The organism is Achromobacter pulmonis (genome assembly GCF_002885955.2).
GTDB classification, from domain to species: Bacteria; Pseudomonadota; Gammaproteobacteria; order Burkholderiales; family Burkholderiaceae_B; genus Achromobacter; species Achromobacter pulmonis_A.
Genome location: NZ_POQS01000002.1, coordinates 158,100 through 269,672, shown reverse-complemented (window position 1 = coordinate 269,672; position 111,573 = coordinate 158,100). Strand labels below are relative to the sequence as shown.

Here is a 111,573-nt window from a genome sequence, read left to right as displayed (position 1 = left end):
GCGTTCGGCCGCCTGCACGCAGTCGGCCAAGGGCGCCACCAGGGCGATGCGGATGCGGCCCTGGCCGGGATTCGTCCCGTGCGCCTCGCGCGCCAGGAAGCTGCCCGGCAGCACGGTAACACCGGTACGGCCGTAAAGGTCGCGCGCGAACGCCGTATCCGAACCGGGCGTGGCCGCCCACAGGTAGAAAGAGGCCTGTGGACGGGTCACGTCCAGCACGTTTTGCAGGATCGGCACCACGGCGTCGAACTTTTCGCGGTACATGCGGCGGTTGTCCTTGACGTGGGCCTCGTCGGTCCAGGCGGCGATGCTGGCCGCCGACACCAGCGGGCTCATCGCGCTGCCATGATACGTCCGGTACAGCAGGAAACGGCCGATCAGGGCGGCGTCGCCCGCCACGAAGCCCGAGCGCAGGCCCGGCACGTTGGAACGCTTGGACAGGCTGGAGAACGCCACCAGGTTGCGGTAGTCGTCACGGCCCAGGCGGCGCGCCGCCTGCAGGCCGCCCAGGGGCGGATTGGCTTCGTCCAGGTAGATCTCGGAATAACACTCGTCCGACACGATCACGAAATCATGGCGGTCGGACAGCTCGAACAGCGTCTTCCAGTCGTCCAGCGACATGACGTTGCCCGCCGGATTGCCCGGCGTACAGACGAAAACCATGCGCGTCCGCTTCCAGACCTCGGCCGGAACCCGGTTCCAGTCGCTGCCGAAATCGCGCACCGGGTCGGCGTTCACGAAGTAGGGCGTGGCCCCGGCCAGCAGCGCGGCGCCTTCGTAAATCTGATAAAAAGGATTGGGGCAGATCACCACCGAGCCGGCCGACGGGTCGATGACGGTCTGCGTGAACGCAAACAGCGCCTCGCGCGAGCCCAGCGCCGGCAGCACCTGGGTTTCCGGGTCCGGCGCCGGAATGCTGTAGCGGCTGGCCAGCCACTGCGAAATCGCCTGGCGCAGCGCCGGGTCGCCCTTGGTGGACGGATAGACCGACAGGCCCGCGAGGCTGTCGCGGATCGCCTGTCCGACGCGCTCCGGCGCGGCGTGTTTGGGCTCGCCGATCGACAGATTGATGGGCGTCAGGCCGTCCGGCTGCTGGGCGGCCGAAGCCAGCAAAGCCCGCAGTTTTTCGAACGGATAGGGGTGTAGGGCATCGAGGCGCGGATTCATGACGCAAGATTTTAACAAGCAAGCTACAATAGCGGGCTTGGCTTTGCGAAGGTGGCGAAATTGGTAGACGCACCAGGTTTAGGTCCTGACGCCGTAACAGGTGTAGGGGTTCGAGTCCCCTCCTTCGCACCACTTATTGCCTGACGCTGTCTGGCGGTGCGCACAGCGGTGCGCCAACAGTGTCTACAGCCCCCCGAGAACCCCCGAGGCGTCGAATGCCTCGGGGGTTTTCTTTTGTTTGCAGCATGCGCTTGCCCCCTCGGGTTGTACGGCTTCCGCCGCCAAAAGCCAATTGCTACGATATGTTAGCGGCTACGTTTTCCACGCCGGCTTGCGGGCCTCGGTCCGCGTCATATCAGAGCGCCATGGCAAGACCTTATCTTCCTCAGACGACCGCTTCGGACCTGTGCTTGCGGGTGAGCCAGCTTGTCGCCAAGTCGGACAGATACCTCGGCAGAGACAGCTTCGAAGCACGGATGCTTCTGCGCGAGTGCGAAAAGCTGCGGCAGGCCGACAAGTTCGACGGCGCGATTGCGTCGATCTACTTGGCCGAGGCCTTCGGTGATGCCGAGCAGGTCAGGCGCCATGCAACGCAGGCCAGGAACGCCTATCGCCGGAACTGGGATGAAGCGGAGTTCCAGATGGCCCAGTCGTTGGTCGGTCTGGGATACTTCTCGGAAGCCCAGGCGATTTTCCGGCAGGTCGGCAACCCAGGGCTAGGCCAGTTAAGCAATAGGGCCTATCTGGGAATGGTTTCCGGTTCCATGAAGCAGCTCCACGGCTTTCTGGCGCAAGCCCGCTCCATGAACCTCGAACTCGACGAGGACGCCATCGCACCGGCTCTGGCAGCGTATGCCGTCTATCAACAGACATCGACCACGGATAGCCAGGCCGGAGATCTCCTGGACCTGGCTGGCGTCGTGTTGCGGGCGCACAGGCTGTTCGCGGTCAATGGCAGCCCCAAGGTCAGTGCCATCGATCATCCGGAATTGAGCACCGTCATCATGGAATTGACGGTGAGGGCGCCTGTCGAAGAGGTCGGGACAATGAATCTCGAACTGGCCGAGCTGGTCGCTCTCCGGCTGGATGCCGTGCCGGCGGGCGTGGTGGTCATGTTTTCGGGGGCTTCATGAGCGTCTCGCCTACCGACTTGCTGATGCTCGGCAAACGCTCGCTCGCGACGCACTCTTGCGAGGCCGACATTCGCAGTTCAATGAGCCGCTTGTATTACTCGGCCTACCATCATGGTCGCTTGTTTGCCGAACGCCTTTCGTCCCAAGGAGACGATACGCAGGCCAGGGGCGGGGTTCATGCCCGGCTTTATACGGCGCTGATGCATCCGAGCGTTTCCCGGACGAGCGTGCAATATATGAAGTCCAAATCTCTGGGCTATATCCTCAAAGCGATGCACGCGCAACGCATCAAGGCGGATTACTTCATCGACACGGAAGTTTCCCTGCAAGAAGCACGGGCCATGGAACTGCAAGCCGGGGGCGCCCTGGAGATTTGATACGGGTATACGCCAGTGCGAATATCCCGATTTTTGCTATATCGTCGCGCTCTTCTCTTCAGTGGATGCTTGCCCATAAACAGCACGATAAGGAGAGCCTTCCGTGGCACTCAAGTACGCTGCATTTCTGGATGTCATCGATCTGCGCGCCCCGAATCCGAGCGTCCGTACGCGTTCCCCGCGAGGTGTGCCGTGCACGAGTTGCTGGCGGACTGGTGCGAAATACTGAACCTGCTGCTGCGGGTCGCGGCCGATACGCAGGCCACGGCGCAGGCGCGCGATGACGCGCTGCGCGATGCTCACCGGCATTCCTGCCAGGCGCCGATCTGTTTCCGGATGTCTGGCGCAACCGTCGGCCTCCTGGCGGAAACGCTGAACTGCGCCGTGCGCGCCTCCTGCGTCAGGCATGACGACAGCGCCTGGATGCGGGCGTTGGACCGGGCCTACGCGCAATTCCTGCAATACCTGATCCGCGACGTGCAGCGCTGGACCAGCGGCGGCCCGCAGGAGAATGCGGCCCGTTGCCAGTCGCCGCATCCCCTGCCTGGCCGCCCGGGCTAGCTGGCCGCGCGGGCGCGCACGCGCCGCTTGTCGACCTTGGCCTCGGTGTCGCGGCCCAGTTCGATGTCGCGCTGAATGGCGGCATGGACCTTGGCGCGGCTGGCCTCGATCCGTTGCACGCAGGACCAGCCGCGCTGGCTGGCGACGACGAGCTTGCGATCCAGCTCCTGGTGCCGGCGGCGCTTGCTCTCGGTGGACATGGTGTTGAGTTCCTGGTCGGTGATTAACCGCATGTGACGCTCCTTGAGTCGGTCTATGGGTGTGTCGGCCTCTTGACGGGTCTGCACGAAGAAAGTCCTCACGGCGCATGCGGCCGCGAAAGATGGGAAACGGAATCAGAAGGGGGAGGGAAGCCGGACGGCCGGTTCCGCGAGGAACGGCCGCGGCCGATCGCTACCGCATGGCGGCAGACGCGATTGCGCGGGGAAGGTGGCGCGGGGAGGGCATCGGCAAGGCGGCAGCGGGCCGTGACGGCACCCGCCTGTTTTGATGAAGAGGATTCATGTCCCGGACATCAGACACCGCGCACTCCTACCGCAGACTCGGCCGCAAGGGGTTTGCAGCCGGCCGGATGAGGCCTTGCGTGGCAAGGCCATACTTTCGAATGGCCGTAGTGTGCCTGTTTAAATATTTATTGCAAGCCGCAGGACCGATGGGGCCGCAATGGGTTCGCCCATCCGGCCGATCCCCGAAGCCTTTTCGCGCCGTTACCTTGTGTGGGGCGGAGCTGCCGGCGCTCGGGCCGCGAACAAGAACTGTCAAGATTTGCATTGCTTTAACGTTGCAATTCCCGCCGCGCGATACCGTTGGGTTTTCGTTTTTGGGGAGTGGAAATGTATTCGCTATCGAAGCGTTGCGGCGCGGAATTCTTCGGCACGTTCTGGCTGGTGCTGGGCGGCTGCGGGGCGGCGGTGCTGGCCGCCGGTTTTCCCGAACTGGGTATAGGCTTCGCCGGCGTGGCGCTGGCTTTCGGCCTGACGGTGCTGACCATGGCGTTCGCCGTCGGCCATATTTCGGGCGGCCATTTCAATCCGGCGGTCACCGTCGGCCTGGTGGCGGGCGGCCGTTTTCCGGCCAGGGAAATCCTGCCTTATGTCATCGCGCAGGTGCTCGGCGCCATCGCGGCGGCCGCGGTGCTGGCCTGCATCGCCAGCGGCAAGCTGGGTTTCGACCTGAAGGGCAGCCATTTCGCGGCCAACGGCTATGACGCGTATTCGCCGGGCAAGTATTCGATGGCGTCGGCCCTGATTACCGAAATCGTCATGACCGCGGGCTTTCTGTTCGTGATCCTGGGCGCCACCAGCAAGCGGGCGCCGGCCGGCTTCGCCGCCATTCCCATCGGCCTGGCGCTGACGCTGATCCACCTGATCAGCATTCCGGTGACCAACACGTCGGTCAATCCCGCCCGTTCCACCGGACCGGCGCTGTTCGTCGGCGGCTGGGCGCTGGAGCAGTTGTGGCTGTTCTGGGTGGCGCCCATCGTCGGCGCCATCATCGGCGCCATCGCCTACCGGCTGGTGAGCGATCCGGGCCAGGAGTAAGCGGCCGGCGTCCGGAGCGCCCGGACGCGGGCGATAATGGCAGGCTTGCCGTCACCTCAAGCCTGCCATGACCGGACTTTCCATCGCCACCCATCTCACGCTGGCCATGCTGCTGGGCGCCGCCGTCGGCCTGGAGCGCCAGTGGCGCCAGAACTACGCCGGCGTCGTCACGCACGCGCTGGTCGCGCTGGGCGCGGCCGCCTACACCGCGCTGCCGGCGCTGCTGGACGCAGGCAGCGACATGCGCCTGGGCAGCCAGGTGGTGACCGGCATCGGTTTCCTGGGCGCGGGCCTCATCATGCGCGACGGGCTCACCATCCGCGGCCTGAGCGCCGCGGCCACCATCTGGGCCACCGGCGCCGTGGGCGTGCTGGCGGGCTACGGCTTTCTGGCCGAGTCCGGCGCGGTGGCGGCGCTGATCCTGGTGACCAACGTCGTGCTGCGCGGCGGCGCCAGGCTGGTCGACCGCTACGTGCCCGAGGCGGAAACCGAGGAACGCTACTACAACATCGCGCTGACCTGCGCGTCGGCCGACGAAGCCCTGGTGCGCGCCGAACTGCTCAACGCGCTGGGCAAGCACAGCCTGCGCCTGCGCGGCGTGGAAAGCCAGCAGCGCGACGCCGGCCGCTCCGAGGTGACGGCCGTGGTCTATTCCATGCGCCAGGAAGACGAGCGCGTGGAGAAGCTGGTGGGCAGCCTGAGCCTGCTGCCGCAGACCTACTCGGCCAGCTGGACTTCCGACACCGGCAACGCCTGAGCCGCGCCGGCCAAGGTTGTACATTACGCACTATCACCCGCTACATCTCCACAGGATTCACCCGCCATGACCGCGCCGCAAGTCGTCATTTCCCCTTCCATCAACTGCGCCAACGATCTGCCCTTCGTGCTGTTCGGCGGCATCAATGTGCTGGAATCCCGGGAGCTGGCGCTGCGCGCCTGCGAGGAATACCAGCGCGTGACGCGCAAGCTGGGCATCCCCTACGTATTCAAGGCGTCCTTCGACAAGGCCAACCGTTCCTCGATCCATTCCTACCGCGGTCCGGGGCTGGAAGAGGGCATGCGCATTTTCGAAGAGGTCAAGCAGACCTTCGGCGTGCCGGTCATCACCGACGTGCACGAGCCCTGGCAGGCCGCGCCGGTGGCCGAGGTCGCCGACATCCTGCAGCTGCCGGCCTTCCTGGCCCGGCAGACCGACCTGGTGGTGGCGCTGGCCAAGACGCAGCGCGTGGTCAACATCAAGAAGCCGCAGTTCCTCAGCCCGACCCAGATGCTGAACATCGTGGAAAAATTTACCGAGGCCGGCAACGACAAGCTGATCCTGTGCGACCGCGGCACCTGCTTCGGCTACGACAACCTGGTGGTGGACATGCTGGGCTTCGGCGTCATGAAAAAGGTGACCGGCAACCGCCCGCTGATTTTCGACGTGACCCACGCGCTGCAGCAGCGTTCGGCGCTGGATGCGGCCTCGGGCGGACGCCGCGAGCAGGTCGCCGAACTGGCGCGCGCCGGCATGGCGGTCGGGCTGGCGGGTCTGTTCCTGGAGGCGCATCCCGATCCCAGGAACGCGAAATGCGACGGCCCCAGCGCATTGCCCCTGGACAAGCTGGAGCCCTTCCTCACCCAGCTGAAGATGCTGGACGACCTGGTGAAATCCTTTGCCCCGATCGACATCGAACCCTGAGCCCGGCGGCCGTCATGGCCGCGCCAAGTTGTTATACGATCCTGGCCACGTTCTATCAGGGAGGCCCGGATGTCTTTGTATGTAATCGTCGCCGTCCGCAAGGAGCCCGTCAGCGGGCATGTGGCCTATGTGCGCTGGGGGCAGGCCGAGCGCGGCGTGCCCGGCTGGGTCACCGAGCCGGTGACGGCGGCGGCTTCGGAAGTCATCGAACTCATCAAGGACGGCGCCCAGGTCGAAACCGCCATGAGCCTGGACGGCATGAGCGTGGCCTCGCGTCCGGTGCGCGTGCTGGTCGACGATGACGGACGCGAGCATCTCGCGTCCGTGCCCGTGCCCAGCTCCACGCTGCACACGCTGTTCGACCTGCCGGAATTCTGAGCCGGCCGCTCAGCGCCGGCCCTGCGCGAAGTTCTGCAGCGCTTCGCCGGCCAGGCGGTAGCGCACCCATTCATCCTGCGGCAGCGCCCCGATCGAGCGGTAGAAATCGATGGCCGGCTCGTTCCAGTCCAGCACGCTCCATTCCAGCCGGCCGCAGCCGTTGGCCACCGCTTCCTGCGCCAGGTGGCGCAGCAGATCGCGTCCGGCGCCGATGCCGCGGTGTTCCGGCGTGACGTAGAGGTCTTCCAGGTAGATGCCGTTGCGGCCCAGCCAGGTCGAGTAGCTGTAGAAGTACACGGCGTAGCCGATCACCCTGCCGTCCAGCAGGCACATCAGCGCCTTGGCCGGCGCGCCCTCGGCGAACAGCGTGCGCCGCACGTCCTCGACGCTGGCGATCACCTCGTGGGCGGCGCGCTCATAGATGGCGAGTTCGGTGATGAAGGCATGGATCTGGGCCGCGTCCGTAGGGGCGGCGGGGCGGATTTCGAGAGTCACGGGATATTCCTGCTGTATTTCTGCTTTTAGGGACGCTTATCCTACCGCGAACCCCGGCCTCGGGATTTCCCTTACTTGCGTGGCGGGCGGCGGGGGGCGATTCTTGGGACGGATCTTGCCCGCGCGTCCGGATGGATACTACAGAGAGCGTTCTCTATGCCTGAGCCCGGCCCTGCCTCCGCCCATGCGCCAGCCGCCGGGCGCAAACGGCGTCGCCTGTCATGGATCTGGCTGGTGCCCATCATCGCGGCGGTCGGCGGCCTGTTGCTGGTGGTGCGCGTCTGGATGGAGGCGGGCCCCACCGCCACCATCGGCTTCCAGACCGCCGAAGGCCTGGAAGCCGGCAAGACGCAGGTGCGCTACAAAGAGGTCAATGTCGGCCTGGTCGAACGGGTGGCGCTCAACCCCGACCATTCCGGCGTCATCGTCACCATACGCCTCGACAAGGAAGCCGCCAGCCTGCTGCGCGAAGGCACCCGGTTCTGGGTGGTGCGCCCGCGCCTCGGCCTGAGCGGGGTGTCGGGGCTGGGCACCCTGTTGTCGGGCGCCTACATCGGCGTCGATCCCGCCAGCCGCCCGGACCCGAAGAATGATCGGCACACGCCGCAATCGACCTTCACAGGCCTGGAGATCCCGCCCGAAGTCACGCAGGACCGCGCCGGCAAGCGCTACACGCTCAAGGCCCGCGACCTGGGTTCGCTGGACGTGGGCTCGCCGGTCTACTACCGGCGCATACCGGTGGGGCAGGTGGTGGGCTACCAGCTCGACCGCACCGGCGAGGGCGTGGACGTGCAGGTGTTCATCGACGCGCCCAACGACGCCTACGTCAATGCGGCCACGCGCTTCTGGAACGCCAGCGGCGTGGACTTCAGCGTGGACGCGCGCGGCCTGCAGATGCGCTCGCAATCGCTGCTGTCGGTCATCGTGGGCGGCGTGGCCTTCGATACGATCGAGCAGCGCGAACGGGTGGTCGCCAAGGCCGACGACGAATTCGTCATCTTCCCATCCGAGAGCGCCGCGCGGGCCCAGCCCGACGGCGTGCCGCTGCATATCCGCATGCGTTTCGACCAGTCGGTGCGCGGCCTGACGGTCGGCGCGCCCATCGACGCCTATGGCGCCACCATCGGACAGGTCGATTCCATCGGCCTGGAGCTGGACCGCGAGACCAACCAGTTCTATGCGATGGTCGGCGCCACGCTGTATCTCGAGCGCCTGGGCGCCAAGACCGTGGGCGAGATCCGCGAATACTCCGGGTCCTCGCTGGAGCATCCCAGCGGCAAGCTGCTGAGCGCCATGATAGAGCGCGGCATGCGCGCGCAGCTGCGCATCGGCAACCTGCTGACCGGCCAGCTGTACGTCGCGGTGGCGGTGTTTCCCGACGCCAAGCCGGTGGCGTTCAAGATGGAGCCCAGGCCGCTGATCCCCACCGTGCCGAACAACCTGGACCAGCTGCAGCAGCAGGTCAACAGCATCCTGGCCAAGCTGGAGCGGGTGCCGTTCGAGGCGCTGGGCACGGAACTCAACCAGTTGCTGCGCGGCACGGCCAGCCTGGTCAGGCGGCTGGACACCGGCCTGGCGCCGCAGGCGCAGGCCGTGCTCAAGCAGGCCAGCCGTTCGCTGGCGGCGGTCGGCGGCGTGCTCAGTCCCGAGGGCGACCTGCCGGTCAGCGCCGGCACGGCCTTGCAGGAGCTGGCGCGCGCGGCCCGCTCGCTGCGGGAGCTGGCGGACTACCTGCAGGCCTATCCCGACGCGCTGCTGCGCGGCCGCGCGCCGGACGGCCAGGCCCAGCGCCAACCCGCCGCGCGCTGATCCCCGTCCGGGCATGGCGCTTGCTGACGGGGCGGGCGGCCCCTACGCCGGCGCTCATGGCGGCGGCGGGGCGTCCGAGAGGGTCAGAGCATGGATCATAGTGAAATGATGGCGCGCATGATCACGCAGCCCGTCGCGCCGGGCAGGTTCGACCATTGGGACGGGATACTGTCCGCTTACGCGGATTGCCTGATACAGGTGCAGGCCAAGCTGTCGGACGCCGACCTCAAGCGTTTCCTGGACGTGGGGGCGCTGGTGTTCCGCAGCTGCTGCCAGGAAGAGGCGCGGCAGCGCTGGACCGCCGAGGAACTGGCGCTGTATCACCGCAAGCCGCCGCAGGACGCCTGACCTCAGAACAGGCAATGGCGCAGGGCGAACTTGCGTCCGAAGGCGCGGACTTCGTCGCCGTCGACCGAGGCCGTCACGTCCCAGCGGCCGCCCCGGGTGATCAGGATGGAGCGGCTGGCGCACGCATGGCGCAGCGCGAATCTCCAGAAGTCGGCCTCGGAGCCCAGCGGCTCCAGGTCGTGGGGGCCGATCAGCAGCCTGGCGGGCCGCGGCGTGGCGCCCAGCGTCCATCGCAGCGCGATCCCCAGGAACGCGAAACGCGCGGAGAACGACGATGGCTGCACGCACAGCACGCGGATTCCATTGTTCATGGCCGGTACCCTCCAGGTAGGAGCAGCGTAGCAAACCCGCCCGCGCGCTTCCATACCGCCTTTGGCGGACCGGCCCGCTAGCGCCGGCGCGCGATCCGCGCCTGCAGCAGCAGGGCCGCGGCGGGCGCCAGCGCGAACGCGCCGAACAGCCATTGCGCGGCGCGCTGCGCGCCAGTGACGCCGCCCGGATCGGCCAGGCCCGCGCTGTTGGCGATGACGCCGGCCAGCGCCGCGGTCAAGGCCGTGGCGTACAACTGCACCGTGGTGATGGACGAGGAGGTCAGGGTCTCTTCGCCGGGCGGCGCCGCGTTGAAGATGCGGGTCAGCAGATGCGGCCAGCTCAGGCCGATGCCGAAGCCGACCCCGGCCAGCACCAGCACGTAGACGGCCAGCCCCGCTTGCGACTGCAACAGCGCCGTGCGCGGCGTCATGAGGGCCAGTGCGGCCAGCGCGGCCAGGATGACGGCCGGGCTCAGGCGCACCAGGAAGTCGGCGGCCGGCCCGCTGCGGGTCGAGCTGGGCATGGCGGCCAGCGTCCAGCCCGCCGCCATCGCGGCCGTCATGTAGCCGGCGGCCAGCGGCGACATGCCATGGATCACCTGCAGGAAGTACGGCACGAAGATCTCGGTGGTGATGGCCGCCACCACCAGGCACATCAGCGCGTACAGCGCGCCCAGCGGCGAACCGATGCGGTAGGCGCCGGTGGGCAGCAGCCGTTTGGCGGCACGCGTATCCACCGCCGCGATCAGCGCCGCGATCGCCAGCCCGGCGGCGATGCCCGCCAGGTTCCAGCCCAGGCTGGTGGACAGGCTGGCCGCGGTGATCGCCAGCACGCTGACCACCAGCAGGCCCAGCGTCGACCAGGGCAGCGACGTCGGCCTGGCCGGCCGCGAGGCGCTCCTGCCGCCCACCTTCAGCGCCACGATCAGGGCCAGCGCCGCCGCCGCGGGCAGCAGCGCCCAGAAGGCCAGCCGCCAGTGCCCGGCCTGCGCGAAGATGCCGCCGATGGCGGGGCCGCACAAGGTGGCCACTCCCCACATGCCGGACACCAGCGCCATGGCGCGCGACCACAGCGCCGGCTCGAACACCAGCCGGATCAGCGCGTAGCTGAGCGCGAACAGGATGCCGCCGCCCAGGCCCTGCACGCTGCGCCCGGCCAGCAGCCAGGGCATGGACGGCGCCAGCGCGCAGGCCGCCGATCCCACCGTGAACACCAGCACCGCCAGCAGGTACGCGGCGCGCGGCCCCAGCGCCTCGATCAGCCGGGCCGACAGCGCCGACCCGACGATGGACGTGACCACGAACAGCGTGGTGTTCCAGGCGTAGTACTCCAACCCGCCGATGTCCTGGATCACGCTGGGCAGGATGGTGGTGACGACATACACGTTGATGGCGTGCAGCGCCACGCCGCCGGCCAGCGCAATGGAGCGCAGCGCGTTGCTTCCGCGCAGCAGCGCCGCCCAGGAGGCGCCTGTGACCCGGGGCGTGCCGGAGGGGGTGCGGGTGTTCACGCGGTCTGTCCGCCTTGCATGAAAATGATTGAACGGGAAATCGATGGGGGCCGATGGTATGCGCGTCGCCGGCCGGCCGCAAATCGCGGGCGCGGCAAGGGCCGCATGGCCTGCGCGCGGCGGCGCCGGGACCCGGGCAGATAGAATGGCGGGACCCGAGTGTCCCAGGAGCAGGCCATGTCCCGAACCGTCGTCAATCCCGATACCGTATTCGACTCCGTGCAGTACGGCTTCAGCCAGGCCGTGATCGTGACCGGCCAGCGCCGCATGCTGCTGTCGGGCCAGGTGGGCGTCGACGCCCAGGCGCGCACGGTGAGCCCCGGCCTGCAAGGGCAGACCGAAGCCGCGCTCGACAATGTCGAGCGCGTGCTGGCCGCCGCGGGCGGCAGGCTGGATCAGGTCATCATGCTGCGCATCTACATCTGCGAGACGGTGCGCGAGGACCAGGAGGTGATCGCCCAGGCGCTGCGCGACCGTTTCCCGCAGGACCCGCCGCCGTCGTCCTGGATCATTGTCAGCGGCCTGTCGCTGCCGGAATGGCTGGTCGAGATCGAAGCCGAAGCCATGCTGGACTGACGCGGCCTAAACCTGGGCGCGCCACGGCGGCGTGGCGAAGGCCGCCCGCAGGTGTGCGAGGAATCCGGCGGTGCGCGCGGCCAGTTCCTGGCGCGATTTCACCAGGGCCACCACGTTGGCCTGCGGCAGGGTCCAGCCGGCCAGCAGCGGCACCAGCCGGCGCGCCTGCAGGTGCGCCGCCACGTCCCATTCCGAACGCACGATGATGCCGTGCCCGGCCAGCGCCCACTCCACCGCGGTTTCGCCGGCGTTGCTCGACAGCACCGGCGCGATGCGCACGCCGACCGCTGCGCCGCGCCCCTGCCTGAAGCGCCACAGCGTCACGTCCTCGTCGTTTTCGCGCAGCGCGATGCAATCGTGCCCGCGCAGGTCTTCCGGCTTGGCGGGCGCGCCGCGGCGCGCCAGGTAGGCGGGAGCGGCGCATAGCAGGCGGCGGTTGGGCGCCAGCGGATGGGCCACCAGCGTCGAATCGCGCAGTTCGCCGATATGGACCATGACGTCCCAGTCGTCGGCGGCGAGCCGGGGCGGGCCGTCCGACAGCGTGAGGCTGGCGGTGAGGTTCTCGCTGCGCTCGCGGAATTGCGCCACCAGCCCGGCGACGTAGCGCTGGCCGAAGCCCAGCGGGGCGACCACGCGCAGATGGCCCGCCACCACGCCGCGCCGGCCCGCCAGTTCGTCGGCCAGGTCGCCCAGTTCCGCGCAGATCTGCTCGGCCCGCAAGGCCAGCAGCCGGCCCTCGTCGGTCAGCGCCGTGCCGCGCCCGGAGCGGTTGACCAGCCTGACGCCCAGGCGCTTTTCCAGCGCATGCAGGCGCTGCGTGACGGCCGGCGGGGTCACGTCCATCATGCGGGCCGCCTCGGCCAGCGAGCGGGTCGCCGCCAGGCTCAGGAAAAAGCGCAGGTCGTCGGTGGTAATCATTCAGCGTCGCATTAATGGATGATTAAGTCGATATTAAACACGGGAGGGCGCCGCCGCGCCATACTGGCAGGCATTCCAATCCGCCATGCCGAGACGCCCATGACCGCCGCCGCCCCATCCACCGTGGACTCCCTGGACACCCCGTGCCTGCTGCTCGACGAGACCCGCATGGCGCGCAACATCGAGCGCCTGAACGCCTTGATGGCCGGTCATGGCGTGCAGTTGCGCCCGCACCTCAAGACGCCCAAGTCCATCGAGGTCGCGCGCCGGCTGATGTCCACGCCGCAAGGCCCGGCCGCGGTGTCGACGTTGCAGGAGGCCGAGCAGTTCGCCGCCGCCGGCGTCACCGATCTGCTGTACGCCGTCGGCGTCTCGCCGGCGAAACTGGACCGCGTGCTGGCGCTGCGCCGCCGCGGCGTCGATCTGACCGTGGTGGTCGACAGCATCGAGGCGGCGCAGGCCGTGGCGCGCCGCGCCCGCGACGCCGGCGACCCCATTCCCGCGCTGATCGAGATCGACTGCGACGGCCACCGCGCCGGCGTGCAGCCCGGCAATACCGAGCAGCTGCTGGCCATCGCCAGGACGCTGCATGAGCAGGGCGCCTGCCTGCGGGGAGTTATGACCCATGCGGGCGAATCCTATGGCTGCGACAGCATCGAGGCCATCGCCGACATGGCCGAGCAGGAAAGGCAGGCCGCCGTCAGTTGCGCCGAGGCCATCCGCAAGGCCGGCCTGCCGTGCCCGGTGGTCAGCGTGGGCTCCACGCCCACGGCGCATTTCGCGCGCAGCCTGGACGGCGTGACTGAGGTGCGCGCCGGCGTATACGTGTTCTTCGACCTGGTGATGGCGGGCCTGGGCGTGTGCGAGGTCGACGACATCGCGGCCACCGTATTGACCACAGTGATCGGCCATCAGCCCGACAAGGGCTGGGTACTGGTGGACGCCGGGTGGATGGCCATGTCGCGCGACCGCGGAACCGCCAGGCAGCGCGTCGATCAGCTGTACGGGCTCGTCTGCGACGCCTCCGGCAAGGTCTATCCCGATCTGCTGCTGGCCGAGACCAACCAGGAGCAGGGCATCATCAAGGTGCGTCCCGGCAGCGCAGCGGCCCTGCCGGACCTGCCGCTGGGCGCCAAATTGCGGATCGTGCCCAACCATGCCTGCGCCACCTGCGCCCAGCACGACGCGTATGAAGTCGTGCGCGACGGCTCGCCCGAGGTGGTGGCGCACTGGGAACGCTTCCGCGGCTGGTAGGGCGGCGCGGGGGCGCGCCTATAATGCGTGCGCCTCAATGCCTTCGGGGAGATGGTTCGCATGCAGTACGAATATCTGTTCTGGTCCATGGCCGCGGTGGTGGCGGCGGCGCTGGCCGGCGGCGCGCTGTGCGGCCGCCTGGGTTCCGTCAAGCATGCGCCCGCGGGTGTCGCCGCGCTGGCGGCGGCCGTGTTCGTGGTGGTGTTCGTGCTGTCGCGCCGCGGCGGCTTCAGCGATCTGTCGGTGATGCTGTCGATCGCCGCCTTCATGTTCAGCTTGGTGATCGGCGCCGCCGCGTCGCTGCTCACGCGGCGCATTCTGCGGCGCCGCTGAGCCTGCCGGCGCCTCATTCCTCGGCGTCGAAATCCTCGTCTTCGTCTTCCTCGTCCTGCTCCAGGGCGTCATAGCCCTTCCAGGTGATGCGCCAGCGCGTCGCGCCCGCATTGGCGGCGGTTTCGCTGACCTGCTTGACCAGGCCTGCATCCTCGAGCAGGTCGAGATGATGCGCGACCAGCTGCAGGGCTTGTTCTTCGGGATGCGGCGCCAGGGCCGCGTTCTTGATGTCGTGCGTGCTCAGGTTGGGGCCCGGCGCGTCGCGCAGGGCGCCCAGAATCGTGACGACCAGATCGAAATCGCGTTGCATGATGTCCACCATGTAGGGAAGGGATCAGTCCGACGATAGCAGAGTTCGGCGGCGGCAATGCGACAGCGGCTGCGCCCGGGTTACAGTCCAGGCTTTCCGATAACCGACAGTGCATACACCATGAAAAAACCCGCAGAACGCGATTGCCTCGCGGTGGTCCCCGGCTATTCGGGCCAGGCCGCCAAGCTGTTCCTGTCGCGCGGCGACGACGAACGGATCGACGGCGTGACCGTGTTCGACCTGCTGGGCCACGTCAAGCAGCAGGGCAGCGCCGAGGCGGCCGCCGCCTGGATCGGCGACTGGCTCGCGCAGGATGCCGGCAACCGCAAGGCCCGCCGCACCCAGCTGCAGGCGCAGTTGTTCGTCTGCAAGCTGGCGGACGATGAAAAGTCCGCATTCCTGGCCGCCCAGAAGCCGCTGCGCGATGCGCTGGCCGCCGCAGGCGTGCAATGCCGCAACGTGGCGGCCACCTCGGGCGCGGCGCGCCGCTCGCTCGGTCCGAATGTCAGGAAGCCCTAGCCCAAGGCTGTTATAGTCGCGCCTGGGCGTGCGTGTGCACCCGCGAGGTGCGTGCCCGGGCGGGCCTGTCCCGCGAATTTAGGAAGATGGAACATGGAAATTGTAAGTCGGCAGGTTGCCGACGTGGCGGGCGGCGTTGAGCTGCACACCACGCTGGACGGCGAAAGCATCAGCGTCTACGTGGTCGTGGGCGTGACCGATCTGAATGCGATCGCAGACATTGTGCCGCGCGCAAAAGTCGATGCGGGGGCGGATATACACGCCGCGAATGTCGACAATGTTGATAATGCGCAAGAACAAATCGACCAGGTCCTGGAAAATATGAATCCCGGCGACGTGGCGGTTTTCCTTTGCTCGGGTCCCGATGCTTTTGGCGCGGCACTCGATTTGTTGGGTTTACCTATCGACGAGTAAGCCTGGCGGCAAACCAAAGTGCTAGTCCAAACGGCGTATGCAGGGTGTGCGCAGGTGGGGACGGCATTTATATAAGCCTTGATTGTTTTTTTATGATGTATGGGTGTTTACACCTATGCAGGACCTCTTATTGCCTATGAATTCGTGTGTATTTTGTGCGCCGTTTCCCTTTGTTGCATTATTGGCACGCAATTTTTAGGATTATGTTGACTTATGAGGGGAACCTAACGATAGTGTCGGCACACGATCACAAGCGTTGCGATTTTCGTTCAGTGCCGTGCCTTTTCCGGCTCAGCGTTATTGTTCTACTGTCCCCTCCTTGATTGATTCGTGACCTCCGGGCATTTGCCCATTATCTCTAGGAAATACAGTATGGAAACCGGCGTCGTTAAGTGGTTCAACTCGGAAAAGGGCTATGGCTTCATCACTCCGGAAGCGGGTGGCAAGGATCTGTTCGCCCACTTCTCCGAAATTCAGGGTACGGGCTTCAAGTCCCTGGAAGAGAACCAGCGCGTCAGCTTTGTGACGGCCAATGGCCCCAAGGGCCCGCAAGCCACGAAAATCCAGGTCCTGTAAGGTCCTGAGTTTTTCGAAGAAGCCCCGCTAGCGGGGCTTTTTTGTTTTTCGGCCGCGGCCCCGGCGCCGCGGGCGCGTTATTCTCTGGCTATTCCCACCGCCGCCAATCAAGCAGGATCGCGCCCACATGACCGAATCCACCGCCACGCCGCTCGCCATCCGACCGCAGGACGTCGTTTCCTTCTGGGTCGATGCCGGGCCGCAAAAATGGTTCAGCAAGAATCCCGAGTTCGACGCCGAGTTCCGCGTCCGTTTCGAGGACGCGCACCGCGAGGCGGCCGCGCGCCGGCTGGACGGCTGGCTGGATGACGCCACCGGCGCGCTGGCGCTGATGATCCTGCTGGACCAGTTCCCCCGCAACGCCTACCGGGACACGGCGCACATGTACGCCACCGATCCTCTGGCCCAATACTTCGCCGAGCGCGCCATCGCGGCCGGCCACGACCTGGCCGTCGACCGGCAGCTGCGCCCGTTTTTCTACCTGCCGTTCGAGCATGCCGAAAACCTGGCGGCGCAGAACCGCGCCGTCGCGCTGATGGAGCCGGTGGACGCGGATTCACTGCATTGGGCGGTCCTGCATCGCGACATCATCAAGCGTTTCGGACGCTTTCCGCATCGCAATGGCGCGCTCGGCCGGCAGACTACGCAGGCCGAACAGGAGTTCCTGGACGCCGGCGGATTCGCGGGCTAGCCACTTGGTATCTTTATGTTTCCTGACGTGGCAACTTGAAAAATAAACCGGTGCGCGCATTTGTTTGACGATTTTCGAGGTTCGCCAATACACTGGGTTCAGCGAGATTTTCAAGCGACGCGGTTTGCGTTTCTCTTGTCGCCGTCAGTGGTGCAGCGGTTGTTTCCTCTCCCATCCTTGATGATCTGGCGCCCCGCGAGCAATCGCTTTTCATAGGTCAAGGACACTCCATGGCAACCGGCATCGTTAAGTGGTTCAACGCCGAAAAGGGTTATGGCTTCATCATGCCCGACGACGGCAGCAAGGATCTTTTCGCGCACTACTCCGAGATCCGCAGCGAAGGCTACAAGTCGCTGCAGGAAAACCAGCGCGTCACCTTCGACGTGGGCACCGGGCCCAAGGGGCCCAGTGCGAAGAACATCAAGGTCGCGGCCTGATCTCAGCGGCCGCATGAAAAAACCCCACGCGCATGCGTGGGGTTTTTTTTCGCCTCCGCGTAGCCGCGGCGCCGTCAGTGCTTGGCGTGGCTGGCGGGCGTGGAGAGCTTGTCGACCAGCGCGATGCCCAGCGCCGAGAAGATGAACAGGGCATGGATGATGGTCTGCCACATGACGCCGGCTTCGGTGAAGCGCGCGTTGGCCGTGCCCAGCGTACCGGCCTCGATGAAGGTGCGCAGCAGGTGGATCGACGAGATGCCGATGATGGCCATGGCCAGCTTGACCTTGAGCACGCTGGCGTTGACGTGGCTGAGCCACTCCGGCTGGTCGGGATGGCCTTGCAGGCGCAGCCGCGAGACGAAGGTCTCGTAGCCGCCGACGATCACCATCACCAGCAGGTTCGAGATCATGACCACGTCGATCAGGCCCAGCACCAGCAGCATGATCTCCATCTCGCCGAAGCTGGTGGCGTGCGTGAGCAGGTGCCACAGCTCCTTCAGGAACAGCATGACGTAGACGCCTTGCGCCACGATCAGGCCCAGGTACAGCGGCAGCTGCAGCCAGCGGGAACTGAAGATCAGGCCGGGCAGCAGGCCCAGGCGGGGAGGGGAGTTATGAATCATGTTGGGTGCGAGCCGTAGATGTGTGCGAAAAAAGCGGGCGCAATTCTATCAACGGCATGTGGCGGCGTGCATCCGTTTTCATGACGGCGGGCCATGGCCGATAGCACGATTGCCCGCCGTCTGCCGGGGTTTTATGTAAGAAAAACTGGCATTTGCGAAACTGTGTGCCGAAACGTTCGGAGCACATTGGCCATATATAGAATTGCCGCCTCGTTGGCATAGAGCCACTCAAGAGGAGTTTGTTCCCATGAAGATCCGCTACACCGTGGCCGCGTTGGCCGTCGCGCTTGCCCCTTATTCCGCCTCGCATGCGCTGGACATCGGCGGACTGGTCGGCGCCGGCAGCAAGGTCGTGCAGGCCGCCACGTTGAGCGACGCCGAAATCAAGACGCTTTCGGACAAGTCGTGCGCCCAGAGCGATTCGCAGGAGAAGATCGCCGCGCCCGGCAGCAAGTACGACGCCCGCCTGCAGAAGATCGCCAAGGCGCTGGGCGGCACGGTCAACGGCCAGAAGGCCAGCTACAAGGTCTACATCACCAAGGACGTGAACGCCTGGGCCATGGCCAATGGCTGCATCCGCGTCTACAGCGGCCTGATGGACATGATGACCGACGACGAAGTGATGGGCGTGGTCGGCCACGAAATCGGCCACGTGGCGCTGGGCCACAGCAAGAAGGCCATGCAGACCGCCTACACGGTTTCGGCCGCGCGCGACGCCGCCGGCGCGGCGGGCGGCGCGACGGTCGCCGCCCTCAGCTCGTCGCAGCTGGGCGACCTGACCGAGAAGTTCATCAACGCGCAGTTCTCGCAATCGCAGGAAAGCGCCGCCGACGACTACTCGTTCGACCTGCTGCAGTCCAAGAAGCAGAACACCCGCGGCCTGGTGACCGCGTTCCAGAAGCTGGCCGAACTGGACGGCGGCAAGAGCGATATGATGAGCTCGCATCCGTCCTCGGCCAAGCGTGCGCAGCACATCGAAGAGCGCATCGCCAAGGCCAAGTAAGGCGCTGGCAGGCGTTTTTCCGCCCCATGCGGAGTGGAAAACGGGGCGCGAGTATCCGGACTTATCCGGGTGCTCGCGCCTCTTTGCGTCAGCGGTCCGGAACTTTCCGGTAAAATGGCGTGTTTATCCGCCCGTTATCTCTTATCTCTCGGAATATAGGTCTTTTAATGCAGCCTGTGGTTGAAACCCTCTCCGGCCTGGAGCGCCGTGTTGATCTGGCCGTCTCGGTGGCCGACGTCGAAAAGGAAGTCCAGGCGCAATTGAAGCGCGTGGCCCGGACCGCCAAGGTCCCCGGCTTCCGTCCGGGCAAGGCCCCGCTCGCCATGCTCGAGCGCAGCCATGGCCCCGGCATCCGCTACGACGTGATCAATAGCCAAGTCGGCCGTGCCTTCGAGCAGGCCGTGGACGGCGCCAAACTGCGCGTCGCCGGCGCCCCGAACCTCGAACCCAAGACCGAAGGCGTCGCCGACGACACGCTGGCGTTCACCGCCACGTTCGAGGTCTACCCCGAAGTCGCCGTGCCCGACCTGTCGGCGCTGGCCGTCACCCGTTACGAAACCGCCGTCACCGACGCCGAAGTCGAAAAGACCCTGGACGTCCTGCGCAAGCAGCGCGCCACGTTCGAAGCCCGCGAAGGCCGTGCCGCCGCCGACGGCGACCGCATCACGCTGGACTTCGCCGGCACCATCGACGGCGTGCCGTTCGAAGGCGGCAAGGCCGAAGACTTCCCCTTCGTGCTGGGCCAGGGCCGCATGCTGCCCGAGTTCGAAGAAGCCGCGCGCGGCCTGAAGGCCGGCGACACCAAGGTCTTCCCGCTCAAGTTCCCCGATGACTACCAGGGCAAGGAAGTCGCCGGCAAGACCGCCGAATTCACGATCACCGTGAAGGAAGTGGCCGAAGGCGTGCTGCCCGAACTCAACGGCGAATTCGCCAAGTCCCTCGGCCAGCCCGAAGGCGACCTGGAAAAGCTCAAGGCCGACATCCGCAGCAACATCGAACGCGAAGTCAAGGTGCGCTCGCAAGGCCGCACCAAGTCCAGCGTGATGGACGCCCTGGTCGAAGCCGGCAAGTTCGACGTGCCGAAGGCCCTGGTCGACAACGACGTGCAAGGCCGCGTGGCCGCCGCCCGCGAAGAACTGAAGCAGCGCGGCATCCCCAACGCCGAGTCCGTGCCGATCCCGGCCGAAGCCTTCACGACCGAATCCGAGCGTCGCGTCCGCCTGGGCCTGCTGGTCTCGGAACTGGTCAAGCAAGCCCAGCTGCAGGCCAAGCCCGAGCAGGTGCGCGCGCGCATCGAAGAGTTCGCCCAGAACTACGAACAACCCGCCCAGGTTGTCAGCTATTACCTGGCCGACCGCCAGCGTCGTGCTGAAATCGAGGCGATCGTGCTGGAAGACAATGTCGTCGCGCACGTGCTGGAAAAGGCCAAGGTCACCGAAGAGAAGGTGCCTTTCGATCAGTTGATGGGGATGGCGTAACACTATGCAGAGATTCACCGATTTCTATGCGGCAATGAACGGCGGGTCGTCGGTGACCCCTACCGGCCTGGGCTACATTCCCATGGTGATCGAGCAGTCGGGGCGCGGCGAGCGCGCCTACGACATCTATTCGCGTCTGCTCCGCGAGCGGCTCATTTTCCTGGTGGGACCGGTCAACGACGCCACGGCCAACCTGGTCGTCGCGCAGTTGCTGTTCCTGGAATCGGAGAATCCTGACAAGGACATTTCCCTGTACATCAACTCGCCCGGCGGGTCGGTGTACGCGGGCATGGCCATCTACGACACGATGCAGTTCGTCAAGCCGGACGTGTCCACGCTGTGCACCGGTCTGGCGGCCAGCATGGGCGCGTTCCTGCTGGCGGCGGGCAAGAAGGGCAAGCGTTTCACGCTGCCCAACTCCCGCATCATGATCCACCAGCCCTCGGGCGGCGCCCAGGGGCAGGCCTCGGACATCCAGATCCAGGCCCGCGAAATCCTGGACCTGCGCGAGCGCCTGAACCGCATCCTGGCCGACAATACCGGCCAGACGATGGAGCGCATCGGCATAGACACGGAGCGTGACAACTTCATGTCGGCCGAAGATGCGGTATCGTATGGACTGGTGGACAAGGTAATGAGCTCCCGCACGGAAGGCTGACTTCCCGGTTGATATTCGAACCCGCTGCCACCATATTTGAGTAAGCGCATGCGCCAGACCTTCGCTGGGCTGGCGCATCTTTACCTGAGATACGAAAGAAATATGCCTGAAAAAAAGGGATCGGCAGACGCAAAAGTGCTGCATTGCTCGTTTTGCAATAAAAGCCAGCATGAAGTCCGCAAGCTGATCGCGGGTCCGTCGGTATTCATCTGCGATGAATGCATAGATCTGTGCAACGACATCATCCGCGAAGAGGCGCAGGCCACCGCGCGCGCGGCGATTCGTTCCGAGCTGCCCACTCCGGCTGAAATCAAGACCTTCCTCGACCAGTACGTGATCGGGCAGAATTCGCCCAAGCGCATGCTGGCGGTGGCGGTCTACAACCACTACAAGCGCATCCGCCACGGCGAGATCAAGGGCGACGAGGTCGAGCTCTCCAAGAGCAACATCATGCTGATCGGCCCCACCGGGTCGGGCAAGACGCTGCTGGCCCAGACGCTGGCGCGCATGCTGAACGTGCCCTTCGTCATGGCCGACGCCACCACGCTGACCGAAGCCGGCTACGTGGGCGAAGACGTCGAGAACATCATTCAGAAGTTGCTGCAGAACTGCAACTACGAAGTGGAAAAGGCGCAGCGCGCCATCATCTACATCGATGAAATCGACAAGATCTCGCGCAAGTCGGACAACCCGTCCATCACCCGCGACGTGTCGGGCGAGGGCGTGCAGCAGGCCCTGCTCAAGCTGATCGAAGGCACGGTCGCCTCGGTGCCGCCGCAGGGCGGGCGCAAGCACCCCAACCAGGACTTCGTCCAGGTCGACACGACCAACATCCTGTTCATCGTCGGCGGCGCCTTCGACGGGCTGGAAAAGGTCATCCGCGACCGTACCGAGAAATCGGGCATCGGCTTCTCGGCCTCGGTGCGCGCCAAGTCCGAACGCGGCGTGGGCGAGCTGTTCTCCGAAGTCGAGCCGGAAGACCTGATCAAGTTCGGCCTCATCCCCGAGCTGGTCGGCCGCCTGCCGGTGGTCGCCACGCTGGACGAGCTGGACGAGGCCGCGCTGGTGCAGATCCTCACCGAGCCCAAGAACGCCCTGCTCAAGCAGTTCCAGAAGCTGTTCGCCATGGAAGGCGCCGAGCTCGACGTGCGGCCCGCCGCCCTCAAGGCGATCGCCCGCAAGGCGCTGCGCCGCAAGACCGGCGCCCGCGGCCTGCGCTCCATCATCGAGCAGGCCCTGCTCGACACCATGTACGACCTGCCTTCCCAGGGCAACGTCAAGCGCGTGGTGCTGGACGAAGGCGCCATCGACGGAGACGGCAAGCCCTTGCTGATCTACGCCGACGAAGCCGCCGCGACGGACAAGCCGGAGCGGGGAGAAGTCAGGGACGCCGCGGCCTGATATTTCAAAAAAGCCCGTTCTCGTAACGGGTTTTTTTGTCTCCTGGCGTACCGTCGGGGGAAATCCGCTTTTCTCCCGGCCCTGTCCCCTGCATACTGAAGGTGCCCCCGCGGGGTTTTTTTAACCTTTGGGCTATCGAGGCGCCGAGATCTTGAATTTTCGGCTATTGTTCCCATAACAGACGTAACTGACGTGCTTGGTCCGAAAATCGGGCCAACCGTCCCCGATACGCCGAGTCATACCGAGGAACCTCCTATGTCTGCCAGCCAGACCCTGCCTTCCGACCCGATCGACCTGCCCCTGCTCCCACTGCGCGACGTGGTGGTGTTCCCGCACATGGTCATCCCGCTGTTCGTCGGCCGTCCGCGCTCGATCCGCGCGCTCGAGGTTGCGATGGAAGCGGGCAAAAGCATCATGCTGGTGGCCCAGAAATCCGCCGGCAAGGATGATCCCACGCCCGAAGACGTCTACGAGATCGGCTGCGTCGCCGGCATCCTGCAAATGCTCAAGCTGCCCGACGGCACCGTCAAGGTGCTGGTCGAGGGCACCCAGCGCGCCCGCATCAACAGCATCGAAGACGCCGATTCGCACTTCACCTGCCAGGTGTCGCCGATCGAACCCGACGCCATGCAGGGCTCCGAAACCGAGGCCCTGCGCCGCGCGATCGTCGCCCAGTTCGAGCAGTACGTAAAACTGAACAAGAAGATCCCCCCGGAGATCCTGACCTCGCTGGCCGGCATCGACGATGCCGGGCGCCTGGCCGACACGATCGCCGCGCATCTTCCGCTGAAACTCGAGCAGAAGCAGAAAATGCTCGAGATCGTCGGCACCTCCGAGCGCCTCGAAGGCCTGCTCACGCAGCTCGAAACCGAAATCGACATCCTCCAGGTCGAGAAGCGGATTCGCGGCCGCGTGAAGAAGCAGATGGAAAAGAGCCAGCGCGACTACTACCTGAATGAGCAGGTCAAGGCCATTCAGAAGGAGTTGGGCGAGGGCGAAGAGGGCGCGGACATCGAAGAGCTCGAAAAGAAGATCATCGCCGCGCACATGCCCAAAGAGGCGCGCAAGAAGGCCGATGCCGAGCTCAAGAAGCTCAAGCTCATGTCGCCCATGTCGGCCGAAGCCACCGTGGTGCGCAACTACATCGATACGCTCATCAATCTTCCCTGGAAGAAAAAGAGCAAGATCAACAATTCCATCAGCAACGCCGAGGCGGTGCTGGACAACGACCACTATGGCCTGGAGAAGGTCAAGGAACGCATCCTGGAATACCTTGCCGTGCAGCAGCGCGTGGACAAGGTGAAGGCGCCGATCCTGTGTCTGGTCGGCCCTCCGGGCGTGGGCAAGACCTCGCTGGGGCAGTCCATCGCCAAGGCCACGAACCGCAAGTTCGTGCGCATGGCGCTGGGCGGCGTGCGCGACGAAGCCGAGATCCGCGGCCACCGCCGCACGTACATCGGCTCCATGCCGGGCAAGATCGTCCAGAACATGTCCAAGGTGGGCGTGCGCAATCCGCTGTTCCTGCTCGATGAAATCGACAAGCTGGGCATGGATTTCCGCGGCGACCCCTCGTCGGCCCTGCTCGAAGTGCTGGACCCGGAACAGAACCACACGTTCCAGGACCACTACATCGAAGTCGACTTCGACCTGTCCGACGTCATGTTCGTGGCCACCAGCAACACGCTGAACATTCCGCCGGCCCTGCTGGACCGGATGGAAGTGATCCGCCTGTCGGGCTACACCGAGGAAGAAAAGATCCACATCGCCCGCGACCATCTGCTGCCCAAGCTGATGAAGAACAACGGCGTCAAGGATAGCGAGCTGACCGTCGACGACAGCGCGCTGCGCGACATCGTGCGCTACTACACCCGCGAAGCCGGCGTGCGTGCGCTCGAACGCGAAGTGGGCAAGATCTGCCGCAAGGTCATCAAGCAGCTGCTGACCCAGGCCGACCGCGCCAAGGCCGAGGGCAAGACGCCCGAGGTCAAGCCGGTCAACGTGACGGGTGAGAACCTGAACGAATACCTGGGCGTGCGCCGCTACGCCTTCGGCATGGCCGAGAAGGAAAACCAGATCGGCCAGGTCACCGGCCTGGCGTGGACCGAAGTCGGCGGCGACCTGCTGACGATCGAAGTCGCCGACATGCCCGGCAAGGGCGTCATCCAACGCACCGGTTCGCTGGGCGACGTGATGAAGGAATCGGTCGAGGCGGCCCGCACGGTGGTGCGCTCGCGCGCCCGCCGCCTGGGCTTTGCCGACAGCGTGTTCGAGAAGCACGACATGCACGTGCACGTGCCGGAAGGCGCGACGCCCAAGGACGGCCCGTCCGCCGGTATCGCGATCACCACGGCCATGGTGTCGGCCCTGTCGCGCATCCCGGTGCGCGCCGACGTCGCCATGACCGGCGAGATCACGCTGCGCGGCGAAGTGCTGCCCATCGGCGGCCTGAAGGAAAAGCTGCTGGCCGCCCACCGCGGCGGGATCAAGATGGTTCTGATCCCGGAAGAAAACGTCAAGGACCTGGCGGAGATTCCGGACAACGTCAAGAACCACCTCGAGATCGTGCCGGTGCGCTGGATCGACAAGGTGCTGGAGCTGGCGCTGGAACGCCTGCCCGAGCCCCTGGCCGAGGAAGAAGCGGTCAAGGAGCCCCTGGTGGCCAAGCCCGCCGAAGGCTCGACCGATCCGGTGCTCAAGCACTGACCGGTTCGGCCGCCCAAAAGGAAACCCGCCCTAGGCGGGTTTCTTTATGCCTGCGCGCAGGATCAATGCAGCGCGTGCGTACGAATCAGCCCCACCGCGATGCCTTCCAGCGCGAAATCCTGGTCGGCCCCGACCACGATGGTCTGGAAGTCCGGATTTTCGGGCAGGAGCTCGATATGGCCGTTCTGGCGCTGCAGGCGCTTGACCGTGACGTCGTCGCCGAGGCGGGCCACCACGATCTGGCCGTTGCGGGCCTCGGACGCTTTTTTGACGGCGAGCAGGTCGCCTTCGAGGATGCCGGCGTCGCGCATGCTCATGCCGCGCACCTTCAGCAGGTAGTCGGGCGCCTGGGCGAACAGGTTGGGGTCTACGCCGACCTCGCGTTCGACGTGTTCGGCCGCCAGTATGGGGCTGCCGGCGGCCACGCGGCCCACCAGCGGCAGCAAGAGCTGCGCCAGGGCGGGCATGGGCAGGGAGGCCTGCGCGGGCGCGCCGGCGGCGTCCTTCAGGCGGATGCCGCGCGAGGCGCCCGCGGTGAGCTCGATGGCCCCCTTGCGCGCCAGCGCCTTGAGGTGGTCTTCGGCTGCGTTGGGCGAGCGGAAACCCAGGGCCTGCGCGATCTCGGCGCGTGTGGGCGGAAAGCCCGTGCGCGCGACGGTTTGCCTGATGAGATCCAGGATTTGCTGTTGGCGATCGGTGAGTTTGCTGGCCATGGCGATGATCCGTTGCTGGCGGACTGTACATATATACAGCGGCCATTCTGGGGGACGCAGCGCAAAAAAGCAAGCCGTGGGCGGGCGCCCATGAAAAACGGGACCCGCGGGTCCCGTTTGAGGCCGGATGGCGGGCCGTTTACAGCACCGCGGCGATGCTCTTGGCGACCTTGTCGATGTTGCCGCTGTTGAGCGCGGCCACGCAGATGCGGCCGCTGGATACGGCGTAGACGCCATGCTCTTCGCGCAGGCGGTCCACCTGGGCGGCGGTCAGGCCCGAGTACGAGAACATGCCGCGCTGGCGCAGCACGAAGCTGAAGTCCTGCTTGCCGCCGTGTTCCTGGATCTTCTCGACCAGCTGCTTGCGCATCAGGCGGATGCGGTCGCGCATGCCGGCCAGTTCCTGTTCCCACATGGCGAACAGTTCGGGCGTGTTCAGCACCGTGGACACCACCGTGCCGCCGTGGGTGGGCGGGTTGGAGTAGTTGGTGCGGATCACGCGCTTGAGCTGGCTCAGCACGCGGGCGGCTTCGTCCTTGCTGCCGGCCACGACCGTCAGCGCGCCGACGCGCTCGCCGTACAGCGAGAACGACTTCGAGAACGAGGAGCTGATGAACATGGTCAGGTCCAGGTCGGCGAACATGCGCACGACCGCGGCGTCTTCCGTCAGGCCGTCGCCGAAGCCCTGGTAGGCGATGTCCAGGAACGGCACCAGATTGTTTTCTTTGACCACGGCGGCGATCTGCTTCCACTGGTCCATGGTGGGGTCCACGCCGGTGGGGTTGTGGCAGCAGGCGTGCAGCACGACCACGGTCTTGGCCGGAGCGGCCTTCAGGTCGGCCAGCATGGCGTCGAAGTCCAGGCCGCGGGTGGCGGCGTCGTAGTAGGCGTAGGTGCCGACTTCGAAACCGGCGCGCTCGAACAGCGCGCGGTGGTTTTCCCAGCTCGGGTTGCTGATCAGGACCTTGGAGGAGGGCAGCAGCTGGCGCAGGAAGTCGGCGCCGATCTTCAGCGCGCCCGTGCCGCCCAGGGCCTGGGTGGTCAGCACGCGGCCGGCGGCGGCCAGCGCGGAATCCTTGCCCAGCAGCAGGGCCTGCGCGCCGGCGTTGTAACCGGCGATACCTTCGATCGGCAGGTAGCCGCGGGCCGCGGCGGCCTCGATGCGGGCGGTTTCAGCCTTGCGCACCGCGCCCAGCAGGGGGATGCGGCCCTCGTCGTCGTAGTACACGCCCACGCCCAGATTGACTTTACCGGGACGCGTGTCGGCGTTGTATTGTTCGTTCAGGCCAAGAATGGGGTCGCGCGGCGCGAGTTCGACGGAATCGAAAAGGGTGCTCATGGGAGTCTGATGAGGTGGGTGGACGCAGTCCGGGGTGCTGTGGATAATGGGGGGTTTACCCTGGAAGAGTCTAGCATGCCTAAGCCCACAATAGACCCGAGCGTGGAAGCCGTCGTCGCCGGGGACGATGGCGTGCCAGCCGTTGCCGGCGGCGGCTTCATCGACTTTCCGGGCAGCCCGTTTCACCTGTACCAGCCATATCCGCCGGCCGGCGACCAGCCCGCCGCCATCGACGGCCTGGTCCAGGGCGTCGAAGACGGCCTGATGTTCCAGACGCTCCTGGGCGTGACCGGTTCGGGCAAGACCTACACCATGGCCAACGTCATCGCGCGCCTGGGCCGGCCCGCGCTGGTGCTGGCCCCCAACAAGACGCTGGCCGCGCAGCTCTACGCCGAGATGCGCGAGTTCTTCCCGAAGAACGCGGTCGAGTACTTCGTCTCGTACTACGACTACTACCAGCCCGAGGCCTACGTGCCGACGCGCGACCTGTTCATCGAGAAAGACTCCTCCATCAACGAGCACATCGAGCAGATGCGGCTGTCGGCCACCAAGAGCCTGCTGGAGCGCCGCGACACCATCATCGTGGGCACGGTGTCGTGTATCTACGGTATCGGCAATCCCGGCGACTACCACGCGATGGTGCTGATCCTGCGCGCTGGCGACCAGATCTCGCGGCGCGAGATCCTGGCGCGCCTGGTCGCCATGCAGTACACCCGCAACGACGCCGATTTCACGCGCGGCACCTTCCGCGTGCGCGGCGAGACCATCGACATCTTTCCGGCCGAAAGCCCCGAGCTGGCGCTGCGCCTGACGCTGTTCGACGACGAGGTCGAAAGCCTGGAGCTCTTCGACCCCCTGACCGGCCGCATCCGCCAGAAGCTGCCGCGCTTCACCGTCTATCCCGGCTCGCACTACGTGACGCCGCGCGACACCGTGCTGCGCGCCATCGAGACCATCAAGGAAGAGCTGCGCGAACGCGTCAGGCGCTTCACCGACGACGGTCACCTGGTCGAGGCCCAGCGCCTGGAGCAGCGCACCCGCTTCGACCTGGAGATGCTGCAGGAGCTGGGCTTCTGCAAGGGCATCGAGAACTACTCGCGCCACCTGTCGGGCGCCGCCCCGGGCGAGCCGCCGCCCACCCTGATCGACTACCTGCCGGCCGACGCGCTCATGTTCATCGACGAAAGCCACGTCACCATCGGCCAGCTGGGCGGCATGTACCGCGGCGACCGCTCGCGCAAGGAGACGCTGGTGCAGTACGGGTTCCGGCTGCCCTCGGCGCTGGACAACCGGCCGCTGCGGCTGGAGGAGTTCGAGGCCCGCATGCGCCAGTGCGTATTCGTCTCGGCCACGCCGGCCGCCTACGAGAAAGAGCACGCCGACAACGTCGTCGAGCAGGTGGTGCGTCCCACCGGCCTGGTCGATCCGCTGGTCGAGGTGCTTCCGGCGCGCACTCAGGTCGACGACCTGCTGGGCCGGATCAAGGAACGCGTGGCGCGCAGCGAACGGGTGCTGGTCACCACCCTGACCAAGCGCATGGCCGAGGACCTGACGGACTTCCTGAGCGAGCACGGCGTGCGGGTGCGCTACCTGCACTCCGACATCGACACAGTCGAGCGGGTGGAGATCATCCGCGACCTGCGCCTGGGCACCTTCGACGTGCTGGTGGGGATCAACCTGCTGCGCGAAGGCCTGGACATTCCCGAAGTGTCGCTGGTCGCCATCCTGGACGCCGACAAAGAGGGTTTCCTGCGTTCCGAGCGCAGCCTGATCCAGACCATCGGGCGGGCCGCGCGCAACCTGAACGGCCACGCCATCCTCTATGCCGACCGCATCACCGATTCGATGCAGCGCGCCATCGAGGAAACCGGCCGCCGCCGCAACAAGCAGCTGCAGTTCAACGAGGACCACGGCATCACGGCGCGCGGCGTGCAGAAGGCGGTGCGCGAGCTCATCGACGGCATCGTCGCGCCGACCCAGCACGACGCGCTGGAAGCGGCGGTGCCGGCCGAATTCATGAAGGACGAAAAGGCCATGGCGCGTGAAATCAAGCGCCTGGAAAAGCTGATGATGGACCACGCCCGCAACCTGGAATTCGAGCAGGCCGCGGCGGCGCGCGACGCCCTGACCGCACTGAAACAGCGGGTGCTGCTGGACGGCGCCGTCTGACGTATCTTGTTGTGTCTTTTTGCTGACACCTTGCTGAATCGGCTGTGGATCTGTTGCGTTGCAATCGCCCGCCTGCGGCGCCGTCGATTATCCTGCCCCGGAGTTCAAGCGTTGCTTTTGATTGTTGATGCAAGCCATTGAATTATATGAAAAAGTGATGGGGACATATTTGCCCTGAGCCATTTACGCAAACGCAAAAAAAACTTGCCTTATCTCGGGTTTTCCCGCACACTTACACCCATGATGACCAAGGTACTTTTCGTTTGCATGGGCAATATCTGTCGCTCGCCGAGCGCAGAGGGCGTGTTTCGCCATTTGGTGAATGACGCGGGTTTGAGCGATGTGGTTCGCATCGACTCCGCGGGCACGCACGCGTTTCACATCGGCGAGGCGCCTGATGCCCGGGCGCAGGCCGCAGCGCGCAAGCGCGGCTACGAGATCACGCACTGCGAAGCGCGTCAGGTCACCGCGGAAGATTTCCGCGATTTCGACCTGATCCTCGCCATGGACTGGGACAACCTCTCGGCCATGCAGCAGCAGTGCCCCAAGGCCTACCAGCACAAGCTGATGCTGCTGATGCGCTTTGCCAACGAGTTCGAAGAGGCCACCGTGCCCGATCCCTACTATGGCGGCGCCGACGGTTTCGGCAAGGTTCTGGACTATCTCGAAGACGCCTGTCAGGGTGTGCTCGAACTGGTGCGCAAGCGCGCAACCCAGTACCAGGCAGCCTGATTCCGTACTCGGAACCGCCTGTGTGCGGTTCCCGGAAGTGCCTGGCAATGAAAAACCGCGCATATGCGCGGTTTTTTCTAGGCCGGTGCCATACCAAATTAGTCGGGATTAGGCTATACTTGAGCCAATTACTCGGGTATTGGCCGCTGGATTCGCCGGCGGCCGTTGCCGAATCACTGGGAACCTACCATGCGGCTAACTACCAAAGGGCGTTTCGCCGTGACTGCCATGATCGACCTGGCTATGCGGCAGCATAGCGGTCCGGTCACGCTTGCGGCCATCAGCCAGCGTCAGAATATCTCGTTGTCCTACCTGGAACAGCTGTTCGGCAAGCTGCGCCGCCACGAGCTCGTGGACAGCGTGCGCGGCCCGGGCGGCGGCTATTCGCTGGCCCGCCTGGCGCGCAACGTGACCGTCGCCGACATCATCTTCGCTGTCGACGAGCCGCTGGACGCCACCAGCTGCGGCGGCAAGCGCGACTGTACCAGCGGCAACGACGGCAAGCCGGGCAAGTGCATGACGCACGAACTCTGGGCCACGCTCAACCGCAAGATGGTCGATTACCTGGACTCGGTGTCGCTGCAGGATCTGGTCGATCAGCAGCGCGTGCGCCAGCTGCAGGAAGCCAACAATCAGGCACAGGCCTGCGCAGTCCGCGTCAACCGGGTGGGGGGCGCCAACGCCGCCAATGCCCCGACCGCGACCGTCGCCGCCAATGCCACCGTATAAGTAGTAGGAGTTGTAGAAATGACCACCCGCCCGATCTATCTGGACTATTCCGCCACGACGCCCGTCGATCCCCGCGTCGTTGAAAAGATGGTGCCCTGGCTGTACGACAACTTCGGCAACCCGGCTTCGCGCAGCCACGCGTTCGGCTGGGAGTCGGAAGAGGCCGTCGAGCGCGCCCGCGAAGAAGTCGCCAAGCTGGTCAACGCCGACCCGCGCGAAATCGTCTGGACCTCCGGCGCCACGGAATCCGACAACCTGGCCATCAAGGGCGCCGCGAACTTCTACTCCGAGCGCGGCAAGCACATCATCACCGTCAAGACCGAGCACAAGGCCGTGCTCGACACCTGTCGCGAGCTGGAGCGCCAGGGCTTCGAAGTGACCTACCTGGACGTCAAGGACAACGGCCTGATCGACCTGGACACCTTCAAGGCCGCGCTGCGCCCCGACACCGTGCTGGTGTCCGTGATGATGGTGAACAACGAAATCGGCGTGATCCAGGACGTGGAAACCCTGGGCGAAATCTGCCGCGAGAAGGGCATCATCTTCCACGTCGACGCCGCGCAGGCCACCGGCAAGGTGGAAATCGACCTGCAGAAGCTCAAGGTGGACCTGATGTCGTTCTCGGCCCACAAGACCTACGGCCCCAAGGGCATCGGCGCCCTGTACGTGCGCCGCAAGCCGCGCATCCGCATCGAAGCGCAGATGCACGGCGGCGGCCATGAGCGCGGTTTCCGCTCCGGCACGCTGGCCACCCACCAGATCGTCGGCATGGGCGAGGCCTTCCGCCTGGCCCGCGAGGAAATGGGCACCGAGAACGAGCGCATCCGCATGTTGCGCGACCGTCTCTGGAAAGGCCTGTCGCAGATCGAAGAGGTCTACCTGAACGGCGACATGGACCAGCGCGTGCCGCATAACCTGAACGTCAGCTTCAACTATGTCGAAGGCGAGTCCCTGATCATGGCGATCAAGGAACTGGCCGTCTCCAGCGGCTCGGCCTGCACCTCGGCCAGCCTGGAACCGTCCTACGTGCTGCGCGCCCTGGGCCGCAACGACGAGCTGGCGCACAGCTCGATCCGTTTCACGCTGGGCCGCTTCACCACCGAGCAGGAAGTCGACTTCGCCGTCGAGCTCATCAAGAGCCGCGTCGGCAAGCTGCGCGATATGTCGCCGCTGTGGGAAATGGCCAAGGAAGGCATCGACTTGAACACCGTGCAGTGGGCCGCGCACTAAGCGCCCGCGCCAAGAAATCCGTGGAGAAATAGCATGTCTTACAGCACCAAAGTTCTGGATCACTACGAAAACCCCCGCAACGTCGGCTCGTTCGACAAGTCGGACGAATCGGTGGGCACCGGCATGGTCGGCGCGCCGGCCTGTGGCGACGTCATGAAGCTGCAGATCAAGGTCAACGAAGCCGGCGTGATCGAAGACGCGCGCTTCAAGACCTACGGCTGCGGCTCGGCCATCGCCTCCAGCTCGCTGGTGACGGAATGGGTCAAGGGCAAGACGCTCGACGAGGCCATGAAGATCCGCAACACGCAGATCGCCGAAGAGCTGGCCCTGCCGCCGGTGAAGGTGCACTGTTCCATCCTGGCCGAAGACGCGATCAAGGCGGCGGTGCAGAACTACAAAGAAAAGCATTCGGTCGCGGCCGAAACCGTGGCGAGCTGAACATGTCCGTTACCCTGACCCAACAGGCCGCCACCCATATCGGCCGCTACCTGCAGAAGCGCGGAAAGGGTATCGGCTTGCGGCTCGGCGTTAGGACCACGGGCTGCTCCGGCATGGCCTACAAGCTCGAGTACGTGGACGACGCGGCGCCCGAGGACCAGGTGTTCGAGAGCTTCGGCGTGAAGGTTTTCGTCGATCCCAAGAGCCTGTCCTACCTCGACGGCACCGAGCTCGACTACGCCCGCGAAGGCCTGAACGAAGGCTTCAAGTTCCGCAACCCCAACGAGAAGGCGACCTGCGGCTGCGGCGAGTCGTTCACGGTGTAGTCTTGGCTGGAGACGACCACTTCAGCCTGTTCGGCTTGCCGGCACGCTTCGACCTCGACGCCCGGGCGTTGGAAAGCGCGTGGCGCGCCGTCGCCGCCCAGGTGCATCCCGACCGTTACGCCACCGCCAGTCCGGCCGAACGCCGCGTCGCCATGCAATGGGCGGCGCGCGCCAACGAGGCCTACCGCCAGCTGCGCGACCCGCTGCTGCGGGCCCGTTACCTGTGCGAACAGGCCGGCGTGGACCTGCAGACCGAAAGCAACACCTCCATGGACGGCGCCTTCCTGATGCAGCAGATGACCTGGCGCGAGATGCTGGACGATGCGCGCGGCGACGCAGCCGCCCTGGCCGCCTTGCAGGCCGAGCTGGAGCAGGCGCGCGCTTCCATGCACGCCACGCTCGCCCGCCTGCTGGACCAGGAGCGCGACTACGCCGCGGCCGGCGCCAAGGTGCGGGAATGGATGTTCGTGGAGAAGCTGGCGCAGGAACTGGCAGAAGCCCAGCCCGCCGGATAGCCCAAGGCGCGCGGCCGCGCCGCCGCCCACAGATCAGAAGAACCGAATCACATGGCCTTATTGCAGATATCCGAACCCGGTGAATCGCCCGCGCCGCACCAGCGCAAGCTGGCGGTCGGGATCGACCTGGGCACGACCAATTCCCTCGTCGCGGCGGTGCGCAGCAGCGTCGCCGAAGTGCTGACGGATGCGCAGGGCCAGGCCCTGCTGCCGTCTGCCGTGCGCTATTTCCCCGACGGCAAGGTCACCACGGGCCGCGAGCCGCTGGCCCAGCAGGCGCAGGACCCCCACAACACCGTGGTGTCGGTCAAGCGCTTCATGGGCCGCTCGCTGGCGGAGGCCGAGGCCATGCGCGCGCCCTACGAATTCGTGGACGCGCCCGGCATGGTGCGCATCCGCACGGTGCAGGGCGACCTGAGCCCGGTCGAGGTGTCGGCGCAGATCCTGGCGGTGTTGCGCCAGCGCGCCGAAGACGTGCTGGGCGACGACCTGGTGGGCGCCGTCATCACGGTGCCCGCGTATTTCGACGACGCCCAGCGCCAGGCCACCCGCGACGCGGCCCGCCTGGCCGGACTGAACGTGCTGCGCCTGCTCAACGAGCCGACCGCGGCGGCCATCGCCTACGGCCTGGATCATGCGGCCGAGGGCGTGTACGCGGTGTACGACCTGGGCGGCGGCACCTTCGACATTTCCATCCTGCGCCTGACCCAGGGCGTGTTCGAAGTGATCGCCACGGGCGGCGACACGGCGCTGGGCGGCGACGATTTCGACTCCCTGATCGCCGACCGCGCCCTGGCCGGACTGGCCGCCGGCGGCGAGCTGACGCCGTCGGACCGGCGCGGCCTGCTGATGGCCGCGCGCGCGGCGCGCGAAGCGCTGTCCGATGCCGACGAGGCCCGTGTGCAGCTGGCGCTGTCGGACGGCCGCAAGCTGGACGCGGCGCTGACCCGCGCCGAATTCGAAACCCTGGCCCGGCCCCTGATCGAACGCACCCTGGACTGCGCCCGGCGCGCGCTGCGCGACGCCGCGCTCGCGCCGGCCGACGTGCGCGGCGTGGTGATGGTGGGCGGCGCGACCCGCATGCCGGTGGTGCGCGCGGCGGTGGGGCAGCTGTTCGGCACCACGCCCCTGACCGACCTGGACCCCGACCAGGTGGTGGCGCTGGGCGCGGCGCTGCAGGCCAACCTGCTGGCCGGCAACCGCGCTCCGGGCGAGGACTGGCTGCTGCTGGATGTGATCCCGCTGTCGCTGGGACTGGAAACCATGGGTGGCCTGGTGGAGCGCGTGATCCCGCGCAACAGCACCATTCCGGTGGCGCGCGCCCAGGAATTCACCACCTTCAAGGACGGCCAGACCGCCATGAGCATCCACGTGGTGCAGGGCGAGCGCGACCTGGTCGCCGATTCGCGCTCGCTGGCGCGCTTCGAGCTGCGCGGCATTCCGCCCATGGTGGCGGGCGCGGCGCGCATCCGCGTGACCTTCCAGGTGGACGCCGACGGGCTGTTGAGCGTGACCGCCCGCGAGCAAAGCCAGGGCGTCGAGGCCATGGTGTCGGTCAAGCCGTCCTACGGCCTGTCGGACGAGGAAATCGCGCAGATGCTGGCCGACAGCGTGGCGCAGGCCGATTCCGACGCGCAGGCCCGCATGCTGCGCGAGCAGCAAGTCGATGCCCGCCAGCTGGTGGAATCCGTGCAGGCCGCGCTGGCCGTGGACGGCGACCTGCTGGACGCCGAAGAGCGCAAGCGCGTGGACGAGTGCCTGCAGGCCGCCACCGCGGCGCAGGACGCGACCGACGCCGATACCGTGAAGGACGCGGTGCAGGCCCTGGCGGCGGCGACCGACGAGTTCGCGGCGCGCCGCATGGACCGCAGCATCCGCGCCGCGCTGGCCGGCCGCAAACTAGATGAGATCGCCTGATAACACGTTATGCCGAAACTGACCGTATTGCCTCATCCCGATTACTGCCCGGAAGGCGCGGTGATCGAAGACGCGCCCAAGGGCGTGTCGATCTGCCGCGTGCTGCTGGACAACCACATCGACATCGAGCACGCCTGCGAACTGTCGTGCGCCTGCACCACCTGTCACGTGGTGGTCAAGCAGGGTTATGCTTCGCTCGAGGACGCCACCGACGACGAAGAGGATCTGCTGGACAAGGCCTGGGGCCTGACCCCGACCTCGCGCCTGTCGTGCCAGGCGCTGGTGGCGGACGCCGACCTGACGGTCGAGATTCCCAAGTACACCATCAACCACGCGAAAGAGGGCCATTGATGAAGTGGACCGACACCTACGAGATCGCCGCCGCGCTGGCCGATGCGTATCCGGACGTGGACCCCAAGACGCTGCGCTTCGTGCAGCTGCGCGAATGGGTCCTGGCCTTGCCGAGTTTCAGCGACGATCCCGCCCATTGCGGCGAGAAAATCCTGGAGGCCATCCAGATGGCCTGGATCGACGAAGCCGACTGAAGGCCGGCTTCGGACAAGCTCCCCCCGGGGAGCTTTTTTTTCGCCGGCGGGTAATGCGGGCCACGGTATCATCGGTATCTCCGCCGTTTCTTTTGCCCGAGTCTATCGATGCCCGCTGCCCAATTGCGCTTTGGCCTGGCCGCCAACCGGCTCCACCACGAAACTCCCGACGCCGCCCTGTTCAGCTGGCTGCGCGCCTGCTCGTCCACCATCCGCGAACTGGGCGTGCAGCTGCACACCGTGGGCCGCACGCACGACGCCATCGTGCGCGAAGGCATGCTGCAGGGCTATAGCGGCCTGATCCGCTATCCCTATGGCCGCGAGGGCGGCCTGATGAAGCTGGTGGCCCGGGTCACCGAGGGCCGCGACGGCGACGCGCCGTTCGACGGCGCGATCTACCTGATCGATCCGGTCGACCCGTCTTCGATTTTTCCCGAGGCGCTGGCCTTGAAGCGCCAGTGCATCACGCATGGCCGGCCGTTCATCTCGACGCTGGCCGGCGCCATCGAATGGATGGAGGTCGAGCGCGTGCACGCCGGGCTGGCGCCGGACGCCTCGGTCTCGCGCCTGTTCAACTTCACCGGCCAGACCCTGGCGCTGATCGCCCACGACGCCCTGAAGGACGAAATGGTGGCTTTCGCGGCCGAGCACTTCGACGTGCTGTCGCGCTTTGCGCGCCGCGTGGCCACGGGCACCACGGGCGGGCGCCTCAACGAGCTGGCCTGGTCGCGCGGCTGGCCGAAGGACACGCCCTGGGTGCACCGCTACCTGAGCGGCCCGCTGGGCGGCGACGCGCAGATCGCCGAGCTGGTGCTGGAACACCAGTGCCAGCGCGTGATCTTCTTCGAAGACCCGCACGTGGCGCGCCAGCACGAGGCCGACATCCAGCTGCTCGAACGCGCGGTGCGCGTGGTGACGGAATCGGCCACCTGCGCCACCTCGCCGACGGTGGCGCGGCGCTGGGCGCAGGCGGTCGAAAAGCGCGTCGTCTAGTTTTCCTTATGCTTTATCTGCCGCTGAATGTCGGCGGCCGTTTCTCGCGGAAGGCCTGCACGCCTTCGGCGAAATCGGCGCGCGCGGCCGAGTCCAGGAACCGCGCGGTCTCTTCGGCCAGCTGGGTTTCCAGCGGGGCGTGTTCGGCAGCGCGCAGCAGCGCCTTGGCGCCGGCGATGCCGTGCGGGGCGTTCGCGGCCAGGGCGCCGGCGTAGGCCCGCGCCGCTTCGGCCAGATCCCCGGCGGGCGCGGTGCGGGTGACGATGCCCCAGGCCAGCGCCTCGGCCGCGCCGAAGGGGTCGGGATGCAGCAGCAGGTCCAGCGCGCGGCGCGCGCCCAGCACCCGGGTCAGGCCATGCGTCATGCCGGCGTCCGGCGTGGCGCCGAGTTTCAGGTAGGCGGTCAGGAAGCGCGCATCGGCCGCGGCGATGGCCAGGTCGCAGGCCAGCACCAGCGACAGGCCGGCGCCGGCGGCGATGCCATGCACCTGGGCCAGCCATAGCTTGTCCATGCGCGCGACGCGGGCGACGAAATCGTTGAGCGGCGTGAACAGGTCCAGCAGCGTGGCCCGCACGTGCGCGGGCTCGCCTTCGAACATGGAGATGTCGCCGCCGGCGCAGAACGCCTTGCCCGCGGCGCGCAGCAGCACCACGCGGACGTCGTCGCGGGCTTCCAGCCATTGGGCCGCCTGCTGCAGGTCGCGGGCCATGGCCACGTCGATGGCGTTGAGCGCGTCGGCGCGGTTGAGCGTCACCGTCGCGATGGCGCCGTCGGTTTCCAGAAGCAGCGTCCGCAGGGCCGGAAGTGCAGGGGTCATGGGGGAGTCTCCGTTATCGGGTAAATACCAGCTGTCGATCCAAAAAACGCGATGCTATGGTCTGAACCGAGCGCTTGCTTGGTTTTGTTTTGAGCACGCTTAGCGTAACGCATTGAACGAAGCATTGAACGATTTTCCGGCGCTGTACTGGCGTGGGTAAAGACAGGTTCGCTGCATCGCCTGCCTCGCGGGTTCGCCAGACTGACGCCGACAACCGATAAAAACTTCGCATCGAAAGCGGGGAGACAAATGGTGGATCGGTCGGACAGCCCTCCGTTGCTGGAGGTCGATGGCGTCACGCTGTCGTTTGGCGGGGTCAAGGCGCTCACGGACGTGGGGTTCCGCGTGGAGCCCGGCTCCATCACCACGGTCATCGGCCCGAACGGCGCCGGCAAGACCTCGCTGTTCAACACCATTTCCGGTTTCTACAAGCCCTCGGCGGGACAGATCCGCTTCCTGGGGCGCGACATCACGCGCGTGGCGGCGCCGGAGCGCGCCAGGCTGGGCCTGGCCCGCAGCTTCCAGAACATCGCGCTGTTTCGCGGCATGACGGTGCTGGACAACATCAAGCTGGGCCGCCATGCCCACCTGCGCAGCAACGTGCTGGACGCGCTTTTCTACCTGGGCCGGGCGCGTCGCGAAGAGATGGCGCTGCGCGCCGATATCGAAGAACGCATCATCGATTTCCTGGAGATCGACCACATCCGCCACGCGCCGGTGGCGGCGCTGTCGTACGGCCTGCAAAAGCGCGTGGAGCTGGCGCGCGCGCTGGCCATGAACCCCAAGGTGCTGATGCTGGACGAGCCGGTGGCCGGCATGAACCGCGAGGAGACCGACGACATGGCGCGCTTCATCCTGGACGCGCGCGCCGAGTGGGGCGTGACGGTGCTGATGGTGGAGCACGACATGGGCATGGTGATGGACCTGTCGGATCACGTGGTGGTGCTGAACTTCGGCCAGGTCATCGCCGACGGCACGCCGGCGCAGGTGCAGGCCGATCCGCAGGTCATCCAGGCCTACCTGGGCGCGGGCGACGTGGGCGATCTGCGCCGCCGGCTGCGGGAGGCGGCCTGATGGACATGCTGTTCTTCCTGGAGGTCTCGCTGGCCGGGCTGGGCAGCGGCGGGCTGTACGCGCTGGCGGCGCTGGCGTTCGTCATCGTCTACAAGGCCACGCGGGTGGTCAACATCGCCATCGGCGAATTCCTGATGCTGGGCGCCTATCTGTTCTATGCGTTCGCCGCGGGCATGGACTGGCCGATATGGCTGGCCATCGCCGGCGCGGTGCTGGCCTCGGGCGTGTTCGGCGCGCTGGTCGAGCGGCTGACCATCAGGCCCATGCTGGGCGAATCGCCGATCTCGGTGTTCATGATCACGGTGGGACTGGCGTCCATCCTGGTGGGCGTGGTGGAGCTGATCTGGACGGCCGACCAGCGGCGCCTGCCGGAATTCATGCCGCGCGCGCCCGTGATGGTGGGCGAGGCCTTCGTGGCGCCCAAGGTGTTCTACGGGTTCTGGGTGGCCGTGGCGCTGGCGCTGCTGGTGCTGGTCGTGTTCCGCTACTGGCGCGGCGGGGTGGCGCTGCGCGCCACGGCGTCGGACCAGGGCGCGGCGTATGCGATGGGCATCAACGTGCCGCGCGTGTTTTCGCTGGCCTGGGTGGCCGCCGGCGCCATCGCCGCGGTGTCCGGCGTGATCGTGGGCGCGATCGGCGGGATCTCGTCGTCGATGGGCGTGTTCGGCCTGTCGGTGCTGGTGGTGGTGATCGTGGGCGGNTCGGACCAGGGCGCGGCGTATGCGATGGGCATCAACGTGCCGCGCGTGTTTTCGCTGGCCTGGGTGGCCGCCGGCGCCATCGCCGCGGTGTCCGGCGTGATCGTGGGCGCGATCGGCGGGATCTCGTCGTCGATGGGCGTGTTCGGCCTGTCGGTGCTGGTGGTGGTGATCGTGGGCGGGCTGGACAGCGTGGCCGGCGCCCTGGTGGGCGGCGTGTTCATCGGGCTGCTGGAGGCCTGGGCCGGCGCCTACCTGGGCGGCGAGTACAAGCTGCTGGCCACTTTCATCGTGCTGGTGGTGGTGCTGATGGCCAGGCCCTACGGCCTGTTCGGCACCCGTGAAATCGAGAGGCTGTGACCGATGCGCATCGCGACTGCCAAAGGGACCTATCTTGCCGACGAAGCGCTGTTCGATACCGCCACGCAGCGGACCTGGCTGGCGCTGCTGGCCGCCGCGCTGGTGCTGTTTCCGTTCATGGCCGACGCCTATTGGCTGTACCTGGCCTGCCTGGTGGCGATCAACATCGCCAGCGCCACGGGCCTGAACATCCTGACCGGCTATACCGGCCTGGTCAGCCTGGGGCAGGCCGCGTTCATGGGCCTGGGCGCATATACGGTGGCCGTGATGGAGCTGCGCCTGGGCACGCCGGTGCTGGTGAACCTGTTGGGCGGCGGCGTAGTGGCGATGCTGGGCGGCCTGTTCGTCGGCATCCCGTCGCTGCGGGTCAAGGGCCTGTACCTGGCGATCTCGACCATCGCGGCCTCGTTCATCGCGCATTTCATTTTCGCCAACTGGGAGTTCACCGGGGGCACCACCGGGCTGCAGGTGCCGCCGGCGCGGCTGCTGGGCGTGGACCTGGACACCTCGTTCAAGATCTATTGGCTGATCGTGCCGGTGACGGCGCTGATGGTGCTGGGGGCGGCCAATCTGTTCCGCACCCGCATCGGGCGGGCCTTCATCGCCATCCGCGACCGCGACATCTCGGCCGAGGTGCTGGGCATCCGGCTGCTGCGCTACAAGCTGCTGTCCTTCGGCCTGTCCTCGTTCTACGCGGGCGTGGCGGGCGGGCTGTGGGCGTATTTCTTCCGCGTGGTCACGCCGGAGAGCTTTCCGCTCATCATGTCCATCTTCTTCCTGGCGGCCATCATCGTGGGCGGAATGGGTTCGATCCTGGGCTCCATCCTGGGCGCGATCTTCATGACCATGGTGCCGGAGCTGCTCAAGCTGGTCGTCGGCTGGCTGCCGGTGGGCGGCGACGCGCTGCGGCTGATCTCGCCGGTGCGCACCATTGTTTTCGGCCTGCTGATCGTGGGCTTTCTGATCTTCGAGCCGCACGGGCTCGCGGAAATCTGGCGGCGAGTGCGCCGTTTCTTCCACCTCTGGCCGTTTCGCACCTGAAGGCCAGCCACAAGACCCACAGGAGACTCACCATGAAGCGCATCCGGATCGGTAGCGGTTTATCCAGGTTGCTGGCCCCGCTGGGCCTGGCGGCGGCACTGGCGGCGGCGCCCGCCGCCCAGGCGGCCGAGGACCTGGTGCTGGGCGGCTCGATCCCGCTGAGCGGGGTCTTCGCCTTCGCCGGGCAGGGCATCCACGCCGGCATCACCGACTACGTGAAGATCGTCAACGACCAGGGCGGGGTGAACGGACGCAAGCTGCGCTACGTGCCCGAGGACACGGCGTACAAGGTCGACGCCTCGGTGGCGGCCTTCAAGAAGATCACCAGCCAGAACAAGGTGAATTTCTACTACGGCGATTCCACCGGGTTCTCCAAGACCATCAACGCCGAATTGAACCGCAGCGGCGACATCCTGATGACCGGCGCTTCCTTCGCCACCGAACTGAACGACCCGGCCAAGTATCCGGCGCAATTCATGCTGGGACCGGACTACACCGAAATGTTCGGCATCCTGCTGCGCTACATCGCCAAGGAACAGCCGGGCGCGAAGGTCGCGTTCGTGTACTCGGACACCGAGTTCGGGCGCGACCCGATAGCCAGCTCGCGCGCGGTCGCCGAGAAGCTGGGGCTGAAGGTCGCCACCGAGATCATGACCCCGCCGGGCAGCGTGGACGTGTCCACCGAAGTCATCAAGCTGCGCCGCGCCGATCCGGACTACACGATCTTCCACGGCTACGTGCTGGCGCCGATTCCGGAGTTCGTGGGGCAGGGCAAGCGCATGGGCCTGAAGACCCGCTACATGGGCACCTTCTGGACCATGGACAACTCCACCGTGATGCAGATGGGCGAGGACGCCGAGGGCTTCATGGGCGTGATGCCGTACCGCTATTACTACGACACCGAGGGCGACGCGCCCATGCTGAAGAAGATCCGCGAAATGCGTCCGCAGTACCAGAGCACCGGCTACATGCAGGGCTTTCTGGCCGCCATGCTGTTCACCGAAGTGGCCAAGCGCACGCTGGACGCCGGCAAGGAGCTGACCGGGGCCAACATGAAGGCGGCGCTCGACGGCATCAAGGACTTCGATACCGGCGGGCTGATCGGCGTGCCCATCACCATCAAGGGCAATTCGATTCCGGTGGGCCGCATCTACCGCGCCGACGTCAAGCAGAAGCAGATGGTGCCGGCTTCCGACTGGATCGTGCTGAAGTGAGGGCGGCGCACGCGGCGGTGCTCGATATCAACAACATCGAGGTCGTCTACAACAAGGCGGTGCAGGTGCTGCGCGGCCTGTCGCTGTCGGTGCCGGCGGGCAGCATCGTGGCGCTGCTGGGCAGCAACGGCGCCGGCAAGTCCACCACGCTGAAGGCCGTGTCCGGCCTGCTGGACCTGGAGGACGGCGCGCTGGTGCGCGGGCGCATCGTCTTCGACGGCGGCGACACGGCCGGCGCGCGGCCCCAGAACCTGGTGCGTGCCGGCCTGGCGCACGTGATGGAAGGGCGCCGCGTGTTCGAGGACCTGACGGTGGAGGAGAACCTGGTGGCCGCGACCTACGCCCTGACCGGCAGGGCCGGGGCGCGCGCGGACTTCGACCTGGTCTACACCTATTTCCCGCGCCTGTTCGAGCGCCGGCGCGGCCTGGCCGGCTACCTGTCGGGCGGCGAGCAGCAGATGCTCGCCATCGGGCGCGCGCTGATCGCGCAGCCCAGGCTGATGCTGCTGGACGAACCATCGCTGGGCCTGTCGCCGATGCTGGTGGAGAACATCTTCTCCATCATCGCGCGCATCAACCGCGAGCAGGGCGTGTCGATGCTGCTGGTGGAGCAGAACGCCTCGGTGGCGCTGGCGGTGGCGAACTACGGCTACATCATGGAGACCGGCAAGGTGGTGATAGACGGCAGCGCCGACAAGCTGGCGGCCGACCCCGACGTGCGCGAGTTCTATCTGGGCGTGGGCGGCGGGGGCGAAGCCCGCGGCTTTCGCGACATCAAGCACTACAAGCGCCGCAAGCGCTGGCTCTCATGACGGAAAAGGAACGCAATCTTCCCGCGGCCGGGGCATGGCCGGCGCTGACGCTGCCGCAGATGCTGCGCGAGCAGGCGCGCCGCCAGCCGGGCGCCATCGCCATCCGGCAGAAGGATTTCGGCATCTGGCAGCCGATATCGTGGTCGCAATACTGGCAGCGGGCCTGCCGGGTCGGGATGGGCCTGCGCGCGCTGGGCCTCGGGCCGGGCGGGCGGGTCGCCATCGTGTCCGAGAACCGTGTCGAGTGGCTGCTGGCGCAGATGGGCGCCGGCGCGGTCGGCGGCGTGGCGGTGGGGGTGTACGCCACCAGCCCGGCCGAAGAAATGGGCTATGTGCTCGAGCACGCCGACGTGGAACTGGTGGTGTGCGAGGACCAGGAGCAGACCGACAAGGTGCTGCAGGTGGCCGACAGGCTGCCGCTGTTGCGCCGCATCGTGGTGATCGAGAGCAAGGGCCTGCGCTCCTACGCGCCGGCCGAGCGCGCGCGCATCGTGACCTTCGCCGAGGTCGAGGCCGACGGCCAGCGGCGCGAGGCCGCCGAACTGGCCGCGCTGGACTCGGCGCTGGACGGCCAGCGGCTGGACGACACCGGGCTCATGATCTATACCTCGGGCTCCACCGGCAAGCCCAAGGGCGCGATGCTGAGCTACCGCAACATGCGCGCGGTGGCGCCGGGCATCGCGGACCGGCTGGCGATGGACCGGGCCAGCGTGCACCTGTCCTACCTGCCGCTGTGCCACGTGGCCGAGCAGATGCTGTCGACCTTCGTGCCCATCTACCTGGGCACGCAGGTCAATTTCGGCGAATCGATCCGCACCGTGCAGGAAGACCTGCGTGAAGTCGCGCCGACCATCTTCCTGGGCGTGCCGCGGATCTGGGAAAAGCTGCACGCCGCCATCTCCATCAAGATGCAGGAAGCCGGGCGGCTGCAGCGCTGGCTGTACCGGCGCGCGCTGGCGGCGTGCGAGCCCTTCCTGGAGAAGTCGCCGGCGCAGTACACGGCCGGCGAGCGGCTGACGCGCTGGCTGTGGTACTGGCTGGTGCTGCGCGCCTTGCAGAATTTCATCGGGCTGCGCCGGGTGCGGGTGGCCATGACGGGCGCCGCGCCGATTCCGCCGGACGTGGTGCGCTATTTCCGCAAGCTGGGCGTGCCGCTGGTGGAGGTCTACGGCCTGACCGAATCGGCCGGCATGATCTTCGGCCAGCATCCCGACCGGGTCAAGGTCGGCACGGGGGGCGAGCCGATACTGGGCGTCGAGTGGCGCATGGGCGAGGCCGGCGAACTGCAGGTGCGCGGCGAGATGGTATTCCAGGGCTATTACAAGAATCCGGACGCGACCGCCGACACCGTGCGCGAGGGCTGGCTGCATACCGGCGACGTGGTGGCCGAGGACGACGGGCGCGTGCGCATCGTGGACCGCCTGAAGGACATCATGATCACCGCCGGCGGCAAGAACCTGACGCCCTCCGAGATCGAAAACGCGGTCAAGGGCAGCCCGTACGTGAAGGAATGCATCGTCATCGCCGACGGCCGCAAGTACGTGTCGGCGCTGATCCAGCTGGAATTCGACACGGTCGGCAAATGGGCCGAGTCGCGCCGCATCGCGTTCACGCATTTCCGTTCGCTGGCCGAGTCCGCGCCGGTGCGCGAACTGATCCAGCAGGAAGTGGCGCGGGCCAACGCCGGGCTTGCGCCGGTGGCGCAGATCAAGCGCTTCCATCTGCTGACCAAGGAGCTGGACCATGACGACGGCGAAGTGACCGCGACCATGAAGGTCAGGCGCGCCAGCATCTACCGCAGCTATGCGGGCGAGATCGAGGCGCTCTACGCCGAGGAGACGGCGGCATGAAGCAGCGGCGGTGAGCGGCGATGCAAAAGACGGCTAGCGGCGCAGCGCGGGACGACCGTTCGGAGTCCGAGCGCCGGCGCGAGGTGATCCTGACGGCGGGGCAGCTGTTCTGCCGCCACGGCTACGAGCGCACCACGGTGCGCGAACTGGCGCGCGCGGTGGGCCTGCAGTCGGGCAGCCTGTTCCATCATTTCCGCAGCAAGGAGGAAATCCTGGTGGCGGTGATGAACAACGGCATCCAGGAAGTGATAGACGGCGGCGGGCAGGCGCTGGCGCGCTACGACGAGCCCGCCGACCGGCTGGCCGCGCTGTTCCGGGTGCATATGTGGAGCATGCTGCACGGCGCCGGCGGCGACGCCATGAACGCGCTGGTCTACGAGTGGCGCAGCCTGTCGCCGCCCAGCCGCGACGCGGTCAAGTCGCTGAGCGACCGCTACGAGCAGATGTGGCAGGACGTGGTGGCCGGGGCGGTGGACGCGGGCCTGCTGCAGGGCGATGCGCGCATCATCAAGCGTTGCGTGCTGGGCGCCATGAACCTGACGGTGCAGTGGTACAAGCCGGGCGGGCGCTTGCAGCCGGCGGAATTCATCGACGCCATGCTGCAGGCTTCGCTGCCGGCGCTGCCGGCGGGCGCCGGCAGATGGCCGTTATGAACAGGGAAATCAGCCGCGCCGCTTGAAGAAGGCGCCGACCGCGCAGGCCACGGACAGGGCCAGCAGCACGCCGGAGACCGGCAGCAGGAAATCCGCCTCGCCGCGGTAGCCGCCGCCGGTGACGCCGCCGGCCACGCTGCCCATCCACAGCACCGCGGTCAGCAGCGCCGCGATCGCCGCGATGGCGGCGGCGATGCACAGCGCGATGAAGGCCGGCCGGCGCGGGCGCGCCGGCGCGTAGGCGACCGGCTGGACGCCGCGGGGCTGTTTGATCCAGTAGATCAGCCCCGCCACGACCAGCAGCAGCATCAGGATCTTGAAGATCATGACGCCGTGCGCCCGTCAGTCTTCACGGCGCAGGTGCGGGAAGAGGATGACGTCGCGGATGCTGGGGCTGTCGGTCAGCAGCATCACCAGGCGGTCGATGCCGATGCCGCAGCCGCCCGTGGGGGGCATGCCGTATTCCAGCGCGCGGATGTAGTCGGCGTCGTAGTACATGGCTTCCTCGTCGCCCGCGTCCTTGGCCTCGACCTGGGCGCGGAAGCGCTCGGCCTGGTCCTCGGGGTCGTTCAGCTCGGAGAAGCCGTTGGCGATTTCGCGGCCGGTCATGAAGAGCTCGAAGCGCTCGGTGATGCCTTCGCGGGTATCGGAGGCGCGCGCCAGCGGCGAGACTTCCACCGGGTAGTCGATGATGTAGGTGGGATTCCAGAGCTTGGCTTCGGCGGTTTCCTCGAACAGCGCCAGCTGCAGCGCGCCCAGGCCGGCGCGCGCCAGCACCGGGCCGTCGGCGTCGGCGCCCAGCTTCTTGAGCTCGGCGCGCACGAAGGCCGCGTCGTCCAGCTGCGCCTGGGTGTAGCCCGGGGCGTACTTGAGGATGGCTTCGCAGATGGTCAGGCGATCGAACGGCTTGCCCAGGTCCAGCTCGCGCTCCTGGTAGGTGAGCACCGCGCTGCCGGTGGCCGAGATGGCGGCCTGGCGGATCAGTTCCTCGGTGAAGTCCATCAGCCAGCGGTAGTCCGCAAAGGCCGCGTAGAACTCCATCATCGTGAATTCGGGGTTGTGGCGCGGGCTCACGCCCTCGTTGCGGAAGTTGCGGTTGACTTCGAACACGCGCTCGAAGCCGCCCACGATCAGGCGCTTGAGGTAGAGCTCGGGCGCGATGCGCAGGAACATTTCCATGTCCAGCGCATTGTGGTGCGTGACGAAGGGCTTGGCCGCCGCGCCGCCCGGGATCGGGTGCAGCATCGGGGTTTCCACTTCGAGAAAGCCCGCGTTCAGCATGAACTGGCGGATGCTGCCGATGGCCTTGCTGCGCGCCTCGAACGTGCGGCGCGTGGCGTCGGTCATGATGAGGTCGACGTAGCGCTGGCGGTAGCGCAGCTCCTGGTCGGCCACGCCGTGGAACTTGTCGGGCAGCGGGCGCAGCGACTTCGACAGCAGGCGCGCACTGGCGGCGTGCACCGACAGTTCGCCCTTGTTGGTCTTGAAGACCGACCCTTCGACCGCGATGATGTCGCCGATGTCCCATTGCTTGAACGCGGCGTAGCTGTCTTCGCCCAGCGTGCCGCGGTCCAGGTAGATCTGGATGCGGCCGGTGCTGTCCTGCAGCGTGGCGAAGCTGGCCTTGCCCATGACGCGCTTGAGCATCATGCGGCCGGCGACCTTGACGGCCACGGGGTTGGCGGCCAGGGCTTCCTGCTCCTGGCCGTCGTATTTGTCGTGCAGCGCGGCGGCGCGGGCGTCGGGAACGAAGTCGTTGGGATACGCGACCCCGGCTTCGCGCAGTTTGGACAGCTTGGCGCGCCGTTCGGCGATCAAGCGGTTTTCATCCTGGGCGGGCGCCGCGGCGGTCGATTGGTCGGTCATGGTAGGGAAATCAGTCGTAATTGCGGATGTCGTCGATCTCGGTCGTGCCGAAATCCGAGCGATCCAGGTAGGCGAGGATGCGGGTGGCCACGTTGGCGGGCGAGGACAGCTTGCCGCTGGCGTGGAAGTCCTGGAACTTGGCCAGGGCGGGGAAGTCTTCCGGATCGCTGGAGCGGATGGCGACCTGCATGTCGGTGTCGACGATGCCGGGGGCCAGCGCCACGATGCGCGCGCCGCCTTCGCCCTGCTCGGCCTTGACCACGCGCGTGTACATGTCGAGCGCGGCCTTGGTGGCGCAGTACACGCCCCAGCCGGCGTTGGGGTTGCGGCCCGCGCCGGAGGAGATGTTGAGCACCCGGCGGTCGGCGTCGAGGCCCTCGACGGCGGCCAGGAAGCGCGCCGTCAGCAGCATCACGGCCGAGACGTTCAGGTTGAAGGCGGCCGCGATGGCCGCGCCGTCGGTCAGCGTGCCGGTGGCGGCGATGGGGTGCACCGTGCCCGCGTTATTGATCAGCAGGTAGCGCCTGGCGTCGCGCGGCAGCGAGGCGCAGATGCGCTCGGCCGCCGCGCCCGCCGCGGCCAGGTCGGAGAGGTCCACGGAGAGCTGTTCGAGCTGCGCGCCCTGGGCGCGCGCGTACTCGGCCAGTTCGGGATCTTCGCGGCGCGCCAGCGTGATCAGGCGCGTGCCCGGGCGGGCCAGGCCGCGCGCCATGGCGGCGCCGATGCCGCGCGAAGCGCCGGTCAGGATTGCGATGGTGTCGGACATTCGTGAACCTCGGGAAGCGGTGGAAGGGAGTGTCGCGAAACTCAGATGCCTTGCTTCAGGCTGGCCTGGATGAACGGGTCCAGGTCGCCGTCCAGCACCTTCTGGGTGTTGGAGATTTCGACGTTGGTGCGCAGGTCCTTGATGCGGCTCTGGTCCAGCACGTACGAGCGGATCTGGTGGCCCCAGCCCACGTCGGTCTTGGAGTCTTCCAGCTTCTGCTGTTCGGCCATGCGGTTGCGCATTTCCAGCTCGTAGAGCTTGGACTTCAGCATCTGCATGGCTTCGGCGCGGTTGCGGTGCTGGGAACGGTCGTTCTGGCACTGCACCACGATGCCGGTGGGCATGTGGGTCAGGCGCACCGCCGAGTCGGTCTTGTTGATGTGCTGGCCGCCCGCGCCGCTGGCGCGGTAGGTGTCCACGCGCAGGTCGGCGGGGTTCACTTCGACTTCGAAGGAATCGTCGACCTCGGGATAGACGAACACGCTGGCGAACGAGGTGTGGCGTCCGCCCGAGGAGTCGAACGGGCTCTTGCGCACCAGGCGGTGCACGCCGGTTTCGGTGCGCAGGTAGCCGAAGGCGTACTCGCCTTCGAGCTTGATGGTGGCGGACTTGATGCCGGCGACTTCGCCTTCGGATTCTTCCAGCACCTCGGCCTTGAAGCCCTTGCGTTCGGCGTATTTGAGGTACTGGCGCAGCAGCATGGAGGCCCAGTCCTGCGCTTCCGTGCCGCCGGCGCCGGCCTGGATGTCCAGGAAGCAGTTCAGCGGGTCGGCAGGGTTGGAGAACATGCGGCGGAATTCCAGCGCTTCCAGCTTTTCCTGGAAGGCGTCGGCGTCCTGCTCGATGGATTCCAGCGTGGCGTCGTCGTCATCGGCGGCGGCCAGCTCGAACAGCTCGTTCGAGTCCGCCAGGCCGGAGCCCAGCGCCGTCAGCGTCTCGACCACGTCTTCGAGGGATTTCTTCTCGCGGCCCAGGTCCTGGGCGTGCTTGGGGTCATTCCAGACCGCCGGGTCTTCGAGCTCGGCGTTTACGACTTGCAGGCGTTCGGATTTGGCATCGTAGTCAAAGATACCTCCGTAGAGCCTGTTCGCGCTCCGCGTAGTCGGCGAGGCGGGCTGCGAGCTGGTTCTGACGTTCGGCTTCCATGATTGATCCTGTCTTGATGACTTTTGTGCGAAACCTGGCATTTTAGCGCGCTTGGCAGCGCCGCGTGGGGCGATCTCGGCGGGGTGGGGGACGGATCTGTGGCCGGCGATTTCCGGCCGTCCAAAGTTGTTCAGTTTTTTGTCAACTCTGCGGCTCTAGGCTGCGGGTAGCGGCCGGCCGGAAGTCGGCCCATCCCGTCAGAGGAATGGAGACAAAGATGGAAAATGCGATGGCCCCCGGGGTCTCGCCGGCGATCCCGGCGACGGAGGAGGACAGGATTTACCGCAAGGTCGGCTGGCGGCTGGTGCCGCTGCTGGTGGTCTGCTATGTGGTGGCCTACCTGGACCGGGTCAACGTGGGATTCGCCAAGCTGCAGATGCTGCAGGAGCTGCAATTCAGCGAGACGGTGTACGGGCTGGGCGCGGGCATTTTCTTCATCGGCTACTTCCTGTTCGAGATTCCCAGCAACATCATCCTGCACAAGGTGGGCGCGCGCGTCTGGATCGCGCGGATCATGATCACCTGGGGCATCATCTCGGCCTGCATGATGTTCGTGACCAGCGTGCACATGTTCTACGCGCTGCGCTTCCTGCTGGGCGCGGCCGAGGCCGGCTTCTTTCCCGGCATCATCCTGTACCTGACCTACTGGTATCCGGCGGCGCGCCGCGGACGCATCACCACCTTCTTCATGACCGCGGTGCCCATGTCCGGGCTGATCGGCGGCCCGATCTCGGGCTGGATCATGAGCACCTTCCACGGCGACCACGGCCTGTCGGGCTGGCAATGGCTGTTCCTGCTGGAAGGCATACCCTCGGTCGTGATCGGCGTGCTGGTGCTGATCTACCTGGACGACCGCATCAACCGCGCCAAGTGGCTGACCGCCAGCGAAAAGGCCGTGCTGATCCGCAACATCGCCGCCGAGGAACAGCAGAAAGAGGACCCGCCGATCCGCGCCGCGCTCACCCGGCCGCGCGTCTGGGCCATGGCGCTGATCTATTTGTGCGACGTGAAGTCGCTTGATTCATTGTTTCACCGCTTCGGCGGCAGGAAGCCTGATGTTCCGTCATCAGTAGCCTATCGGTGCATGCGTGGTTGGTAACGACTGCGTGTGAAGCCACCGAGACAATGTAGACCGGCGCAAGCCAAGTGGAGGCCGTGAGGCTGACACTGCATCTGCGAGCATCAATGCGGTTGGGTCGCTAGGCTGGTTGGTATGGTTAACGCAAGTGAAGTGCTGATAAACGTCGTCACGTCTGATAGAGCCAAAGATGCTGACAGGCTCTTTCCCAAAATGGGGCTGTAGCTGGACATCCCTTTGAATAGTGGGGATGCACGGACATTCATAGCTACCGGCGAAAAGGCACAACCTAATCCGACCTTGTGAATCAAGTGAAACACGGTAAGCCCGTATCTCTGCCCCTCGGGGCAGGCAGACCGCAAGGAATGCTGTTGGAGGTGCGGGTAGAGGAATGTGGAGAAAGCGAATGCCGCTCTGTAATGGGGCGGATAGGGATTGAGCCGCAAGGCGACATCATCCCGCGCGAAAGCGAGCAGACTTCCACTTGGTCTTTCTCTACGAGAAAACTTGTCCAACCTTCTTCAAGAGGGAATTGCAGATGACTACGCAAGAAATTGCTTGCGCGGGTGCGCCCTCACGCGAATCGGTCACATGGCACAGCATCGACTGGGCCAAGTGTCACCGTGAAGTGCGAAGGCTCCAAGCGCGTATCGTAAAGGCAACGCGGGAAGGGAAACACGGCAGGGTGAAAGCCTTGCAGTGGATTCTGACCCACTCGTTCAGCGGCAAAGCTTTGGCCGTCAGACGAGTCACCGAGAACCAAGGCAAAAGAACTCCGGGCGTGGATGGCATCACGTGGTCCACACCGGAGGCCAAGTCTCAAGCGGTCCAATCGCTGCGGCGGCACGGTTACAAGCCAATGCCGTTGAAGCGAATCTACATCCCAAAGTCGAATGGCAAATTGCGGCCACTCGGGATTCCGACGATGAAGGATCGGGCAATGCAGGCGCTGCACTTGCTTGCGCTCGAACCGGTCTCGGAAACGACGGGCGACCTGAACTCCTATGGGTTCCGTCCCGCTCGTTCCACGGCGGATGCGATCGAGCAATGCTTCGCTTTGCTGGCAAAGAAAGATCGTGCTCAGTGGGTCTTTGAGGCAGACATCAAAGGCTGCTTCGACAACATCAGTCACGACTGGCTGTCCGAGAACGTCTCGATGGACTCGGCAGTGTTACGGAAGTGGCTGAAAGCGGGATATCTCGAAAGCAACGCTCTTTATCGAACGGAAGCGGGAACACCGCAAGGTGGCATCATCTCGCCAACGCTGGCAAACCTGGCCCTCGATGGGCTTGAACCGATGCTTCTTCGGCGGTACTTGAAGAAGAATTGGAACAAGCAGAAGGTCAACATCGTCCGGTACGCAGACGACTTCATCATCACCGGCGCAACGAAAGAAGTGCTGGAGAACGAGGTCCGTCCAATGGTCGAGGAATTCCTGGCTGCACGGGGGCTCACGCTCTCGCCAGAGAAGACCAAGATCACGCACATCGACGATGGGTTTGATTTCCTCGGATTTAACGTACGCAAGTACGACGGCAAGCTTCTCATCAAGCCATCCAAGAAGAACGTCTCGGCGTTCCTTGGCAAAGTCCGGGAGTTCGTAAAGGGCAATAAGGCACTCCGCCAAGACAAACTGGTGAAGGCGCTCAACCCGATGATTCAGGGGTGGGCGAATTACCATCGGCACGTCGTGGCACGCCGCACTTTCGAGCGCGTCAGGATGGAGATTTGGCAATGTTTGTGGCAGTGGGCAAGACGACGCCACCCGAACAAGGGAGCGCAGTGGGTACGGAAGAAGTATTTCCAGACCGACGGCTTCCGCGGATGGGTGTTCGCGATGGACACCGGGGAACGGCTCAGCAATGGGAAACCAAAGCTGACCGCACTTCGGGACATTTGCGATACGAAGATTCGTCGGCACCGCAAGATCAAGGCTGATGCCAATCCGTTCGACCCGCAGTGGGAAACCTACTTTGAGCAGAGGTTCGGCTTCAAGTTAAAGGACTCGCTGCAAGGGCGGAAGAAGCTCATTCGGCTTTGGATGGAACAGGGCGGTAGGTGCCCGGTTTGTAGTCAACCCATCACCGAAATCAGCGGGTGGCATGTCCATCATCTGGTCAGGCGGGTAGACGGCGGACCGGACATCAACTCCAACCTGGTCATGGTGCATCCGAACTGTCATAACCAGATTCACGTCAATGGTCTCAAGGTGGTGAAGCCGGTTCGCGAAAGCGGGCTTTGAAAGGCTTGAGCCGTATGAGGGGAAACTCTCACGTACGGTTCTTAGGGGGGGATGGGCCAGCAATGGCCTGTCCCTACCCGACTTCCTTCGTCATGGGGCTGTACGGCGTCGGCTTCTGGATGCCCACGCTGATCAAGGGCAGCGGCGTGCAGAGCCCGCTGGCGATCGGCCTGCTGACGGCGGTGCCCAACCTGTTCGCCGTGATCGGCATGATCCTGATCTCGCGCAACTCCGACCGCCACCGCGAACGCCGCTGGCACGTCGCGCTGCCGGCGCTGTTCGGCGCGGTCGGCCTGCTGCTGTCGGCGCTGTGGAGCGGCAACACGGCCCTGGCCATCGTGGCCCTGACCGTGGCGAACATCGGCATCTGCACCGTGCTGCCGCTGTTCTGGAGCCTGCCCACCGCCTTGCTGGGCGGCACCGCGGCGGCGGCCGGGATTGCGCTGATCAACTCGGTGGGCAATCTGGCCGGCTTCGTCAGCCCTTATCTGGTGGGGTGGCTGAAGGACCTGACCGGGACCACCAACACCGGGCTTTATATGCTGTCGGGCTGCCTGGTGGTGGGGGCGTTGGTAGCCCTGGCGCAGCCGGCGAGGCTGGTGAACAGGTAGGGTGAGTGTGGATGCCGGTCCCGCAGAGCCGGGCCACGCGGAGCCGGCTTCGCCGGTCCGCAGTGGCGCCCCCTTGAGGGGGAAGCGCCGCAGGCGCTTCGGGGGTGGGCCTCTACCCAGCGTGTTCGATGACCAGCTGCACCGACACCATCCCATTCCAGACATTCTGTTCCAGGCGGTAGGCGGCCTGGATGCGTTCGGGCAGGGACTGGTCGTGGCCGAACCAGATGGCGTCGAAGCGCTGGTGGCCGCGTTCCAGCGACAGCTTGAGGTGTTTCTCGCCGACCAGGCGCTGGTTGCGCACCACGAACTCATCCAGGAACAGGGGGGCGGCGAAGCCCGCGCCCCAGACCTGCTGCTGCAGCATGCCGGCCACGTCGGCGTTGGCGTAGCCCGATTCCAGGGAGCCGTCGGTTTCGATCACGGGTTCGAACGTGTCGCGGCCGGTGAGTTCGCGCACCGCGGCGTCGAAGGCCGGGGCGAAGGCGGCGAAGTCGGATTTGGCCAGGGTCAGGCCGGCCGCCATGGCGTGGCCGCCGAATTTGCGGATCAGGTCGGGGTGGCGCTTGGACACCAGGTCGAGCGCGTCGCGCAGGTGCACGTCCGGGATCGAGCGGCCGGAGCCGCGGATCTCGTCGTCGCCGGCCGGCGCGAAGGCCAGGGTGGGGCGCCAGAATTTTTCCTTCAGGCGCGAGGCCACCAGGCCCACGACGCCCTGGTGCCAGCCCGGGTCGAACACGCAGACGGTGGCGCCGGCGGCCGCCTCGGGCGCTTCCATGGCGGCAAGCGCCTGTTCGCGCATCTCGGCCTCGATCGTGCGGCGTTCGCGGTTGATGTTGTCCAGCTCGCGCGCCATCTCCAGCGCCTGGGCCTCGTCGTCGGTGGTCAGGCAGGCGATGCCCAGGCTCATGTCGGCCAGCCGGCCGGCGGCGTTGATGCGCGGCCCGAGCGCGAAGCCCAGGTCGAAGCCGTTGGCGCTGCGCGGCTCGCGCCCGGCCACGGCGAACAGCGCGCGCAGCCCGGGTTGCAGGCGTCCGGCGCGCATGCGTTGCAGGCCCTGGGTGACCAGCAGGCGGTTGTTGGCGTCGAGCTTGACCACGTCGGCCACCGTGCCCAGCGCCACCAGATCGGACAGCGCGTCCAGGCGTGGGCCGCCGTCGGGCGCGTACACGCCGCGGCGGCGCAGCTCGGCGCGCAGCGCCAGCATCATGTAGAAGATCACGCCCACGCCGGCCAGGTTCTTGGACGGAAAGCCGCAGCCGGGCTGGTTGGGGTTCACGATGGCCAGGGCCTGCGGCAGGGTGTCGCCGGGCAGGTGGTGGTCGGTGATGACCACGCCGATGCCGGCGGCGTTGGCCGCGGCCACGCCGTCCACGCTGGCGATGCCGTTGTCCACGGTGATGATGATGTCGGGCTTGCCGGCGCGGTGGCGGCAGGCCAGTTCCACCACGGCCGGCGACAGGCCGTAGCCGGTCTCGAAGCGGTTCGGAACCAGGAAGTCCACGTCGGCGCCCATGGCCGACAGGGCGCGCAGGCCGACCGCGCAGGCGGTGGCGCCGTCGCAGTCGTAGTCGGCCACGATCAGCAGCTTCTTGCCGGCCTGGATCGCGTCGGCCAGCACGCCAGCCGCGTGGGCCGAATGGGTCAGGCCGGCCGGCGGCAGCAGCGAAGGCCAGGCCAGCCGGGTCTGGTCGGGATGGGTGACGCCGCGCGCGGCCCACAGGCGGGCCAGCAGCGGATGGATGCCCGAGGCTTCGAGGACGCGGCAGGCGTCCAGGTCGGACGGGCGGACAGTCAGGCGGGGTGTGACCACCAGGCGCTCCAGTTTTTCTTGGGCGCGGGCAGCAAGCCGAGCAGGCCCCCGCGCGGTTTCAGGGTAAGGGTGACCTGGCGGTCATCGCCCAGCAGCAGCAGTTCGGCGGGCTGGTCGGGCAGGCCGTGCTTGCCGGCCAGCGGACGCAGATGCTGCGCGTCCAGCGCCGCCAGGGCGTCGAGCCAGGCGGCCCAGTCGCCGCCGCGCTGCGCGGCGTCCAGCCCGGTGTATACGCGTTCGGCGCCGGGCGCCGCGGCCGTCCAGGGCGATCCGCCGCCGTACAGCCAGAGCCCGTTGACCGGCGGCAGGCCGCGGGCCGCGCGCGCATCGTTGACCGGGTGGTCGTGCCAGGCCATCTGTATTTCATTGAGCAGCCGGCGCCAGGGACGGGTCTGCGCGTCCTGGCGCCACCAGTCGTTCAGGCGCTGCCCGGCCACCGCCAGCGGGCTGGCGGTCTGGGGACGCAGATCGCCGGGCAGGCGCAGGCGCCAGCGCTCGGGCGCAAGCGCTTCGACCGTGAAGCCCGTGTCCTGGAAGAGCGGGCGGGCCGTCTCCAGCAGGGCGGCGGTTTCCTCGGCGCGCAGGTCCATCAGGCCGGGGTCCAGCAGGGTGGCCTGGTCGGTGCCCAGGGCCAGATGGACCAGCTCGGCCAGCCAGACGGGTTCGCCGCCTTGCGCCTGGCCGCCGGCCAGCAGCGGGCCCAGGCCGGCGCTTTGCAGCAGGCCGGCCTCGGGCGTGTAGCCGGCGCGGGCCAGCCGCCAGGACTCGAACGCGGTGCAGCCGTGGGCGCGCACGTCGTAGGCCTGGGGCCGGGCGCTGCCGGCCTGCAGCCAGGCGTGCAGGGTGGGCGCGCGTTCGGGCAACAGCTTGGCCAGCTCGCCGGCCACGGATAAGGCGGGCAGGGCGCCCGGTAGAACAATCAGCATGGTGTGGGGGATTGTAAGGCCATGCCCGGGACCGGATCGGATACAACCCGTTTCGCGCGACGGCGCCTCGCCCCGTTAATGCCATAATGCGCACGTGCTGAAAATACCTTACGAACTCTGGATAGGCGCCCGCTACGCCGGGCTGGCCCGAATCCGCCAGCGACGCGGCCGCCGCGATCGCTTCATTTCATTCATCGCCGCCAGTTCCATGGCCGGCATCGCGCTGGGCGTCGCCGCCCTGATCGTGGTGCTTTCGGTCATGAACGGTTTCCAGAAGGAAGTGCGCGACCGCATGCTGTCGGTGCTGCCGCACATCGAACTCTATATACCCGGCGCGGTGCCGGAGCGGGTGCTGGAGCAATGGCAGCAGTTCGCCTCGGCGGCCGAGAAGAACAGCGAGGTCAAGGCCGGCGCGCCGTTCGTCGCGGCGCAGGGCATGCTGGTGCGCGGGCAGGCCTTGCGCGGCGTGCAGGTGCGCGGCATCGATCCGCAGGCCGAGGGCAAGGTCTCGGACCTGCCCAGGCAGATGGTGTCGGGCAGGCTTACCGACTTGAAGCCGGGCAGCTTCGGCGTGGTGCTCGGCAATGAACTGGCCGACGGCATGGGCGTGAAGCTGGGCGACACGCTGCTGATGATGGCGCCGCAGGGGTCGATCAGCCCGGCGGGCTTCACGCCGCGCATGCGGCAGTTCACCGTGGTCGGCGTGTTCTCTTCGGGCCATTACGAATACGATTCCTCGCTGGCCTTCGTCGACGACGAGGACGCCGCCCGCGTGTTCCGCGAAAGCGGCACGGCCGGCGTGCGCCTGCGCGTGGCCGACATGCAGCGCGCGCCGGAAGTGGCGGCCGAGCTGCAGAAGGTGCTGCCGCCCTACGTGATGGCCAGCGACTGGTCGCGCAACAACCGCACCTGGTTCGCCGCCGTCAAGACCGAAAAGCGCATGATGTTCCTGATCCTGGCGCTGATCGTGGCGGTGGCCGCGTTCAACCTGCTGTCTTCGCTGGTCATGGCCGTGAAGGACAAGCAGTCCGACATCGCCATCCTGCGCACGCTGGGCGCCGGGCCGCGCGAGATCGCCCGCATCTTCCTGGTGCAGGGGGCGCTGATCGGCGTGATCGGCACGCTGCTGGGCGTGGCAGGCGGCATCGTCATCGCCTATAACGTCGACGTGATCGTGCCTTTCATCGAGCGCCTGCTGGGCGTGCATTTCCTGCCGCGCGAAATTTATTTCATCAGCGCCTTGCCCTCGGACCCGCAGGTGGGCGACATCGTGACCATAGGCGTGACCTCCCTGGTGCTGTCGCTGCTGGCGACCCTGTATCCCAGCTGGCGCGCCTCGCGCCTGCAACCCGCCCAGGTGCTGCGCCATGACTGATATCCGGACCGAGAACACGACCCCGGCGCTGCAGGCCGAGAACATCGTCAAGATCTACGACGAAGGCCCGGCGCGCATCGAGGTGCTGAGCAACGTCAGCCTGTCGGTGGCGCGCGGCGAGATGGTCGCCATCGTCGGCGCCTCGGGCTCGGGCAAGAGCACGCTGCTGCACATCCTGGGCCTGCTGGACGTGCCGACCAGCGGCTCGGTGTCGGTCGACGGCCAGCTCGCCATCGGGCTGTCCGAGAGCCGCAAGAGCGCGGTGCGCAACCGCAGCCTGGGCTTCGTCTACCAGTTCCACCACCTGCTGCCGGAATTCTCGGCGCTGGACAACGTGGCGATGCCGCTGATCGTGCGCCGCGAAAACCGCGAGCGGGCGCGCGAGGCGGCGCGCGAAGTGCTGGGCCTGGTGGGCCTGGCCGCGCGCGAAGGGCATTTCCCGGGGCAGTTGTCCGGCGGCGAACGCCAGCGCGTGGCGCTGGCGCGCGCGCTGGTGACCCGGCCGGTCTGCGTGCTGGCCGACGAGCCCACCGGCAACCTGGACCGCCACACCGCGCACAATATGTTCGAGCTGCTGACCCGGGTGAACCGGGAATCGGGCACGGCGTTCGCCATCGTCACGCACGATCCGGAACTGGCCGCCCGCGCCGACCGCCAGCTTCTCATGGAAAACGGCCGCCTGGTTTCGGGTTGAGCGGGACGGGCGGATAATCGGCGCAAGGAGGCCGCGCCCATGCTGATCGACACCCATTGCCACCTGGACGCCGCGGAGTTCGACGCCGACCGCGAGCAGGTCGCCGACGAGGCCCGCGAAGCCGGGGTTCAGTCCATCGTGATCCCGGCGATCGAACGCGCCAATTTCCCGGTGGTGCGCGAACTGGCCGGCCGGACGGCGGGCGGCGCCTACGCGCTGGGCATCCATCCCCTCTATGTGCAGCGCGCCGACGACGCCGACCTGGACGCGCTGCGCGCGGCCGTCAAGCAGTCGCTGGGCGACCCGCGCTTCGTCGCCATCGGCGAGATCGGCCTGGATTTCTTCGTGCCCGGGATCGCCAGCGGCGAACCGCGCGCGCGCCAGGAGCGCTTTTACGCGGCGCAGCTGGCGATGGCGGCCGAATTCGGCCTGCCGGTGCTGCTGCACGTGCGCAAGTCGCAGGACATCCTGCTGAAGTACCTGCGCCGCCATCCGCGCATCGGCGGCATCGCCCACGCTTTCAACGGCAGCGCCCAGCAGGCGCAGGCTTTTATCGACCAGGGATTCGCGCTGGGGCTGGGCGGGGCCATGACCTATGAGCGCGCGCTGCAGATCCGCCGCCACGCCGTCGAGGTCGATCTGGCGCACCTGGTGCTGGAAACCGACGCGCCGGACATCCCGCCGGCCTGGCTGCATCCGCCCCAGCGTCGCAACCGGCCGGCGGAGCTGGCGCGCATCGCGCAGGTCCTGGCGGAACTGCGCGGGCTGACCACGGCCCAGGTGGCGCACGCCACCACCGCCAACGCCTTGCGGGTGCTGCCGCGGCTGCCCGCCGCCATCCTGGCCGACGCCGACTGAGCGGCGGCTTCAGGCTGGCGGCAGCGGCAGTTCCATGCGCACGCTCAACCCCCGCGGCGAAAGATTGCGAGCCGATATGCGGCCCCGGTGCGCGGCGATCGCGGCCTGCGCGATGGACAGCCCCAGGCCGGCGCCGCTGCCCGGCTTGCGCGCGCCCGAAGGCGTGCGATAGAAGGGCTCGAACAGCGACTCCAGTTCCTCGGGCGCCACGCCCGGCCCCCGGTCCTCGATCTCCAGGCAGGCCTCGCGCGCGCCGGCCTGCAGCCGCACGCGTATGGCGCTGTGCGCGGGGGCGAAGCGCAGGGCGTTGCGCAGCACGTTCTCGATGGCGCTGGCCAGGCTGCAGCGCTCGCCGATGAGCGCGACCGGCGGATGCCCGTCCCAGACGATGCCGACCTGGCGGCCGCCGGCCTCGTAGCGCGCGTCCTCGACCACCCCGGACACGATCTCGGCCAGATCCACCGTGTCGGACGGCGCGGGCAGGGCGCCCAGCTGCGCCAGCCGCAGCGTGTTGCCGATCAGCGCGTCCAGCCGCTCGCACTCGTGTTCGATGCGGTCGAGCTGCAGGTCCTGGCGTTCGTCCTTGCGGCGAGCCAGCTCGGCCGCCAGCCGCAGCCGCGCCAGCGGCGAGCGCAGTTCGTGGGCGATGTTGTGCAGCAGTTGTTCGCGGGTATCGACCAGCGCCTTCAGGCGGTCCGCCATGGCGTTGAAGTCGCGCGCGAGCAGGCCCAGTTCGTCGCGGCGGCGCGCCAGCCTGGCGGGCGTGTGGGCGTCGAGCCGGCCGGCCGACAGCGACTGCGTGGCCTGGCGCAGCTGCGCCAGCGGCGCGGCGACGTGGCGGGTCAGGGCCCAGCACAACGGCGCGGTCACGGCCAGCGCGAACAACAGCAGCGCCAGCGCCACCGGCGACAGCGCCAGCACTTCCCAGCGCGAGGAATCGAAGGGCAGGAAGCGCATCAGCAGCCGCGAGCCGTCCGGCAGCGTCAGCAGCTGCGGGTCCCACCAGGACACCCGCTCGCTGGCCGGATCGGGCGGCGGGTAGTCCACCTGCGCACGCTCGGGCGCCGCGCGGTACGCGCCCAGCCAGTCGTGCACGCGGGCGGGCAGGCGGCGGCCCAGGATGTCGGCGTCGCGCGCGTCCACGATGTAGATCTTGAGGGCGGTGTAGCGCTGGTCCATGGCCTGCACCCAGCGCTTGAGGCCTTGCTTGCCCTGAAGGCGCGCGATCTGCTCGGCGTCGTGCGTGAGGCTGGCGGGATTCAGGCCGTCCAGCGAGTTGAAGCGGTACCAGGCCACCGCGGCCGTGAGCATCATGGCGCAGACCATGATGATGGCCATGGCGCTCCAGAAGGTCAGGAAGGCGCGCCAGAACAGCGAGCGGGCGGGCAGCCAGGCCATCAGGCGCCGCCGGTGAGCACGTAGCCCAGGCCGCGCAGATTGCGGATGGAGAGCGCGGCCGCGCCGTTGTCCAGGCTCAGCTTCCTGCGCAGCGCGCTGATGTGGGTGTCGATGCTGCGGTCGTAGCGGTCGGGCTTGCGGCCCAGCGCGTACTGGCCGATCTGCTCGCGCGCGACCACCTGCCCGGGCGTGCGCATCAGGATCTCCAGGATGCGCTGCTCGGCGCCGGTCAGCGCGATTGCTTCGTCGCCCAGCCGCGCGAGCCCGCTGGCCGGGTCCAGCGACAGGTCGCCCAGCGCCAGGGGGGCGGACGGGGCCTGCGGCAGCTCGTCGAAGCGCCGCTGCACCGCCGTGATGCGGGCCTTGAGCTCGCGCGGGCTGAAGGGTTTGGCCAGGTAGTCGTCGGCGCCGAACTCCAGGCCCAGCACGCGATCGGTTTCGCCGCCGTGGGCGGTGAACATGATGACCGGGCGGCGCGAGCGCTGCCGGTATTGCTTGAGCAGGTCCAGGCCGTTGCCGTCGGGCAGCATCAGGTCCAGCAGCACCAGGTCGAAATCGTCCTGCGCCAGCAGGTCCAGCCCGTGCGCGCCCGTGTGCGCGAGCGTGAGCCGGCAATGAGCGGATTCCAGGTATTCGCGCAGCATCTGCGCCAGTTCGACGTCGTCGTCGATCAGCAGGATGCGGCGCGGCGCCGGGGTATGGAAAAAAGGCATGCGTCAAGAAGTGCAAAGAAGATAAAAGTTGCGGAAAGCGTGTTGCCGCTGTCCGCCAGCTCCAATTCTAATATGAGAATAGTTTTCATTCATAAATTGGAAGTGGGCGGGACGCGGCACGCGGGGTGGCGCGGCGCCCGGGACGGGAGAAATCGAAGATCATGAGCAGCAAAGAACTGGCCGGCGCCAGGCGCGCAACGGGCTCGCGCACACGGCTGGCGGCGGCCCTGTGCGCCGCGGGTTTCGGGGCGGCGCCGGCATGGGCGCAGAGCGATGAAACCGCCAAGACGCTGGACACGGTGGTGGTCACCGCCTCGGGCTACGAGCAGCAGATCCAGGACGCGCCGGCTTCGATCAGCGTCATCACCCGCGAGGACCTGGACAAGAAGTTCTACCGCGACCTGAACGACGCGCTGGTCGAAGTGCCCGGCGTCATCGTCACCGGCGGCGGCGACCGCCAGGACATCAGCCTGCGCGGCATGGGCCCGAAGTACACGCTGATCCTGATCGACGGCAAGCGCCAGAACTCCCGCGAGACCCGCACCAACTCGGATTCGACGGGCGTGGAGGGCGGCTGGACGCCACCGCTGTCGGCCATCGAGCGCATCGAGGTCGTGCGCGGCCCCATGTCCTCGCTGTACGGCTCGGACGCCATGGGCGGGGTGATCAACATCATCACCCGCAAAGTGCCCGAAGCCTGGGGCGGCGAGATCCGCCTGGACACCACGATCCAGGAAAGCAGCAAGTCGGGCGACATCTACCAGGGCAACTTCTACCTGGCCGGCCCGATCAAGACCGACCTGCTGGGCCTGCAGATCTACGGCCAGGCCACGCAGCGCGACGAGGACGACATCGTCGACGGCTTTCGCAAGCGCAACGCCGAGAGCGTGACCGCCAAGCTGGCGCTCACGCCCAACCGCGACCACGACATCGTGCTGGAAGCGACCACCATGCGGCAGAAGCTGCAGGAAACGCTGGGCAAGACCGTCGCGCCGCTGGCGCCGGGCGAGGCGTGCTCGCGCAATGGCTGCCCGGCGTCGTCCGAGACCGATTACCGCAGCAACAAGTGGGCGCTGTCGCACACCGGGCGCTGGGGCTGGGGCGTGTCCGACAGCTATGTGCAGCAGGAAGAGTTCGACAACCGCTCGCGCCAGATGAAGATCAAGAACCTGGACCTGCAGACCAGCTGGACGCTGCCGCTGGGCTCGCACATGCTGACCCTGGGCGGCAGCTACCTGAATCAGCGCCTGAACGACCAGACCGGCAACCAGCTGGCCGGCGGTCCGAACAAGGTCGAGCGCTACCAGTGGGCCCTGTTCGCCGAGGACGAATGGCGCCTGACCGAGCGCTTCGCCCTCACCACCGGCCTGCGCATGGACGAGGACGAGAACTTCGGCACGCACTTCAGCCCGCGCCTGTACGGCGTCTGGCACATGGCCGAGCGCTGGACCCTCAAGGGCGGCGTGTCCACGGGTTTCCGCGCGCCCGACCTGCGCCAGACGGTGGCCGGCTGGGGCCAGGTCAGCCGCGGCGGCAATATGTACGGCAATCCGGACCTGACGCCGGAGAAGTCGGTGACCGAGGAAATCGGCATCCTGTATGACGACGGCGAAGGCTTCAACGCCGGCCTGACGCTGTTCAACAACGACTTCAAGGACAAGATCACCCGCGTCGCGTGCCCGGCCACCCAGTGCACCGACGGTCCCAACCAGTTCGGCTCGGACCCCACCACCTACATGAACGTGGACAAGGCCAACTCGCGCGGCGTGGAAGCCAGCATGCAGTTCGCGCTGTCGCAGGCCTGGTCGATGACCAGCAGCTACACCTACACCAAGTCGGAGCAGAAGTCGGGCCAGTACCAGGGCCAGCCGCTGAACCAGCTGCCCAAGCACCTGTTCACCACCACGGTGAACTGGCAGCCGTCGGACGCGCTGCAGGCCTGGGCGCGGCTGAACTACCGCGGCAAGGAAAGCCAGCCCATCACCGGCCCGTCCTCGTCGTCGCTGGTGGCGCCGTCCTACACCTTCGTGGACCTGGGCGGTTCCTACCAGCTCAACAAGACCGTGTCGGTGTACGCCGGCATCTACAACCTGTTCGACAAGCAGGTCGCCTACGACGACTACGGCTATGTCGAGGACGGCCGCCGCTACTGGCTGGGCATGGGCGTGAAGTTCTGAGACAGCAGGGCGCGTGGCGCCCGCCACATGAAGAGGTACGCATGAAAAAGCAGATACGAACGGGCCGCGCCCGCCACTGGCTGGCCCGCGCCGCAACCGCGCTGGCGCTGGGCGCCACGGCCGCCGTGTGCGCGGCGCAGGCCACGGTGCCGGTCAAGCACGCGCGCGGCGAGACCGCGGTGCCGGCCAATCCGTCCAAGACGGTAGTGATGGACCTGGCGGTGCTGGACACCCTGAACGCGCTGGGCGTGGAAGTCGCGGGCCTGCCCAGCGTGGCCAAGCTGCCGCCGCAGCTCGCGCAGTACGCCGACAAACGCTACCTCAAGGTAGGCACGATGTTCGAGCCCAACTACGAGGTGATCCACGCGGCCGCGCCGCAGGTGATCTTCGTGGCGGGCCGCTCCGCGCCCAAGTACGACGAACTGGCCAGGCTGGCGCCCACCGTCGACCTGACCGTCGACGCCAAGGACCTGGTCGGCAGCGTCACGCGCAACACGCACACGCTGGCGGCCATCTACGGCAAGGAGGACGTCGCGCGCGGCAAGCTCGACGCCTTGAACGCGTCGATCTCGGCCCTGCGCGAGCGGGCCGGCGGCGCGGGCACGGCGCTGATCGTGCTGACCACGGGCGGCAAGATGAGCGCCTACGGCCCCGGCTCGCGCTTCGGCGTGATCCACGACGCCTTCGGCATCAAGCCGGCCACCACCGGCCTGAGCGTGTCCAACCACGGCCAGGCCATTTCCTTCGAGTTCATCGCGCAGACCGATCCCGACTGGCTGTTCGTGATCGACCGCGACGCCGCCATCGGCCGCGAAGGCGTGTCGGCCCAGCGCATGCTGGACAACGAGCTGGTGCGCCAGACCAAGGCCTGGAAGCACAAGCGCGTGGTGTACCTGAACGGCTACAACTGGTATCTGATGGGTAGCGCCGGCCTGACGGCCATGCAGCAGAGCGTCGACGAAATCGCGGGCGCGCTGGCGGCGGCCAAGTAGCGCCGCATGTCGGGAGCAGGAGTCGGGCAGGTGGGGTGGCGGCGGTCGATGCGCGGTTGGGGCGGTCTGGCGGCGGTGATGGCGTTGCTGTTGCTGCTGTGCGCGGCCAGCATCAGCCTGGGCGCGGGCCAGTGGTCCTGGGGCGCGTTATGGAGCGATGACGACGCCCAGCGCGCCTGGCGCCTGTTGCTGGTCAGCCGGGTGCCGCGCACGCTGGCGCTGCTGCTGGCCGGCATGTCGCTGGCGGTGGCCGGCCTGATCATGCAGATGCTGGTGCGCAACCGCTATGTCGAACCTTCGACCGCCGGCACCGTCGAATCCGCCACGCTGGGGATACTGGTCATCACGCTGCTGGCGCCGGACACGCCGGTGATCGGCAAGATGCTCACGGCCACGGGCTTCGCCCTGGCCGGAACCCTGCTGTTCCTGGCGCTGCTGCGCCGCGTGCCGCTGCGCACGCCGTTCATCGTGCCGCTGATCGGGCTGATCCTGGGCGGCGTGATCCAGGCGGCGACCACCTTCGTCGCCTACCGCTACGATCTGCTGCAATCGCTGCATGCCTGGACCACCGGCGATTTCTCCGGCGTGCTGCGCGGGCGCTACGAGCTGCTGTGGATAGGCTTCGCGCTGGCCTGCGCCGCCTACGCGGCGGCCGACCGCTACACGGTGGCCGGCATGGGCCGCGAGTTCGCCTCGAACCTGGGCCTGAACCACGCGCGCCTGACGCTGGCGGGCCTGCTCATCGTGTCGGCGATTTCCGCCGTGGTGGTGGTGACGGCCGGCGCCATTCCCTTTCTGGGCCTGATCGTGCCCAACGCCGTCAGCCTGCTGCTGGGCGACAACATGCGCCGCTCCATTCCGTGGGTGGCCGCGCTGGGCGGCATCTTCGTGCTGGCCTGCGACATCATCGGCCGGCTGGTGATCCACCCGTACGAGATTCCCATCGGCACGGTGGTCGGGGTGCTGGGCAGCATCCTGTTCCTCGGCCTGCTGCGCGTGCGGAGGAACCGCCTTGGCTGAGACCGTCATCCGGGCGCCGGCGATGCGCGCGCAAACCTGGCGGCTGGGCCTGCTCGGCATCGCCGCGCTGGCCTGCGTGGCTGCGTTCATGACCCTGGGCGCCAACGGGCAGTGGTCGTTCGTGATTCCGTTTCGCGGCGCCAAACTGGCGGCCATGCTGCTGGTGGCCTATGCCGTGGCGCTGTCGTCAGTGCTGTTCCAGACCATCACGCACAACCGCATCCTGACGCCGGCCATCATGGGCTTCGACGCCCTGTACCTGCTGATCCAGGCGGTGGTGGTGTTCGGCTTCGGGCAGGCGGCAGCCAGCGTCGAGCATCCCGTGGCCGCCTTCCTGCTGGAGGTGGGCGCGATGACGGCGTTCGCCTGCCTGCTGTTTCGCTGGCTGTTCGCAGACGGCGTGCGCAGCCTGCACCTGATGATGCTGGTGGGCATCATCTTCGGGCTGCTGTTTCGCAGCCTGTCCAGTTTCGTGGTGCGGCTGATCGACCCCAACGAATTCCTGGTGCTGCAGGACCGCATGTTCGCCAGCTTCAACAGCGTGCGCGTGGGCCTGCTGCCGATCGCGCTGGCCGCCGTGTGCGCCGCCTCGCTGCTGGTCTGGCGCATGCGGCGCCGCTACGACGTGCTGGCGCTGGGCCGCGAGATCGCCGTCAACCTGGGCGTGGACTACCGCCGCACGCTGCTGCAGACGCTGGCGGCCATCGCCGTGCTGGTGTCGGTGTCCACCGCGCTGGTCGGCCCGGTGACCTTCTTCGGGCTGCTGGTCAGCAACCTGGCCTACCAGGCCATGGGCTCGGACCGGCACCGCTACACCATACCGGCGGCGACGCTGCTGAGCGTGATTTTCCTGGTCGGTGGCCAGACGCTGCTCGAGCGCGTGCTGAAGTTGAACACCACGGTCAGCGTGGTCATTGAATTCGTGGGCGGCGTGATGTTCCTCGTCCTGATCCTGCGCAGGGGGCGCCGATGATAGAGATCCAGCAAGTCAGCAAGCAATACGGCGACAGCGTGGTGGTCGACGGCGTGTCCCTGTCGCTGCCGGCCGGCGGCGTGACCGCCATCATCGGCCCCAACGGGGCCGGCAAGTCGACGCTGCTTTCCATGGTCAGCCGGCTGCTGCCGATGTCCGCGGGCTCGGTACGGGTCGATGGCCTGGACGTGACCCGCGCCGACAGCCGTGAACTGGCCCGCCGCCTGTCCATCCTGCGCCAGGACAACCATCTGCCGCTGCGGCTGACGGTGAGGGACCTGGTGGCGTTCGGCCGCTATCCGCACAGCGGCGGGCGCCTGACGCTGGCCGACAAGGAACACATCGACCGGGCCATCGCCTACCTGAACCTGGAGCCGCTGGCCGGGCGCTACCTGGACGAAATGTCCGGCGGCCAGCGCCAGCGCGCCTTCGTCGCCATGGTGCTGTGCCAGGACACGCGCTACGTCCTGCTGGACGAGCCGCTCAACAGCCTGGATATGAAGCATGCCGTCGCCATGATGGGCACCTTGCGCCGGGCGGCCGACGAACTGGGCAAGACCGTGGTGCTGGTGCTGCACGACATCAACTTCGCCTCCACCTACGCCGACCGCATCGTCGCCATGCGGGCGGGCCGCATCGCCTGCCAGGGCGCGCCGTCCGAGCTGGTGCGGGCCGAAGTGCTCAGCGAACTGTATGAATTACCCATCGAGGTGCATGAAATCGGCGGCAGGCGCATCTGCGTCTACTACCGCCAGCCGCAGGGGGAATAGGCCGCAACTTGTATGCGGAACCACAGATCCATGAGCAAATGATAAAAATATTGCGACAGATTCGCATTTGCAGAATAATGCCGGACCGTTTTATCCCCAACCCGATAACGCAGCACGGTCATGCATCCCACTCGCTCGATCTCCGCAGCATTGCTCGCCATTGCGCCGCTGTCCGGCCTGGCCCAGACCCAGAGCGAAACCTCTGCCGCCACCTTGCCCGCCGTCAGCGTCTACGGCATAGACGATACGTCGCAGAGCTATAACCCGCCGGACTCGTCCAGCGCCACCAAGATCGATGCGCCCCTGCGCGACATCCCGCAGACCGTCAACGTGGTGCCCGCGCAGGTCATGCGCGACCAGCACGCCAATTCCTTGCAGGACGCGCTGAAGAACGTGCCGGGGGTCAGCTTTTCGTCGGGCGACGGGCAGCGCGACCAGGTGTCGATCCGCGGCTTCACCGCCATCGCCGACCAGTACGTCGACGGCTTCCGGGACGACGCGCTGTACTACCGCGATCTTTCCAACGTCGAGCGCGTCGACGTCATCAAGGGCCCGGCCGCGGTGCTGTACGGCCGGGGGTCCTCCGGCGGCCTGATCAACCGCATCACCAAGAAGCCCGGCGAGGACATCACCCAGCTGGGCCTGAGCTACGGTTCATGGAACGACCGCCGCCTGGAGCTGGACCTGGGCCGCGCGACCGAGAGCGGCAGCATGGCGTGGCGGCTGACCGGCGCGGTCGAGAAGGGCGACAGCTACCGCGACAAGCAGTTCCTGGACCGCAAGGCCATCGCGCCGTCGGCCATGCTGCGCCTGGGCGAGGACACGACCTTCCTGATCCAGACCGAATTCCTGGAAGACCGCCGCGTCACGGACTTCGGCATTCCCGCCTATCGCGGCCGGCCGGTGGACGTGGACCCGTCCACCTACTACGGCGCCGAGAACGCGCGCGACGTGGACTACACGCAGGCGCGCGTGCAGTCCTACGCCGGCACGCTGAACCACCGCTTCAACGGCACCTGGTCGCTGCGCAACGCCACCCGCTACTACCACTACACGCTGGACCGCAACAACACGCTGCCGGGCGTGGTGAACGAGGCCGCGCAAACCGTGACGCTGAACCGCTCCAACGTGCGGCGCGAGGAGCACGGCTGGACCAACCAGACCGAGCTGACGCAGCGCGCGCAATGGGGTTCGGTCTCGCACGAGATCCTGTACGGCGTGGAGGTCGGGCAGCAGAACAAGGACCTGGTGAACTATTCGGCCAACAACGTGGCCACGGTCGACCTGTTCGATCCGGTGCTGCCCACGCTGCCCATGCAGGTGGGGGGACGGCCCAGCGCCGACAACCTGGGCCGTTTCAATACCCTGGGCCTGTACGTCCAGGACATGGTGTCGCTGGGCGAGCATTGGAAGATGCTGGGCGGCGTGCGCCATGACCGCTTCGAGCAGAAGACCGAGGACCGCCGCAGCGGCGCCAGGCTGTCGCGCACCGATTCCAACTGGAGTCCGCGCCTGGGCCTGGTGTACCAGCCCGACGCCATGCAGTCGTATTACGTTTCGTGGAGCCAGTCGTACCAGCCTTCCGGCGAAGCGTTCTCGCTGGCCGCGAGCAACGCCGACCTGGCGCCCGAGAAAACCACCAACTACGAAATCGGCGCCAAGTACGACTTCCTGGACGGCAAGCTGTCGACCACGGTGTCCATCTTCCGCCTGGAGCGCACCGACATCAAGGTCAACGATCCGGTCACCAACTCACTGGTGCCGGTCGGAACGCAACGCACCGACGGCGCCGAATGGACGCTGTCGGGCGACCTGGGCGACGGTTGGCGCGCGATGATGGGCTATGCCTACCTGGATGCCCGCGTCACCGAATCGATCGCCAAGGACGCCGGCAGGAACGTGGAAGGCAAGCGCGCCACGCTGACGCCGCGCCATGCCGGCAACATCTGGGTCACCAAGGACCTGGGAGACGGCTTCGGCGCCGGCGCGGGCCTGAACCTGGTGGGCGCGCGCTACGCGAACCCGGGTAACACCGTCAGGCTGCCCGGCTATGTGACCGCCGACGTCGCCGCATGGTGGCGCAAGGGGCCGTATGCGGTGCAGCTGAACGTGTACAACCTGTTCGACGCCGGCTATATCGTGTCGGCGCACGGGACCAGCCCGAACCTGAACATGCCGGGCGCGCCGCGCAACGCGATGCTGAGCCTGCAGTACCGGATGTGAAGCTAGGGCCTGTGCATGGCTCCTTTTAGTGTGAACAGGCCCTAGGCGCGCAGCGGCGAAGCCCGGACCAGGCTGGCGGCATCCAGGGCCGCCAGCGCGTCCAGGAAGCGCCATGCGTACGATCCGGGACCTTGCGCCTGGTCGTGCGCGCTGGCGCCGGCGATGCCGAAGCATGACAGGGCCGCCACCGCGGCGGCGTACGGATCGTCCCGCGACACCGCCGCGAACGCGCCGACCACCGCCGTCAGCGCGCAGCCCGTGGCCGTGACGCGCGGCATCCAGGGCGAGCCGCCGGTAATGCGCAGCGCGCGGCTGCCGTCCGTGACGTAATCGGTTTCGCCGGTGACGGCCACCACCGTCTGGCGGGCGGCAGCGAGGGCGCGCGCCGATTCCTCCGCTTGCGCGACGGCGTCGCGCGCATCCACGCCCTTGCCGGCGCTCTGGCCGCCGGCCAGCGCGATGATTTCCGAGGCGTTGCCGCGGATGACGGCGGGGCGCAGGTCCAGCAGCCGCGCCACCGCGTCGCGGCGGAAGGCGGTGGCGTGATGCGCCACCGGGTCCAGCACCCAGGGCGTGCCGGCGCGGCCGGCCGACCCGGCGGTCAGCAGCATGCTGTCCAGCCAGGGCGCCGACAGCGTGCCGATATTGATCACCACCGCGCCGCTCAGGCGGGCGAATTCCGGCGCCTCTTCGGCGGCGTGCACCATGGCGGGCGAAGCGCCGATGGCCAGCAGCGCGTTGGCGGCATAGTTCATGGAAACGAAATTGGTCAGGCACTGCACCAGCGGCGCATCGCGGCGCACGGCCTGGAGCAGGTCGTGCGACAGCCGGGCCTGGGCGGCGAGGGTGGGGGAGCGGTCTGGCATCTGGATCGGGTTGGACGGGGCGCCGCGCGTGGCGGGCCTGGCGCGGCCCGTCGACGCAGACTCCCCGGGTTGATGCGCCGTATGTTATCAGGCCAGCCTGTCGCGCAGCACCGGCTGGCCCGGCGCAGCGTGGCGGGAAGGCTGGCTCAGCATGCAGCCGATCACCCCGACCACGCCGCCGGCCAGGCTGTAGAAGACGGGCGCGAGCGTCACGCCGGTGGTCTGGATCAGCCAGGTGACGATGAACTGTCCGAAGCCGCCGAACACCATCACCGCGATGTTGTAGCAGACCGCCAGCCCCGCCGAGCGCACATTGGTCGGGAACTGCTCGCCCAGCGCGGTCGCGAACGGCCCCAGGAATCCGCCGAGCAGAATGCTGAGCGCGGTGAAGGCGACGGTCAGGTTGGCCAGCGTGGGCGCCGACTGCACCCATGAAAACAGCGGGTACATCAACAGGGCGTAGGGCAGCAGGAACGCCAGCATCACGGGCCTGCGCCCGTAGCGGTCGGACAGCGCCCCGGCCAGCGGAATCGCGACGATCAGGGCCAGCAGCCCGATGGACTGCGCCGTGAAGGCGTCGTGCAGGGCGAAGTTGAACTGGCGCGTGACGAAGGTCGGCAGGTAGATGATGAAGGTGTAGACCGACGCGGTGGCGCAGGTGGTCAGGCACAGCGTGGCGGCGATCGAGCGCGGGTAGCGGTTGAACATCGCGGCCAGGCTGACTTTCTCGCCCTTGCGCATGGCGAGTTCGGATTCCTCGGGCTCGTCCAGGTAGCGCCGTATCCACCAGCCCAGCGGCGCGATCAGTAGGCCGATCACGAACGGCACGCGCCACATGCCTTCGATCAGCTGCTCTTCGGTGAACAGCGAGGTCAGCAGGAAGCCGGTGGCCGCGCCGGCCAGGTTGGCGAGGTTCTGGCCGAACATCTGCCAGGCGCCGTACACGCCTTTCTTGCCCGGCGGCGCCGCCTCCACCAGGTAGGCCGTGGACGAGGCGAACTCCCCGCCGGTGGCGATGCCCTGCATCAGGCGCGCGATCACGATCAGAATGGGCGCGGCGATGCCGATGGTGGCGTAAGAGGGCGTGAACACCATGATGAGCAGCGACACCGTCATCAGCGCGATGATCAGTTGCAGCGCGGCCTTGCGCCCGCGCCGGTCGGCATAAATGCCGATGGCGATCCCGCCGATGGGCCGGGTCACGAAGCCCACGCCGAAAGTCGCCAGGGTCAGCAGCAGCGCGGTGTGTTCGCCCGCGGCGGGGAAGAACACCTTGGCGATGATGAAGGCCAGCGCGGCGAACACGCCGAAGTCATACCATTCCAGCGCATTGCCCAGAATGGCGGCGGTCAGTTGCAGCCATCGAGGGGCCGCTTTTTTCGTCTGTTTCATAGTCTGTCTCCTCCCGGCCGCCGCCTATGCGTTGTTATGCAGCGGCAGTCCCAGTTCAGCGATACGGGATAGGACCGCGGCCCCGATGGGGAGCGCGGCGTCGTTGAAATCGAAATTCGAGTTGTGCAGTCCGTGGCGATGGTCCGGGTCTCCCGTGCCCAGATGGATGTAGGCGCCCGGGCGTTGCTGCAGCATGAAGGAAAAATCCTCCCCGCCCAGGCTGGGCAGCGGACGGCGCACCACGTTGTCCTCGCCCACGACGTCGGCCGCCGCCCGCCGCGCCAGCAGGGCCTGGGCTTCGGTGTTGACGGTCGCCGGCACGTTGGGCTCGTATTCCAGCGTCGCCGTGCCGCCCAGGCCCTGCACCACGTGCTCGACCGTGGCCCGCAACCGCGTCTCGATGATGCTGCGCACTTCGGGCTGAAGCGAGCGCGCGGTGCCGGTCAGCACCACCTCGTCCGGGATCACGTTGAAGCCCGCCAGGCTGCCGCCGGCGATGCCGCACAGGCTGAGCACGCCGGCCTCCAGCGGGTCCAGGTTGCGGCTGACGATGGAGTGCGCCGCCACGATGACGTGGCCCGCCATCAGGATGGGGTCCAGCGCGCGCTGCGGCGCCAGGCCGCCGTGGCCGCCCTTGCCCTTGATCCGGATGGTGATGCGGTCGGACGCGGCCATGGCCGGCCCGACCGGAACCGACACCGATCCCAGCGCAAGCGCGGGCCAGTTGTGCAGGGCATAGACCTCCTGCATCGGAAACCGCTCGAACAGGCCATCCCTGACCATCTCCAATCCCCCATTCAATCCCTCCTCCGCAGGTTGAAAAATCAGATAGACCACGCCGTCGAAGGCCCGCGTGCGCTGCAGATAAGCGGCGGCGGCCAACAGCATGGCGACGTGCCCGTCATGGCCGCAGGCGTGCATTCTGCCTGCGTGACGCGAGGCGTAGTCCAGCCGCGTGCATTCATCCATGGGCAGCGCGTCCATGTCGGCGCGCAGTCCGATCGCGCGCCCGCTGGCCGTTCCGCGTCCCTGGATCATGCCGACCACGCCGGTGCCGCCGACTCCCGTGCGGTGTTCGATGGACAGCCGGCGCAGCTCCGCACAGACCACTTCGGCCGTCCGGTGTTCTTCGAAACCCAGTTCGGGATGGGCATGGAGGTCGCGCCGGATTTTCCGGTAGGCATCGATCTCCGAGGGCAGCAACTGCGGGATTTTCTGTGGCATGGGCATGGATACTCTTGATGGAAAGCATGGACACCGCTGGATGGTAGGAAGCGCAGGCCATGCCGTAAAATGCTTGTTACCTATGTTCCCCATGCCGTAAAGGTATAACCATGGATCTGCGGCAGTTGCGCTACTTCGTTGCGGTTGCACAGCACGGCAGCATCAGCCTGGCGGCCCAGGCCGTCTACATCGCCCAGCCCGCGCTGACCCGGCAGATCCAGGCGCTGGAGGAAGAACTGGGCGCGACCGTGTTCGAGCGCAGCGCCCGCGGCGTGCGCCTGACCGAAGTCGGCAAGCAGCTATTGGTCGACGCCAACCGGCTGCTGGGCGACGCCGCGGCCACCGTCGAACGCGCCCAGCGCGTGGGACGCGGCGAAATCGGCCACCTGTCCATCGCCTTGCCGGTCATGCTGACCCTGCGTCCGCTGTTGACCGAAGTGCTGCGCATCTTCCGCCACGAGGCGCCGGGCGTCTCGTTGACGCTGAGCCACCTGCTGTCCGACACCCAGCTCGAGTGGCTGCCCACCGGCAGGCTGGACGCCGGCTTCACCCTGTTCCGCCCGCCGGACGACCCGGCGTTCGAGGGCATCCCCATCTATTCCGAGAAAATGTTGCTGGCCTATCCCGCCGACTGGCGATGGGAAGGCGGCCCGCCCGCCTCGCTGCGCGACCTCAACGCGGTGGACTTCATCTGGCTGCCGCGCAACGCCGCGCCGGTCTGGCACGACAAGCTGATCCACTGCTTCTTCAAGGCCGGTTTCGTGCCGCGGGCCGCGGTGCAGGGCGTGGACGTGGCCTCCATGCTCACCCTGGTCGCCGCCGGCATGGGCTGCACCGTGCTGCCCGACTCCGCCACGCGCGCCGCGCCGGACTCGGTCGCCTTCATGGAACTGCCGGACCTGGACGTGGTGCAGCACTGGGAACTGGTCTGGCGCGCGGACAACAAGTCGGCGCTGCTCAGGCGGTTCATCGACGTGGTCGGCGCGTATGCCGGCAACCCGGTGAAGGGCTGAGTTGCGGCGGGCCGGGGCGGCCAAAACCGCCACGCGCGACGCCGCAGGGCCATCGCGGCCGCCTACGCTGTCCCGTTTCGGGAGGCGCATATCACGGGCCGCATTTTCTGCATCGCATTGGTCGCCGGCTCGGGGCTGGTGCAGGTTCTGCCGCGCCTGCCCGGGGCCGGCGCGGCCTGGCTGCTGGCCGCCGGCGCCGCGCTGGTGCTGCTTGCCGGGCTGCGCTTGCGCCTTGCGGGCCCACGCAACTGCGCGGCCGCGGCCCTGGGGCTGTGCGTGGGGCTGCTCAATGCCGGCGTGCAGGCGCAACGGCGGCTCGACGATGAACTGGCGCAGGTGCACCAAAACGCGGTATCGCGCGTGGTGCTGCGAGTGGCCGGGTTGCCCGACGGCGATGACAAGGAACTGCGCTTCCTGGCGGAGCTGGCCGAGCCGGCGGCGGCGGGGATTCCGTCGCGCATCCTGGTGAGCTGGCCGGCGCCGGCGGGTGGGCTGCCGGCGCTGGCGCCGGGGCAGGTGTGGCGCATGGCGCTGGTGCTGCGGCGTCCGCATGGGGCGCTGAATCCGGCGGGGCCGGATGCCGAGGGTCGCTTGTTCGCGCGCGGCGTGCGGGCGCTGGGCAAGGTGCGCGGGCGGCCGCGGCTGCTGGCGGACCGGCCCTGGGCGACGGCCGGCGTGGCGCTGGAGCGGGCGCGCCATCACGTGCGGCAGGGGCTGCGTGCCGCGTTGGGAGCGCACCGCTATGCGCCGGTGCTGATCGCGCTGGCGATCGGCGACCAGGCCGGCGTGGCGCGCGAGGACTGGCAGGTGTTCAGCCGCAGCGGCATTACCCATCTGGTGTCCATCAGCGGTATGCACGTCACCTCGATCGCGGGGCTGGCGGGCCTGCTGGCGGCGGCGCTGTGGCGGCGGGGACGATGGCGCGGCGTGGGGCTGGCGGAGTACGCGCCGGCGCGCGTGGCCGGCGGCGCGGCCGCCGCGGCGGTCGCGCTGCTGTATTGCCTGCTGGCGGGCTGGGGCGTGCCGGCGCGGCGCACTTTTTTCATGCTGTCCGTGGCCCTGGCGGCTTCGGTGTCGCGGCTGCCGCTGTCGGCCGACCGGGTGCTGGCCGGCGCGGCCGCGGTGGTGGCCGCGCTGGACCCGTGGGCGCCAATGGCGCCGGGCTTCTGGCTGTCGTTCGGGGCGGTGGCCGTGCTGCTGCGGGTCGCCCAGGCGCCGCGCGATGCGCAGGCGGGCTGGCGGGCGCGATGGACGGCGCGGCTGGCGCAGGCGGCGCGCCTGCAGTTGACGATCACCGTGGGGCTCACGCCGCTGCTGGCCTATCTGGTGCATCAGGTGTCCGTGGGATCGCCGCTGGCCAACGCGGTGGCGATTCCGGTGGTGACCTTCGTGGTGACGCCGCTAGCCTTGCTGTGCGCGGCGCTGTCGGCGCTGCCGGGCGCCCAGGCCCTGGCCGCGCTGGCCGGACGCGCGGGGCTGGCGGCGTTCGACGTGACCATGGCGCCGGTCGGCTGGGTGGCCGCGGCCGAGTGGTCCAGCGTGGCGGTGGGGGCGGCCCCGTGGCCGTGGCTGGCGCTGGCGGTGGCGGGCATGGCCTGGGCGCTGCAGGCGCCCGGCTGGCCGGGGCGGCGGCTGGGATGGCTGTGCATGCTGCCGCTGCTGTGCTGGCGTCCCGACAGGCCCGAGCCCGGCCACTGGCGCATGAGCGCGCTGGATGTGGGACAGGGCGGCGCCGTCGTGGTGGAGACGGCCAGCCAGACGCTGCTGTTCGACGCCGGGCCGCGCCATTACGGCGGCAGCGACGCCGGCGAGCGCGTGGTCGCGCCGTTCCTGCAGGCGCGCGCGATCCGCCGGCTGGACGTGCTGGTGCTGTCGCACGCCCACATGGACCACGTGGGCGGCTTGCGCGCGGTGCTGGCGGCCGTGCCGGCGGCGCGCAGCTACGCGTCCTTCGACCTGGAGGCGTTCCTGCGGCGCGACGCCCGGCTGTGGCCGCGGGCCGGCGCGCCGGCTCCGCCGCGCCAGGCGCAGCGCTGCCGCAGCGGGCTGGGCTGGGAGGCCGACGGCGTGCGTTTTACGTTCCTGCATCCGCCGCGCGCGGGCGCCGGCGCGGCGCAAAACCCCAATGCCGAAAGCTGCGTGCTGCGCATCGAAGGGGCCAGCCATACGCTGTTGCTGACCGGCGACGTGGGCACGGCGCAGGAACGCGCGCTGGCCGCCAACGGTCTCGGGCGCGCGGACGTGGTGCTGGCCCCGCATCATGGCTCGGCCTCGTCCTCGGGGCGCGAACTGGTGCAGGCCAGCGGCGCGGGCCACGCGATCGCGCAGGCCGGCCACCTGAACCGCTTCGGACATCCGGCGCGCGCGGTGGAGCGGCGCTGGATGCGCGCTGGCGCGGCGTTCTGGCGCAGCGACCGCGACGGGGCGGTGATAGCGAGTTCAACGCCGGACGGGCTGGAGGTGTGGACGCAGCGCCAGCGCGGGCGGCGCTACTGGCATGGGCGCTAGGTTCAAGGCGCGTCCGGCGATCCCAGGCTGATCCCGTCCCGGATGCGGCGGAAGTCGGCCAGGGCGGCCGGCATGGCCGCGCGCGTGGCGGTGCAGGCCAGCGCCACGCGCAGGGCCGGCGTGTCGAGCAGGGCGGTGTAGCGCAGCAGCGCCGCGTCCGCGGCCGGCGCCACGTATTCGACGCCGTGCGCGCCGGCCGATTCGAATGTGCGGCGTTCCTGCAGTTCGCGGCCCTGCGCGGCTTCGAGGGTTTCGTCCGCGGCCAGCCGGGCGGCTGCCGACAGCGGCGCCTCGCGGCCGGGATGGGCCGTCAGCGCCTTGCGCGCGGTGTTAAAGCCGATGGTGCACCGCTCTCCGCTGGCATCGCCCACCCTGACCAGCAGGTCGAATTCCGCCGTCCTGCCGCTGGGCAGGATGCGGTAGGGGGCGGGCACGGTCACGCCGTAGCCACGCGCCGGGTCGGCGTAGCGGTGCGCGGCGGCGGCCGGCGGATTCTCTTGCGGCGCTTCCAGTTCGAAGCGCAGCGGCAGCATCAGGATTTCCCTGTCGCCGGTCATGTCGGCGGCGAAGGCGGGCAGCGGCCCGGCGCGCCGGACCATGGCGGCTGCGGCGCGGTCCACTGCCGCATGGCCGGAGCTGGCGGCCACTTCGATCTTGTCTATCCCGCCGTCGGGCAGGATGGTGAGGCGCAGTTTCAGGCTGAGCGGGCCGGGCAGGCCGTCGGCTTCCTTGGGCATGGTCAGGTGGCGTTGCAGCTGGCGCGCCGCGGCGCCGCTCCATTCGGCGCGGGTGGCCGGCGCGGCGGCGGCCGCGGCGGATACGCACAGCGTGAATGCGGCCATGGCCGAGGCGCGCAGCAGCCGGTTCATGCGGGGAGTCTCCTGGGTCGGGGCGCCGACGGGCGGGCGCAACGGCGCAGCATAACCCGCAAGCGCGGCGTACGGCGTCAGGCCTGCCCCTGCGCCAGTTCGTCGAACAGCAGGTCGCCGCCCATCTGGCCGCCCTTGAGCATCAGCTCCATGCCGTCGATGCGCGGGTCGTCGCTGCGCGCGACGCTGACCGTGACGCCGGGCGCCAGCACGCAGCGAAACGCCAGGCCCCACAGGCCGAGGGCGAGGGTGGCCTGGCTGGAGGTGTCGCCGCCGGCGATGCCGACGCGGCCCAGCCGTCGGCCCGCCTGCGCGCAGCCCCGCACGATGGCGGCGGCAAGCTGCGCGGTGGCGCGGGCGGTGGCGGCGGTGTGCGCGGCGCTGGGGGCCTGCTCGGGCCGGTCGGTATGGACCAGCACGTTGCGGCCCTGAACCAGCGCGGCGACGGCCTCGCGCGACTGCGCGGCGGCGTAGCCGGGGTCCGAGAGCAGCCGTTGCACGGAGAGCGGCTGGCGCGCATAGCGCCGGCACGCGGCGATCTGCTGCGCGGTGACCGGCGACAGGCTGCCCGCCACCACCAGCACCGGCCCCGAGGCCGGCGCCAGCGGTGCGTCGACGGCGGCGGCGCGGCCGCCCGGCATGGCGCGGGCCAGCGCCTGCTGCACGCTGCTGGGGCCGACCGCCAGCAGCGGCAGGCAGGCGGCCGCGCGCCAGATGAGGCGGCCGATCACCGGGAGCTGCTCGTCGTCGATCAGGTCCAGCAGCAGGGGGCCGTCGGCGGATTCGACGACGCCGTCGATCCAGTCTTCCAGCACGGGCGCGTCGGCCGGCCGGCGCAGGCGCGGGTAGTCGGTGTGCGGCACCGACCGGATCTCGCGCAGGCCTTGCGCCGCGAGGTGCAGCCGCAGGTCGGCTTCGTGCATGGGTGTGACCGGGTGCGCGCGCATGACCGGGTGGCGGTCGATGCGGTGGATCGCGGGGGCGCCGCCGGCGCGGGCGAAGAGCTGCGCGAAGCTGCAATAGCGCCCGATGCTGGGCTGCCCGCCCACGATGGGCACCAGCGGGTTGGGCATGTGGCGGCGCAGCGCCTGGATGGCGGCGGCGATATTGCCGACGTGCGGCGCGCTGTCGAACGTGGAGCAACACTTGTAGTGCAGCACGCGCACGCCGCGCCCGGCCATGAAGCGGCCCACGGCGTCGAGCTCGTCCTGCATTTCGGCTGGCGGCATGGCGCGGGCCGCGCCCGCGATGCCGATGGCGTCCAGCGCGCCGGCGCGGCTCAGTTGCTGCGGCGTCGGCACGCCCAGGAACAGCAGGCTGCGCAGGCCGGCGCGCGAGACTTCGGCCAGCGTGTCGGTGGCGCCGGTGAAGTCGTCTCCGTACCAGCCCACACGCGGCGGCGCGGGGCCGCGCTGGTCGCGGGTCATGCGCGGTTTCCGAAGAAGTCCAGCGCCCGTTGCAGTTCGGGCGCCTGGCGCGCGTAGTCCTGCAGGGCCTGTCCTTCGCGCGCGGCCTGCCAGGCCTGGCGGATGCTCTGCACGCCGGCGGCGGGGCCGTCCGGGTGGGCCAGGATGCCGCCGCCCGACATGAACAGCAGGTCGTCGCTGCGCACCGCCGACCAGGTGGCGGGCACGGTGCCGGCCCACTGGCCGGACGAGAACGCCGGCATCACCGCGTCGTCGATGCCGAAGGTCAGCGCAGCCAGGCAGTCGCGCGCGGCGTCCACTACTTCCTGGTCGTCCTGCGAGAACTTGCCCTGCAGGCCGTGCACGTGCATGTGGTCCACGCCCGCCAGCCGCCACAGCGTCTGGTAGGCCTGGAATCCCACGCCCAGCATGGGGTGGCGCGACAGCGCGCCGTAGCCGTTGCGGTGGCCGTGCAGCGCCAGCGGCGTGCTGCGGCGCAGGGTCTGGACGGCGGAGTAGCCGCAGTGGTTCAGGCTGACCATGGCGCAGCTGCCTTGCTCGCGTTCGATCAGCTCGGCGTGGCGGCGCATGGCGTCGGTTTCGTCGCTGATGTTGAACGCCACCATGACCTGGCGGCCGGTGCGTTCGCGGTGCGCGCGCACCACGGCCATCACGGCGGCCACGCGCTGCGCCAGCGGGGCATGGGCCGGGTTGGCGCAGACCTCGTCGTCCTTGATGAAGTCCACGCCGGCGGCGCACAGCTGCGCCACCAGGTGCGCGGTCTGCTCGGGCGAGAGGCCGACGTTGGGCTTGATGATGGTGCCCACCAGCGGCCCGCTGGCCACGCCGGTCAGGGCGCGCGTGCCGGCGATGCCGGCCCGGGGCATGTCGAACTGGGCGCGGTAGTTGGCGGGCAGTTCGAGGCTTTCCAGGCGCAGGCCGGTGGCTTCGCCCAGGTCGTACAGGTTGCCGCCGACGGTGGCTGCCAGCGTGGGCAGGTTGGCGCCGACGTTGGCGACCGGAAAGGCGATGCGCACCCGCGCGCGCCGGTAGCGCGCCGGCATGCCGCCCGGCTGGCGCGCCAGCCAGGCGTTGGGCAGGCTGGGGGCGCTGACGGTCTCCAGTTCCTCCAGGGATTCGATGCGCGCGCGGGCGCGCGCGCGCAGCTCGTCGGTTTCGCCCTGCACCCGCGTGAAGGTGCCGCAGGACTGCTCGCCGGCCATGACCTCGGCCACCCGGGCGGGGTCCAGCGGGGTTTCGATCAGGTAGGTGGCGGTAAACGATTGGGAGTTCATAGGGCGATGGGCGGGCGCTTCAGAGTCGGCTCAGGTCGGGGAAGGGGCGCACGGGGTCCTTGCCGTCCCAGTCGCGCGCGCTGTCGCGGATCAGGTCGAACAGGCGGCCCTTGGGGCCGGCCACTTCGGACAGCTCGATCACGGTGCCGGGGTGGTACTCGGTATCGAAATAGATGAAGCGTCCTTTTTCGCCGACTTCGCCGCTCATCTTGGGCTTGAAGCCCTGCGCCAGCAGGCGTTCGAGATCGGCGTCGTAGTCCTCGGTCCAGTAGGCCACGTGCTGCAGGCCGGTGCGGCCGGCCTGCAGGAAGTCGCGGTACATGGAGGGCACGTCGTTGCGGGTCTGGATCAGCTCGACCTGCACGTAGCCGGAGTTGGCCAGCGCCACCGAGTTGTGCGGCTCATGGCTGGCGCCGTCGTAGCGGTAGTTCACGATGGGCACGCGCGGGTTGTAGTACCAGGGGCCCACGCCCAGCGTGGCGCTCCAGTAGTCCATGGCGGCTTCGATATCGTGCACCACGTAACCGAGTTGGCGGATTTCGCCCAGGAATCGACTCATGATCGGACTTTGCAGCTTTGAGGGTTGGAAAGCGCGGGGCCGCGGCCCCGCGGGAGACTTACAGGAAACCGATGGAGAACCAGGGGAAGGCCGCCACGATCACCAGGCCGATGAGCAGCGCGGCGACGTAGCCCCAGATCGGCCCGATGCCTTCGTTGGGATCGACCCGGCTGATGGCGCAGGCGCCGTAGTAGCCCACGCCGAACGGCGGCGCGAACAGGCCGATGCCCATCGCGAAGATCACGACCATGGCGTAGTGCACCTCGTGCACGCCGGCCTGCTGCGCGATCGGGAACAGCAGCGGGCCGAACAGCACGATGGCCGGTATGCCTTCGAGCACGCTGCCCAGGATGATAAAGGCCACGATGGACACGGCCAGGAAGCCGTACGAGCCGCCGGGCATGTCGGCCATCAGGCGCGCCAGGTCGCCGGAGAATCCCGATTGCGTCAGCGCCCAGGCCATGGCGGTGGCGCAGCCCACGATCAGCATGATGGCGCCGGACAGCGAGGCGGTCTCGATCAGCATGGGCTTGAGGCGGGCCCAGTCGAAGCGGCGGTAGATCAGCAGGCCGATGACCACGGAATAGACGATGCCGATGGTGGAGACTTCGGTGGCGGTGGCCACGCCTTCGACCACGGCCGCGCGGATCACGAAGGGCAGGGCCACGGCGGGCAGGGCGATCACGAAGTAGCGGCCGATTTCGCGCAAGGTGAAGCGCTGGGCCAGGCTCAGGTCTTCCTTGCGGTAGCGCCACCAGACCACCGAGCACAGCGCCAGGCCCAGCACCACCGCCGGCAGCAGGCCGCCGGTGAACAGCGCCGCGATCGACACGCCGGTGACCGAACCGATGGTGATGAGCACGATGGAGGGCGGAATGGTCTCGGTCTGGGCGCCGGTGGCCGACAGCAGCGCCACCAGGTCGCCCGGCTTGGCGCCGCGCTTCTGCATCTCGGGAAACAGCACCGGGGCGATGGCCGCCATGTCGGCGATCTTGGAGCCGGAAATGCCCGACACCAGGTACATGGCGCCGATCAGCACGTATGAGAGGCCGCCGCGGACGTGGCCAAGCAGGCTGGCCAGGAACTGGATCATGGCGCGCGCCATGCCGGTCATCTCGATCAGCGAGCCCAGGAAGATGAACAGCGGCACCGCCAGCAGCATCAGATGCGACATGCCTTCGTCCAGGCGGCCCACCATCACCAGCATGGGGGTGTTGGTGGTCAGCGCCAAGTAGGAGAAGGTGGCCAGCGCGAACGAGAACGCGATGGGCACGCCGGCGAACACGGTGGCTGCGACGATGCCCACGAAGAAGATCACCAGGTTCAGCTTGCCCAGCGTAGAGAAAAGCGGCTGGGCCAGCCAGAACAGCCCCACCACGGCCGCCGCGCCGGCCAGCGCCGCCAGCATCTGCGGCAGGGTCTGGGTACGCGCCAGGCGCAGCAGCGCCACGATGGCCATCAGCCCCATGCCGACCGGAATGGCGGCGGCGCGCCAGGCGTTGCTCAGTTCAAGCGCCGGCGTGACGATGAAGTGTTCTTCGTGCGCATACTCGATGGCCGGGGCCAGGATCAGCGCCAGGAAGGCCAGCGAGGCCGCCAGCGCCGCCGTTTCCAGCTGCGCGCGGCGCGCGGGGCCGACGTTGTTGACGAAGGCCGTCATGCGCATGTGTTCGCCGCGCCGCAGCGCCACGACCGCGCCCAGCATGGACAGCCACAGGAACAGGATGGACGCCAGTTCGTCGGACCAGACCAGCGGGCTGTGCAGGGCGTAGCGCGCGACCACGCCGGCGAACAGCACCGCGATCTCGACCAGCACGATGGCCGCCGCCGCGTGTTCGACCACGCAGCCCAGCAGGCTGTCTATTGCGCCGGCGGCCCGGCGCAGGGGATGGGCCGGCAGCAGGGGCGGCGCGGCGTGGGGAGCGGACAGGGAGGACATGGCGCGACCTCAGGCCAGTTTGCCGACGGCCTGCTCCAGCAGGGTCCAGGCCTCGTTGCCGAAGCGGCCCTGCCATTCCTTGTAGAAACCGGCGTTGCGCAGCTGCTGGCGGAAGCTGTCTGCCGAGGGCTGGTTGAACAGCAGGCCCTTGGCTTCCAGGTCGGACTGCACCGACGCGTTGAGCTTCTTGATGTCCTCGCGCTGCGCCAGGCCGGCCTCGTTGATGCCGCGGGCGACGACCGTCTTGAGGTCCTGCGGCAGGCCTTCCCACATGCGGCCGTTGGCGATGAACCAGTAGCCGTCCCAGATGTGGTTGGTGAGCGAGCAGTACTTCTGCACTTCGTACAGCTTGGCGACCTGGATGATGGGCAGCGGGTTTTCCTGGGCGTCGACCACCTTGGTCTGCAGCGAGGAATAGACTTCGCTGAACTGCAGGCTGGCCGGCGCGGCGCCCAGGCCCTTGAACATGGAGATGGGCAGCGAGCTCACCGGCACGCGGATCTTGAGGCCGTCCATGTCGGCGGCGGTCTGCACCGGCGCCTTGCTGCTGGTGGTCTGGCGAAAGCCGTTGTCCCACATTTTTTCGAAGGCGTAGAGGCGGCGCTGCGCGATGGCGGCGCGCACGTGCGCGCCCAGCGCGCCGTCCATGGCGTTCCAGACCTGGTCGTAGTCCTTGAAGGCGAAGCCCACGGCGTTGATCGCCGCCACCGGCACCTGCGTGGCGATGACCAGCGCCGACGGCGTGAAGAAATCGATGCCGCCCGAGCGCACCTGCGCCAGCATGTCGGTGTCGCCGCCCAGCTGGTTGTTGGGGAAGATCTTGATGTCCACCCGGCCATTGCTTTCCTTGAGGATGCGTTCGGCCGCTTCCTGGGCGCGGATGTTCAGCGGATGGGTGACGGGCAGGTTGTTGCCGTACTTCAGCGTGTAGTCGGCGGCGCGCGCGATCATCGGGAAACCGCTGGCCAGGGCCAGGGCGGGAACGGCGCCCAGGCGGCGCAAGGCACTGCGGCGGGTCATCAGCTTCATGGTTGTCTCCATAATCGTGGTTATGATGTTTTTTGATGCGCCACAAAAGTGCCAATCCCATGCGGCAGACTGGACAATAGTGAATAGGCGCTATCATCGTCAAACTTCTTTAATGATGGTTTTTGATGTGAATAGAAAACCTTCCGAACGCAGGCTGGCGCGCCTGGCCGACGTGGCCGCGCGAGCCGGCGTCTCCACCGCCACGGCCGACCGGGTGCTGAACCGCCGCCCCGGCGTGCGCGCCAGCACCGCGCAGAAAGTCTTTCGCGCCGCCATCGAGCTGGACTACCTGCCCGAACAGGAAATCCTCGCGGCCGCCGCGCCCGAGCCCATGCGCCTGGTGTTCCTGCTGCCGCGCGGCAGCAACCGCTATCTGCGCATGCTGGGCGACACCGTCAACTACGCGCACGAGCACTTCGCGCCGCTGAACGCCAAGTGCCAGGTCGAATACGTCGAGAGCTTCAACCCCGACGCGCTGGCCCAGGCGCTGGCCAGGCACGGCCGGCGCGCCGACGGCATCGCGTTCATGGCGCTGGAGCATCCGGTGGTGCGCGAGGCGGTCGACGCGCTGGCGCAGCAGGGCGTGGCGACGGTGACGCTGATTTCCGACATCGCCAACTGCGCGCGCGCCGCCTACGTGGGGCTGGACAACCGCGCGGCAGGGCGCACCGCGGGCTACCTGATCGCGCGCTTCATCGGCTCGCGCGCGGCGCACGTGGCGCTGATCGCGGGCTCGCGCCATTACCGCGCGCACGAGGAGCGCGAGGGCGGCTTTCTGCAGCTGTATGCGGAACAGTTCCAGGCCATGCAGGTGGTCGACCTGCGCGAGGGCTACGACGACGCCCAGCGCAACTACGAGCAGACGCGCCAGCTGCTGGAGCAGTATCCGCAGCTGGCCGGCATCTACAACATCGGCGGCGCCTCGGACGGCGTGGCGCGCGCGTTGAAGGAGGCCGGCCTGCAGCACCGGGTGGTGTTCATCGGCCACGGCCTCACGCCCGACACCCGCTCGCTGCTGATAGACGGCACCATGGACGCGGTCATCACGCAAAGCCCGATGGAGGCGCTGATGAGCTGCGTGCGGATCTTCTCCAACCTGCGCGACAGGCGCAGCGCGATGAACGGCGTGGAAATGGCGCGCAGCCAGGTGATATTCCGCGAGAATCTGCCGTGAGGTCAGCCGATCTCGACCGTGTCGGCGTTCAGGCGCGCGCGCCAGGCGCGCAGCCGCTGTTCGGGGTATTGCACGCAGCTGCCGTCGGCCAGCCGGAAATGCTGCTTGTAGAGCGGCGAGGCGACCACCAGCTCGCCGTCCAGATGGCCGACGATGCCGCGGCCGATGACGTTGGCGCCGGAGCGCGGGTCGCGGTTCTCGATGGCGTAGACCTCGCCCTCGGCGGCCTGTGGCACGTAGAAGAGCGCGATCTGCACGCCGTCGACCAGCGCCACCACGCCGGAGTGGGGCACCAGGTCCTGGCGGCGGCACACCGGACGCCAGGCTTGGGGTTCGTTGACCAGGGCGTCCATCAGGCAATCTCCTCGGCGATGGGGATGACGCGGGCGGGGGCGGGCCGCGGTTGGCCGCGCTCCTGCACGAAGCGGATGTCGGGGTCGGCGGCGTCGTCGTTGACGAAGGTGCGGAAGCGCTTGAGCTTTTGCGGATCGTTCAGCGCGTTGGCCCATTCGCATTCATAACGGTCCACCACCAGCTGCATCTGCGCTTCCAGCTCGGCGCACAGGCCCAGGCTGTCTTCCAGCACCACCTGCTTCAGGTAGTCCAGCCCGCCCTCCAGCGACTCGCGCCAGGCGGCGGTGCGCTGCAGCTTGTCGGCCGTGCGGATATAGAACATCAGCAGCCGGTCGATGACGCGGATCAGCATGGCGTCGTCCAGGTCGGTGGCGAACAGCTCGGCATGGCGCGGGCGCATGCCGCCGTTGCCGCAGACGTAGAGGTTCCAGCCCTTCTCCGTGGCGATGACGCCGATGTCCTTGCTCTGCGCCTCGGCGCATTCGCGGGTACAGCCGGAGACCGCGAACTTGAGCTTGTGCGGCGCGCGCAGGCCCTTGTAGCGGTGCTCGATGTCCAGCGCCATGCGCACGCTGTCCTGCACGCCGTAGCGGCACCAGGTGCTGCCCACGCAGGACTTCACCGTGCGCGTCGATTTGCCGTAGGCGTGGCCGGTCTCGAAGCCGGCGGCGATCAGTTCGCCCCAGATGGCGGGCAGTTCGTGCAGCTGCGCGCCGAACAGGTCGATGCGCTGTCCGCCGGTGATCTTGGTGTACAGCCCGTATTTCTTGGCGACGGTGCCGATGGCGATCAGGCCGTCGGGCGTGATCTCGCCGGCGGCGATGCGCGGCACGATGGAGTAGGTGCCGTTCTTCTGCATATTGGCCATGAAGGTGTCGTTGGTGTCCTGCAGCGGCACCAGGGCCGGGTCCTGGATGGGCCGGTTCCAGCACGACGCCAGGATGGAGGCGACGGCGGGCTTGCAGATTTCGCAGCCCAGCCGGCCGCGTCCGTGGCTGGCCAGCAGTTGTTCGAAGCTCTCGATGCCGCCGACCCGCACGATGGCGTAGAGCTCCTGGCGCGTGTAGGCGAAGTGTTCGCACAGGCTTTTGTCCACCGCCACGCCGCGCGCGGCCAGTTCGTGTTCCACCACCTGCTTGAGCAGGCCGGCGCAGCCGCCGCAGCCCGAGGCCGCCCGGGTGCAGGCCTTGACCGCGCCCAGGTCGGCGCAGCCGCCGTCGATGGCCTGGCGGACGGCGCCCTTGCTGACGTTGTGGCAGGAACAGACCGTGGCCGAATCGGGCAGGGCGTCCGCGCCCAGCAGCGGCGCCGCCTCGCCGCGCGGCAGGATCAGGCTGGCCGGGTCGGCCGGCGGGGCGATGCCGTTCTGCACGTATTGCAGCAGGGTGTCGTAATAGCTGTTGTCGCCCACCAGCACCGCGCCCAGCACGCGCTTGCCGTCGCCCGAGACCACCAGGCGGCGGTAGCCGGCGCCGGCCTCGTCGATATAGCGGTAGCTGCGCGCGCCCGGCGTGGCGCCGTGGGCGTCGCCGATGGAGCCGACGTCCACGCCCAGCAGCTTGAGCCGCGTCGACATGTCGGCGCCGGCGAAGGGCTGCGCGGCCTCGCCGCACAGCGCGGCGGCGGCGGTGCGCGCCATCTGGTAGCCCGGCGCCACCAGGCCGTACACGCTGCCGTTCCAGGCCGCGCATTCGCCGATGGCGTAGATGTGTTCGTCGCTGCTGCGGCAGAAGTCGTCGATCGCGATCCCGCCGCGCTCGGCCAGCGTGAGCCCGGCCTTGCGCGCCAGCGTGACCTGCGGCCGGATGCCGGCGGAGAACACGATCAGGTCGGTCTCCAGCGGCGCGCCTTCGGCGAAGCGCATGCGGTAGCGGTACTGCGTGCCGGGCCGGATGTCCTGCGTGGCGCGCGACAGGTGCACGCCCACGCCCAGCGCCTCGATGCGGGCGCGCAGCGCCGCGCCGCCTTGCTCGTCGAGCTGCACCGGCATCAGGCGCGGCGCGAATTCGACCACGTGCGCCTGCAGGCCCAGGGATTTCAGCGCGTTGGCCGCCTCCAGGCCCAGCAGTCCGCCGCCCACCACCACGCCGCGGCGCGCGCCGTCGGCGGCATGGCGGATCTGGTCCAGGTCGTCGAGCGTGCGGTAGACCAGGCGCGAAGCGCCCTCGGCGCCGGCTATCGGCGGCACGAAAGGATGGGAGCCGGTGGCCAGCACCAGCTTGTCGTAGGCATAGCGGCCCGCGGCGGTGACGACCTCGCGCTGGCGCCGGTCTATCTCCAGCACCGGCGTGCCCAGGTGCAGCGTGACGCCCGGGTGTTCGTAAAGCCCGGCCGCGCCCAGCGCCATCGATTCGGCGTCGCGCCCGTTCAGGTACTCGGACAGGTGCACGCGGTCGTAGGCGCGGCGCGGCTCGTCGCCGAAGACGTGGATGCGGTAGCGTTCCAGCGCGCCCAGCGCGATCAGCTGTTCGACGCAGTGGTGGCCCACCATGCCGTTGCCGACGATGACGAGGGTTTGCAGGGAATCGCTTGCTGCCGATACGTTCATGGGAAATCCCCGGTTCCGAAAAGACGAAAAGCGCCTTGGACCTTGCGGTCGAGGGCGCCTTTGCCGGTGTTGCTCGAATTGTCGTGTGCGGCGGACTTGCGGCCCGCCTGCCAGGATTCAAAGCAAAGTCCATGCCAGCTGGCGCGCGCGGGGGAGTACGCGGCCGGCCCGTGCGCGCGTGCGGCGGGCTGCTTCATTGCGGTGCATAGTGTTGTGCGCGCCGCACCTGTTTGGCGCGGGGCGCGCCGTCAGCCGAAGGCGGCGCGCACGGCGGCGAAGGCGGCGTCCACCAAGGGGTCGGCGCGCCGCGAGGCCTGGGTGATGAAGGACAGTTCCGCCTGGATCGACAGGCCCTTGATCAGCAGCACGCCGTTGGCCTGGGATTCGCGCAGCGCGATGGAATCGCGGGCCAGCGACAGGCCGACGCCCGAACGCACCAGGTCCAGCATCGAGGCTTCCTGGTCGACCTCGGCCACCGCGTTGGGCGCGATGCCCAGGGCTTCGAACCGCGCGGCCAGCAGGCGATGGTGCACGGAATCCGGGGGCGTCCAGATCCACGGAAGCGCGGCGATCTCGGCCCAGCCGCGGCCGGCCACCTGCGCGCCCCAGCCCTTGGGCGCGACCACGCTATACGTGAACGAAGCCAGCGGCAGCGCCTCCAGCCCCGCGGCCGCGTCGCCCGGCGCGCCCAGGAAGAAACCCACGTCCAGCTCGCCCGCGCGCACCAGCCTGCCCACCGAGCCGGACATGCCGTGGCGCAGCGTGGGACGGATCTTGGGATAGTGCTCGACCAGGTGCTGCAGCGTGGCGCCCAGCCGCAGGAATTCCGGGTCCAGGATGGTGCCGATCCGCAGCTCGCCCTGCACGGTGTCGCGCAGCGCGCCGATGGCGCGCTCGAAATCGTCCAGCGCGTCCAGCACCCGCTGCGCCGCCGGCAGCAGCGCGCGGCCGTCGGCGTTCGGCGCCAGCCCCTGGGCGGTGCGCGCGAACAGCGCCAGGTCCAGCGATTCCTGGAAATTCTTGAGCTGCAGGCTGAGCGCGGGCTGGGTCAGGTGCAGCTGCTCGGCCGCGCGCGTCAGGTTGCCGGCGCGGGCCACGGCGGCGAAGCTGCGGATATGCTTGAGATCCATGGCTGGATGGGGGCGGGGAAGTCGAGCTTTATTAAAGACGCTTATAAAGCGTTTTTCAACAATTCATTGGACAGGCGCGCAGCACTGCGCCAGAGTCATGGCAAAGTCCGGCATCCGCCCGGGCATGAAAATAAGAAGCGCTTATGGAGACATACGACTACATCATCGTGGGCGCGGGTTCGGCCGGCTGCGTGCTGGCCAACCGGCTCAGCCGCGATCCGTCCGTGCAGGTGCTGCTGCTGGAGGCCGGCGGGCGCGACAACTACCACTGGATTCACATCCCGGTGGGCTATCTGCATTGCATCGGCAATCCGCGCACCGACTGGATGTACCGCACCGTGGCCGAGCCCGGCCTGGGCGGCCGTGCGCTGATCTACCCGCGCGGCCGCGTGCTGGGCGGCTGCTCGTCGATCAACGGCATGATCTACATGCGCGGCCAGCGCGAGGACTACGAAAACTGGGCCGCGCTGTCGGGCGATCCGGCCTGGAGCTGGGACCAGGTGCTGCCGGTCTTCAAGCGCAGCGAAGACCACCATCGCGGCGCAGACGAGTTCCACGGCGCGGGCGGCGAATGGCGGGTGGAGCCGCAGCGGCTGCGCTGGGACATCCTGGAGGCTTTCGCCGAGGCGGCGGAGCAGGAAGGCATCCCACGCGTGGCGGACTTCAACCGCGGCGACAATTTCGGCAGCGGCTACTTCGAAGTGAACCAGCGCCGCGGCTGGCGCTGGAACACGGCCAAGGCCTTTCTGCGGCCGGTGCGCCAGCGCCCGAACCTGCGGGTGGAAACCGGCGCGCTGGTCGAGCAGCTGGTGTTCGAAGGCAAGCGCTGCGTGGGCGTGCAGCTCAAGCGCGGCGAGACCGGCGCGACGGTGCGCGCGCGCCGCGAAGTGGTGCTGGCGGCCGGCGCCATCAACACGCCGCAGCTGCTCGAATTCTCGGGCGTGGGCGAGCCGGCGCGGCTGCGCGAAAGCGGCATCGCGCTGCGCCACGCCCTGCCCGGGGTGGGTGAAAACCTGCAGGACCATCTGCAGCTGCGCGTCATCCTCAAGGTCGACGGCGTCAAGACCTTGAACCGCATCGCCTCCACCTGGTGGGGCAGGGCGGGCATCGGCCTGGAATACCTGGTCAACCGCAGCGGCCCGATGAGCATGGCGCCGTCGCAGCTGGGCGCCTTCGCCAAATCGGACCCGGGCCAGGCCCGCGCCAACGTCGAGTTCCACGTGCAGCCCCTGTCTTTGGGCGCCTTCGGCGAGCCGCTGCACGGATTCGACGCCTTCACCGCCAGCGTCTGCAACCTGCGGCCCACCTCGCGCGGCAGCGTGCATGCGCAGGGCCCGCAAGGCGCGGGCCTGGCGCCGGTGATCGCGCCCAACTACCTGAGCACCGAGGAAGACCTGCGGGTGGCGGCGGATTCCATCCGCCTGGTGCGCCGGATCGCCGCGGCGCCGGCGCTGCAGCGCTACCGACCGCAGGAATGGCTGCCGGGACCGGCGTACGAGAACGAAGCCCAGCTGCGCGAAGCGGCAGGCAAGATCGGCACCACGATTTTCCATCCGGTGGGCACCTGCGCCATGGGCCGCGACGCCGACGCCGGCGCGGTGGTCGACGCGCGGCTGCGCGTGCATGGGCTGGAGGGGCTGCGCATTGCGGACGCGTCGGTGATGCCGCTGATCACGTCGGGCAACACCAATTCGCCGACCATCATGATCGCCGAACGCGCGGCCGACCTGATCCGCGCGGACGCGGGGCAGGCCGCGTAGCGAAGGTCAGCGCAGCGAGCGGTACATGTCCTGGCGCTGCGGGTGGGTCAGCATCACTTGCCAGAGCTGGCCCTCGCGCGAGCGGAAAAAGCCCGCGCAGCACATCAGGTAGTACTTCCACATGCGGTAGAAGCGCTTGCCGTAGCGCGCTTCCAGCGTGGGCCAGGCGCGCTCGAAGTTCTCCCACCAGGCCATCAGCGTGCGGTCGTAGTCGGCGCCGAAGTTGTGCCAGTCCTCGATGATGAAACGGCCTTCCACCGCCGTGGCGATTTCGCGCGCCGAGGGCAGCTTGCCGTTGGGGAAGACGTAGCGGTCGATCCAGGGATCGGTGCTCTGGCTGGTGGCGGCGATGCCGATGGTGTGCAGCAGGAAGGCGCCGCCGGGCGCCATCAGGCGCTGCACGTGGGTGAAGTAGGTGTCGTAGTTCTTGGGGCCGACGTGCTCGAACATGCCGACCGACACGACCTTGTCGAAGCTGCCTTGCAGGTCGCGGTAGTCCTGCAGCAGCAGTTGCACCGGCAGGCCCTGCACGCGCTGCTGCGCCAGCGCCAGCTGTTCCTTGGAGACGGTCACGCCGGTGACCTTGACGCCGTAGCGCTCGGCCGCGAACTTGGCCAGCCCGCCCCAGCCGCAGCCGATGTCGAGCAGGGTTTCGCCCGGCTTGAGCTGCAGCTTGCGGCAGATCATGTCCAGCTTGGCTTCCTGGGCCTGTTCCAGGGTCTCGGCATGTTCCCAGTAGGCGCAGGAATAGATCATGCGGCTGTCCAGCATGGCTTCGAACACGTCGTTGCCGGCGTCATAGTGCTGTTTGCCGACCTCGAACGCGCGGCTCTTGGACTGCAGGTTGAAGAGCTTGTGGCGCAGGTGTTCGGCGATCAGCTTGAGGCGCGCCAGGCCCAGCGCCGCCGATCCCACGTCGGCGCGCAGCAGGCGGGTGAAGAGCTCGTCGAGCTGGTCGCAGTCCCATTCGCCGTCCATGTAGGACTCGCCCAGGCCCAGCGACCAGCTTGCGAACACGCGGTCGTACATGTGCTTGTCGTGGACGCGGATGTCCCAGGGGCGCGTACCGTTGATCTGGACGTCGGCGCGGGCCAGGACGTCCTGCAACACTTTGGGGGCTTGGGGAGGGGGGAGGCTGACGGCCTGCTCATCGGTGGTCAGCGGGGAGGCGGGACTGCTTTGCTGCATACGGACTCCATATCAATTTGGGAAGACTGATCTGGCAATGCTCGAGGCTGCGTACTTTGGCGCGAAACGGCGGGCAACTCCAATTTAAATGTTGGATCGCGCCGATAGGCTAGCGTAATTCACCTTCCGCCCGGCGGGTGGGGCGTCGATCCGGATGGCGTGATCGTAGCGACGCGCGCTCCGATAGTCCAGGGCCGCGGTCCGAGTTCGGCGCCATCCTATAAGATACCCGCCTGACGCGCCGTGTCGGCGCGCGGACTTGTGGAGTGCATCGATGCAGGACGCCCGCCTGGAACCCCGTTTGGAATTCGTCACCTGCGCCAGCCCGGCCGGGCTGCATCGCATGGCCTATTGGGAATGGGGCGATCCGGCCAACGACGAGGTGCTGGTCTGCGTGCACGGCCTGACCCGCAGCGGCCGGGATTTCGACACGCTGGCCCGCCGCCTGGCCGACCGTTACCGGGTGGTCTGCCCGGACGTGGTGGGCCGGGGGCGTTCGGACTGGCTGAGCAACCCCGCTTTCTACACCGTGCCGCAGTACGTCTCCGACATGGTGACCCTGCTGGCTCGCCTGCGCCCGGCGCGCCTGGCCTGGCTGGGCACCTCCATGGGCGGGCTGATCGGCCTGGCGCTGTCGGGCGCCGCGGTATACGCGCAGGCCATGCTGGCGATGCGCCCGCATGCGGGCATGCTGCCGCCGTCCGAAGGCCTGCGGCTGGACAAGCTGGTGCTCAACGACGTCGGCCCGCGGCTGGAGACCGGCGCGCTGGCGCGTATCGGCCAGTATGTGGGCGAGCCGGCCGAATTCGAGTCGTTCGACGCGGCCGTGGCCGCCATGCGCGCCAACTCCACGACGTTCGGCCCGCATACCGACGCGCAATGGGCCGAGCTGGGACGCTATCTGTACCCCGAACAGGGCGGCAAATGGGTCAAGCACTACGACCTGGCGCTGGCCCAGGCCCTGGCCGCGCAGACGCCGCAGGAACTGGCCGCCGGCGAGCAGATCCTGTGGCGCGCCTATGACACCGTGGCCTGCCCCATCCTCATCGTGCGCGGCGAGCAATCGGATCTGCTGACCCGCGCCACGGTCGAAGAAATGCTGGCGCGCAATCCGCGCGCGCGGGCGCACGAAGTGGCCGGCGTGGGCCACGCGCCCACGCTGATGGCCGACGAGCAGGTCGAGCCGGTGGCCGCGTTCCTGCTGGGTTAGCGCCCTGCCAAACCAGGGACGGACACGGCGCTATCCACGCTGGCGGGGCTTCTCTACAATAGCCCCATGAACGCGCGCACCCTGAATATCGACCTGCATTGCCATTCCACCGTCTCGGACGGCGCGCTCGCGCCGCGCGACGTGGCGCAGCGCGCGCATGCCAATGGCGTGGACGTCTGGGCCCTGACCGACCACGACGAGGTCGGCGGCCTGGCCGAAGCCGCCGCCGCGGCGCGCGAACTGGACATGGAGTTCGCCACCGGCGTCGAGATCTCGGTCACCTGGGCCGGCCTGACGGTGCACATCGTCGGGCTGCGCTTCGATCCGGCCGACCAGACGCTGATCGAAGGCCTGCGCAAGACCCGCGCCGGCCGCGCCGAACGCGCCAAGCGCATCGGCGAACGCCTGGCCGAGATGGGCATGCCGGGCGCCTACGAAGGCGCGCTGCCGTTTGCCGGCAATCCCGAACTCATCAGCCGCACGCACTTCGCGCGCTACCTGGTCGAGGCCGGCTATTGCCCCGACGTGCAGACCGTATTCAACAAACACCTGGGCGACGACCGTCCCGGCCACGTGCCCATGCAATGGGCCACGCTGGCCGAAGCCGTGGGCTGGATACGCGGGGCCGGCGGCCGCGCCGTGATCGCGCATCCCGGCCGCTACAAGTACACGCCGCTGCAGTTCGCCGCGCTGTTCGACGAGTTCCTGCAACTGGGCGGCGTCGGCATCGAGGTCAACACCGGCAGCCATACGGTCGAAGAGGCCCGCCACTACGCGGACGTGGCGCGCCGCTACGGCTTTCTCGCCTCGCGCGGCTCGGACTTCCACAGCCCCAAGGAAAGCCGGATGGACCTGGGCCGCCTGCCGGCGCTGCCGCCGGACCTCAAGCCGGTCTGGCACGACTGGTTCTGACCCGGGCGGCGGCCCGTCCGCCACGCCCGCCATGCTATCGACTGTGACCGCGCCCAACGGCGCAACCGCCATGAACAAAGCATTTGTTAAAGAATCCGATCAAGAGGACGACGACGATCTGCCGCAGGCCCAGGCGCTGCCGGCCGGCACCAAGAACTACATGACGCCCGGCGGCTACGAACGCCTGCGCGGCGAGCTGGCGCACCTGATGAACGTGGAGCGTCCGGCCGTGGTGCAGGTGGTGTCCTGGGCCGCGTCCAACGGCGACCGCTCGGAGAACGGCGATTACCTCTACGGCAAGAAGCGGCTGCGCGAGATCGACCGCCGCATGCGCTTTCTGACCAAGCGGCTGGACTTCGCCGAGGTGGTCGACCCGGCCGCCCAGCCCAACCGCGACCAGGTTTTCTTCGGCGCCACGGTGCTGTATTCCGACAAGGCCGGCGAAGAGCACCGCGTGACCATCGTGGGCGTGGACGAGGCCGAGCCGCTGGCCGGCAAGATCAGCTGGATCTCGCCGGTGGCGCGCGCCCTGATCAAGGCCAGGGAAGGCGATACGGTGGTCTTGCGCACGCCCGGCGGCATCGAAGAGCTGGATATCCTGGAAGTTTCTTACCCGGCGTAACGGGGCCGCCTCAAAAAAAATACGGGCGCCGGCTCGTGGCCGGCGCCCGTTGGCGGGCGGGATCTGGCGTCCCTGCCTCGGTTGGCGGCTTGCGCCGCCGGTTCCCCTGGGGCTTGCTGTGTTCTTGCGGGCTTACTTCTTGCGGCTGGCGATGGACTTTTCGGCCAGGTTCACCAGGTCTTCGCCGATCTGCTTTTTCCACTTGTCGTAGACGGGCTTGGTGGCCTTGACGAAGGCTTCATGGTCGGCCTGCGACAGCGAGGTGACCTTGACGCCGTGGCCCTCGATCTCCTTGAGCAGCGACGGGTCCTCGGGCGTCACGCCCTTGCGCGCGATCACGATCTGCTGCTTGCCGGCGTCCAGCGCGGCCTGGCGCACGATGTCGCGGTCTTTCTCGGACCAGGAATTCCACACCTCGCGGTTGACCACGAAGATCAGCGGGTCGGCCACGTAGTTCCACAGGGTCAGGTACTTCTGGCCCACGGTGTAGAGCTTGGAGCCGGTGTAGATGGACAGGGGGTTTTCCTGGCCGTCCACGGCGCCGCTGGCCAGCGCGGGCTGGGCGTCGGCCCAGCTCATCTGGGTGGGGTTGGCGCCCAGCGCGGTGAAGGTGTCGATATACAGCGGCGAGCCCACCACGCGCAGCTTCATGCCCTTCATGTCCTCGGGCTTCTTGATCTCGTGCTTGGAGTTGCTGAGCTGGCGGTAGCCGTTCTCGCCCCAGGCCAGCGGCACCACGCCGGCCTTTTCGATCAGCTTGAACATCTGCTTGCCGACCTCGCCCTGCACCAGCGAGTCGATGGCGGCGTAGTCGGGCATCAGGAAGGGCAGGGAGAACAGGTTGAGCTGCTTGACCTGCGGCGACCAGTTGATGGTGGAGCCCACCGCCATGTCGATCACGCCCTGGCGGATGGCGGTGAATTCGCGGGTCTGGTCGCCCTGGACCAGCGAGGTGCCCGGGTAGACCTTGATGTTGATGCGGCCCTCGGTGCGCTCGCGCACCAGGTTGGACCAGATTTCGGCGCCCTGGCCCCACGGGAAGGTGGTGCCCACGACGATCGAGAGCTTGTATTCGGACTTGTAGTTCTGGGCATGCGCGGGCGCCATGCCCGCCACTGCCGCCGCGCACAGGGCGGCGCCGATCAGGTTGCGGAACTTCATGTTGCGTCTCCTCTCTTTGCTAGTCTGTCTGTTGTTGTGTAATGCAGGTCAGCCGCTTCAATAACCGAGCTTGTGGGGCAGCCACAGCGCCAGCTGCGGGAAGGCAAGCACCGCCACCAGCACCAGGAACATCGCGCCCAGCAGCCACACCACCCAGCGCACCGTGGACTCCATCGGCACGCGCGCGATGCGGCAGGAAACCATCAGGTTCACCGCCAGCGGCGGGGTGAACTGGCCCAGCGCCACCTTCAGCGTCAGGATCACGCCGAACCACACCGGGTCCCAGCCGTAGGCGTTGGCGATCGGCATGAGCAGCGGCACGAAGATCAGGAAGATGGAGATGCCGTCCAGGAACATGCCCACGGTCATGAGCAGCAGGATCAGCAGCGCCAGCACGCCCCATTCGCCGAGGCCGGAATTGACGATGGCGTGCGTGACGGGATCGATGATGCTGAGCGTGGACAGGGCCCACGCGAAGATGCCGGCCAGCGTCACCACCAGCATGATGACGGCGGACAGTTCGGCGGCTTCGCGCAAAATGGTGAAGAGGTCGCGCAGCTTGATGCTGCGGTGGATGCACATGCCCACGAACAGCCCGTAGAACACCGCCACCACGGCGGCCTCGGTGGGCGTGAACCAGCCCATGCGCATCCCGCCCAGGATCAGCACCGGCGCGGCCAGGCCCCACGAGGCCTCGCGCAGGCTGGCCCAGAACGGCGGGCGTGGCAGATGCGCCTCGAGCGCGCCCATCTTGTGCTTGCGCGCCAGCCACACCGCCGGAATGATCAGCGCCAGGCCGGCCAGGACGCCGGGCACCATGCCGGCGGCGAACAGCGCCGGCACCGAGGCGCCGGGCACCAGCACCGAATAGATGATGAAGGCCACCGAGGGCGGGATCAGGATGTCGGTGGCGGCGCCGGCGGCCACCACCGAGGCCGAGAACGAACCCGGATAGCCGGCGCGCGACATGGCGGTGATCATCACCGCGCCCACGGCGGCCGCGCAGGCCGGGCCGGAGCCGGAAATCCCGCCCAGGAACATGGCCACCGCGATCGACACCAGCGGCAGCATGCCCGGGCCGCGCCCGACGATGGCGATGGCGAAATCCACCAGCCGCTTGGCCACGCCGGAGCGGTCGAAGATCGACCCCACCAGCACGAACATGGGAATGGCCAGCAGCGGATACTTGGCCAGTCCGGCGTAGAAGTTCTGCGGCACCGTCAACAGCCCATACCAGGGCGTGTCCAGGTTGGACAGCACGATGGCCACGGTGCCGCCGATGCCCAGCGCCACGCCGACCGGCACGCCGATCAGCATGAGCACGATGAAGACGGTGAAGAGGACGCCCGCGATCATGGCTGGCCCCGGCTGGCGGAATCGGCCGCCACGGGGGCGCGCGCGATGCGGCGCAATATGCCGATGGTGCGCAGCGAGATCGCCGCGGCCATGACGGGCAGCCAGATCGAATACCACCAGGTCGGCACGCCGATGGCCGGCGAGGTCTCTTCGTAGATGTATTCGTCGGCCACCAGCTTGACCGACAGCACGGTCAGCAGCAGGAAGAACGCCAGCACGCAGCCGTTGGAGATCAGCGCCATGATGCGCTGGCGGCGCGGCGAACCCGAGTCGGCCAGGATCTCGATGCGGATGTGGTGGTTGCGCACGAAGGCCATGCTGCCGCCGGCCATGGTCAGCACGATCAGCAGGAACACCGAGATTTCTTCGGTCCAGGCGAAGGACTGGTCGGTGAAATAGCGCACCAGCACGTTCAGGAAGGTGATGATGGCCAGCGCCGCCAGCAGGATCACGGCCAGCCAGTCCTCGATGGCCAGCGGCACTTTTACGGCGGGATCGGGTTCTGCGGGGATGATCGGTTCTACGGGCTCGGCGGGGGCTTCGGGGCGGGACATGAGGCAACGGCCAGCGCGCGGGTAGGCGCTTTGCTTTTTATTTGTGGGGTCGCTGCATCCTACCGTTGCGCCGTGGGCGCGATAGTTCGTGTTTTCCCGCGGTGCGGGATGGACGCAACATGGTGCGTCGCAGCATAAATTTCCGGACCAGGCCTCCAGGATGGCAGGTAAACGGGGACTGCATAAGGAAATGCGCGTAGATATTGCCATGCACCATCTTCGTGCATGGGCGGCGGAATTCTTTTGTAACCTCGGCCGCCGGCGGCGCCTGAACGGACCGGTTGCAGCGCGGCTCCGGGAAAACCCCCTAAACGGGTAAAATCGCTTTTTGCTCCTTCTACCTTATACGGCGCCCGCATCGTGTCCCTAGTTCAGCATCTGCCTGGTTCCTCCGTCCTGTCCTCTTTCCGTCGCGATCGCCTGCTGGCGCAGCTGAAGGAAGCCGGCCTGCCGGTGGCCGACATATCCGCCCGCTACGAGCACTTCGTCAGCACCGACGCCGCACTCACGGCCGAGCAACAGAACCAGCTTGCCCAACTGCTGGACTACGGCACACCGGCCACGGGCGAGGCGCCGGCCAAGAGCCTGGCGCTGCTGGTCATTCCCCGCCTGGGCACGATTTCGCCGTGGGCCAGCAAGGCCACCGACATCGCCCACAACTGCGGCCTGACGGCCGTGCACCGCATCGAGCGCGGCGTGCGCTACGTGATCACGCCCGAACGCGGCCTGCTGGGCGCCAAGTCCTTCGACGAAGCCATGCTGGCGCGCGCCGCCGACTGTCTGCACGACCGCATGACCGAAACCGTGGTGGACGCCAGCTTCGACGGCCAGGCGCTGTTCCAGCCGCTGGCCGGCAAGCCCATGCGCACGGTGGACGTGCAGGCGCGCGGCGCCCAGGCGCTGGTCGAGGCCAACGCCACGCTCGGCCTGGCCCTGTCCGACGACGAAATCGAATACCTGGCCAAGTCCTTCGGCGACCTGGGGCGCGACCCCACCGACGTGGAACTGATGATGTTCGCCCAGGCCAACAGCGAACACTGCCGCCACAAGATCTTCAACGCCCAGTGGGTGATCGACGGCCAGGCGCAGCCCAACACGCTGTTCGGCATGATCCGCGCCACGCACAAGGCGCAGCCGGCCGGCACGGTCGTGGCCTATTCCGACAACGCCGCCATCATGGAAGGCGGCCCCGCGCAGCGCTTCCAGGCCGGCGTGCCGGGCGTGACGGGCGAGGGCGCGGAAGGCGCCAAATACATCCGCCGCGACACCGTCGTGCACACGCTGATGAAGGTGGAAACGCATAACCACCCGACCGCGATCGCGCCGTTCCCGGGCGCTTCCACCGGCGCCGGCGGCGAGATCCGCGACGAAGGCGCCACCGGCCGCGGCTCCAAGCCCAAGGCCGGCCTGACCGGCTTCACGGTCTCGCACCTGCGCTTCGACGACGCGCTGCAGCCCTGGGAAGCCGATCACCACGGCCTGCCCGATCGCATCGCCTCGCCGCTGTCCATCATGATCGACGGCCCCATCGGCGGCGCCGCCTTCAACAACGAATTCGGCCGTCCCAACCTGCTGGGCTACTTCCGCTCGTTCGAGCAGACCGCCGGCGGCACCCGCTGGGGCTACCACAAGCCCATCATGATCGCCGGCGGCCTGGGCAGCATCGACGCCGGCCTGACGCACAAGGAAGTCATTCCCCCCGGCGCGCTGCTGATCCAGCTGGGCGGCCCGGGTTTCCGCATCGGCATGGGCGGCGGCGCCGCCTCCAGCATCAGCATGGGCAGCAACTCGGCCGAGCTGGACTTCGACTCCGTGCAGCGCGGCAACCCCGAGATCGAGCGCCGCGCCCAGGAAGTCATCGACCGCTGCTGGCAGCAGGGCGACAAGAATCCCATCATCGCCATCCATGACGTGGGCGCGGGCGGCCTATCCAACGCCTTCCCCGAGCTGGTCAACGACGCCGGCCGCGGCGCCATCTTCGACCTGAAGCGCGTGCCGCTGGAAGAATCCGGCCTGTCGCCCGCCGAAATCTGGAGCAATGAATCGCAGGAGCGCTACGTCCTGTCGATCCTGCCGCAAGACCTCGACCGCTTCGACGCCATCGCGCGCCGCGAACGCTGCCCGTACGCGGTGGTGGGCGTGGCCACCGAAGAGCGCCAGCTGCGCGTGGTCGACGGCGAAGGCCTGCCCGGCCTGGACACGATCCGTCCGCAAGGCGAGGCCGAGGTGCGTCCGGTGGACGTGCCGATCGACGTGATCCTGGGCAAGCCGCCGCGCATGACGCGCGAGGTGACGCGCCTGCCCGGCGTGTCCGCGCCGCTGGACCTGGCCGGCATCGACCTGACTGACGCCGCCTACCGCGTGCTGCGCCACCCCACCGTGGCCAACAAGACCTTCCTCATCACCATCGGCGACCGCACCGTGGGCGGGCTGTCCAGCCGCGACCAGATGGTCGGCCCCTGGCAGGTGCCGGTGGCCGATTGCGCCGTGACGCTGGCCGACTACGAAGGCTTCCGCGGCGAAGCGATGTCCATGGGCGAGCGCACCCCGATCGCCATGCTGGACGCGCCGGCCTCGGGCCGCATGGCCGTGGCCGAGGCCCTGACCAACCTGGCCGCCGCCGACGTGGCGCGCCTGGAAGATATCAAGCTGTCGGCCAACTGGATGGCCGCCTGCGGCGTGGACGGCCAGGACGCGGCGCTGTACGACACGGTGTCCGCCGTCAGCGAGCTGTGCCAGGCGACCGGCCTGTCGATTCCGGTCGGCAAGGATTCGCTGTCCATGAAGACCTCGTGGCAGCAGGACGGCGAGCAGCGCCAGGTGGTGGCGCCGGTTTCGCTGGTGGTCACGGCCTTCGCGCCGGTGGCCGACGTGCGCGCCAGCCTCACGCCGCAGCTGCGCACCGACGCCGGCGACAGCGTGCTGATCCTGATCGACCTGGGGCGCGGACGCCATCGCATGGGCGGCTCGATCCTGGCGCAGGTCTATAACCAGGTCGGCGAGACCGTGCCGGACATCGACGCGCCGCAGGACCTGCGCGCCTTCTTCGTCACCATCCGCACGCTGGCCGAAGCCGGCACCATCCTGTCCTACCACGACCGCTCCGACGGCGGCCTGTTCGCGACCCTGGTGGAAATGGCCTTCGCCGGCCGCACCGGCATCTCGGTCAACCTGGACATGCTGACCTTCGATCCGCAATCGGCGGATTGGGGCGACTTCAAGATCCGCCCCGAGCAGGTGGCGGTGCAGCGCGACGAACTCACGCTCAAGGCGCTGTTCTCGGAAGAGGCGGGCGCCGTGATCCAGGTGCCGGCCTCGCAGCGCGACGCCGTCATGCAGGTGCTGCGCGGCGCGGGCCTGTCGGCCCACTCGCACGTCATCGGCGGCCTGAACGGCGCCGACGAAGTGGAGTTCTACCGCGACGGCAAGAAGGTCTGGGGCCAGCCGCGCGCCGACCTCGGCCGCGCCTGGAGCGAAGTCTCCTACCGCATCATGGCGCGCCGCGACAACCCGGCCTGCGCCCAGGCCGAACTGGACGTCTGGAACGATACCCAGGACCCGGGCATGAGCCCCAGCGTGGCCTTCGACCCGCAGGAAGACGTGGCCGCGCCGTTCATCAACACCGGCAAGCGCCCGCGCGTAGCCATCCTGCGCGAGCAGGGCTGCAACAGCCAGGTGGAAATGGCCTGGGCCTTCGACACCGCCGGCTTCGAGGCCATCGACGTGCACATGACCGACCTGCTGTCGGGCCGTGTGGACCTGGCGCAGGCGCAGGGCCTGGTGGCCGTGGGCGGCTTCAGCTACGGCGACGTGCTGGGCGCCGGCGAAGGCTGGGCGCGCACCATCCGCTTCAACAGCAAGCTGTCGGATCAGTTCGCCGCGTACTTCGCGCGCCCCGACACCTTTGCGCTGGGCGTGTGCAACGGCTGCCAGATGATGGCCGCGCTGGCGCCCATGATCCCGGGCGCCGAATTCTGGCCGCGCTTCACGCGCAACCAGTCGGAAAAGTACGAGGCGCGGCTGTCCATGCTGGAAGTGGCCAAGTCGCCGTCGATCTTCTTCGCCGGCATGGAAGGCGCGCGCGTGCCGGTCGCCGTGGCCCACGGCGAGGGCTATGCCGACTTCTCGCAGCAGGGCGACGCCGCCCGTGTGCTGGCCGCCGCGCGCTATATCGACAACCGCGGCCAAGCCACCGAAGCCTATCCGTTCAACCCCAACGGCAGCCCCGGCGGCCTGACCGCGGTCACCACCGCCGACGGCCGCTTCACGGTCATGATGCCGCACCCCGAGCGCGTGACCCGCAACGTCATGATGTCGTGGGCGCCCGAGAAGTGGGGCGCGGCCGACGCCGGCGGCGCGTTCAGCCCGTGGATGCGCATGTTCCGCAATGCCCGCGTCTGGCTCGCCTGATGGGTTCCGCGCGTTGGGGATCTGGGTTCTGGCCCGGGTCTCCGCGCGCTGCACCCATCCTACGACGCACGCTTCAACGACTTCATGAACCGCTGCGCGCGCGTGACTGCGTCCTGCGCCTCGGCGGCCAGCGCGGCCACGAAGCGCTGGGCCGCCAGGCTGAGCGGGCGACGCGGATGATTCACCACCACCAATTGGCGCTGCATGTCGGCGTGGATGCGTCGCACCGACAGGGCGCCGGCGTCCAGTTCGTGCGCGATGGCGCTGACCGGCAGGATGGTGGCCCAGGCGCCTGACTTCACCAGCTCCAGCGTCGGGGTCAGCGCGTCCATTTCCAGGCGCGGGCGCGCGGCCGCGCCGCGTTTCTTCAGCACCGGATCGATGATGGCGCGCAGGCCCTGACCCAGCGACGGCACGATCAGCGCGTCGATCGACAGGTCCTTGAATTCGACGTTGCGCAGCGGGCTGCCGGCTGCGGTCACCAGCACCAGTTCCTCGCTGACCAGCGGACGCATCTCCAGGCTGCGCACCGGCTGGATCAGGTTGACGATGGCCACGTCCAGCTCGCCGGCGTCTAGGCGCTCGACCAGCCCCGCGCTATAGGCCTCGGTCAGCCGGATCGTGACGTCGCGGTTCTCGGCGCTGTAGAGCGAGAGCGCGCGCGGCACGATGCTGGCGCCCAGCGACGGCACCGTGCCCACCCGTATCAATCCCGACGTGCCGCCGCTCAGGTCCAGCATGCGCTGGCGCACGCTTTCCACTTCCTTCGACAGCGGCAGCAGCATCTTGTACAGATCCACCCCCGCGGCCGTGGGCGTGACGCCGCGGCTGGAGCGTTCGAACAGCTGAACCTTCAAGGTCTTTTCCAGCTTGGCCAGCTGCGTGCTCAGCGCGGACTGGACGATGCCCAGCTCGGCGGCGGCGCGCGTCATGCCGCCGTTGCGGTACAGGCAGAGAAAACACTCGATCTGGCGTAAATCCATGGTGCGCGGGAGGGGCGGGCGATACCGGATTATAGGGATCGGAAACCGGCGCCGAATGTCGGGCTAGGGGTAAACGATATGAAAAAAATAGATCGTAGGTGAATATATTATTAAAAACAGAGATGGCTTTGGCGATCCTGCGGCAAGGCCGACACAGCAAGGAGACAAGACGTGGAAACCAGTACGAAAGTGTTAGGTGCCGTCGCGTTGGCGGTAGTCGGCATCTGCGGGACGGGAGCGGCAAGCGCCCAGGGCGACACGGTGAAGATCGCCTTCGTCACGGACATGAGCGGTCCTTATTCGGACTTCGACGGCGTCGGCGGCCTGGACGCGATCCGCATGGCGGTGGCGGACTTCGGCGGCAAGGTGCTGGGCAAGCCGATAGAAGTGCTGGCGTCCGACCACCAGAACCGCGCCGACATCGCGTCGAACCGGGCTCGCCAGTGGTGGGACCAGGACAAGGTCGACCTGGTGATAGGCGGCTCCAACTCGTCGGCCTCGCTGGCCATCAGCACCATCGCGGCCGAGAAGAAAAAGGTCTTCATCAGCGCCGGCGCGGGCGCCGACAGCCTGACCGAGGAGGCCTGCAACGCCTACACGGTGCGGTACACCTATTCGACCTCGGCGCAGGCCCGCGGCACGGCGGCGGCCATGGTGGCGCAGGGCGGCAAGAGCTGGTTCATGCTGACCGCCGATTACGCATTCGGCTATTCGCTGGAGAAGGCCAGCATGGACGTGGTGCAGGCCAACGGCGGTTCTGTTTCCGGCACCACCCGCCATCCGCTCAATACTTCGGATTTCTCGTCCTACCTGATGAAGGCCCAGGCCTCCAAGGCGCAGGTGCTGGGCCTGGCCAACGGCGGCGGCGACCTGATCAATTCGATCAAGACGGCCAAGGAATTCGGCGTGAGCGACCAGATGCGCCTGGCCGGCCTGATGGTGTTCATCACCGACATCCACAGCCTGGGCCTGGACACCACGGCCGGCATGTACCTCACCGACGGCTGGTACTGGGATCTCGACGAACGCTCGCGCGCGTTCAGCAAGCGCTTCCACGAGCGCAACAAGAAAATGCCCACCACCTTCCAGGCGGGCGACTATTCCGCCACCACCACCTACCTGAAGGCGGTGGAGCGCGCCGGCACCACCGACTCGGACGCGGTCATGAACGCGCTGAAGTCCATGCAGATCGACGACATGTTCACCAAGGGCTATATCCGGGCCGACGGCGCCATGGTCCACGACATGTACCTGATGCAGGTCAAGTCGCCCTCGGCCTCCAAGGGCGAGTGGGACTACTACCGGAAAGTGGCCACCATCCCGGGCGAAGAGGCCTATGCGCCGACCAAGCCCGGCGTGTGCAAGCTGCAGGCAAAGATCTGAATTCCCATCCCTTACCGGAGGCAGGCAATCATGGCGGAAAGTTGGCCCGAGCTGGTTTATCGGAACTTGAAGGAAGCCGGCATTACGCAAATGGCGTACGTGCCCGACGCCGGGCACGGCCGGCTGATCAAGCTGTTCGAGGCGGACCCCGACGTGGAAGCGATTTCGCTCACCACCGAAGAAGAAGGCGTGGCCATGCTGGGCGGGGCCTGGCTGGGCGGGGCCAAGGGCGTGCTGCTGATGCAGTCCAGCGGCGTGGGCAACTGCATCAATATGCTGGCGTTGACGCAGGAGTGCCGCATGCCCTTGCTGTGCCTGGTCACCATGCGCGGCGAATGGGGCGAGTTCAATCCCTGGCAATGTCCCATGGGCCAGTCGGCCGTGGCGGCGCTGGAAGCGGCGGGCGTCTACGTGCAGCGCGTCGACCGCGGCGAGGACGCGCCCGAAACGGTGCGGGCGGCCAGCCTGCTCGCGTTCAATTCGAACCGGGCGGTGGCCGTGGTGATTTCCCAGCGCGTGCTGGGCATCAAGAACTTCAGCAAGTAGGACGGGACCATGCAGATGAACGCGACGGCGACGATGAACCGGCGGGCGGCGGTGGCCCGCATACTCGACAGGCGCGGCGACGCGCTGGTGGTGGCCAGCCTGGGCAATCCCACATACGACACGTCGGCCGCGGGCGACGACGAGCGCAATTTCTACGTCTGGGGCGCGATGGGCGGGGCCTGCATGGTGGCCTTCGGCCTGGCGCTGGCGCAGCCCGGCCGGCAGGTGCTGGCCTTCGTCGGCGACGGCGAAATGATGATGGGCCTGGGCTCGCTCGCCACCATAGGGGTGCGCGCGCCCTCGAACCTGAAGATCATCGTGATCGACAACGAGCACTACGGCGAGACCGGCATGCAGCCGGCGCATTCCGGGCGCGGCGTGGACATCGCCGGCGTGGCGCGCGCCTGCGGCATCGCGGACGCGGCCACGGTGCGCAGCGAGGCGGAGCTGTCGGACCGCATTCCGGCCCTGCGCGAACCGGGCCTGCAATGCCTGGTGTTAAAAGTGTCTTCGGCGCCCGAGCCCGGCAGCCTGCCGCCGCGCGACGGTCCCTATCTCCGGTCGCGCTTTCGCGAGGCGGTGCTGGGCAAGGGCAAGGGCGGCCACGCGTGAAACGATCAAAGACCATAACTAGGAGCAGACAGTGACGCAGAAAGCAAACTACATCGGCGGCGCCTGGGTGGAAGGCCCCGATGCGATCGAGAACCTCAACCCGGCGGACCCCGCGGACGTGATCGGCCTGTACGCCAGCGCCGACCAGGCGCAGATGCGCCAGGCGGTGCAGGCCGCGCGCGACGCGGCGCCCGCCTGGGAGCGCAGCAGCACGCAGCTGCGCAGCGACATCCTGTTCCGCGCGGCCAACGAGATCCTGGCGCGCAAGGAAGAGCTGGGCGCCCTGGTCTCGCGCGAGGCCGGCAAGACCCTGGCCGACGGAGTGGGCGAGGTGATGCGCGCCGGACAGGTGTTCCAGTTCTTCGCCGGCGAGGCGGTGCGCTACGGCGGCGAAAACCTGCCCTCCGTGCGCCCGGACATCGGCGTGCAGATCAGCCGCCATCCGGTGGGCGTGGTGTCCATGATCACGCCCTGGAATTTTCCCATCGCGATCCCGGCCTGGAAGATCGCGCCGGCCCTGGCCTTCGGCAACACGGTGGTGCTCAAGCCTTCCGAACACACGCCCGGCGCGGCCTGGGAACTGTTCGCCATCCTGGAGCGCGCCGGCCTGCCGGCGGGCGTGGCCAACCTGGTCAACGGCTACGGCGCGGCGGCGGGCCAGACGCTGCTCGACGGCGCAGACGCCGTGAGCTTCACCGGCAGCGTGGCCACCGGCCGCAAGATCGCCGCCGGCGCCAGCGAACGCATGATGCGGGTGCAGCTGGAGATGGGCGGCAAGAATCCGCTGGTGGTGCTGGACGACGCGGACCTGGACGTGGCGGTGGAGTGCGCGCTCAACGGCGCCTTCTATTCGGCCGGCCAGCGCTGCACCGCGTCCAGCCGGCTGATCGTGGCCGACGGCATCCACGACCGCTTCGTGCAGGCCCTGACCGACAGGATGCGCAAGCTGGTGGTGGGCGATCCGCGCACCGCCGGCACGCAGATCGGCCCGGTCATCAACGCCGCCCAGCTGGAGAAGATCCTGGGCTACATCGAGCTGGGCCGCAGCGAGGGCGCCACCCTGGCCGAAGGCGGCAAGCGCGCCGAGGCGGCCACGGCCGGCCATTTCCTGCGTCCGACCCTGTTCACCGAAAGCAGCAACGCCATGCGCATCAACCAGGAGGAGATCTTCGGCCCGGTGGCCGCGGTGATCCGGGTGTCGGGCTACGACGAGGCGCTGCAGGTCGCCAACGACACGGCTTTCGGCCTGTCCTCGGGCATCTGCACCACCTCGCTCAAGCACGCCAACCACTTCCGGCTGAACGTGCGCAGCGGCCTGACCATGGTGAACCTGCCCACCGCCGGCCTGGACTACCACGTGCCCTTCGGCGGCGTGAAGGCGTCGAGCTTCGGCCCGCGCGAACAGGGCCGCTACGCCGTGGACTTCTACACCTCGACCAAGACGGCCTACATCGGCTATTGAGCAACCGCGCGACACGATCGGCGCTCGAACGCCGACAGAGAGGAGACTGGCATGGAAAAAATCGGTTTCATCGGCTTGGGACGCATGGGCAAGTCCATGGCGCTGAACCTGCGCAAGGCGGGGTTCGAGCTCGTGGTCCTGGACATCAACCGGCAGGCCATGGAGGAGCTGGCGGCGGCCGGCGCCGCCCAGGGCAAGGACGTGGCCGACGTGGCGCGGCGCTGCGCGGTCATCATCACGATGCTGCCCTCGTCCAAGGAGGTCGAGCAGGTGGCGCTGGGCGAGGGCGGGATCTTCGCCAACGCCGCCCGCGGCAGCGTGCTGATGGACATGAGCACGATCGATCCGCTGGCCACCGACCGCCTGCAGGAACAGGCGCAGGCCCACGGCATGACGGTGGTGGACGCGCCCGTCGGGCGCCTGGCCGAACATGCCGACCGCGGCGAATCGCTCTTCATGGTGGGCGCCGGCGATGCCGATTTCGAGCGCGTCAAGCCGCTGCTCGACGCCATGGGCACCACCACCTACCACTGCGGCCCGGTGGGCGCGGGCGGGCGCACCAAGCTGGTCAACAACTACGTCGCGGTCACGCTGTGCCAGGTCAACGCCGAGGCGCTGGCGCTGTCGCAGCGCTTCGGCCTGGACATCACCAAGACCCTGCAGGTGCTCTACGGCACGTCCGCTTCCAACGGCCAGCTGCGCATGAACTTCCCCAACAAGGTGCTGGTTGGCGACACCACGCCCGGATTCACCATCGACCTGGCGCACAAGGATATGTCCCTGGTGGTCGGCGCCGCGCACGCCGCCAAGGTGCCGATGCCGGTCGCCGCGGCCGTGCATGAGTCGTTCAGCCTGGCGCGCGCCGGCGAATTCGGCGGGATCGACTTCTCCGGCATCGCCGACGCCATCTGCCATTTCGCGCAGATCGACAAGCCGCGCGTGCCGCAAGGGTGGAAGCCGGCCTGAACGGCGCGCCGGAAGGGGGGGAGGATATGTAACTCAATGAGATATTTAACTTTTCATTGCAGTGCGCCGTTATAGGGGAAGCTTTACGCAACCCCCCGGAGTTCCTCCCCCTCATGTTCAAGAATTTAAGTATCCGCGCGGTCTTGACGACCGCTTTAGTCGTTTTCTTCACGCTTTTCCTGGTGACCGGCATCGCGGTCTACCAGCAGCTCACCTCCAACCGCAACTCCATCGAACGCCTGCTGGAAACCAACCTGGTCCGCGCCAACGCCGTGGACGGCGCCGCCAGCGAGCTGCTGCGCGCCCGGCTGGTGCTGGTCGCCGCGCAGACCGCGCTGATGGAAGGCAAGCGCATCGACAACCTGGCCAGCATGCAGCGGCTGGACCGCTACACCAAAGAGGCCGCCGACCTGATCCAGACCGCGCGCCAGACGCCCGAGACCACGGCCGAAGGCAAGCCGCTGTTCGACGCCGCGCTGGCGGCCTATGACGTCTACCACCGCGACGCCATCGTGCCCATGATCGCGGCCATCCGCGCCGGCAACGCCCAGGAGGCTGGCCGCCTGAACCTGGAAAAAGTCACGCCGCTGGGCCTGAATTTCACCGCCGCCATCCAGAAATACCTGGATTACGCCGACGAGGTCGGCCAGCGCGTGGCGCGCGAGGCCTCGGCCCGCATCAACGGCGCCATCGCGCTGCTGATCGGCCTGCTGGCCGTGGTGGGCGTGCTGGTGGTGGGCCTGTACGTGGTGTTCGCGCGCGCGGTGTTCCGCCCGCTGCACGAGGCCGGCCGCCTGTTCGACCGCATCGCCGCGGGCGACCTGACCAACCGCATCGAGCAGCGCGGCAACAATGAAATCGGCGCGCTGTACGGCACCGTCAAGCGCATGCAGGACAGCCTGGCGCGCACCGTGTCGGCCGTGCGCCTGGGCGTCGAGGAAATCCATACCGGCGCGCGCGAGATCGCCGCCGGCAACATCGACCTGTCCTCGCGCACCGAGCAGCAGGCCGCGTCGCTGGAGGAAACCGCCGCCAGCATGGACGAACTCTCGTCCACCGTGCGCAACAACGCCGAAAGCTCGCGCAGCGCCTCGGAACTGGCCACGGCCGCTTCCGAAGTGGCCGCGCGCGGCGGACGCGCCGTGGGCGACGTGGTCGGCACCATGCGCGGCATCGCCGACAGCTCCAACCGCATCGCCGACATCGTCGGCGTGATCGACGGCATCGCCTTCCAGACCAACATCCTGGCGCTGAACGCCGCGGTGGAAGCCGCGCGCGCCGGCGAGCAGGGCAAGGGCTTCGCGGTCGTGGCCAGCGAAGTGCGCGCGCTGGCCCAGCGCAGCGCCGCCGCCGCCAAGGAAATCAAGGGATTGATCGACGATTCGGTGCAGAAGGTGTCGGTCGGCTCGGACCAGGTGGAGGCCGCCGGCGCCACCATGCAGGAGATCGTGAGTTCGGTGCGCCGGGTGACGGACATCATCAACGAGATCTCCAGCGCGTCCGAGGAACAGTCGCAAGGCATCCAGCAGGTCAACCAGGCGGTGTCGCAGATGGACAGCGTGACGCAGCAGAACGCGGCGCTGGTCGAGCAGGCCGCCGCGTCCGCCGCCTCGCTGGAAACCCAGGCCCAGCGCCTGCGCGAGGCCGTGGCGGTGTTCAAGCTGCAGGCCGGCCGCGTGATCGACGCCGAGGCGCCGGCCGTGGGCCGCAGCGCCGAGCCGGCGCTGCTGGGGGCCTGAGTCCTTACTGATCCAGCTGAATGCTGGCGTCGGCCGCGACGTTCTTCCACTTCTTCACGTCGCGGGCGATCAGGGCCTGGAAGTCCTCGGACGTGCCGGCCACGACCGTGCCGCCCAGGCTGGCCATCTTGGCCTTGACCTGCGGGTCGTTCAGCGCCTTGACCGAGGCGTCGTGCAGCGCCTTCTTCACGTCGTCCGGCAGGCCCTTGGGCGCCAGCAGGCCGTTCCAGGCATTGGCTTCATAGCGCGGCAGGCCGGCTTCCTTGAACGTCGGCGTGTCGGGCAGCTCGGGCGAGCGCTGGTCCGCGGCGACCGCGATGGCGCGGATCTGGCCGCTCTTGATGTACGGCAGCGACGCCGGCAGCGGTTCCCAGATCATCGACACCTGGCCGCTGATCACGTCGGTGAAGGCCGGGCCGGCGCCGCGGTAGGCGATGTGCATGAGCCCGGCGCCGGTCATCGACTTCATCAGTTCCATGGCCAGGTTGCCCAGACCGCCCGCGCCCGACGAGGCGTAGGTGTACTTCTGCGGATCGGCCTTGGCCGCGGCGACCAGGCCCTGCAGGTCGGCCGCCGGAAAGTCCTTGGTGACGCTGAGCACGCCCGGCACGGTCACCAGCTGGGTGATGGCGGTGAAGTCCTGCGCGGCGTCGTAGCTCAGGTTCTTGTAGACCGCCGGGTTGGTGCCGTGGGTGCTGGACGAGGCCAGCAGCAGGATGTAGCCGTCGGGCGCCGAGTCGGCGACGAAGCGGGTGCCGATCGAGCCGCCCGCGCCGGCCTTGTTCTCCACCACCACGGTGGCGCCGAGTTCCGTGCCCAGCTGCGCGGCGAACACGCGGCCGATGATGTCGGCGGTGCCGCCGGGCGCGAACGGCACGATCATGCGGATCGGCTTGTCGGGATAGCCGCCGCCCGGCTGGGCCGCGGCCAGCGAGGCGCCGCTCATGAACGCCAGGGCGATCGCGATTTTCTTCAGTGTCATCAGTGTCTCCAGAGCAAGGTTAGTCGAGGCGTGCGAGCCAGTCGACGATGAGTTCGGCGATGCGGTCGCTGTTGCGGTCCAGCATGCAGAAATGCGAATTGCCGGCGATGCCGGCGGCGGGCAGGTCCAGCACGTCGGCGCGCTGGCCGGCCTGGCGCAGCGCGCGCCAATAGGCGTCGGTCTGGGCGCGGTAGCGCTGCCAGGCGGCGCTGGCGCCGAAGTGGTCGGCCCACACCAGCAGCTGCGGGGGCAGGGAGGCGGCCGCGGCGGCCGGCGTGCCGGTGGGCTCGACCGCCACCAGCGCGCGGATCGAACCGGAGTATTCGTGGGCCAGCTGCGTGGCGTAGCCGCCGCCCTGGCTGTGGCCGATGACGATGCAGGGGCCGGCCAGATCCAGCAGGCGGCGGTAGCCGTCCAGCGCCATGGCTTCGTGGCCCAGCCAGCGCGGCACGAACTGCTTGGCGAAGGTATCGAAGGCTTCCAGCGGAAACTGCTGCGCGGGGTGGGCGCGGCGCGCCGCGTAGCCGTCGGCCGGGCCGATGCGGAACAGGTGCCAGGCCTCTTCCTTGGAACGGAAGATCGGCGCCGATCCGTAGATCTGCGGAAACATCGTCCATGAGGCCCGGCCGCGTTCCGGCGCGTCGGCCACGAACACGTCGTAGCCGGCCTGCAGCAGACGCCACAGCCAGCCCTGGCGGCCGTCGGGCGTGCTTTCCCACTGCGCGCCCGTCATGCCGCCGCCGTGCCACAGCAGCACGGGGTAGGGGTGGCGGGGCCGCGCCAGCCGGTATTCCTGCGCGTAGAGCTGGCCGGCGCAATAGCTGCCGTTCATGTCGATCGGCCGCGGCGCGGCATTGCCCACGACAGGCTTGCTCAGCACCGGCAGGCCGTGGACCGCGGCGTCTTGGCCGCCCAGGAAATGGCTGCGCAGGGATTTCAGCAGGACAGGGGAGTCGGACATCGGCGCTTCCAGGAAAGATGCCGGAATGCTAGGGAAGGTCTGAAGAACTCGATTTCAAACATCCAAAAATCGACCTCATGACCAAAGTATTCAAAAATGGTTAAAAACTGCTCAAATCATCGCCACTTTCGGGTTGTTTGCACCCCGATCAGGCCCGTTTTCGGGCCTGTTGGCGCTTTTTGGGCGCACTTACCCTGCCACCGCCGTCAACGGGCGGCGTGCCATCCAGATATTGGACAGCGTAAACAACATTTTCAAATGCGCAGTGTTCTTGGCCAGTCCACGGAATCTGACTTTACGAAACCCGAATTGGCATTTGATGACACGAAACGGATGCTCAACCTTGGCTCGAAGACTGGATTTGGCCCGCTCAATGTTTTGCGTCAAACGATCAATTGCGCTGTTACCCAAGGCGCGCCGTTTGCCGGGGCGCATGGCAATGTGCCAG

Annotated in this window: 103 protein-coding genes, 1 tRNA gene and 4 pseudogenes (1 of these 108 cut by a window edge); 69 read left to right on the top strand and 39 right to left on the bottom strand. The window is 67.8% G+C overall.

Going from position 1 to position 111,573, the window contains the following annotated elements:
- Nucleotides 1-1,167, bottom strand: partial view of a succinyldiaminopimelate transaminase gene (dapC, locus tag C1I89_RS07270; RefSeq protein ID WP_181390909.1) — the 5' portion only. Its footprint begins 30 nt before the window's first position; only the first 1,167 of its 1,197 coding nucleotides appear in the window; it begins with the start codon at nt 1,165-1,167; its stop codon lies beyond the left edge, outside the window.
- Between the two features lie 45 nt (nt 1,168-1,212).
- Here dapC and C1I89_RS07265 point away from each other — a divergent pair.
- From C1I89_RS07265 to C1I89_RS07250, 4 genes are all read left to right on the top strand, one after another.
- Nucleotides 1,213-1,299 (top strand) — tRNA-Leu (locus C1I89_RS07265).
- A 233-nt stretch (nt 1,300-1,532) separates the two neighbouring features.
- Nucleotides 1,533-2,300 carry a hypothetical protein gene (locus C1I89_RS07260; protein WP_102772117.1) on the top strand — a complete coding sequence of 256 codons (768 nt, stop codon included), beginning with the start codon at nt 1,533-1,535 and terminating at the stop codon, nt 2,298-2,300.
- The gene (locus tag C1I89_RS07255; protein WP_102772116.1) at nt 2,297-2,677 is read left to right on the top strand and encodes a hypothetical protein; all 381 of its coding nucleotides are present in this window, start codon (nt 2,297-2,299) and stop codon (nt 2,675-2,677) included. Before C1I89_RS07260 ends, C1I89_RS07255 begins: the two co-directional genes overlap by 4 nt.
- Nucleotides 2,678-2,869: 192 nt before the next feature.
- Entirely contained in the window at nt 2,870-3,238 is a 369-nt protein-coding gene (locus tag C1I89_RS07250; protein ID WP_146196878.1) for a hypothetical protein, read from the top strand.
- Here the strand turns inward: C1I89_RS07250 and C1I89_RS07245 are convergent.
- Nucleotides 3,235-3,471 carry a toluene tolerance protein gene (locus C1I89_RS07245; RefSeq protein ID WP_102772114.1) on the bottom strand — a complete coding sequence of 79 codons (237 nt, stop codon included), beginning with the start codon at nt 3,469-3,471 and terminating at the stop codon, nt 3,235-3,237. The genes C1I89_RS07250 and C1I89_RS07245 overlap by 4 nt on opposite strands.
- A 600-nt stretch (nt 3,472-4,071) precedes the next feature.
- On the opposite strand from C1I89_RS07245, the gene aqpZ reads away from it, so the two are divergent.
- The 4 genes from aqpZ to C1I89_RS07225 all read left to right on the top strand — a co-directional run bounded on the left by aqpZ (nt 4,072) and on the right by C1I89_RS07225 (nt 6,838).
- Nucleotides 4,072-4,779: an aquaporin Z gene (aqpZ, locus tag C1I89_RS07240; protein ID WP_102772113.1), complete on the top strand. Its 708-nt coding sequence runs from the start codon at nt 4,072-4,074 to the stop codon at nt 4,777-4,779.
- A gap of 67 nt (nt 4,780-4,846) precedes the next feature.
- Entirely contained in the window at nt 4,847-5,536 is a 690-nt protein-coding gene (locus tag C1I89_RS07235; protein ID WP_102772112.1) for an MgtC/SapB family protein, read from the top strand.
- 66 nt (nt 5,537-5,602) lie between these two features.
- Complete coding sequence (kdsA, locus tag C1I89_RS07230; RefSeq protein ID WP_102772111.1) at nt 5,603-6,460, top strand: 3-deoxy-8-phosphooctulonate synthase; 858 nt, start codon at nt 5,603-5,605, stop codon at nt 6,458-6,460.
- A gap of 69 nt (nt 6,461-6,529) precedes the next feature.
- Nucleotides 6,530-6,838: a carbohydrate isomerase gene (locus C1I89_RS07225; RefSeq protein WP_102772110.1), complete on the top strand. Its 309-nt coding sequence runs from the start codon at nt 6,530-6,532 to the stop codon at nt 6,836-6,838.
- 9 nt (nt 6,839-6,847) lie between these two features.
- On the opposite strand, the gene C1I89_RS07220 is transcribed toward C1I89_RS07225, so the two are convergent.
- Complete coding sequence (locus C1I89_RS07220; protein ID WP_102772109.1) at nt 6,848-7,333, bottom strand: GNAT family N-acetyltransferase; 486 nt, start codon at nt 7,331-7,333, stop codon at nt 6,848-6,850.
- A 156-nt stretch (nt 7,334-7,489) separates the two neighbouring features.
- On the opposite strand from C1I89_RS07220, the gene C1I89_RS07215 reads away from it, so the two are divergent.
- Complete coding sequence (locus tag C1I89_RS07215) at nt 7,490-9,142, top strand: PqiB family protein (RefSeq protein ID WP_102772108.1); 1,653 nt, start codon at nt 7,490-7,492, stop codon at nt 9,140-9,142.
- A 90-nt stretch (nt 9,143-9,232) separates the two neighbouring features.
- On the top strand, nt 9,233-9,490 hold the full coding sequence (locus C1I89_RS07210; RefSeq protein WP_102772107.1) for a hypothetical protein: 258 nt from the start codon (nt 9,233-9,235) through the stop codon (nt 9,488-9,490).
- 2 nt (nt 9,491-9,492) lie between these two features.
- On the opposite strand, the gene C1I89_RS07205 is transcribed toward C1I89_RS07210, so the two are convergent.
- Complete coding sequence (locus C1I89_RS07205) at nt 9,493-9,801, bottom strand: hypothetical protein (RefSeq protein ID WP_102772106.1); 309 nt, start codon at nt 9,799-9,801, stop codon at nt 9,493-9,495.
- Between the two features lie 77 nt (nt 9,802-9,878).
- Complete coding sequence (locus tag C1I89_RS07200) at nt 9,879-11,312, bottom strand: MFS transporter (RefSeq protein ID WP_102772105.1); 1,434 nt, start codon at nt 11,310-11,312, stop codon at nt 9,879-9,881.
- A 177-nt stretch (nt 11,313-11,489) separates the two neighbouring features.
- Here C1I89_RS07200 and C1I89_RS07195 point away from each other — a divergent pair, with 177 nt between their 5' ends.
- Nucleotides 11,490-11,888, top strand: a complete 399-nt coding sequence (locus tag C1I89_RS07195) for a RidA family protein (protein ID WP_102772104.1) — start codon at nt 11,490-11,492, stop codon at nt 11,886-11,888.
- A 6-nt stretch (nt 11,889-11,894) separates the two neighbouring features.
- Here the strand turns inward: C1I89_RS07195 and C1I89_RS07190 are convergent, their stop codons facing one another.
- Complete coding sequence (locus tag C1I89_RS07190; RefSeq protein WP_102772103.1) at nt 11,895-12,806, bottom strand: LysR family transcriptional regulator; 912 nt, start codon at nt 12,804-12,806, stop codon at nt 11,895-11,897.
- A gap of 99 nt (nt 12,807-12,905) precedes the next feature.
- Here C1I89_RS07190 and C1I89_RS07185 point away from each other — a divergent pair, with 99 nt between their 5' ends.
- Together C1I89_RS07185 and C1I89_RS07180 are read left to right on the top strand one after the other, a co-directional pair.
- Nucleotides 12,906-14,060: a DSD1 family PLP-dependent enzyme gene (locus C1I89_RS07185; protein WP_102772102.1), complete on the top strand. Its 1,155-nt coding sequence runs from the start codon at nt 12,906-12,908 to the stop codon at nt 14,058-14,060.
- A 60-nt stretch (nt 14,061-14,120) separates the two neighbouring features.
- Complete coding sequence (locus C1I89_RS07180) at nt 14,121-14,393, top strand: hypothetical protein (RefSeq protein ID WP_102772101.1); 273 nt, start codon at nt 14,121-14,123, stop codon at nt 14,391-14,393.
- A 13-nt stretch (nt 14,394-14,406) separates the two neighbouring features.
- Here the strand turns inward: C1I89_RS07180 and C1I89_RS07175 are convergent, their stop codons facing one another.
- Complete coding sequence (locus C1I89_RS07175) at nt 14,407-14,703, bottom strand: DUF2513 domain-containing protein (RefSeq protein WP_102772823.1); 297 nt, start codon at nt 14,701-14,703, stop codon at nt 14,407-14,409.
- 120 nt (nt 14,704-14,823) lie between these two features.
- On the opposite strand from C1I89_RS07175, the gene C1I89_RS07170 reads away from it, so the two are divergent.
- From C1I89_RS07170 to C1I89_RS07145, 5 genes are all read left to right on the top strand, one after another.
- Nucleotides 14,824-15,222 (top strand): hypothetical protein, encoded by a 399-nt coding sequence (locus tag C1I89_RS07170; protein WP_102772100.1) that lies wholly within the window; start codon nt 14,824-14,826, stop codon nt 15,220-15,222.
- Between the two features lie 93 nt (nt 15,223-15,315).
- Entirely contained in the window at nt 15,316-15,636 is a 321-nt protein-coding gene (locus C1I89_RS07165; RefSeq protein ID WP_102772099.1) for a hypothetical protein, read from the top strand.
- A gap of 372 nt (nt 15,637-16,008) precedes the next feature.
- Nucleotides 16,009-16,212 (top strand): cold-shock protein, encoded by a 204-nt coding sequence (locus C1I89_RS07160; protein ID WP_102772098.1) that lies wholly within the window; start codon nt 16,009-16,011, stop codon nt 16,210-16,212.
- 127 nt (nt 16,213-16,339) lie between these two features.
- On the top strand, nt 16,340-16,903 hold the full coding sequence (locus C1I89_RS07155) for a DUF924 family protein (RefSeq protein WP_102772097.1): 564 nt from the start codon (nt 16,340-16,342) through the stop codon (nt 16,901-16,903).
- 230 nt (nt 16,904-17,133) lie between these two features.
- A complete protein-coding gene (locus C1I89_RS07145) occupies nt 17,134-17,340 on the top strand; it encodes a cold-shock protein (protein ID WP_042794090.1) in 207 nt (68 codons plus the stop codon).
- Between the two features lie 74 nt (nt 17,341-17,414).
- Here the strand turns inward: C1I89_RS07145 and C1I89_RS07140 are convergent, their stop codons facing one another.
- The gene (locus tag C1I89_RS07140) at nt 17,415-17,963 is read right to left on the bottom strand and encodes a TIGR00645 family protein (RefSeq protein ID WP_102772096.1); all 549 of its coding nucleotides are present in this window, start codon (nt 17,961-17,963) and stop codon (nt 17,415-17,417) included.
- 247 nt (nt 17,964-18,210) lie between these two features.
- Between C1I89_RS07140 and C1I89_RS07135 the strand changes: the two genes are divergently transcribed.
- The 5 genes from C1I89_RS07135 to lon all read left to right on the top strand — a co-directional run bounded on the left by C1I89_RS07135 (nt 18,211) and on the right by lon (nt 25,206).
- Nucleotides 18,211-18,966 carry a M48 family metallopeptidase gene (locus C1I89_RS07135; RefSeq protein WP_102772095.1) on the top strand — a complete coding sequence of 252 codons (756 nt, stop codon included), beginning with the start codon at nt 18,211-18,213 and terminating at the stop codon, nt 18,964-18,966.
- Nucleotides 18,967-19,133: 167 nt separating this feature from the next.
- Nucleotides 19,134-20,444 (top strand): trigger factor, encoded by a 1,311-nt coding sequence (gene tig / locus C1I89_RS07130; RefSeq protein WP_102772094.1) that lies wholly within the window; start codon nt 19,134-19,136, stop codon nt 20,442-20,444.
- 4 nt (nt 20,445-20,448) lie between these two features.
- Nucleotides 20,449-21,102: an ATP-dependent Clp endopeptidase proteolytic subunit ClpP gene (clpP, locus tag C1I89_RS07125; RefSeq protein ID WP_102772093.1), complete on the top strand. Its 654-nt coding sequence runs from the start codon at nt 20,449-20,451 to the stop codon at nt 21,100-21,102.
- A gap of 102 nt (nt 21,103-21,204) precedes the next feature.
- The gene (gene clpX, locus C1I89_RS07120) at nt 21,205-22,503 is read left to right on the top strand and encodes an ATP-dependent Clp protease ATP-binding subunit ClpX (RefSeq protein WP_102772822.1); all 1,299 of its coding nucleotides are present in this window, start codon (nt 21,205-21,207) and stop codon (nt 22,501-22,503) included.
- A 255-nt stretch (nt 22,504-22,758) separates the two neighbouring features.
- Nucleotides 22,759-25,206, top strand: a complete 2,448-nt coding sequence (lon, locus tag C1I89_RS07115) for an endopeptidase La (protein WP_102772092.1) — start codon at nt 22,759-22,761, stop codon at nt 25,204-25,206.
- A 62-nt stretch (nt 25,207-25,268) separates the two neighbouring features.
- Here lon and lexA read toward each other — a convergent pair whose 3' ends face one another.
- Complete coding sequence (gene lexA, locus C1I89_RS07110; protein ID WP_102772091.1) at nt 25,269-25,919, bottom strand: transcriptional repressor LexA; 651 nt, start codon at nt 25,917-25,919, stop codon at nt 25,269-25,271.
- A 139-nt stretch (nt 25,920-26,058) separates the two neighbouring features.
- Nucleotides 26,059-27,258 carry an amino acid aminotransferase gene (locus C1I89_RS07105; RefSeq protein ID WP_102772090.1) on the bottom strand — a complete coding sequence of 400 codons (1,200 nt, stop codon included), beginning with the start codon at nt 27,256-27,258 and terminating at the stop codon, nt 26,059-26,061.
- Between the two features lie 75 nt (nt 27,259-27,333).
- Here C1I89_RS07105 and uvrB point away from each other — a divergent pair, with 75 nt between their 5' ends.
- From uvrB to C1I89_RS07050, 11 genes are all read left to right on the top strand, one after another.
- Nucleotides 27,334-29,427 (top strand): excinuclease ABC subunit UvrB, encoded by a 2,094-nt coding sequence (uvrB, locus tag C1I89_RS07100; protein WP_246842352.1) that lies wholly within the window; start codon nt 27,334-27,336, stop codon nt 29,425-29,427.
- Nucleotides 29,428-29,667: 240 nt separating this feature from the next.
- The gene (locus tag C1I89_RS07095; RefSeq protein WP_042794076.1) at nt 29,668-30,159 is read left to right on the top strand and encodes a low molecular weight protein-tyrosine-phosphatase; all 492 of its coding nucleotides are present in this window, start codon (nt 29,668-29,670) and stop codon (nt 30,157-30,159) included.
- 189 nt (nt 30,160-30,348) lie between these two features.
- On the top strand, nt 30,349-30,888 hold the full coding sequence (iscR, locus tag C1I89_RS07090; RefSeq protein WP_062682794.1) for a Fe-S cluster assembly transcriptional regulator IscR: 540 nt from the start codon (nt 30,349-30,351) through the stop codon (nt 30,886-30,888).
- An 18-nt stretch (nt 30,889-30,906) separates the two neighbouring features.
- Nucleotides 30,907-32,118 carry an IscS subfamily cysteine desulfurase gene (locus C1I89_RS07085; protein WP_102772089.1) on the top strand — a complete coding sequence of 404 codons (1,212 nt, stop codon included), beginning with the start codon at nt 30,907-30,909 and terminating at the stop codon, nt 32,116-32,118.
- A 33-nt stretch (nt 32,119-32,151) separates the two neighbouring features.
- Nucleotides 32,152-32,556, top strand: coding sequence for a Fe-S cluster assembly scaffold IscU (iscU, locus tag C1I89_RS07080; RefSeq protein WP_102772088.1), 405 nt, complete (start codon nt 32,152-32,154; stop codon nt 32,554-32,556).
- Between the two features lie 2 nt (nt 32,557-32,558).
- On the top strand, nt 32,559-32,882 hold the full coding sequence (gene iscA / locus C1I89_RS07075; protein WP_102772087.1) for an iron-sulfur cluster assembly protein IscA: 324 nt from the start codon (nt 32,559-32,561) through the stop codon (nt 32,880-32,882).
- Between the two features lie 2 nt (nt 32,883-32,884).
- On the top strand, nt 32,885-33,397 hold the full coding sequence (hscB, locus tag C1I89_RS07070) for a Fe-S protein assembly co-chaperone HscB (protein ID WP_102772086.1): 513 nt from the start codon (nt 32,885-32,887) through the stop codon (nt 33,395-33,397).
- 51 nt (nt 33,398-33,448) lie between these two features.
- A complete protein-coding gene (gene hscA, locus C1I89_RS07065; RefSeq protein ID WP_102772085.1) occupies nt 33,449-35,314 on the top strand; it encodes a Fe-S protein assembly chaperone HscA in 1,866 nt (621 codons plus the stop codon).
- Between the two features lie 9 nt (nt 35,315-35,323).
- On the top strand, nt 35,324-35,665 hold the full coding sequence (gene fdx / locus C1I89_RS07060) for an ISC system 2Fe-2S type ferredoxin (protein WP_102772084.1): 342 nt from the start codon (nt 35,324-35,326) through the stop codon (nt 35,663-35,665).
- Nucleotides 35,665-35,859, top strand: a complete 195-nt coding sequence (iscX, locus tag C1I89_RS07055; protein ID WP_102772083.1) for a Fe-S cluster assembly protein IscX — start codon at nt 35,665-35,667, stop codon at nt 35,857-35,859. The genes fdx and iscX overlap by 1 nt, the downstream gene beginning before the upstream one ends.
- 108 nt (nt 35,860-35,967) lie before the next feature.
- Nucleotides 35,968-36,852, top strand: a complete 885-nt coding sequence (locus C1I89_RS07050; RefSeq protein ID WP_102772082.1) for a methylglyoxal synthase — start codon at nt 35,968-35,970, stop codon at nt 36,850-36,852.
- Nucleotides 36,853-36,865: 13 nt separating this feature from the next.
- Here the strand turns inward: C1I89_RS07050 and C1I89_RS07045 are convergent, their stop codons facing one another.
- Complete coding sequence (locus C1I89_RS07045; RefSeq protein WP_102772081.1) at nt 36,866-37,669, bottom strand: enoyl-CoA hydratase/isomerase family protein; 804 nt, start codon at nt 37,667-37,669, stop codon at nt 36,866-36,868.
- A gap of 249 nt (nt 37,670-37,918) precedes the next feature.
- On the opposite strand from C1I89_RS07045, the gene C1I89_RS07040 reads away from it, so the two are divergent.
- From C1I89_RS07040 to C1I89_RS07010, 8 genes and pseudogenes are all read left to right on the top strand, one after another.
- On the top strand, nt 37,919-38,743 hold the full coding sequence (locus C1I89_RS07040) for an ABC transporter ATP-binding protein (protein ID WP_168202104.1): 825 nt from the start codon (nt 37,919-37,921) through the stop codon (nt 38,741-38,743).
- Nucleotides 38,743-39,474 (top strand): annotated as a pseudogene (locus C1I89_RS07035) (branched-chain amino acid ABC transporter permease); the annotation flags it as partial. The gene C1I89_RS07040 and the pseudogene C1I89_RS07035, both read left to right, overlap by 1 nt.
- Complete coding sequence (locus C1I89_RS35835) at nt 39,469-39,801, top strand: ABC transporter permease subunit (protein ID WP_440130629.1); 333 nt, start codon at nt 39,469-39,471, stop codon at nt 39,799-39,801. The pseudogene C1I89_RS07035 and the gene C1I89_RS35835, both read left to right, overlap by 6 nt.
- Before the next feature lie 3 nt (nt 39,802-39,804).
- Nucleotides 39,805-40,842 (top strand): branched-chain amino acid ABC transporter permease, encoded by a 1,038-nt coding sequence (locus C1I89_RS07030; protein WP_102772079.1) that lies wholly within the window; start codon nt 39,805-39,807, stop codon nt 40,840-40,842.
- 32 nt (nt 40,843-40,874) lie between these two features.
- Nucleotides 40,875-42,056 (top strand): ABC transporter substrate-binding protein, encoded by a 1,182-nt coding sequence (locus C1I89_RS07025; protein WP_102772078.1) that lies wholly within the window; start codon nt 40,875-40,877, stop codon nt 42,054-42,056.
- Nucleotides 42,057-42,073: 17 nt separating this feature from the next.
- Complete coding sequence (locus tag C1I89_RS07020; RefSeq protein ID WP_168202147.1) at nt 42,074-42,868, top strand: ABC transporter ATP-binding protein; 795 nt, start codon at nt 42,074-42,076, stop codon at nt 42,866-42,868.
- Complete coding sequence (locus C1I89_RS07015) at nt 42,865-44,718, top strand: AMP-dependent synthetase/ligase (protein ID WP_102772076.1); 1,854 nt, start codon at nt 42,865-42,867, stop codon at nt 44,716-44,718. Before C1I89_RS07020 ends, C1I89_RS07015 begins: the two co-directional genes overlap by 4 nt.
- A gap of 20 nt (nt 44,719-44,738) precedes the next feature.
- On the top strand, nt 44,739-45,371 hold the full coding sequence (locus C1I89_RS07010) for a TetR/AcrR family transcriptional regulator (protein WP_102772075.1): 633 nt from the start codon (nt 44,739-44,741) through the stop codon (nt 45,369-45,371).
- A gap of 9 nt (nt 45,372-45,380) precedes the next feature.
- Here the strand turns inward: C1I89_RS07010 and C1I89_RS07005 are convergent, their stop codons facing one another.
- The 4 genes from C1I89_RS07005 to prfB form a co-directional block, all read right to left on the bottom strand.
- Entirely contained in the window at nt 45,381-45,698 is a 318-nt protein-coding gene (locus C1I89_RS07005) for a preprotein translocase subunit TatB (RefSeq protein ID WP_102772074.1), read from the bottom strand.
- Nucleotides 45,699-45,713: 15 nt separating this feature from the next.
- A complete protein-coding gene (gene lysS / locus C1I89_RS07000; protein ID WP_102772073.1) occupies nt 45,714-47,237 on the bottom strand; it encodes a lysine--tRNA ligase in 1,524 nt (507 codons plus the stop codon).
- 10 nt (nt 47,238-47,247) lie between these two features.
- On the bottom strand, nt 47,248-48,003 hold the full coding sequence (locus C1I89_RS06995; protein WP_102772072.1) for an SDR family oxidoreductase: 756 nt from the start codon (nt 48,001-48,003) through the stop codon (nt 47,248-47,250).
- 41 nt (nt 48,004-48,044) lie between these two features.
- A protein-coding gene (gene prfB, locus C1I89_RS06990) for a peptide chain release factor 2 (RefSeq protein WP_102772071.1) occupies nt 48,045-49,149 on the bottom strand; the annotation gives its coding sequence in 2 pieces (ribosomal slippage) (nt 48,045-49,067 and nt 49,069-49,149; 1,104 coding nt in all).
- A 217-nt stretch (nt 49,150-49,366) separates the two neighbouring features.
- Between prfB and C1I89_RS06985 the strand changes: the two are divergent.
- The 3 genes and pseudogenes from C1I89_RS06985 to C1I89_RS06975 all read left to right on the top strand — a co-directional run.
- A pseudogene (locus tag C1I89_RS06985) lies at nt 49,367-50,167 on the top strand (MFS transporter); the annotation flags it as partial.
- Between the two features lie 598 nt (nt 50,168-50,765).
- Complete coding sequence (gene ltrA, locus C1I89_RS06980) at nt 50,766-52,469, top strand: group II intron reverse transcriptase/maturase (RefSeq protein ID WP_058174471.1); 1,704 nt, start codon at nt 50,766-50,768, stop codon at nt 52,467-52,469.
- A gap of 59 nt (nt 52,470-52,528) precedes the next feature.
- A pseudogene (locus C1I89_RS06975) lies at nt 52,529-53,080 on the top strand (MFS transporter); the annotation flags it as partial.
- 112 nt (nt 53,081-53,192) lie between these two features.
- On the opposite strand, the gene recJ reads toward C1I89_RS06975, so the two are convergent.
- Nucleotides 53,193-54,893: a single-stranded-DNA-specific exonuclease RecJ gene (gene recJ, locus C1I89_RS06970; RefSeq protein WP_102772070.1), complete on the bottom strand. Its 1,701-nt coding sequence runs from the start codon at nt 54,891-54,893 to the stop codon at nt 53,193-53,195.
- Entirely contained in the window at nt 54,875-55,819 is a 945-nt protein-coding gene (locus C1I89_RS06965) for a hypothetical protein (RefSeq protein WP_102772069.1), read from the bottom strand. Before C1I89_RS06965 ends, recJ begins: the two co-directional genes overlap by 19 nt.
- A gap of 142 nt (nt 55,820-55,961) precedes the next feature.
- Between C1I89_RS06965 and C1I89_RS06960 the strand changes: the two genes are divergently transcribed.
- Genes C1I89_RS06960 through C1I89_RS06950 form a run of 3 tightly spaced genes read left to right on the top strand, consistent with a single transcriptional unit; the run spans nt 55,962 to nt 58,746 of the window.
- Complete coding sequence (locus tag C1I89_RS06960) at nt 55,962-57,194, top strand: lipoprotein-releasing ABC transporter permease subunit (protein WP_246842419.1); 1,233 nt, start codon at nt 55,962-55,964, stop codon at nt 57,192-57,194.
- Entirely contained in the window at nt 57,187-57,888 is a 702-nt protein-coding gene (locus C1I89_RS06955) for an ABC transporter ATP-binding protein (RefSeq protein ID WP_102772067.1), read from the top strand. Before C1I89_RS06960 ends, C1I89_RS06955 begins: the two co-directional genes overlap by 8 nt.
- 39 nt (nt 57,889-57,927) lie before the next feature.
- Nucleotides 57,928-58,746 carry a TatD family hydrolase gene (locus tag C1I89_RS06950; RefSeq protein WP_102772066.1) on the top strand — a complete coding sequence of 273 codons (819 nt, stop codon included), beginning with the start codon at nt 57,928-57,930 and terminating at the stop codon, nt 58,744-58,746.
- Nucleotides 58,747-58,755: 9 nt separating this feature from the next.
- Here the strand turns inward: C1I89_RS06950 and C1I89_RS06945 are convergent, their stop codons facing one another.
- Nucleotides 58,756-60,144, bottom strand: a complete 1,389-nt coding sequence (locus C1I89_RS06945; RefSeq protein WP_102772065.1) for a HAMP domain-containing sensor histidine kinase — start codon at nt 60,142-60,144, stop codon at nt 58,756-58,758.
- Nucleotides 60,144-60,857 (bottom strand): response regulator transcription factor, encoded by a 714-nt coding sequence (locus C1I89_RS06940; RefSeq protein ID WP_102772064.1) that lies wholly within the window; start codon nt 60,855-60,857, stop codon nt 60,144-60,146. Before C1I89_RS06940 ends, C1I89_RS06945 begins: the two co-directional genes overlap by 1 nt.
- A gap of 161 nt (nt 60,858-61,018) precedes the next feature.
- Between C1I89_RS06940 and C1I89_RS06935 the strand changes: the two genes are divergently transcribed.
- The 6 genes from C1I89_RS06935 (at nt 61,019) to C1I89_RS06910 (ending at nt 69,012) form a co-directional block, all read left to right on the top strand.
- Nucleotides 61,019-63,034, top strand: coding sequence for a ligand-gated channel protein (locus C1I89_RS06935; RefSeq protein ID WP_102772063.1), 2,016 nt, complete (start codon nt 61,019-61,021; stop codon nt 63,032-63,034).
- Between the two features lie 41 nt (nt 63,035-63,075).
- Nucleotides 63,076-64,026, top strand: coding sequence for a siderophore ABC transporter substrate-binding protein (locus C1I89_RS06930; RefSeq protein ID WP_102772062.1), 951 nt, complete (start codon nt 63,076-63,078; stop codon nt 64,024-64,026).
- A gap of 48 nt (nt 64,027-64,074) precedes the next feature.
- Nucleotides 64,075-65,046 (top strand): ABC transporter permease, encoded by a 972-nt coding sequence (locus C1I89_RS06925; RefSeq protein WP_102772061.1) that lies wholly within the window; start codon nt 64,075-64,077, stop codon nt 65,044-65,046.
- Nucleotides 65,047-65,068: 22 nt separating this feature from the next.
- Entirely contained in the window at nt 65,069-66,019 is a 951-nt protein-coding gene (locus C1I89_RS06920; RefSeq protein ID WP_440130628.1) for an iron chelate uptake ABC transporter family permease subunit, read from the top strand.
- On the top strand, nt 66,016-66,789 hold the full coding sequence (locus tag C1I89_RS06915; RefSeq protein WP_102772060.1) for an iron ABC transporter ATP-binding protein: 774 nt from the start codon (nt 66,016-66,018) through the stop codon (nt 66,787-66,789). Before C1I89_RS06920 ends, C1I89_RS06915 begins: the two co-directional genes overlap by 4 nt.
- Nucleotides 66,790-66,909: 120 nt before the next feature.
- On the top strand, nt 66,910-69,012 hold the full coding sequence (locus C1I89_RS06910) for a TonB-dependent receptor (protein WP_102772059.1): 2,103 nt from the start codon (nt 66,910-66,912) through the stop codon (nt 69,010-69,012).
- 41 nt (nt 69,013-69,053) lie between these two features.
- On the opposite strand, the gene thiM is transcribed toward C1I89_RS06910, so the two are convergent.
- The 3 genes from thiM to C1I89_RS06895 form a co-directional block, all read right to left on the bottom strand.
- The gene (gene thiM / locus C1I89_RS06905) at nt 69,054-69,878 is read right to left on the bottom strand and encodes a hydroxyethylthiazole kinase (protein WP_102772058.1); all 825 of its coding nucleotides are present in this window, start codon (nt 69,876-69,878) and stop codon (nt 69,054-69,056) included.
- An 87-nt stretch (nt 69,879-69,965) separates the two neighbouring features.
- Nucleotides 69,966-71,270, bottom strand: coding sequence for an MFS transporter (locus C1I89_RS06900; RefSeq protein ID WP_102772057.1), 1,305 nt, complete (start codon nt 71,268-71,270; stop codon nt 69,966-69,968).
- 24 nt (nt 71,271-71,294) lie between these two features.
- A complete protein-coding gene (locus tag C1I89_RS06895; protein WP_210405773.1) occupies nt 71,295-72,494 on the bottom strand; it encodes an amidohydrolase in 1,200 nt (399 codons plus the stop codon).
- A 110-nt stretch (nt 72,495-72,604) separates the two neighbouring features.
- On the opposite strand from C1I89_RS06895, the gene C1I89_RS06890 reads away from it, so the two are divergent.
- The gene (locus tag C1I89_RS06890; protein ID WP_102772055.1) at nt 72,605-73,507 is read left to right on the top strand and encodes a LysR family transcriptional regulator; all 903 of its coding nucleotides are present in this window, start codon (nt 72,605-72,607) and stop codon (nt 73,505-73,507) included.
- Between the two features lie 147 nt (nt 73,508-73,654).
- The gene (locus tag C1I89_RS06885) at nt 73,655-76,015 is read left to right on the top strand and encodes a DNA internalization-related competence protein ComEC/Rec2 (protein ID WP_258231392.1); all 2,361 of its coding nucleotides are present in this window, start codon (nt 73,655-73,657) and stop codon (nt 76,013-76,015) included.
- Nucleotides 76,016-76,017: 2 nt separating this feature from the next.
- Here the strand turns inward: C1I89_RS06885 and C1I89_RS06880 are convergent, their stop codons facing one another.
- The 6 genes from C1I89_RS06880 to C1I89_RS06855 all read right to left on the bottom strand — a co-directional run bounded on the left by C1I89_RS06880 (nt 76,018) and on the right by C1I89_RS06855 (nt 83,112).
- Nucleotides 76,018-76,884, bottom strand: a complete 867-nt coding sequence (locus tag C1I89_RS06880) for a TonB family protein (RefSeq protein ID WP_102772053.1) — start codon at nt 76,882-76,884, stop codon at nt 76,018-76,020.
- Nucleotides 76,885-76,961: 77 nt separating this feature from the next.
- On the bottom strand, nt 76,962-78,311 hold the full coding sequence (locus C1I89_RS06875) for a four-carbon acid sugar kinase family protein (protein ID WP_102772052.1): 1,350 nt from the start codon (nt 78,309-78,311) through the stop codon (nt 76,962-76,964).
- Nucleotides 78,308-79,585, bottom strand: a complete 1,278-nt coding sequence (locus tag C1I89_RS06870; protein ID WP_102772051.1) for a ribulose-bisphosphate carboxylase large subunit family protein — start codon at nt 79,583-79,585, stop codon at nt 78,308-78,310. The genes C1I89_RS06875 and C1I89_RS06870 overlap by 4 nt, the downstream gene beginning before the upstream one ends.
- 19 nt (nt 79,586-79,604) lie before the next feature.
- Complete coding sequence (locus tag C1I89_RS06865) at nt 79,605-80,144, bottom strand: VOC family protein (RefSeq protein WP_102772050.1); 540 nt, start codon at nt 80,142-80,144, stop codon at nt 79,605-79,607.
- A 58-nt stretch (nt 80,145-80,202) separates the two neighbouring features.
- The gene (locus C1I89_RS06860) at nt 80,203-82,083 is read right to left on the bottom strand and encodes a TRAP transporter large permease (protein WP_102772049.1); all 1,881 of its coding nucleotides are present in this window, start codon (nt 82,081-82,083) and stop codon (nt 80,203-80,205) included.
- Nucleotides 82,084-82,092: 9 nt separating this feature from the next.
- Complete coding sequence (locus tag C1I89_RS06855; protein ID WP_102772048.1) at nt 82,093-83,112, bottom strand: TRAP transporter substrate-binding protein; 1,020 nt, start codon at nt 83,110-83,112, stop codon at nt 82,093-82,095.
- A gap of 112 nt (nt 83,113-83,224) precedes the next feature.
- Here C1I89_RS06855 and C1I89_RS06850 point away from each other — a divergent pair, with 112 nt between their 5' ends.
- Entirely contained in the window at nt 83,225-84,286 is a 1,062-nt protein-coding gene (locus C1I89_RS06850; RefSeq protein ID WP_102772047.1) for a LacI family DNA-binding transcriptional regulator, read from the top strand.
- Between the two features lie 2 nt (nt 84,287-84,288).
- Here C1I89_RS06850 and nirD read toward each other — a convergent pair whose 3' ends face one another.
- From nirD to C1I89_RS06835, 3 genes are all read right to left on the bottom strand, one after another.
- Nucleotides 84,289-84,639, bottom strand: a complete 351-nt coding sequence (nirD, locus tag C1I89_RS06845) for a nitrite reductase small subunit NirD (protein WP_102772046.1) — start codon at nt 84,637-84,639, stop codon at nt 84,289-84,291.
- Nucleotides 84,639-87,188 carry a nitrite reductase large subunit NirB gene (nirB, locus tag C1I89_RS06840; protein WP_102772045.1) on the bottom strand — a complete coding sequence of 850 codons (2,550 nt, stop codon included), beginning with the start codon at nt 87,186-87,188 and terminating at the stop codon, nt 84,639-84,641. The genes nirD and nirB overlap by 1 nt, the downstream gene beginning before the upstream one ends.
- Nucleotides 87,189-87,436: 248 nt before the next feature.
- Nucleotides 87,437-88,318 carry a LysR family transcriptional regulator gene (locus C1I89_RS06835; RefSeq protein ID WP_102772044.1) on the bottom strand — a complete coding sequence of 294 codons (882 nt, stop codon included), beginning with the start codon at nt 88,316-88,318 and terminating at the stop codon, nt 87,437-87,439.
- A 143-nt stretch (nt 88,319-88,461) separates the two neighbouring features.
- Here C1I89_RS06835 and C1I89_RS06830 point away from each other — a divergent pair, with 143 nt between their 5' ends.
- A complete protein-coding gene (locus tag C1I89_RS06830; protein WP_102772043.1) occupies nt 88,462-90,078 on the top strand; it encodes a GMC family oxidoreductase in 1,617 nt (538 codons plus the stop codon).
- Between the two features lie 6 nt (nt 90,079-90,084).
- Here the strand turns inward: C1I89_RS06830 and cfa are convergent, their stop codons facing one another.
- A complete protein-coding gene (gene cfa / locus C1I89_RS06825; RefSeq protein WP_102772042.1) occupies nt 90,085-91,266 on the bottom strand; it encodes a cyclopropane fatty acyl phospholipid synthase in 1,182 nt (393 codons plus the stop codon).
- Nucleotides 91,267-91,540: 274 nt separating this feature from the next.
- Between cfa and C1I89_RS06820 the strand changes: the two genes are divergently transcribed.
- The 3 genes from C1I89_RS06820 (at nt 91,541) to greB (ending at nt 94,010) form a co-directional block, all read left to right on the top strand.
- On the top strand, nt 91,541-92,476 hold the full coding sequence (locus tag C1I89_RS06820) for an alpha/beta fold hydrolase (protein WP_102772041.1): 936 nt from the start codon (nt 91,541-91,543) through the stop codon (nt 92,474-92,476).
- 66 nt (nt 92,477-92,542) lie between these two features.
- Nucleotides 92,543-93,388, top strand: coding sequence for a 3',5'-nucleoside bisphosphate phosphatase (locus tag C1I89_RS06815; protein ID WP_102772040.1), 846 nt, complete (start codon nt 92,543-92,545; stop codon nt 93,386-93,388).
- A 70-nt stretch (nt 93,389-93,458) separates the two neighbouring features.
- Nucleotides 93,459-94,010: a transcription elongation factor GreB gene (gene greB, locus C1I89_RS06810; protein ID WP_102772818.1), complete on the top strand. Its 552-nt coding sequence runs from the start codon at nt 93,459-93,461 to the stop codon at nt 94,008-94,010.
- Between the two features lie 132 nt (nt 94,011-94,142).
- On the opposite strand, the gene C1I89_RS06805 is transcribed toward greB, so the two are convergent.
- Genes C1I89_RS06805 through C1I89_RS06795 form a run of 3 tightly spaced genes read right to left on the bottom strand, consistent with a single transcriptional unit; the run spans nt 94,143 to nt 97,081 of the window.
- A complete protein-coding gene (locus C1I89_RS06805; protein ID WP_102772039.1) occupies nt 94,143-95,171 on the bottom strand; it encodes a DctP family TRAP transporter solute-binding subunit in 1,029 nt (342 codons plus the stop codon).
- Between the two features lie 57 nt (nt 95,172-95,228).
- Nucleotides 95,229-96,527, bottom strand: a complete 1,299-nt coding sequence (locus C1I89_RS06800) for a TRAP transporter large permease (RefSeq protein ID WP_102772038.1) — start codon at nt 96,525-96,527, stop codon at nt 95,229-95,231.
- Nucleotides 96,524-97,081: a TRAP transporter small permease gene (locus C1I89_RS06795; RefSeq protein WP_102772037.1), complete on the bottom strand. Its 558-nt coding sequence runs from the start codon at nt 97,079-97,081 to the stop codon at nt 96,524-96,526. Before C1I89_RS06795 ends, C1I89_RS06800 begins: the two co-directional genes overlap by 4 nt.
- Nucleotides 97,082-97,441: 360 nt before the next feature.
- Here C1I89_RS06795 and purL point away from each other — a divergent pair, with 360 nt between their 5' ends.
- On the top strand, nt 97,442-101,491 hold the full coding sequence (gene purL, locus C1I89_RS06790; protein ID WP_102772036.1) for a phosphoribosylformylglycinamidine synthase: 4,050 nt from the start codon (nt 97,442-97,444) through the stop codon (nt 101,489-101,491).
- A gap of 59 nt (nt 101,492-101,550) precedes the next feature.
- Here purL and C1I89_RS06785 read toward each other — a convergent pair whose 3' ends face one another.
- Nucleotides 101,551-102,474: a LysR family transcriptional regulator gene (locus tag C1I89_RS06785; RefSeq protein WP_102772035.1), complete on the bottom strand. Its 924-nt coding sequence runs from the start codon at nt 102,472-102,474 to the stop codon at nt 101,551-101,553.
- A gap of 171 nt (nt 102,475-102,645) precedes the next feature.
- On the opposite strand from C1I89_RS06785, the gene C1I89_RS06780 reads away from it, so the two are divergent.
- From C1I89_RS06780 to C1I89_RS06755, 7 genes and pseudogenes are all read left to right on the top strand, one after another.
- Nucleotides 102,646-103,857 carry an ABC transporter substrate-binding protein gene (locus C1I89_RS06780; protein ID WP_440130622.1) on the top strand — a complete coding sequence of 404 codons (1,212 nt, stop codon included), beginning with the start codon at nt 102,646-102,648 and terminating at the stop codon, nt 103,855-103,857.
- Between the two features lie 30 nt (nt 103,858-103,887).
- On the top strand, nt 103,888-104,403 hold the full coding sequence (locus tag C1I89_RS06775) for a thiamine pyrophosphate-binding protein (RefSeq protein WP_102772034.1): 516 nt from the start codon (nt 103,888-103,890) through the stop codon (nt 104,401-104,403).
- A gap of 9 nt (nt 104,404-104,412) precedes the next feature.
- On the top strand, nt 104,413-105,015 hold the full coding sequence (locus tag C1I89_RS06770; RefSeq protein ID WP_246842353.1) for a thiamine pyrophosphate-dependent enzyme: 603 nt from the start codon (nt 104,413-104,415) through the stop codon (nt 105,013-105,015).
- 31 nt (nt 105,016-105,046) lie between these two features.
- Complete coding sequence (locus C1I89_RS06765; RefSeq protein ID WP_102772033.1) at nt 105,047-106,477, top strand: aldehyde dehydrogenase family protein; 1,431 nt, start codon at nt 105,047-105,049, stop codon at nt 106,475-106,477.
- 45 nt (nt 106,478-106,522) lie between these two features.
- Nucleotides 106,523-107,002: pseudogene (locus C1I89_RS35150) on the top strand (NAD(P)-dependent oxidoreductase); the annotation flags it as partial.
- Nucleotides 106,988-107,443: an NAD(P)-dependent oxidoreductase gene (locus C1I89_RS35145; protein WP_258231391.1), complete on the top strand. Its 456-nt coding sequence runs from the start codon at nt 106,988-106,990 to the stop codon at nt 107,441-107,443. The pseudogene C1I89_RS35150 and the gene C1I89_RS35145, both read left to right, overlap by 15 nt.
- A gap of 113 nt (nt 107,444-107,556) precedes the next feature.
- Nucleotides 107,557-109,182, top strand: coding sequence for a methyl-accepting chemotaxis protein (locus tag C1I89_RS06755; protein WP_102772031.1), 1,626 nt, complete (start codon nt 107,557-107,559; stop codon nt 109,180-109,182).
- Between the two features lie 4 nt (nt 109,183-109,186).
- Here the strand turns inward: C1I89_RS06755 and C1I89_RS06750 are convergent, their stop codons facing one another.
- The 3 genes from C1I89_RS06750 to C1I89_RS06740 form a co-directional block, all read right to left on the bottom strand.
- Complete coding sequence (locus C1I89_RS06750; RefSeq protein WP_102772030.1) at nt 109,187-110,164, bottom strand: Bug family tripartite tricarboxylate transporter substrate binding protein; 978 nt, start codon at nt 110,162-110,164, stop codon at nt 109,187-109,189.
- A gap of 19 nt (nt 110,165-110,183) precedes the next feature.
- A complete protein-coding gene (locus C1I89_RS06745; RefSeq protein WP_102772029.1) occupies nt 110,184-111,125 on the bottom strand; it encodes an alpha/beta fold hydrolase in 942 nt (313 codons plus the stop codon).
- A 189-nt stretch (nt 111,126-111,314) separates the two neighbouring features.
- Nucleotides 111,315-111,573: transposase (locus C1I89_RS06740; RefSeq protein WP_258231363.1), on the bottom strand; the 259-nt coding region annotated here is incomplete at its 5' end.

Excerpts from the sequence above, each read along its gene's own strand:
- C1I89_RS07260 (WP_102772117.1), top strand. The coding sequence starts at position 1,533 with ATGGCAAGACCTTATCTTCCTCAGACGACCGCTTCGGACCTGTGCTTG.
- C1I89_RS07255 (WP_102772116.1), top strand. The coding sequence starts at position 2,297 with ATGAGCGTCTCGCCTACCGACTTGCTGATGCTCGGCAAACGCTCGCTC.
- C1I89_RS07245 (WP_102772114.1), bottom strand. The coding sequence starts at position 3,471 with ATGCGGTTAATCACCGACCAGGAACTCAACACCATGTCCACCGAGAGC.
- aqpZ (WP_102772113.1), top strand. The coding sequence starts at position 4,072 with ATGTATTCGCTATCGAAGCGTTGCGGCGCGGAATTCTTCGGCACGTTC.
- C1I89_RS07235 (WP_102772112.1), top strand. The coding sequence starts at position 4,847 with ATGACCGGACTTTCCATCGCCACCCATCTCACGCTGGCCATGCTGCTG.
- kdsA (WP_102772111.1), top strand. The coding sequence starts at position 5,603 with ATGACCGCGCCGCAAGTCGTCATTTCCCCTTCCATCAACTGCGCCAAC.
- C1I89_RS07225 (WP_102772110.1), top strand. The coding sequence starts at position 6,530 with ATGTCTTTGTATGTAATCGTCGCCGTCCGCAAGGAGCCCGTCAGCGGG.
- C1I89_RS07215 (WP_102772108.1), top strand. The coding sequence starts at position 7,490 with ATGCCTGAGCCCGGCCCTGCCTCCGCCCATGCGCCAGCCGCCGGGCGC.
- C1I89_RS07210 (WP_102772107.1), top strand. The coding sequence starts at position 9,233 with ATGGATCATAGTGAAATGATGGCGCGCATGATCACGCAGCCCGTCGCG.
- C1I89_RS07205 (WP_102772106.1), bottom strand. The coding sequence starts at position 9,801 with ATGAACAATGGAATCCGCGTGCTGTGCGTGCAGCCATCGTCGTTCTCC.
- C1I89_RS07195 (WP_102772104.1), top strand. The coding sequence starts at position 11,490 with ATGTCCCGAACCGTCGTCAATCCCGATACCGTATTCGACTCCGTGCAG.
- C1I89_RS07190 (WP_102772103.1), bottom strand. The coding sequence starts at position 12,806 with ATGATTACCACCGACGACCTGCGCTTTTTCCTGAGCCTGGCGGCGACC.
- C1I89_RS07185 (WP_102772102.1), top strand. The coding sequence starts at position 12,906 with ATGACCGCCGCCGCCCCATCCACCGTGGACTCCCTGGACACCCCGTGC.
- C1I89_RS07180 (WP_102772101.1), top strand. The coding sequence starts at position 14,121 with ATGCAGTACGAATATCTGTTCTGGTCCATGGCCGCGGTGGTGGCGGCG.
- C1I89_RS07175 (WP_102772823.1), bottom strand. The coding sequence starts at position 14,703 with ATGCAACGCGATTTCGATCTGGTCGTCACGATTCTGGGCGCCCTGCGC.
- C1I89_RS07170 (WP_102772100.1), top strand. The coding sequence starts at position 14,824 with ATGAAAAAACCCGCAGAACGCGATTGCCTCGCGGTGGTCCCCGGCTAT.
- C1I89_RS07165 (WP_102772099.1), top strand. The coding sequence starts at position 15,316 with ATGGAAATTGTAAGTCGGCAGGTTGCCGACGTGGCGGGCGGCGTTGAG.
- C1I89_RS07160 (WP_102772098.1), top strand. The coding sequence starts at position 16,009 with ATGGAAACCGGCGTCGTTAAGTGGTTCAACTCGGAAAAGGGCTATGGC.
- C1I89_RS07155 (WP_102772097.1), top strand. The coding sequence starts at position 16,340 with ATGACCGAATCCACCGCCACGCCGCTCGCCATCCGACCGCAGGACGTC.
- C1I89_RS07145 (WP_042794090.1), top strand. The coding sequence starts at position 17,134 with ATGGCAACCGGCATCGTTAAGTGGTTCAACGCCGAAAAGGGTTATGGC.
- C1I89_RS07140 (WP_102772096.1), bottom strand. The coding sequence starts at position 17,963 with ATGATTCATAACTCCCCTCCCCGCCTGGGCCTGCTGCCCGGCCTGATC.
- C1I89_RS07135 (WP_102772095.1), top strand. The coding sequence starts at position 18,211 with ATGAAGATCCGCTACACCGTGGCCGCGTTGGCCGTCGCGCTTGCCCCT.
- tig (WP_102772094.1), top strand. The coding sequence starts at position 19,134 with ATGCAGCCTGTGGTTGAAACCCTCTCCGGCCTGGAGCGCCGTGTTGAT.
- clpP (WP_102772093.1), top strand. The coding sequence starts at position 20,449 with ATGCAGAGATTCACCGATTTCTATGCGGCAATGAACGGCGGGTCGTCG.
- clpX (WP_102772822.1), top strand. The coding sequence starts at position 21,205 with ATGCCTGAAAAAAAGGGATCGGCAGACGCAAAAGTGCTGCATTGCTCG.
- lon (WP_102772092.1), top strand. The coding sequence starts at position 22,759 with ATGTCTGCCAGCCAGACCCTGCCTTCCGACCCGATCGACCTGCCCCTG.
- lexA (WP_102772091.1), bottom strand. The coding sequence starts at position 25,919 with ATGGCCAGCAAACTCACCGATCGCCAACAGCAAATCCTGGATCTCATC.
- C1I89_RS07105 (WP_102772090.1), bottom strand. The coding sequence starts at position 27,258 with ATGAGCACCCTTTTCGATTCCGTCGAACTCGCGCCGCGCGACCCCATT.
- uvrB (WP_246842352.1), top strand. The coding sequence starts at position 27,334 with ATGCCTAAGCCCACAATAGACCCGAGCGTGGAAGCCGTCGTCGCCGGG.
- C1I89_RS07095 (WP_042794076.1), top strand. The coding sequence starts at position 29,668 with ATGATGACCAAGGTACTTTTCGTTTGCATGGGCAATATCTGTCGCTCG.
- iscR (WP_062682794.1), top strand. The coding sequence starts at position 30,349 with ATGCGGCTAACTACCAAAGGGCGTTTCGCCGTGACTGCCATGATCGAC.
- C1I89_RS07085 (WP_102772089.1), top strand. The coding sequence starts at position 30,907 with ATGACCACCCGCCCGATCTATCTGGACTATTCCGCCACGACGCCCGTC.
- iscU (WP_102772088.1), top strand. The coding sequence starts at position 32,152 with ATGTCTTACAGCACCAAAGTTCTGGATCACTACGAAAACCCCCGCAAC.
- iscA (WP_102772087.1), top strand. The coding sequence starts at position 32,559 with ATGTCCGTTACCCTGACCCAACAGGCCGCCACCCATATCGGCCGCTAC.
- hscA (WP_102772085.1), top strand. The coding sequence starts at position 33,449 with ATGGCCTTATTGCAGATATCCGAACCCGGTGAATCGCCCGCGCCGCAC.
- fdx (WP_102772084.1), top strand. The coding sequence starts at position 35,324 with ATGCCGAAACTGACCGTATTGCCTCATCCCGATTACTGCCCGGAAGGC.
- iscX (WP_102772083.1), top strand. The coding sequence starts at position 35,665 with ATGAAGTGGACCGACACCTACGAGATCGCCGCCGCGCTGGCCGATGCG.
- C1I89_RS07050 (WP_102772082.1), top strand. The coding sequence starts at position 35,968 with ATGCCCGCTGCCCAATTGCGCTTTGGCCTGGCCGCCAACCGGCTCCAC.
- C1I89_RS07045 (WP_102772081.1), bottom strand. The coding sequence starts at position 37,669 with ATGACCCCTGCACTTCCGGCCCTGCGGACGCTGCTTCTGGAAACCGAC.
- C1I89_RS07040 (WP_168202104.1), top strand. The coding sequence starts at position 37,919 with ATGGTGGATCGGTCGGACAGCCCTCCGTTGCTGGAGGTCGATGGCGTC.
- C1I89_RS35835 (WP_440130629.1), top strand. The coding sequence starts at position 39,469 with ATGGGCATCAACGTGCCGCGCGTGTTTTCGCTGGCCTGGGTGGCCGCC.
- C1I89_RS07030 (WP_102772079.1), top strand. The coding sequence starts at position 39,805 with ATGCGCATCGCGACTGCCAAAGGGACCTATCTTGCCGACGAAGCGCTG.
- C1I89_RS07025 (WP_102772078.1), top strand. The coding sequence starts at position 40,875 with ATGAAGCGCATCCGGATCGGTAGCGGTTTATCCAGGTTGCTGGCCCCG.
- C1I89_RS07015 (WP_102772076.1), top strand. The coding sequence starts at position 42,865 with ATGACGGAAAAGGAACGCAATCTTCCCGCGGCCGGGGCATGGCCGGCG.
- C1I89_RS07010 (WP_102772075.1), top strand. The coding sequence starts at position 44,739 with ATGCAAAAGACGGCTAGCGGCGCAGCGCGGGACGACCGTTCGGAGTCC.
- C1I89_RS07005 (WP_102772074.1), bottom strand. The coding sequence starts at position 45,698 with ATGATCTTCAAGATCCTGATGCTGCTGCTGGTCGTGGCGGGGCTGATC.
- lysS (WP_102772073.1), bottom strand. The coding sequence starts at position 47,237 with ATGACCGACCAATCGACCGCCGCGGCGCCCGCCCAGGATGAAAACCGC.
- C1I89_RS06995 (WP_102772072.1), bottom strand. The coding sequence starts at position 48,003 with ATGTCCGACACCATCGCAATCCTGACCGGCGCTTCGCGCGGCATCGGC.
- ltrA (WP_058174471.1), top strand. The coding sequence starts at position 50,766 with ATGACTACGCAAGAAATTGCTTGCGCGGGTGCGCCCTCACGCGAATCG.
- C1I89_RS06965 (WP_102772069.1), bottom strand. The coding sequence starts at position 55,819 with ATGCTGATTGTTCTACCGGGCGCCCTGCCCGCCTTATCCGTGGCCGGC.
- C1I89_RS06955 (WP_102772067.1), top strand. The coding sequence starts at position 57,187 with ATGACTGATATCCGGACCGAGAACACGACCCCGGCGCTGCAGGCCGAG.
- C1I89_RS06950 (WP_102772066.1), top strand. The coding sequence starts at position 57,928 with ATGCTGATCGACACCCATTGCCACCTGGACGCCGCGGAGTTCGACGCC.
- C1I89_RS06945 (WP_102772065.1), bottom strand. The coding sequence starts at position 60,144 with ATGGCCTGGCTGCCCGCCCGCTCGCTGTTCTGGCGCGCCTTCCTGACC.
- C1I89_RS06940 (WP_102772064.1), bottom strand. The coding sequence starts at position 60,857 with ATGCCTTTTTTCCATACCCCGGCGCCGCGCCGCATCCTGCTGATCGAC.
- C1I89_RS06935 (WP_102772063.1), top strand. The coding sequence starts at position 61,019 with ATGAGCAGCAAAGAACTGGCCGGCGCCAGGCGCGCAACGGGCTCGCGC.
- C1I89_RS06930 (WP_102772062.1), top strand. The coding sequence starts at position 63,076 with ATGAAAAAGCAGATACGAACGGGCCGCGCCCGCCACTGGCTGGCCCGC.
- C1I89_RS06925 (WP_102772061.1), top strand. The coding sequence starts at position 64,075 with ATGCGCGGTTGGGGCGGTCTGGCGGCGGTGATGGCGTTGCTGTTGCTG.
- C1I89_RS06920 (WP_440130628.1), top strand. The coding sequence starts at position 65,069 with ATGCGCGCGCAAACCTGGCGGCTGGGCCTGCTCGGCATCGCCGCGCTG.
- C1I89_RS06915 (WP_102772060.1), top strand. The coding sequence starts at position 66,016 with ATGATAGAGATCCAGCAAGTCAGCAAGCAATACGGCGACAGCGTGGTG.
- C1I89_RS06910 (WP_102772059.1), top strand. The coding sequence starts at position 66,910 with ATGCATCCCACTCGCTCGATCTCCGCAGCATTGCTCGCCATTGCGCCG.
- thiM (WP_102772058.1), bottom strand. The coding sequence starts at position 69,878 with ATGCCAGACCGCTCCCCCACCCTCGCCGCCCAGGCCCGGCTGTCGCAC.
- C1I89_RS06900 (WP_102772057.1), bottom strand. The coding sequence starts at position 71,270 with ATGAAACAGACGAAAAAAGCGGCCCCTCGATGGCTGCAACTGACCGCC.
- C1I89_RS06895 (WP_210405773.1), bottom strand. The coding sequence starts at position 72,494 with ATGCCACAGAAAATCCCGCAGTTGCTGCCCTCGGAGATCGATGCCTAC.
- C1I89_RS06890 (WP_102772055.1), top strand. The coding sequence starts at position 72,605 with ATGGATCTGCGGCAGTTGCGCTACTTCGTTGCGGTTGCACAGCACGGC.
- C1I89_RS06880 (WP_102772053.1), bottom strand. The coding sequence starts at position 76,884 with ATGAACCGGCTGCTGCGCGCCTCGGCCATGGCCGCATTCACGCTGTGC.
- C1I89_RS06875 (WP_102772052.1), bottom strand. The coding sequence starts at position 78,311 with ATGACCCGCGACCAGCGCGGCCCCGCGCCGCCGCGTGTGGGCTGGTAC.
- C1I89_RS06870 (WP_102772051.1), bottom strand. The coding sequence starts at position 79,585 with ATGAACTCCCAATCGTTTACCGCCACCTACCTGATCGAAACCCCGCTG.
- C1I89_RS06865 (WP_102772050.1), bottom strand. The coding sequence starts at position 80,144 with ATGAGTCGATTCCTGGGCGAAATCCGCCAACTCGGTTACGTGGTGCAC.
- C1I89_RS06860 (WP_102772049.1), bottom strand. The coding sequence starts at position 82,083 with ATGTCCTCCCTGTCCGCTCCCCACGCCGCGCCGCCCCTGCTGCCGGCC.
- C1I89_RS06855 (WP_102772048.1), bottom strand. The coding sequence starts at position 83,112 with ATGAAGCTGATGACCCGCCGCAGTGCCTTGCGCCGCCTGGGCGCCGTT.
- C1I89_RS06850 (WP_102772047.1), top strand. The coding sequence starts at position 83,225 with ATGATGGTTTTTGATGTGAATAGAAAACCTTCCGAACGCAGGCTGGCG.
- nirD (WP_102772046.1), bottom strand. The coding sequence starts at position 84,639 with ATGGACGCCCTGGTCAACGAACCCCAAGCCTGGCGTCCGGTGTGCCGC.
- nirB (WP_102772045.1), bottom strand. The coding sequence starts at position 87,188 with ATGAACGTATCGGCAGCAAGCGATTCCCTGCAAACCCTCGTCATCGTC.
- C1I89_RS06835 (WP_102772044.1), bottom strand. The coding sequence starts at position 88,318 with ATGGATCTCAAGCATATCCGCAGCTTCGCCGCCGTGGCCCGCGCCGGC.
- C1I89_RS06830 (WP_102772043.1), top strand. The coding sequence starts at position 88,462 with ATGGAGACATACGACTACATCATCGTGGGCGCGGGTTCGGCCGGCTGC.
- cfa (WP_102772042.1), bottom strand. The coding sequence starts at position 91,266 with ATGCAGCAAAGCAGTCCCGCCTCCCCGCTGACCACCGATGAGCAGGCC.
- C1I89_RS06820 (WP_102772041.1), top strand. The coding sequence starts at position 91,541 with ATGCAGGACGCCCGCCTGGAACCCCGTTTGGAATTCGTCACCTGCGCC.
- C1I89_RS06815 (WP_102772040.1), top strand. The coding sequence starts at position 92,543 with ATGAACGCGCGCACCCTGAATATCGACCTGCATTGCCATTCCACCGTC.
- greB (WP_102772818.1), top strand. The coding sequence starts at position 93,459 with ATGAACAAAGCATTTGTTAAAGAATCCGATCAAGAGGACGACGACGAT.
- C1I89_RS06805 (WP_102772039.1), bottom strand. The coding sequence starts at position 95,171 with ATGAAGTTCCGCAACCTGATCGGCGCCGCCCTGTGCGCGGCGGCAGTG.
- C1I89_RS06800 (WP_102772038.1), bottom strand. The coding sequence starts at position 96,527 with ATGATCGCGGGCGTCCTCTTCACCGTCTTCATCGTGCTCATGCTGATC.
- C1I89_RS06795 (WP_102772037.1), bottom strand. The coding sequence starts at position 97,081 with ATGTCCCGCCCCGAAGCCCCCGCCGAGCCCGTAGAACCGATCATCCCC.
- C1I89_RS06785 (WP_102772035.1), bottom strand. The coding sequence starts at position 102,474 with ATGGATTTACGCCAGATCGAGTGTTTTCTCTGCCTGTACCGCAACGGC.
- C1I89_RS06775 (WP_102772034.1), top strand. The coding sequence starts at position 103,888 with ATGGCGGAAAGTTGGCCCGAGCTGGTTTATCGGAACTTGAAGGAAGCC.
- C1I89_RS06770 (WP_246842353.1), top strand. The coding sequence starts at position 104,413 with ATGCAGATGAACGCGACGGCGACGATGAACCGGCGGGCGGCGGTGGCC.
- C1I89_RS35145 (WP_258231391.1), top strand. The coding sequence starts at position 106,988 with ATGGGCACCACCACCTACCACTGCGGCCCGGTGGGCGCGGGCGGGCGC.
- C1I89_RS06755 (WP_102772031.1), top strand. The coding sequence starts at position 107,557 with ATGTTCAAGAATTTAAGTATCCGCGCGGTCTTGACGACCGCTTTAGTC.
- C1I89_RS06750 (WP_102772030.1), bottom strand. The coding sequence starts at position 110,164 with ATGACACTGAAGAAAATCGCGATCGCCCTGGCGTTCATGAGCGGCGCC.
- C1I89_RS06745 (WP_102772029.1), bottom strand. The coding sequence starts at position 111,125 with ATGTCCGACTCCCCTGTCCTGCTGAAATCCCTGCGCAGCCATTTCCTG.